Below are 115343 nucleotides of genomic sequence, written 5' to 3'. Positions count from 1 at the left end.
TCGCCCGGTCCACCCTGCTGATCGGCGCCCTGCAGCTGACCGTCCTCGCCATCGCGGCCCTGCTGCTGGTGGTCAATCTGATCGCGACCCGACAGACGGCCGAGAACGAGTTGCTCGCCGCCCGCGGCGCCTCCGGCGCCCGGCTCGGCTCCTTCACCGCCCTGGAGTCGCTGCTGCTGGCACTCCCGGCCGCGCTGCTCGCGCCCCTGCTGACGCCGTACCTGGTCCGCGCCCTGGCCGGCTTCGGGAGCGCCCACGAGGTGCGCCTGACGACCGCCGTCAGCTGGACGCTCTGGCCGATCGCGGCGCTGTGCGCGCTCGCCTGCATCCTGCTGGCCACCCTGCCCAGCCTGCTGCGCGGTGCCGGAGCCGCTCTGCGCAGCCGCTCCGGCCGCCGCCAGGCCCTGGTCTCCGGCCTCGCGCGCAACGGCGGCGACCTCGCCGTGCTGGCCCTGGCCGTGCTCGCCTACCAGCAGCTCGGTCAGTACGGCAGCGGGCTGTCCACCGACTCCTCCGGCCGGCTCGGCGTGGACCTGCTGCTGGTCGCCACCCCGACCCTGGCGCTGTGCGCGGGCACCCTGGTGGTGCTGCGCCTGTTGCCGCTGGTCGCCCGGCTCGGTGCCCGGATGGCCGCCCGCGGCCGCGGCCTCGGCCCGGCCATGGTCGGCTGGCAGCTGGCCCGCCGACCCGGCCGCGCCACCGGCCCGGTGCTGCTGCTCGTGATGGCCGTCGCCACCGGCGTGCTGGCGCTCGGCCAGCACGCCACCTGGACCGCCTCCCAGCGGGACCAGGCCTCCTTCAGCACGCTCGGCGGCCTGCGCATCTCCGCCTCGCACAGCTCACTGATGGGCCAGGGCGGCCGCTACGGGGCCCTGCCCGGCGGCGACCGGCTGATCCCGGTGGTGCGCTCGGACCAGTCCCTGCCCGAGGGCAACGGACAGCTGGTGGCCCTGGACACCGCCGCCTTCGCGGAGCGCGTCCCGGTCCGCTCCGACCTGCTCGGCGGGCACACCCGCGAGGAGGCGTTCGCGCCGCTCGCCCCGCCCGCAGCCGCCTCGAAGGGCGGACTGGAACTGCCCGGCCATCCGCTGCGCATCGACGCCGAGCTCTCCGTCCACCAGCCGGAGCAGCAGGTCCAGATGGCCAACGGGACGACCCGCCCGCCGGTCCGCCCGGAGGTCCGGTTGCTGCTGCGCGACCGCTTCGGCCTCGTCCACAAGGCCTCGCTCTCCACGCTGCCGTTCAACGGCGACACCACGGTCTCGGCTTCGCTGACCACGCTGGTCGACGCCCCGATCGGTTCGGCCGCCGCACCGCTGACCATGGTCGGCGCGATCGTCTCCTTCGGCGACCGGACCGACGGCGAGGTGACCATCCGCCGGCTGTCCGTCTCCGACAGCGCCGACGGGCCCGCGACCGCCGTCCCGGTGCCGGCCGGACTCGCCTGGACGGCGACGGCACCCGGCGTCCGGGACAGCCGCGAGATCGCGCCCGGGCCCGCAGCCGCCCTCGGATCCGAACCGATCGGCGCCGACCGGCTGTTCACCATCCGCTACCGCTTCGCGAACGGCCTCGGCGAGACGCTCCGCGCCATCGTCAGCCCGGCCGGGACGAGCGGGACGGCCACCGTGCCCGGCGTCGCCACCCACGACTACCTGAAGGCTGTCAGCGCCTCGGTCGGGGACACCGTCCAGGTGCCGTTCGGCGGATCCCCCCTCGCGGTCAAGATCACCGCCGTGGTCAACGCCCTGCCCGCGTCCGGCCCCAGCACCCTCGTCGTCGACCTCGCCGGCACGGCCCGCGTCCTGGCGGCGCAGGGCCAGGAACTGCCGAACCGCGCCGAGTGGTGGCTACCCGCCACCGGCCCCGGCGACCGGACTCCCGCCGAGGCCGCCGCCGCCCTGCGCGCCGCCCCGGGCACCCAGGACATCCAGCTCTACGAGGAGGTCTCCGAAGGCCTCCTCGGCGACCCGGTCGGCGCCGCCCCGCAGAGCGCGCTCCTGGTCATCGCGGTCGTCACCGCCGTGCTCGCCGCGATCGGCTTCGGCGCCGCCGTGGCCGCCTCGGCCCGCGAACGGTCCCGGGACTCCGCCCTGCTGCTCGCCCTGGGCACCCCCCGCAAGCAGATCACCCGAACCATCGCCGCCGAACAGGGCGTCCTGGTCGTCCTCGGCGGGGCCGTCGGCCTCGGCCTCGGCGCCCTGCTCGTCCACCTGATCGTTCCGTTCGTCGTGCTGACGTCCGCAGCCCGCCGCCCGACACCCGAGGCGCTGATCGAACTGCCGCTCGGCCAGGCCCTCCTGCTCGCGGCCGCGATCGCCGTCGTCCCCCTGCTGTCGGCCTTCCTGATCGGACGCCGCCGTCGAGACGTGGCCGCCCGGCTGCGCCACGTGGAGGAGATGTGACCACCAAGGCCGGCACCACCGTGCCCACCCCCTCGGCCGCCCGGCGGCCCGCGCCCTGGGTCCGCACCCGGCTGCGCGCGACGCCGCTGGCCGCCCTGCTCACGGCGGCGCTCGCCTTCGTCACCGTGTTCATGGCGGCGGCCATCCCGCGCATCACCGACCGCAGTGCGGACAGCGCACTGCGGGACTTCGTCCGCCACCTGGGCGTCACCTCGACCAGCCTGCTGGCCACGGCCCAGCCGAACCTGAGCGACACCGCCACGGATCTCGACACCGTGCAGCAGAAGCTGACCGCGGAGATCGGCCGGAACCTGACGCTCAGCCAGTCCGGCCAGCTCTACGGCACCTGGACCAAGACCTCGCGGCCCATGCTGAACAAGGGCTACGCCAAGCTGTCGGACAACCGTGCGCCGCAGCTCGACCTGATGTACGTGCACGGCTTCACCGACCTCGTGAGCCTGGTCGACGGCGCCTGGCCGAGCCCCGCGAACGAGGGCGCACCCCTGCCGATCGCCATCAGCCAGAAGGCCGCCGAGACCATCGGCGTCAAGCTCGGCGACGTCATCGACAACGGCAGCGAGGTGACCGGCCCGGTCCGGTCCCGCGTGGTCGGCCTCTACCGCGTCAACAACCCCGACGACCCGAGCTGGGAGGATGCCGGCTGCCCGGCCCGTGCCTGCCTGGACGGCGGGGGCGCCGAGCTCGGGTGGAAGACCACCGGCCTCATCGACGGCGGCAGCCTGCCCGGGCTGGTCCGCTGGGGCAAGAACGTCCAGAACTTCTGGCGGCTGCCCATCGATCCGGGTGTCCTGCGGGCCGACCAACTGGCCCGGACCCGCAGCACGGTCGGCTCCTACCTGAGCGGGAGCGGCGCCACCGGCCTCGCGCGCCAGACCAACCGCGTCGACCTGCGCGTCAGCTCCCTCCTGCCCGAGGCCTTCACCCGGGCCACCGCCCGCTACGAGGCCTCGGCGCCGCTGGCGGCGATCGGCCCGGCCGGGGTGGCGGGTGTCGCCGTGGTGGTGCTGTGCCTGGCCGCGGCCCTCACCGCCGACCGGCGCACCGCCGAGATCCGGCTGCTCCAGGCCCGCGGCGGCTCGCGCGGCGGCGTGCTGCTGCGCCTGCTCGGCGAGGGCATGGCGACCGTGCTGCCCGCCGCCGTGCTCGGGACCGCACTCGCCCTGGTGCTGCTGCCCACCCCCCGGTGGGGCAACGCGGTGCTCGCGGCCCTGCTGGCGACCCTGCTCGCCGTGCTGGCCTTCCCGGCCCGCGCCGCCGTGCTGCTGACGCTGCCGAAGGCCGTCGCCGGATGGCGCCGGCTCGTCGGCGAGCTCGCCTTCCTGGCCGTCACCGCCGCGGCGGTGGCCGAGGTCCGGCGGCGCGGCGCCGCCCCCGCCGGCGCCGGCCTGGACCCGCTGGTGGTGGCCGCGCCGCTGCTGCTCGCCGTCACCGGCGGCCTGCTGCTGGCCCGGGTCCAGCCGGTGGTGGTCGGCTGGCTGGCCGCCCTCGCCGGGCGCGGCCGCGGCCTGATCGGGTTCCTCGGGCTGGCCCGTGCCTCCCGCGACACCTCGGGCCGCCGGCGACCCTCCGCGCTGCCGCTGCTCGCCCTGGTGATCGCCGTCACCACGACCGGTTTCGGGGCCACCGTGCTCGACACCGTGGACACCGTCCGGCTGCGCGCCGCCCGGATCGCGACCGGCGGAGACGTCTCCGTCGCCGTCCCGATCTACGCGACCCTGCCGGAGACGTTCACCACGGCGGCCGCCCAGCTGCCGGGCGTGCGGGCCTCGACCGGGGTCTGGGTCGAGAACGGGGCCAGCCTCATCAGCGCCGACCAGGAGTCCGTCTCGGCCATCCTGGTGGTGGCCGAGCCGAAGGCGTACGCCGAGATCGCCCGGACCTTCGGGGTGGGCGAGTTCGACCCGGCGCTGCTCGCCGGCGCCCCCGGCGGTCCGGACACCCCGGTACCGGCGCTGTTCAGCACCGGCCTGTCCAAGCAACTGGCCGCCGGGCCGCCCCGACTGCGGACGCCCAACGGGGGCCAACTGCGCACCACCGTCGCCGGGATCGTCGCCGGCACCCCCGCCCTGCCGGACCCCGGCAAGCCGTTCATGGTCGTGCCGGCCGGGCCCGCCGCCGAGCGTCTCCCGGAGCTCAAGCGGACGAACAAGTGGCTGTCCGTCGGCGACGTCGACCCCGAGCAGGTCAGGGGACTGGTCCTGGAACGGGGCCTGACCGCCGCGGAGGGCCTCGCCAAGCTGATCAGGGACGAGGCCGTGGCCGCCGGCAAGGGCTCGCACGGCCTGCCCCCCGGATACACGGTGCGCAGCAGCCGCGAGGCGGCCGCCGTGCTCGCCGCCGATCCGCTCCAGCACTCGGCCGTCCAGCTGTTCTGGTACGCGGGCGCCGCCGGCGCAGGCTTCGCCCTGCTCGCCGTCCTGCTGACGCTGGTCCGGGCGGCCCCCGAGCGGGCGGCCCTGCTGGCCCGGCTGCGCACCATGGGCCTGCGGCCCCGGCAGGGGCTGGCGCTGATCATCACCGAGACGCTGCCGCAGGCCCTGGCGGCGGCCGTCGGCGGCGGGTTGGTCGCGGTGGCGGCGGTCTGGCTGCTCGGGCCCGCCTTCAACCTGTCGGCGCTGGTCGGTGCGGACATCGGCGACGCGCTGACCCCGGCCCTGCTGCCGGTGCTGCTGCCCACGACCGGCCTGGCCCTGGTGGTCTGCCTCGCGGTGATGCTGGAGACGGCCGTGACCGGCCGGCGCCAGATCTCCGCCGAACTACGGGCGGGGGACCAGCGGTGACGCCGGGAACAGCGGTACCGGTCGTGACACCGGTGTGGACCGCCGGAACTGTGAAGACCGTCAAGGTCGTTGAGATTTCCAGGACTGTGAAGACAGGAGACGAGCGGTGAAGAGCACTCCCCAGGAGCGGCCGGCCGTCGAGGCCCCCAGCCTGCAGGAGCTCCAACAGCGGGCACTCGCCGCCGCAGCGCCCAGGGCGTACGGCGAGGGCGCGGCCATCGTCTGCGACCGGCTGGTGCGGATCTTCAGTGCCGAGGGCGTCGAGGTCCAGGCACTGCAGGGTCTGGAGCTGACCATCCAGCAGGGCGACCTGGTCGCCCTGGTCGGCGCCTCCGGCAGCGGCAAGTCCACCCTGCTGACCATCCTGGCCGGGCTCGACGTGCCGACCGCCGGCAGCGCCACCGTCGCCGGCTGCGACCTGCTGGAGATGCCCGCGCGGGAGCGGCTGCGCTACCGGCGGGAGGTGGTCGGCTTCATCTGGCAGCAGACCGCCCGCAACCTGCTGCCCTTCCTCACCGCCGCCGAGAACATCGCCCTGCCCATGCAGCTGCGCGGCCGCCGGGGCGGGGCCGGTCGGGCCAAGCAGCAGGCCGGCCGGGTGGCCGAGTTGATGGAGGCGCTGGAGATCGGCGAGCTCGCCCACCGCCGCCCCAACGAACTCTCCGGCGGCCAGCAGCAGCGGGTCGCGATCGCGGTGGCGATGGCCAACAACCCGCCGGTGCTGCTCGCCGACGAGCCCACCGGTGAGCTGGACTCCGAGACCGCGGGGGTGATCTTCGAGTCCTTCCGCACCGTCAACCGGGAACTCGGAGCCACGGTCGTGATCGTCACCCACGACCCGATGGTCGCGGGCGAGGTCCGCCGCACGGTCGCCATCCGGGACGGCCGGACCAGCAGCGAGGTGCTGCGCCGTACCGTCACGGACGAGCACGGCGAGGAGTCGGTCAACGAGCGCGAGTACGTGATGCTGGACCGCACCGGGCGGGTGCAGCTGCCGGTCAAGTTCCTGGAGGCGCTGGGGATGGAGCACCGGGTGGCCGTCGACCTCGCGGCCGACCACATCGAGGTCCGCCCGGACGACATCGCCGGGCACTGAGGGGCGGGTACGACGTCCGGGCACTGAGGGGGCGGGTACGGGGGAGGGGCGGGCGCCGGCTGCCGCCAGGGCCGGTCGGTCTTAGGTGTCGCCGCCCATCCGCTGGAAGAGCCCGCTGCCCTCGGCGTCGGCGCGGAGGTCGGGCGCGTCCTCGCCGGCGCGCTCGCCTCGGGCGGTGGCGGTGCAGAGGGCGAAGACGAGCAGGGCACTGGCCGCGACGGTGAGGATTCCGAGGGCGGTCAGGACGCGTAGCCAGGTCAAGGAAGTGCCTCCTGGGGACGGTGCGGAGGAACGCCGCCGGGATGTATCGGCAGTTCGGCCCGCACGGTCGAGTGTCCAAAAGCGGTTCTTCCCGTCGTCCGCCGCGCGAGAGGTCGCCCGCGCGGGCGCTCGAAGCATCTACCCGGCGCGCCATGCTCCCTCGCGCGCCCCTGCGGTGGTGCCGGCCCTCCCCTCCGGGCGCTCCGCCAACGCCCGCAGCGCGCCGAGGTCCGGCTTCCCCGCCCCGGTCAGCGGGATCCCCGGCACGACCAGGACGGTGTCCGGGGCACACCGCCGCCCCCCGTGCTCCCGGGCCCAGCGGTGCAGCTCCGCCGCCGTCGCCCGCGAGCCCGGCACGGTGACCACCGCCGCGTGCACCCGCTCCAGCCGGTCCGCGTCGACCGTCGCGAACATCACCGCCTCCCGCACCTCCGGGTGCGCGCGCAGCGGCTCCTCGACGTCCCGGGGAAACACGTTGTGCCCGTTCACGATCGCCATCGGATCGCGCCGCCCGGCCACCGTCAGATAGCCGGCCGCGTCCAGGCTGCCCAGATCGCCGGTGTGCAGCCAGCCGTCCCGCAGCACCCGGGCGGTCAGCTCCGGGTCGCGCCAGTAGCCGGCCATCGCGGTCGGGGTGCGGACGCAGATCTCCCCGGTCCGGCCCGGCGCCAGCACGGCGCCGTCCTCGTCCACGATCCGCACCTCGGTGTCCGGGAACGGGCGCCCGGCGGTCAGCAGGAGCCGCGGGTCCAGATGCTCGTCCGGGCTCAGCCGGGTGACCGGCCCGCACTCCGTCAGGCTGTACGTCTGGTGCAACACCCGGCCCAGCCGCCGGGTCGCCTCCGCCAACCGGCGCGGCGACGGGGGGCAGCCCGTGTACGTGACGCGCCGCAGGCTGCCGGTGTCCGTCCTGGACAGCAGCGGGTGGTCCAGCACCCGGTAGAGCAGATGCGGCGGCAGGTACACCCGGGACACCCGGAACCGCTCGATCGCGGCCAGCACGGCCTCGGCGGCGAAGCCCTCCTGCAGCACCACCGTGCCGCCCGCCGCCAGCGCCAGATCCGCCGTCGTCCCGCCGCCGTGGCACAGCGCCGTACAGAGCAGGAACGTCGCGCCGGACAGCAGTGGCGGTCGTGGCGGCCGGGCGAACCGGCGCGCCACCCCCTTCGGCCGACCGGTCGTCCCGCCGGTGAACCGCACCGCCATCACGTCCTCCGGGCGGTACCGCGGCGCCAGCGGCCCGGGCGGGCAGGACGCGGCCGCCGCCGGCAGGTCCGTCCCGAGGGCGGACGGGCCCAGCGCGAACAGGCCGACCGAGGGCAGCGCCCGGGCGATCCCCGCGGCGGCGGCCGAGCCCCGGGCCGGATCGAAGACCAGCGCCGACGTCCCGGCGCACCCGGCCAGCGCCACCGACTCCCCGACCGGGCCGTCCGGATGCAGCATCGCCACCCGGCACCCCAGCAGGTTCGCCGCCAACCGCACCAGCACCGCCTCCGGCCGGTTCCCGGCCAGCACCGTCACCCCGTCCCCGCGCCCGAGCCCGGCACCCTCCAGCGCCCGCGCCAGCCGGTACACCCCGTCCAGGCACTCCCGCGCCGTCAGCGCCCGCTCCCCGCAGCGGACCGCCACCCGCCCCGGATCCCGCTCCAGCCCTGCCAACACCCGCCCGGTGTACGTCGGATCCGACTCCGCCATGCCCCAGCCTCCTTCTGATGGGTCGTCAGCATAGGTGGGGTGATGCGGCGGATCTCACCTCGGGCTCGGCGCCGGCGGGACGCGGGGGTGACGGGGAGTTGCTAGGGTTCCCGGTCGGACACGGACGGGGGACAGGTGGGCACCAGCAAGGGCACGGCCGAGGCGCCGGGCGGGCAGGGCTGCGAGGAACGGCCGCGCGGTGTCGTCGACCTGCGCGGCGTGGCCGGGGCGGCGTTCACCGTGCGCTATCCGTCCGATGCCGTCGTGGTCGTGTCGGGCCTGCCGGGCGCGGGCAAGAGCACGCTGCTGCGGCGCTGGGCCGGAGCGGGGGCGGCGCCGACCGTGGACCCGCGCGCCGTGCACGAGGCCTGCGAGGCCGTCATGCCCGCGCGCCTGCCCTACGCGGTCTACCGGCCGTGGGCCCGGCTGGAGCACTTCCGGCTGTTGCGCGCCTCCGTCCGGCGCGGTGGGCCGCTGCTGGTGCACGACTGCGGCAGCCGTGCCTGGATGCGCCGCTGGCTCGCCCGGGAGGCGGCCGGACAGGGCCGACGGCTGCACCTGGTGCTGCTCGACGTCGGCGCCGCCACCGCCCTCGACGGCCAGCGCGCCCGGGGCCGCCACGCCTCCGCCCGCGCCTTCGCCCGCCACCGCCGGGGCCTGGACCGCCTGCTCGCCGCGTTCACCCGGCACGTGCGCTCCGGCGGGCCGATGCCGACCCCGGAGGCGGCGTCCGTGCTGCTCCTCGATGCCGTCTCCCGCTCCCGGGCGGCGGCCGTCCGCTTCGGGACGGCGGGTTGAGACCCCTGCTGGCCGCGGCGTCCGTCCGTCGCCGCGTTCCACCAGGTGGAGGTCTGCTTCGCCATGCCCTTCGGCTTCCTCGTCGTTCACCGGGTCACCGGGCCGGTCCTCGCGGCCGGCTGGGTGACCGATCCGGACCCGTGGGTGGAGTCGGCCGGCTGGGATTCTGGGAGTGACGGCGGTACGAAGTGCCGGTGCGGACCTGTCCGACACGACCGGATCCGCCCTACAGAAGCCCGAGGTGCGGCTCGACGCCCGCCAGTTCGCAGCCGGCCGCCCACAGGCGGGCGGCGACGGCGCGGTCCGCCATGTGGGCCTGAACCGGCTCACGGCGGGGTGCCCCGCGCAGGCCGAGGATGCCCGGGCCCCAGAGCTCTCCTCCTCGTACCTGCGGGTCGAGGACGGCCCGGACGATGGGCCACGCCCCGCGGTCCTTGCCCTGGACCAGGAGCCCGGCCGGCAGGCCGCGCAACCGTTCGCCGGTGGTGCGTACGTGCACCGGCGGGCGGGACGGGGTGAGGGAGTCGAGGGCGCCGCCGGGGTGCGCCACCACGCTGAGCACGGTGCTGCCGGCGGCGCGGAGGCGTCGGTCGAGTTCGAAACCGAAGGTCATCTGCGCGAGCTTCGAGCGGCCGTAGGCGCGTTTGGGCCGGTAGTCCACGGCCGACTGGAGGTCGTCCGGGTCCAGCCGCTCCGAGCGTGCCGCGAAGCTGCCGACCGTCACGATCCGGCTCGCCGGAGCGGCCGCCAGCAGGGGCGCGACCCACCGGGTGAGCGCGAGGTGCCCGAGGTGGTTGGTCGCGAACATCAGCTCGTGCCCGGCAGCGGTCTCCCGACGCGGCGGATCGTCCAGCGCGACCCCGGCGTTGTGGACGACCGCGTCGAGGCGGTCGAGGGCGAGTCCGTCGACGGCGGTCCGCAGGGACGGCAGGTCGGCGAGGTCCAAGGGGAGGTGGCGCACCAGCGCCCCGGGGACGCGGGAGCGGATCGAGGCCATGGCGGCCTCGGCCCGGCCGGCGTCCCGACAGCCGAGCACGACCCCGGCACCGGTGCCGGCGAGCTGCTCGGCGACGAAGTAGCCGATACCGGCGTTGCCCCCGGTGACCAGGACGTTCCTCCCGGCGCCGGACGGCGGCCGACGGGCGTCCCACGGCCGGTTCTGGGTTACGGACGACATGACGACGATCTCCTGACGCTCGGGAGTACGGAACCCGCGGGAGTACGGAACCCGCGGGGGTACGGAACCCGCCGGCTCTCCGAACGCTCGGGACCGCGGGCACCGTCAGACCCCCACCGTCACAGGTGGAACCGGCATACCGCTGACAGATCGCCGTCACCCACCGACAGCACTCCAAGATCATCAAACCGCCCCGTTCGGGACCCGCACCGGTCGGACCCCTGCGAGACTGGAACCAGCAGAGTCCGTTACGGAGAGAGGTCAGCATCCGCATGCCCAGCAGCGCCGCCGTCGACAACCCGTGGTTCCGCCGCTTCAGCCCGTCCGACTCCGCCCCGGCCCGGATCGTGATCTTCCCGCACGCAGGCGGCTCCGCGAGCTACTACATGGAGTACGCCAACGCGCTCGCGCCCCACGCCGACGTGCTCACCGTCCAGTACCCGGGCCGCCAGAACCGCTTCGCCGAGCCGCCGATCGACTCGGTGGCGGAACTCGCCGAACAGCTCTACCGCGAGCTGCGCGAGTGGACGGACCGTCCGATGACCTTCTTCGGGCACAGCATGGGCGCGGCCGTCGCCTTCGAGACCGCCCGCTGCTTCGCCCGCGACGGCCTCCCGGGGCCCGAGCGCCTGTTCGTCTCGGCGGGCCGCGCGCCCTCGCTGCCCCGGGAGACCGCCGTCTACCGGCTGTCGGACGACGGGCTGCTCGACACGATCGTCCGCCTCGGCGGGACGGACGAGCGGATCCTCTCCGTCCCGGCGCTGCGCGAGCTGATCCTGCCGGCGCTGCGGGCCGACTACACCGCCATCGAGACCTACCGCTGCGCGCCGGACGCGACCGTGCCGCAGCCGATCACCGCCCTGGTGGGGGAGACCGACGCGAACGCCACGGTCGACCAGGCCGCCCAGTGGGACCGGCACACCACCGGCGGCTTCGACCTGCGGGTCTTCCCGGGCGGGCACTTCTACGTGGCGGACCAGACCGCGGCCGTGGTCGAGGTGCTCACGGCGCACCTGCGCGACTGAGGCGGCCGGGCCCGTCCCGGCCCCGGTGACGCGCCCCGGCGGCTCGGCTACTGTGCCTGCGTGACGGGCCGTCGGCCGCGCCGCCGACGGCCCGTCAGCCGCACCCCTCAGCCGCAACCGCCCACCGGGAGGCCGCCATGCGCCGGATCGCCGTCGTCGGAGCGGGCCAGGCCGGCCTGCAGCTCGCACTGGGGCTGGTGGCCGCCGGCTACGAGGTGACGCTGGTCGCCGAGCGCACGCCCGAACAGGTGCGCGGCGGGCGGGTGCTGTCCACGCAGGCGATGTTCGGCCCGGCGCTGCGCACCGAGGCGGCGGCCGGGCTGGACCTGTGGGCGGACGAGGCGCCCGCGGTCCACGCCGTCCGGGCGGCGCTCGCGGTGCCGCCCGGGGTACGGGCACTGGAGTTCACCATGACGCTCGACGAGCCCGCCCAGTCGGTGGACCAGCGGCTGAAGCTGGCGCGCTGGCTGGAACTGCTGGCGGAGCGCGGCGGCCGGGTCGAGAACCGCTCGCTGGACCGGGACGGCCTGCTCGAGCTGGCCCGGCGGCACGAGTTGACGGTGGTCGCGGCCGGGCGCGGCGAACTGGCCGAGGTCTTCGAGCGCGACGCCGCCCGCTCGCCGTTCGACCGGCCGCAGCGGGCGCTGTCCTGCCTGTACGTCCACGGGGTGGGCTCGCCTGATCCGGCCACCGAGCCGCGGGCACGGATGCACGCGTTGCCCGGCCTCGGTGAGCTGTACCTGCAGCCGGCCCTGACCCTCTCCGGCCCCTGCGCGATCCTGCTGTGGGAGGCGCTGCCCGGCGGGCCGCTCGACGTGTTCGGCGACGGCCCGGCGCCTGCCGTCCAACTCGCCCGGATCCGCTCGCTGTTGAAGGAGCACCTGCCGTGGGAGGCGGAGCTGTGGGCGGACGCCGAGCCGACCGACGCCGGGGCCGGCCTGTCCGGCGCGGTGACCCCGGTGGTCCGCCGGCCGGTGGCGGAGCTGGGCGCGGGCGTCGACGCCGTCCACGTGCTCGGCCTCGGCGACGCGGTGGTGGTGAACGACCCGATCGCCGGCCAGGGCGCCAACAGCGCCGCGCTGGCGGCGCAGGCGTACCTGCGGGCGATCGTCGAGCACGGCGACGCCCCCTTCACGGCGGACTGGATGTGCCGCACCGCCGAGCGGTTCTGGCGCCGGCACACCCGGCACGCGGTCGGGTTCACCGCCGCGATGCTCACCGTGCCGGACCACGTGCAGGGCGTGTTCGCGGCCGCCGCCGAGCATGAGGCGGTCGCCCGCCGACTGGCCAACACCTACGCGGAGCCGAGCGACCACGCCGCCTGGCTGGCCACGCCCGACCTGACCGCGGCCTACCTGACCTCGGTCCGCGGCTAGGGCCTGTCCGGCCCTAGGTGTATTGACCCGCGGGTTGTTCACGCGGGGGGTTCGCAGACAGGCTCTGGGGCCTGTCCGGCAGGGTTTTCGGCAGGCCGCCGGACGGTGGTCGGCGTGATCGGGGACTGACCCGGGCGCGCCGAATTCGGCCGCGTCTCTCGACTCACCCGGCCGTACGCGCTTTGATGTGCGTCGCACCCGTGACAGGAGGTGGGCGATGCCGACGAACGGGACCGCGACCGGCGGGCGGCCGGTGATCGAACTGCGGTCGCTCACCAAACGCTACGGCGCCACGGTCGGCATCGACCGGCTGGACGTCGCCGTCACCGCCGGAGAGGTGTTCGGCCTGCTGGGCCCGAACGGCGCCGGCAAGACCACCACGCTGCGCTGCCTGGTCGGGTTGCTCAGCCCCAGTGCCGGGCAGGTGCGGGTCCTCGGCCTGGACCCGGTGGCCGACCATCGCAGCCTCGCCCCGTCGATCGGCTACCTGCCCGGCGAACTGCGCCTCTACCCCGAGCTCACCGGGCAGCAGACCCTCGACCTGCTCGCCGCGCTCCAGGGCGCCCCGGTGCCGGGCCAGCGCGAACTCTGCGAGCGGCTGAAGCTCTCCCGGGCCGATCTGGCGCGGCCGGTGGGGGAGTACTCGCGCGGTATGAAGCAGAAGCTCGGGCTCGTCCAGTCGCTCCAGCACCGGCCCGCCGTCGTGGTGCTGGACGAGCCGACCGAGGGGCTGGACCCGCTGGTCCAGGAGACCTTCTTCGAGCTGCTCGCCGAGGAGACCGCGGCCGGGCGGACCGTCCTGCTCTCCAGCCACGTGCTGCCCGAGGTGCAGCGGACCTGCGGCCGGGTCGCGATCGTCCGCCGGGGCCGCCTGGTGATCGTCCGCTCGGTGGCCGAACTGCGCCAGGCCCGGGCCCGCAGGGTCCGGCTGGCCTTCGCCGACGGGCGGGGCGCCCGGCCGCTGGGGCGGGCCGAGCGGTGGTCGCCGCGCTGGGACGACGACCGGGTCGAACTGCTGGTGCCGCCGGACGACGTGGTCGCGGCCGTCCGCACGCTGCTGGCCGAGCTGCCGGTGGCGGACCTCACCGTCGAGGAGGCGGGGTTGGACGAGGCCTTCCTCGACCTCTACCGCGCGACCGACGGCACCGAGGCCGCCGACGGCGCTGACGCGAGCGAGGGCCCCGACGGCGCCGACGTGACCGAAGCCGCCGACGCCGGATCGGAGGAGCGCCGGTGAGCGCCGGGACCGTCAGCCGCCGCCTCCCGCTGGTCTGGCTCGCCCTGCACCGGCGGCGCCGGATACTGATCAGCCTGCTGCTCGGAATGATCGTCTTCGAGACCCTGATCGTGGTGATCGCCGGCACCATCCCGCCCACCGACCTGTTCGGCGCCCGCAGCAGCCCGCCGGGCGCGTTCAAGGCCTTCAGCGGCTCCAACGGCGACGTCTCCATCGCCAGCTACCCCGGGCTGCTCGGCGCCGGACTCACCCACCCGTTCTGGATCGCGCTGCAGCTGACCGTGATCGGCTCGCTCGGCGCCGCCGCCGTCGCGGCCGACGTCGAGTCCGGCACCATCGAACTGCTGATGACCCGCCCGGTCTCCCGGCGGCGCCTGCTCGCCGAACGAGCCGGCGCCCTGGTCGCCGCCACGGTGCTGCTCAACGCCGCCGCCACGCTCACCGTCGCGCTCGGGGTGGCGCTCTCACCCGAGCTGCACGCGGCCGTGCCGGAGGGCGGGGTGTTCGCCGCCGGGCTGATGGGCTGCGCCCTCGCGTTCTGCCTCACCGGGCCGGTGCTCGCGGTGTCCGCGCTCACCCGGCGGCGGGCGTACGTGATCGGTGCCGCCGTCGCCTTCGGTGCGGTCGGCTTCGCCCTCAACTTCGTCGCCCTGGCCTGGTCCCCGGCCCGGTCGCTGCGCTACCTCAGCCCGTTCCACTACTACACGCCGGGCGACACGCTGGCCCACGGCGGCGTCCCGTGGCTGTCGTTGGGCGTGCTCACCGGCGTCGGCCTGCTCGGCCTGCTGGCGGCCTTCCGGCTGCTGGAACGGCGGGACCTGGCGATCTGACGGTCGGCGATCCGACGGCTGTCGCGCCAGGCGTTCAGCCGCACCTGCGCGCGGCGTCGAGCAGGCGCTCGCGGACCAGGGCGACGTGCGGGTTGGTGGAGCCGGCCGGGCGCCGGACCAGGTAGGCGGTGTTGATCGGCGGGTCGGCCGGCCGGTGCAGCAACCGCAGGGCCCCGGAGGCGAGTTCGGCCCGGCACAGGTAGCCGGGCAGCACGCTCCAGCCGGCGCCCGCCGTCACCGCGGCGAGCACCGCCCGCAGGTCCGGCACGGTGACGGCCGCCCGGGCGTGCAGGCGCCGGTCGAAGACGTGCCGCCAGTAGCGGCGGGCGATCGGCAGGTCCTCGGCGTAACTGAGCAGCGGCACTTCGGCGAGGGCGGCCGGCAGTTCCCGGCCGGCCAGCCGCTCGGCCCACACCGGGGCGGCGACCAGGACGAACTCCTCGTCGGCCAGCGGTTCGGCGAGCAGGGTGCGGCCGCGCGGGCGCCGGGTGGCGACCACCAGGTCATGCCGCCCGGCCCGCAGTTCGTCCAGCAGCGGGTCGGTGAGCCCGGTGGTGACCCGCAGTTGGACGCCCTCGGCGACCAGTGGGGCCAGCGCGCCGAGCAGCACGGTGCCGAGGAACTCCGCCGGCCCGGCGAGGTGCACCGGCTCCGGCGCGGCGCCGTCGGGACCGGCGGCGACGCCCGCCAGCTGGTCCAGCGGGGCCGACAGCCGGGCCGCCAGGTCGTCGGCGTACGGCAGCGGGCTGACCCCGCGCGCCCGGCGCTCGAACAGCTCCCGGCCGAGCCGCTGCTCCAGTGCCCGGACCTGCGCGGTCACCGTCGACTGGGACAGGCCCAGCTGGTGTGCGGCCGCGGTGAGCGAACCCGCGCGGTGCACCGCGAGGAAGGTCCGCAGCTGGTTGAGGTCCAGCGGGCCGGATCCAGGCGTCACCCGATTGGTCATGGTCGCGATCGTACGGTATTCCGATGGCTCGGGGCCGTCGGAGGCATCGGAATTCCGATGCCCGGCATCGTCGTGTCCATTGGTCCCCGGTGGGGCGGCCGGTCTAGGTTCGGCGGCGTGATCGCTGCGGCGGGAGAGCCGTGGCGGGGACCGCAACCCTGGAGGCAGCACCATGGCCGACATCCTGTTCGTCGTGACCGGCGCGAAGGTCTGGACGCTCAACGACGGCACCGAACACCCGACCGGCTTCTGGGCGGAGGAGGCCCTCGTCCCGTACCAGGCGCTCACCGCCGCCGGCCACCGGATCACCGTCGCCACCCCGGGCGGCGTCGTCCCGGTGGCCGACCGGGCCAGCCTGACCGACCCGGCGACGGCCACGGCCCTGGAGGCCGTCGAGGAGTTCCGCCGACCGGTGAAGCTGGCGGAGGTCGACCCGGCGGACTACGCCGCCGTGTTCTACCCCGGCGGCCACGGCCCGATGGAGGACCTGGCGTTCGACGCCGACTCCGGTCGGCTGCTCACCCGGGTGCTGGCCTCCGGCCGGCCGCTCGGCGTGGTCTGCCACGGCCCGGCGGCGCTGCTGGCGGCCCGCGGCGAGGACGGCGGCTCGCCGTTCGCCGGGTACCGGATGACCGCCTTCACCAACGCCGAGGAAGTCCAGGGCGGTCTGGCGGACCGGGCGAAGTGGCTGCTCCAGGACCGCCTGGTGGACCTCGGTGCGGACTTCCAGGAGGGCGCGCCCTGGGCGCCGCACGTGGTCGTCGACCGCAACCTGGTGACCGGTCAGAACCCGGCCTCCTCGGCCCTGGTGGCCGCCGAGCTGCAGAAGCTGCTGGAGCGTTAGCACCGGACCGCCCGGACGTACGAGCGGTGGTTCGGACGGACGCGTCGTACCGGCCATGCCACTGATCACCCGTCCGGGTGGTGTCAGCGGGACAAGGGCCCGGGAGGGCGGCGGGGACCGGGGGCGGACGTGAGCATACGGTCATGATCACGCTACGCCGAACCACCATCGCCGCGGTCGCCGCCTGCGCGGCGCTGCTGGCACCCCTGGTCCCCGCCGCCGCCCAGGCCGCACCGGTGCCCGTCGCCCAGGCCTTCCGCGGCGGCGCCGAGCAGCGGGTCGCCGCCTACCTGGACGGCATCCGCGACAACCCCGACGAGCTGCGCCGCTTCCTCCACGACCTGCCCAAGGGCGGCGACCTGCACAACCACCTGTCCGGTGCGGTCTCCACCGAACTGCTGATCCGACTCGCCGCCGAGGACGGCCTCTGTATCGACACCGTGACCCTCACCGCGCAGGTCGCGCCCTGTTCGGCCACCGCCCGCCCGGCCGCCGACGCCGTGTCCGACCCCGACTTCCGCCAGCAGGTGATCCGCGCCTGGTCGATGCAGGACTTCGTGCCCGGCGCCGAGTCGGGCCACGACCACTTCTTCGCCACCTTCGGCAAGTTCGGCGAGGCCAGCTGGCGCCACCCGGGCCGGATGCTGGCCGAGGTCACCGACACCATGGCCGAGCAGCACCAGAGCTACCTGGAGACGATGCTCACCCCGGCCTCGGCCGGCGCCGCCGCGCTCGCCGCTAAGGTCGGCTTCGACCCCGACTTCGCCAAGCTGCGCGACAAGCTGCTCGCCGACGGCGGCATCGACCAACTCGTCACCCAGGCCGGCTCGGACGCCGACCAGATGCTCGCCGAGTACCGTGCCTCCGCCGACTGCGACGGGGACCGCCCGGCGCCCGGCTGCGCCGTCACCGTCCGGATCATCTCCCAGGCCTCCCGCGCCTCCACTCCCGCCCGGGTGTTCACCCAACTGCTGCTCGGCATGGAACTCGCCAGCCGGGACGACCGGTTCGTCGCCGTCAACCTCGTCCAGCCCGAGGACTACCCGGCCTCGCTGGAGAACTACGACCTCCAGATGCGGATGCTGGACTTCCTGCACCCGCTCTACCCCAAGGCCCACATCACCCTGCACGCGGGCGAGTTGGTGCCCGGACTGGTCAAGCCCGAGGACCTGCGCTTCCACATCCGCGAGGCCGTGGTGACCGGCCACGCCGAGCGGATCGGCCACGGCGTCGACGTCGTCCACGAGGACGACTCCGCCGGGTTGCTGGACACCCTGGCCGAGCGGCACGTCCTGATCGAGGTGCCGCTGACCAGCAACGAGCAGATCCTCCAGGTCGCCGGGCCGGACCACCCCTTCCCGCTCTACCGCCGCCACGGCGTCCCGACCGCCCTGGCCACCGACGACCCGGGCGTCTCGCGCGGCGACATCACCGAGGAGTACCAGAAGGCCGCCACCCGCTACCGGTTGGGCTACCGCGACCTGAAGGACCTGGCCCGGACGTCGCTGGAATACGCCTTCCTGCCCGGCCGCAGCCTCTGGCAGGACCGCGACCACTTCCGCCCCGCCCCCGAGTGCGCGGCCGACACCCTCGGCAGTGCCCACCCCAGCGCGGGCTGCGAGGCGCTCCTGGCGGCCAGCCCCAAAGCGGAGCAGGAGTGGCAGCAGGAGTGCGGCTTCGGTGAGTTCGAGGCGGCGGTGCTGCGCCGCAGCGCCTGAGGGTGACGGCGCCGCCGCCTTCCGGAGGGTTCGACAGGCCTCGGACGGCGGCGGCGCGGCTCCCGGTTCGGCTTCAGCGGAGGTCGAAGGCGGCGGGGTGGTGTCCGGCCCAGATCCGGCGGGCGTCCTGCTCGGGGTAGCGGATCGTCCGGGGGCGGGCGTCCAGGACGCGGGTGAGCTGCCCTTCGGCCTGGAAGGCGGGCCAGCCGGGGTCACCGGTGGTGGCGAAGGCGACCCAGGCCCGGTGGAGCTCGGCGGACACCGCGCGGGCCTCCGGGGAAGGGGTGTCGCCGAGCAGTTGACGGCCGATCGGGCTGTCCAGGGTGCCGAAGGCCAGCGGGACGTCGAGGCTGTGGCAGGCGCCCAGGACGCCGCCGAGTGCGGGGGAGGGCAGGGCCAGTTCGAACAGGTACGAGGTGCCGCCGGCGGCGGTGTTGGCCTCGGCGAGCTGGAGCGAGGGCATCCGGAACAGCGCGTCGGAGCGGACGGCCTCCAGCAGTTCGTCCGGGGAGGCCTGCGGGTTCGCGGCGAGGTAGGCGTCGGGGCCGTCCGGTTGCGGGGCGAAGAGGTCGAGCGCGGTGGCGGCGTCCTGTTCGGTGAAGGTGCCCAGCAGGCCGGCCATGACGGTGAACAGCCGGAACTCGTCCCGGGTGTGACCGACGAGCAGGTCGATGCCGGCGGCCCGGCCGGAGGCCAGGGCGGGCCAGGGCACCTCGGGCAGGACCTCGCCGTCGACGACCGGGCAGACCGCGGCGCCGGACTGGGCGAAGGCCCCCCAGCGCTCGCCGTGTGCGGGCAGGTCGGCGCTGAGTGCGGTGAGCGCCTCGGCGAGGTGCCAGGGGTCGACGGTCGACAGGGCGGCGGCCGTGGGCGCGGTGCCGAGCCGGCCTGCCAGCGCGGCGGTGACCTCGGCGGCCAGCGCGGGGGTGCAGTGGCTGCCCGGCACCGAGTGGGTGACGGCACGTCGGAACAGGCCGCGCACCGGCTCCATGGTGAGCAGGGCGGCGATCGACCCGGCTCCGGCGGACTGGCCGGCCACCGTGACCCGGTCGGGGTCGCCGCCGAACGCGGCGATGTTGCGCCGGATCCAGTGCAGCGCGGCGATCTGGTCGAGCAGCGCGCGGTTGGCCGGGACGCCGTCGAGGAGGGCGAAACCCTCGGCGCCGGCCCGGTAGTTGAGGCTGACCACGACGAGCCCGGCGGAGGCCAGGGCCGTCGCGTCGTACATCGGGTCGTCCGAGGCCGCCGCGATGTAGCCGCCGCCGGGGATCCAGACCAGGACGGGCAGTCCCGCCGAGCCCGGATGGGGGGTGTGGACGTTGAGCGTCAGCCAGCCGGTGCCCTCGGTGGGGGCGGCGGCCACCGGGCCGGACTGCGGCGGTGTGGGGCCGAACTCCGCCGCCTCGCGGACACCGTCCCAGGGCTCGACCGGGGCGGGGGCGGCGAAGCGAAGCGCGCCCACCGGGGGCCGGGCGTACGGGATGCCGCGGAAGACGGCGTGTCCGCCGTGGCGGCGGCCGCGCAACAGGCCCTCGGCGGCGCGTACGGTCGGGTATTCGGGCAGGTCGTGCTCAGGCATGGTTCTCCTCGGTCCGACTGCCCCCAGGGTTATCGGTCAGCTGTATTATGTCAACCGTATGGAAAAGACTCGGGGAGTGGCCGACGATGCCGAAGCAGGTGGACCACCAGGAGCGCCGCGAGACGATCGCCCGTGCGCTGTGGCGGGTGGTGGAGCAGCGCGGCGCCACGCACCTGACCATGCGTGAGGTCGCCCAGGAGGCGGGCATCTCGCTCGGTCAGCTCCAGCACTACTTCACCTCGCGGGCGGCCATGCTCGCCTTCGCGATGGACCTCGCCGGCGAGCAGACGGCCCTGCGGGTCGGCCGGGGCCTGGCGGAGCTCGGCGAGCGGCCGCACCCGCGCGACGTGCTGCGGGTGACGCTGGTCGAAATGCTGCCGCTGCACGCCGATGCGCGGGCGACCAGCCGGATGGGCGCCGCCTACGTCCTGGAGGCGCTGCACGACGAGGACGTCCTCGCGCGGGCGCGGGGCGGCCTGCTGCAGGGGCGGGCGATGGTCGAGCAGGTGGTCCGGCAGGCGATCGCCGACGGGCTGATCGCCCCCGATCGCGACGCGGTCGTGGAGACCGACCTGCTGCTCGCGCTCACCGGGTTCACCACCCTGCTCGAACTGCGCGTGATCGAGCCGGTGGCCGTGCTGGCGGCCGTCGACCGGTACCTGGACGGCCTGTTCGCCCGTTTCTGACCGACCGCCCGGTCGGTGATCCGGCCTCCCCGTCGTGTGGTTGACGAGGTGTCAGACGTGGGCGAAAGGGCAGGTTTCACTGTACGAACGGGACGTGCCGCCTGCCCGTTCGGGCGAAAGTCCGGCCCTGGCGGGCCCGATGGGGCCCGCCAGGCTTCCGGGCGAGTGTCACTCGCGTCACTCTCTGTCCCATCGAGGTCGGGTTGGTGTTAGAAACGAGTTCTAAACCCGCCGGTAGGCTTCTGAAAGCCGCCGGTGAGGCCACCTCTATTGGCAGGTGCATGGTGTGAACGAGAAGTGGGGGAGAAGTGCGGCTTCAGCGCTTGATATCGCTCAACTGCCCACTGACGTTCAGCAATTCATGGCACTGGGAGGCCTGCTTCCCGGAGGCGGGCGTGCCCGGCTGCTGGCAGATCACGCTCGCCGTCACGGTCTGGTCCTCGAGGACCTCGATGGGAGTCACCCAGTGGTAGTCCTGGTTCCGGAAGGTTTCCAAGGCGATCGTCGTGATCGTCTGCTCACCGAACTTGATGGTCAACAGCCCTTGGTCGCCCTGGAAGTTGGCGGCCACGATGTCGGTGATCCGGAAGACCTTGCCGTGCTGCACCTTGTAGGCGCCCACCGCGGAGCCGCCGCTGTTGGTGGTCACGTCGACCGTGGTGGAGAACTGCTGCTCCGTCCCGGGGACCGCCCGACCGGAGCCGCCGCCCGAACCGCCGCCGGAGCCGCCGCCCGTCGTACCGCCCTGCTGGCCCTGAGCGCTCGGAGTCGCCCCGGCGGCCGGAGCCGACGGGGTCGGGACGGGGACGGGCGCCGGGGTGAACGAGGCGGCCTTCTGCTCGACGGCCTGGTTCGCGGCCTGCTTCGCCGAGCTGCGCACCGCCGGCCGGACCAGCGTCAGCCAGGCCAGGATCAGCGCGATCAGCGCCGCGAGCAGCGCGAGCAGCCACTTGGGCAGCAGCGCGTGCTGGACGAACTCGCCGTCCAGCACGTTCCGGCGGTCGGCCGGCTGCGGGCCGCTCGGCTGCGGGCCGTCCGGCTTGGCGGCGTCGCCCTCCTGGTCGACGGTGACCTCGAAGGGCCAGGTGGCCGGCTTGCCGAACCAGATCAACTTGCGCGCGCGGACCTTCAGTCGGGTCTCGGCGGACTCGCCCGGCTGGAGGCGCAGCTTCTCCGGGGCGAACCCGAAGCGCAGTTCCTCGCCGGGCTGGGCCGGGGAGAAGGTCACGACGGCGGCCGTGTTCCCCAGGTTGTGCACCGAGGTCCGGTAGCGGGCGCGCAGCCAGCCCCGACGGCGCCGGGGAGCGAGCGCGGTGCGCAGCTCCCGGAACGGCGTCACCGTGACGGTGGTCTCGGGCACGGTCACCAGCTCGGGGCGCTCGGCGGGCAACACCCGGATGCCGAGCGGGAACTCACCGGCCCGCACCTCGTGGGAACGGGGCGGCGCCAGCCGTATCGTCACCGTCTCGGACGTCCCCGGATAGAGCGAGAGACGGGCCGGCTCGACCGTTGTCCACGGGGCGCACTCCCCGACCACTTCCAGCGAGTACGCCTCAACGATGTCGGTCTCATTGCGAACCGTCAGGGTCATCGAGGCTGCGTCGCCGGGCGACACCGTCAGCGCGGGAAGGCCGAGTTCGGGAGATGCGGTCATGCCGTGACGGTAGGACCGGAGGACACCCCGAGGAGAGAGCCCCGCGGGCAAGCCGCGGGCACACGCCTTGCCCGCAGGAACAACCGGTCCCTGCCCGGTGCCGCAGACCCGCTCCCCGCCAGCGCCCCCCGCCAACGCCCGCGGCCGGCTCCACGACACGGCGCCCGGCTGCCCTCACCACGCGTCCAGTGACGCCGACGAAGCAGAACGGAACAGTTGATGACGATGATCGAGACCACCACCCATGAGGCCGCCGGGGCGACCAGGTCCGTCCAGGCCCGACCGCGTGGATCGGCCGAGCCCGCCGCGGTGCGGGTCAAGCCGGGCCGGGTCGCGGTGGCGGTGTACGCGGAGGACATCATCCTCCACACGGGCGTCGTCCAGCAGCTGAGGCAGCGGCCGGAGGTGGAGCTGCTGGCCGACGGCGACGCCGCGCGGGCACAGGTGTCCCTGATGGTGGTCGACGGGCTGAACGACGCCGTGACCGACCGGCTGCGCCGGCTCCGCCTCAACACGCAGAGCCGGACCGGGCTGGTGGTGGGCCACTTCGAGGCCGGCGGGCTGCAGACCATCATCGAGTGCGGTGTCGGCGCCGTGCTGCGCCGCTCGGACGCCGACCAGGACCGGCTCGTCCACCTCATCACCGCCCTGGCCAACGGTGAGGGCGTCATGCCCGGGGACCTCCTCGGCAAGCTGCTCGACCGGGTCGGGAGCCTCCAGCGCACCATGCTCGACCCGCGCGGCCTGACCCTGTCGACCCTGACCGCCCGGGAGGCGGAGATGCTCCGGCTGGTCGCCGACGGCCTCGACACCAGCGAGATAGCGGCCCAGACCTCGTACTCCGAACGCACCGTCAAGAACGTGCTGCACGAGATCACCACGCGGCTGGGACTGCGCAACCGTGCCCACGCCGTCGGGTACGCGATGCGCCACGGCCTGATCTGAGGTCGGGCCGGATCGTCGCCGCCGGATTGCCCTCAGGGGCACCGGTCGCTACCCCCGGCTCGGGTGCCCGGGGCCTGTCCCCGCGTTCCCGGGCCGGGGAGACTGCCGGATGTACCGCCTTCTCGGTCTGTGAGGTTGAGCGTGATCGGCGCCACCGGCACCCCCCGCCCCGTCCGGCGCTCGGCGCGAGCCGCCGCCGCGCTGCTGCTGTCCCTGGCCGTGGCCGTGGTGACGCTGGGCACCGCGAACTCCGACGGGAAGGGAAGAGGGCCCGCCCCGGTGGCCGCCGGGGCCGCGGCGGAGAGCGGGCGGATCGTCTACGCGGGCACGGGCCACCGCAGCCTGGCGCGGGTCACCGGCACGGCGTCCAGCGCGCCGCTGTTCGGGCCGGGGCCCGTCCACTTCGACACCGAACCCTCGGCCCGCGGTGACCAGTTGGTGTTCACCAGCCTGCGGGACGAGACACTGCCCCAGGTCTACCTGCGCGAGCAGTCCGGCGCGGTGCGCCGGCTCACCACGGGCATGGACACCGCGGAGCCGACGCTGACCCCGGACGGCCGCGCCGTCGTGTTCGACGCGGTGGAGCCCGGCGGACGCGACGGGCAGACCCAGCGCGACCTCTGGGTGGTCGACACCGACGGCACCGGGCTGCGCAGGCTGACCGACACCGCGGACTCCGAGGCGCACCCGACGGTCTCCCCCGACGGCAAGTGGGTCGCGTACACCTGCAACGTCGACCGGGAGCACACCCAGGTCTACGTCATGCCCCTGGCCGGCGGTGCGGCGCAGCGGATCACCGCGGTCACCACCGGCAACGCCATCGAACCGGCGTGGAACCCGGTGGACGCGCCCGACCTCCGCGACCAGATCGTCTACACCTGGGACCAGGGCGGCCAGACCGGACCGCAGCTGCGGGTCATGACGCCCACCGGCGCCAACGACCGGGCGTTCTTCCCCGGCGTCGGCGCCGACTGGCGGACCAGGTCCGCCGGCTGGCTGCCCGACGGCAGCGGGGTGCTCTTCCTCAGCCCCAACCGGCTCAACGGCGACCCGACGGCGCACGAGAGCGTGTACCGCGCCAAGACCTGCTTCTGCGGCGGGGCCGAACTGGTGCTGAGCGAGGAGCGCGCGGTCCGCACCCCGGTCTGGCTCGGCCCGCTGAACGGTGGCGGGCCCGTCGTGGACCGCAACAGCGCCGAAACGCCCAACGTGGCCGACCTGTCGGACATCCGCCCCGACGGAGTGGACCCGCGCGACCTGGGCGTCAGCGTGCTCCGGGAGGACCCGGCCGCCGACACCAACACCGACCCCGCGACCGACCCGCTGTTCAACCCCCGCCCCGGCTACGACCCGTGGTTCGAACGGCAGACCTACACGCCGGACGGCCGGGGGATCGTGGTGACCCGCTTCGAGGACTCGTCCGCCGGCCGGATCGAACGGGTCTGGCAGACCGGCGTCGACGGCTCCAACCCACGCCCGATGAACCTCGCCGGGCGCGGGCCGAAGGACTGGGACACCGACCCGGCGCTCTCGCCCGACGGCCGGCTGGTGGCCTTCACCAGGACCTCGCCCGGCGGCATCGGCGCGGCCTCCGGCCCCGGGCGGGTGCTGATCGCGAACGTGTCGACCGGCGCGATCGTCGGCACCGTCGAGCCGACCGGCGACCAGCCGGCCGCGTCGGTGGCCCAACCCTCCTGGTCCCCGGACGGCAAACTGATCGCCTACACCAAGACCGAGGTCATCAACGGCAGCGGCGCCAACAAGCACGTGTGGACCGTGCCCGCCGACGCCCTCGACCGGCCGACCGACCTCAGCCGGACGGCCTGCCCCGGTGCCTGCGAGGTCATCGACGACAGCCCCGCCTTCTCGCCGGACGGCCGGCGCGTCGCCTTCAACCGCAAGACCGGCAACGGCGGGCCCAACGAGCGGAACGCCGTCCTCGTCGCCTCGGCGACCGGCGACGGCTGCACGGTGGCCCTGCCCGCCGGGCCCGGCCAGGACCGCAACGCCTGCCGCCGCCCGCTGTCGGACACCTCCGACGCCGGACCGTTCCAGCCCCGCGACGTCGCCTGGACGGCGGACGGCGCGCAGCTGGTGCTGACCTCGCGCCGGGCCCTGCCGGCGAACTCGCCCGAGGCGCTGTCGAGCCTCGACCTCGCGACCGGCCGGCTCACCTCCATCAACTCCCGGCTGCCGGGGCGGCAGAAGGAGCCGAGCGTCCAGCAGTCCGTCGACCTGGCGCTGAGCGCGCCGGCCAGCACGCCCCCGGTCCCGGCCGACGGCAGCACCACCGTGGACATCACCGTCACCAACCGTGGCCCGGCGCCCTCGCCCGGCACCGTGTTCACGGCCTCGGTGCCGACGGGCGCCCGGCTCGGCGGGCTGAAGGCCTCGGCCGGCACCTGCGACGCTGTGGCGCTGCGCTGCGAGCTCGGCACGCTGGCCCCGGGCGCTGTCGTCCGGGTGACCGCCACCGTGGTCGCCACCCAGAGCGGGGACCAGCGGTTCGGCTGGTGGGTCACCGGAGCGGTGGTCGACCCGAGGCCCGAGGACAACGCGGGGCAGACGGTCGTCCCCGTCCAGGCCGCGTCGCCGTCCCCGTCGGCCTCTCCGTCGCCCTCCCCGTCCGCGTCGCCCTCCCCGTCCGCGTCGCCGTCCCCGTCCGCCTCTCCGTCGCCGTCCGCCCCGCCCGCCTCGTCACCGCCCGCCCCGCCGCCACCGGCGCCCGCCCCGGTCCCCGCACCGCCGGCGCCTCCCGCGCCCAAGGCCGGACCGGCCGTGACGGTCGGCGCCCAGCCGAATCCCGGCTACGTCGGCGGCCGGGTCACCGTCACCTACACCGTGCGCAACGACGGCCAGGCCCTCGCCACCGGACTGCGGCTGTCGCTCGGCCTGCCCGCCGGGGTCCCGACCGGACCGCTGCCACCCGGCTGCACCGGCGGCGTCTGTGACGTGGCCGACCTGCTCCCGGGCGCCAGCGCCGTCGTCCAGGTGGTGCTGGCACCCGAGGCCACCCTGGACACCACCATCACCTCCGTCCTGACCACCACCGGCACCGATGCCAACCCGGGCGACCACGTCGCGCGGACCCCGCTGCGCATCCTGCAGCCCCGCATCGTCGCGGTGCCGCCGATCGGCAAGCCCGGCTTCGTGACCTCCGTCCGCGGCGTGGACTTCCCGCCCGGCGTGCCGGTGACCCTCACCTGGACGCCCGGCATCACCGCCGCCGCGGCGCCCACCCACCCGGCCGCCGGCGGCACCTTCGCCGCCCAGCTGCTCATCCTCCCCAAGGACGAGACGGGTCCGCGGACCATCACCGCGAGCGGCCCCGGATTCTCCCCGGTGACCACCCCCTTCCTGGTGGTGACCGGCAGCGTCGGCCCGCCGGGGGAGGTGCAGCGCCGGTGATCCACGAAGTCGACGAGGGGCTGCGGCTCCTGCTCGCCGAGAGCGGCCTGCAGGAGCGCGGGGTCGAGCTGGTCTTCGACTCGCCCACCCGGGACTGGGCCGCCCGGCGCAACGCGCCGACGGTCAGCGTCTTCCTGTACGGCATCCGCGAGGACGTGGCCCGCCGGCAGAGCGGCGCCGCCGAACAGCACGACGCGGACGGCGTGGTGGTGGCCTGGCGCAGCGCACCCCGCTGGTTCGAGCTGGCCTACCTGGTGACGGCGTGGACCAACCGGCCGCAGGACGAGCACCGGCTGCTGTCCGAGGTGCTCCGCTGCCTGACGGCGACGGACGCGCTCCCCGCCCGGCTGCTCACCGGCACGCTCGCCGAACTCGGGCTCACCGTCGGGCTGGAGACCGCCGGGCGCAGCGAGGGCATGCCGTCGGTGTCCGACGTGTGGTCGGCCCTCGGGGGCGAGCTGAAGCCCTCGATCGACCTCAGGGTGCTCGCCCCGCTGTCCGGCGAGCGCGCCCCGGCCGGGCCCCCGGTCACCGAGGGGCTCGTGCTGCGCACCGTCGACACGGCCGACCAGGCCGACGACCCGGGCCGCCGCCTGCGCTACGACGGCGCCACGGACCCCGGCGCGGACGGCTTCGCGGCGCCCCGGGAACGCCCGTTGCCGCCCGGCCGCCGACGGCGCGGCGGAGCGGTGCGATGACCCTCGACCTCGAGCCGGCGGCCACCAGCGCGCCGGCCGTCGACGTCGCCGACCTGTGGGAGCGGCTGCGCCGCGTCGAACAGCGGATCCGCGCCGCCGTCCGCGAGCGCAGGGCCGACGACCCGGACCCGGACGACCCGTACCGGGGCCAGTACCTCACCCCGGAGGCGGTCGAGCGGATCCTGGCGTCGCCCGCCGCGGTGGGTCGTGCCGACGCCGATCCCGGTGAGCTGGTGCCGCCGCCTCCCGGGTCGAGGCTCGAACGGCTCGTCGACGGCTTCGGGCTGCTGCCGGTCGACCTCGAACTCCTGCTGGTGGCGCTCGCCCCCGACCTCGACACCCGCTTCGAACGGCTCTACGGCTACCTCAACGACGACCTGACCCTGCGCCGGCCCACCATCGGGCTCGCGCTCGACCTGTGCGGCCTGCCGGGGGCGGGCGCCGGCCGGTTCCGCTTCTCCGCCCGGGCCCCGCTGATCGCCGGCGGACTGCTGGAGGTCACCGAGCCGGAGCGCCCGCTGCTCTCCCGGGGCCTGCGCCTGCCCGACCGGGTGACGGCCCATCTGCTCGGGGCGGACGAGCTCGACGGCGCGCTGCGCGGGCTGGTCCGGATCGGCCGGGCCGGCGCCGGCGCCCCGCCCGAGGCCGCCCGCCGCCTGCGCGCCGCCGTGGCGAACGGCGGCGCACTGGTGCACCTGCTGGACCGGGGCGGCAGCGCCGGACGGCTCGCGGTCGACGCCCTCGCGGGCATCGGCCGCCAGGCCCTGGTCGTCGACGTCGCCGCGCTCGCCGCCCGCCCCCCGGACGCCGGGGTGCGCGCGCTCGCCCGGGAGGCACGGCTGACCGGCAGCGGAGTGGTGCTCGGCCCCCTGGAGCGGCTCGAACCCGAACGCCCGGAGCAGGCCCGGCTGTTGCGCGAACTCTGCACGGAGCTCGCCGGGGTGCCGCTGCTCGTGCACGGTACCCGTGCCTGGGATCCGGTCTGGGCGCGGGAGAGCCCGGTGGTGGTCGTCGCCCCGCCGCTGGACCCGGGGCAGCGCGCCGAACGCTGGGCGCACGCGCTGCGGACGGCGACCGGCGGGCCGGACCAGGGCGCGCCGGACGAGGGTGCGCTGAGCCACGACCTGGCCGAGGCGGTCGCCCCGTACCAGCTCGACGAGGACCAGGTGACCAGGGCCGCCGGTGTGGCGACCAGGACGGCCGCGGCCGAGCACCGCCCGGTGACCGCCGACGACCTGCGGGCCGCCGTCCGGGCGCAGAACGGCGCGGGGCTCGCCCGCCTGGCCCGCCGGATCGAGCCCGCCGTCGGGTGGGACGACCTGGTGCTGCCCGAGCCCACCGCGCGCCACCTGCACGAACTGGTGCTGAGAGCCCGGCATCGCGACCAGGTGCTCGGCCAGTGGCGGATGCGGCCGGGCGGGGGGCGCGGACGCGGGGTGATCGCGCTGTTCGCCGGGGAGTCGGGCACCGGAAAGACCATGTCGGCCGAGGTGGTCGCCGCGGAACTCGGCATGGAGCTGTACGTCGTGGACCTGTCCACCGTCGTGGACAAGTACATCGGCGAGACGGAGAAGAACCTGGAACGGATCTTCACCGAGGCCTCGCAGGTGAACGGCGTCCTGCTGTTCGACGAGGCCGACGCGATCTTCGGCAAGCGGTCGCAGGTCAAGGACGCCCACGACCGGCACGCCAACGTGGAGTCGGCGTACCTGCTGCAGCGCATGGAGTCCTTCGACGGGATCGCGGTGCTGACGACCAATCTGCGCGCCAACCTCGACGAGGCCTTCACCCGGCGGCTGGACGTCATCGCGGAGTTCCCCGTGCCGGACGAGGAACAGCGGCATGCCCTGTGGGACCGCTGCCTGGGCCCGCGGATCCCCCGCGACGAGGACCTCGACCTGGCCTTCTGCGCGAAGCACTTCGAACTCGCCGGCGGCTCCATCCGGGCGTGCGCGGTGACCGCGGCGTACCTGGCGGCCGAGACGGGCCGGCCGCTGGGCATGGCGCAGCTGGTGTCCGCGATCAAGCAGGAGTACCGCAAGCTCGGCCGCCTGGTCCTGGAGAGCGAGTTCGGGCCGTGGTCGAGCGCCGCCGGGCGGGTCTGACCGTTCGCGTCGTACGCCCGGCGGGAATGGTCGGACCCGCCCGGTGGAACGCGGGCCGGGGCCGACGCCGAGGACCGGTCGTTCCCCGCGGGGTGCCCGTCGGGGCAGCGAGCCTGCCCCTGGTCAGGGACCCGGGGACATGTCGCGGGGGGTGGTCCCGGCAGCAGACTCGGTGGTGATTGATCGGCCACCCAGAAGGAGCGAGCATGCCGTCGTACCTCACACCGGGCGTGTACGTGGAGGAGGTCCAGTCCGGTGCCCGGCCGATCGAGGGCGTCGGCACAGCCGTCGCCGCTCTGGTCGGCTTCGCCGAGACCGGCCCCTTCCACGAGCCCACCCTGGTGACCAACTGGGACCAGTACGTCCAGCAGTTCGGCGGCTTCACCGAAGGCACCTACCTGCCGCACGCCGTCTACGGCTTCTTCGCCAACGGCGGCGGCGCCGTCTACGTCGTCCGGATCGGCCGCGACGGCGGCGCGACGGGCGGCGGCAGGCCGGCGGCCGTCCGGTCGGCGCCCGCGCCCACCGCCGTCGCGGGCTTCCTGTACTCGGCCCTGCCCGGCGCGGGCGGCGACGTGTCCGTCGAGATCGCCGACGCCGAGGGGGAGAACGCCCCCGACGACCGGTTCCGGCTGGTGGTCCGCAAGGGCGCCGAGGTCGCCGAGACGTACGAGGTCTCGACCCGCAAGAACACCAAGGGCTACGTCGTCACCCAGCTGCGGGAGTCCAAGCTCGTCGCGGTCGGCGAGCAGCCCGGCACCGCGCCGAGCCGCCCCGAGCGGCAGACCCTCACCCTCGCCGCCGCCCCCGCGGCCGGGCCGGTGGCCCCCGCGACCCGGCTGGACCCGGCCGAGTACGTGGGCGACGCCTCGGCCCGGACCGGCTTCGCCGGCCTGGAGGCGATCGACGAGATCACCATGGTCGCGGTGCCCGACCTGATGAGCGCCTTCGAGCGCGGGGACATCGACGCCGAGGGGGTCAGGACCGTCCAGCTCGCGGTGATGTCGCACTGCGAGCAGATGGGCGACCGGATCGCCGTCCTGGACTCCCCGCCCGGCATGAACGCCCAGCAGGTGCGCAACTGGCGCAACGAGGAGGCGGGTTACGACTCCCGCTACGCGACCCTGTACTACCCGTGGATCAAGGTGTTCGACCCGGCGACCGGCCGCAACTCGATGGTCCCCCCGAGCGGGCACGTCGCCGGGGTGTGGGCGCGCAGCGACGCCGAACGCGGCGTGCACAAGGCGCCGGCCAACGAGGTCATCCGCGGCGCGGTGGACCTGGAGATCCGTCTCAGCAAGGGCGAGCAGGACCTGCTGAACCCGATCGGCGTCAACTGCGTGCGGGCCTTCCCCGGGCGCGGCATCCGGATCTGGGGCGCCCGGACCCTCTCCTCCGACCCGGCGTGGCGCTACCTCAACGTCCGACGGCTGTTCAACTACCTGGAGGAGTCGATCCTCCTGGGGACCCAGTGGGTGGTGTTCGAGCCCAACGACGACCGCCTCTGGTCCAGCATCCGCCGCAACATCACCGCGTTCCTGACCGAGGAGTGGCGGCGCGGGGCGCTGTTCGGCAGCACGGCCGCGGAGGCCTTCTACGTCAAGTGTGACCGTGAGAACAACCCGCAGGAGTCCATCGACCTCGGACAGGTGGTGTGCGAGATCGGGGTCGCTCCGGTGAAGCCCGCCGAGTTCGTGGTGTTCCGGCTCTCCCAGTTCTCCGACAGCACCAGCCTCGTCAACGAGTGACACGCGCCTCGTCCACGAGTGACCAGCAGGCCAGCACAGACCGGAAGGGAAGGTGACAGGGAGTCATGGCTGAAGGCGATCCGCTCTCCACACATATATTCGGCGTCCAACTCGGCGGCTACAACGTCGAGTCGGTCAAGGAGGTCAGCAACCTGACCGTTGACCAGGACGTCGTCGAGTACAAGCAGGTGACCCAGCAGGGCAAGCTGATCGTCCGCAAGCAGCCCGGCGCGCGGCTGCCGGGCGAGGTGACGATCACCCGCGGCCTCGACAAGAGCGGGGCGTTCACCAAGTGGATCAACGAGACGCTCAACAACGGTGCGATCAACACCGCGCGGCAGAACCTCACCATCGAGGTCAAGGACACCACCGGTGCCACGCTCCGGCGGATCCAGCTGATGAACGCCTGGGCCAGCCGGTGGGAGGGCCCCACCCTCACCGCCGGTGAATCCAGCCCCGCGACGGAGACGGTGACCATCGTGTTCGAGGAGATCACCGTCGAATGAGGCGACGGATCAGCCTTGACGAACTCCTGGAGCAGGCCCCGGCACCCGCCCCGGCCCCGACCCCGCAGGCCTCCGCGCCGCAGCGGGGTCGGGGCCCCCAGGGGCACGGGCTGCACACGGAGTTCGAGTTCGAGCTCCCGCGCGGGTACCTCGACGACGAGGGCACCCTGCACCGGCACGGCGCCATGCGCCTGGCCACCGCGCGGGACGAACTCATGCCCCAGATCGATCTGCGGGTCAAGGAGAACCCGGCGTACCTGAGCGTGGTGCTGCTCAGCCATGTGATCACCCGGCTCGGCACCATCACCGACGTGCACGCCGGCGTCGTCGAGCGCATGTACGCCACCGACGTCGCGTTCCTCCAGGACTTCTACCAGCGGATCAACAGCGAGGGCCACACCCGCGCCGCGGTGACCTGCCCGCACTGCGAGGGCTCCTTCGAAGTCGACCTCGCTGGTGGGCGCCTGGGGGAATGGTGACGTACGCGACCGCCCGGCTGTATGAGGAGGTCGCGTACATCGCCTACCACTTCCACTGGCAGCGGGAGGACATCCTCGACCTGTCCCACCACGAACGCCGCGAGTGGGTACGGGAGATCGCGCGGATCAACACCCGCGTCAACGAAGGCGGGTGAGCGGCATGGGGATCCGGAGCAGGTTCGGGCGCCGGCGGACGGGCGACGAGGGCGAGGCCGCCCCAGCGCCCCGGTCCGACGTGCCCCGGGCCGACGTGCCCGCCCCGGACGGCGGCTGGCGCGCGGTCGCGCCGCTGGCCCCGACCCTCGCGGGCCCGGCGACCGGGGTCAGCGACGGCCTGCGGTTCCGGTCCCGGCTCGCCTCCTGGCAGAACCCCTCGCTGTCCGGCGCGCTCGGGCACGCAGTGTTGCCGTCGGCCCCGGCGGGAATCCTGCGGGCGGTCGCCCGGCCCCTCGGCCCGGCGGCCGTCGGCGGGGCGGACGGGCCTGCGCTGCGGTACGCCGTGGCGGCGGGGCCCGCGGCCGCGCCGGAGCCTGGCGCGGTACCGCTCGCGGACGGGCCGGAGGTGGCGGTCGGGCGCGGGGAGGTACAGCAGGTCCAGCGGTCCGGCGCCACACCCCGACAGCTGCCCGTACGGTCGGCGGCCACCGGGGACGGCGGCGCTCCGACGCTTCCCGCGGCCTCCGAGGGAGCTGCGGGGTCGTCCGCCGGGCGGGCCCGGCCGGTGCTGCCGCGCCGGGTCGGGACGCCGCTGACGGTGGCGCCGCGACCCCGGTCGCTGCCCACGCGCGCGGTGGCCGTGATCCCGCCCCGCTCGGAGCAACGCGCGGCGGAGCGTCCGGTGGGACGCTCGGCGGGTTCCTCCGACGCCCTCGGGGCGTCCGGGTCGGCAGTGGAACCGGGCGTCGGCGCCCGGCCGTCGGACAGCCCCGAGCCGTCCGAGCCGTCCGAGCCGTCCGAGCCGTCCAAGACCCCCAGGACCTCCGGGACCTCCAGGACTTCCACGACCTCCGAGCCTGCCTCGGTGCAGCGGACCGGTGCCCAGGCCCGGCCGTCCGGCACGGTGGCGCAGCCGGGCACGGCCGTGCAGCGCGCTGCGACGGGCGGCGCGGCACCGGGCCGACCGGTCCTCGGCGCCCCGCTGACCGCGCTGCCCGCCAGCGCCTCGCCGCGGCTCAACACCGACGACACGGCAGGCCCCGCGTACGGGCCGATGCCGATCGTCGCCTCGCCCGCGCAGCCGACCGGTCCGGCGGCGGGCGGGCCCGAGGCTGCGGGGCCGTCCGCACCGGGGAGGCCGACCCGCCCGGAGCCCGGCCCCCGCGACACCGCCGCCGTGCAGCGCGCCGCCCGGACGGGCGGTGGCCCGTCCGCCCCGCCGCCCACGACTGCCCCCCGGACACAGCGCGCCACCCGGTCAGGCGCCGGATCGTCCTCCGCGCGCACCCACGGTGGCCTGGGCGCACCGCTCGCCGCGCTGCCGCCGACGGCGAGCGGCTCGCCCGGCGCCCGTGCGGCCGACAGCCGGCGCGGACCCGTTCAGCGGACCACGGCCCCGACGGCGAGCACCCCGGGCGGTACCGCCCCGGACCCCGGCGCACCTGCGGCTCCCATGTCCGCCGCACCGCCGCGGCCGACCGTTCGGAGCGGGGCGGCGCCGGGCCCGGAAGGCGCCCCGCGCGGCGGCGCCGCCGGGTCGGGTGCGGCGGCGGTCCAGCGTGCGGTCGACGCGGGCCGGTCCGGTCCCCGGCGCGACGCAGCCCCGACTTCTGCACCGGCCCCGACTCCGGCCGCGACTTCGACATCTGCCGCGACGTCGGCCGCAGGCGCACGAGGCGCGGACGCGGGCGGGCAGGGCGGCTCCGGCGCGCCCGGGCCCGCCGTCGTGCCGCAGCCGTCCGCCGCCCCGGCATCGCAGGGCGAGGCCCGGCGCCCCGGGGGCACCGGCGCCGGCGCGAGCGCGCGGCCTGCCGGGTCGCCGGACGGCCACGGCCCGCTGGTCGTGCTGCGCGCGCCGATCGGCGGCACCGCCGCCCGCCCGGCGGCCGCGCCCGGCCACCGCACCCGGGGCCTGCTCGGCGAGCGCAGCATGACGTCCGCGCTCGCCACACCGGCGACGGCTCCCGTGTCGCGCGCCGGTGCTGCACCCGGCCCCGCGTCCGCCCCACCCGTTGTCAGGGCCGCCTGGCGGCAGGACCCGCCCGCGCGCGCCGACGGCCCGTCGGCCGCGGAGCCTGCGGCCCCCGTGGCCCCCGCGACCTGGCGGAGCCGGGCTGCCGCCGTCCTCCGGCTCCCTCGGCGCGAACAGCCGCGCCGACCCGATGCCGCGCGCTCGGCGGGCCCGGCGGCGCAGGCGGCCGTCCGTGGCGGCTCTGCTGACGGGCGCGCGAGCGTGCAGCGGTCGGCGGCCGGGGGCCCGCGTGGCGGTGTCTCCGCGGAGCGGCGCGGGAGTGCGCAGCGGTCGGCGACCGTGGGCCCGGGTGCTGTGGCGTCGCGGTCGTCCGCCCGTGACGGTGCTGCTGATGTGCGTCCGAGTGGGCAACGGTCGACGGCCGCCGGCCTGCGCGGTGCGGCGTCGCGGTCATCGCAGGGCAGCGGCGCTTCGGTGCGGCGCCCGGCGTTCGGTGGTCCTGCCCCGGTCGAGCCGGGGGCGCAGCCGTCGACGCCCGTCGGCCCGGACAGTGTGACGGGGCCTGGCGCGCGGTCGTCGTCGGAGCGCGGTGCCGCTCCGACCGGGCGCCCCAGCGTGCAGCGGTCGACGGCCGCCGGCCCGCGTCCGGAGGCGTCGGGCACGCAAGCTGCGCTGCCCGGGGCCGCTTCGGTGCCTGCCGTGGTCCTCGCGAGCGCGGCAGGGACCCCCGTGTCACCTGCCGCCGCCGTGACTCCGGCCGCTCCGGCGCCCGGATCGCGCGGCGGTCACGCCCCGGCGGTGCAGCGAGCCGTGTCCGGCGGTCCGAGTCCCGCGGGGCCGGACGACCGTGCGGCGGAGGCCCGAGGTGCCGCGGCGCCTGCGGTGGTCCCCGCCGGGCGGGTACCGAGGCGGGAGCCCCCGGTGCTGCCGGTCGCCGCCCCGGCCGTTGCGGTCGACGGCGGCACGCCGGTGGTGACCGCCGCCCGGGCCGGGCAGGCCGCGAGCGTGCAGCGTTCCGCTGCCGACGGCCCTGCCCAGGCCTCCGGTCCGGCGGTCCCGGTCGTCCGACCTGCGCTGTCCGAAGGCGCTCCGGCGTCTGCCACGGCTCCCGCCGGGCGCGCGCGACGCGGGGAGCGCCCTGCGCCTGCGGCCCCGGCGGTCGGCGGCGGTGCCGTGGCCGTGCCCGCCGGGCCCGGCGGGCACGCCTCGAACGTGCCGCTGGTGCGTCTCGCGCCGCCGGGACCGTCGGCGGCCCCAGCGGTCCAGCGGCTGCCGGTCGCCGGCCGGCCCGCCTCCGCGCCCGCCCCCCCGACGATGCCGCCGCCGAGCGGTGGAAGCTGGACGTCGGGCGGCGCACCGGGCGGCCTCGGCGCGCCCGGGGCGGGCGGGGAGTCGCCGGTGCGCACCGTGTCGTGGGTCGCGCAGCCCCAGGGCGGCGCGGGAACGCCGCCCCGGCCGGCCGCGGCGCCGGGGCCGTCGGCCGAGACGGCGCGGGTGCTGCAGCGGGTGGCGGAGCAGGCGGGCCTGTCCGGGGTGCCGTTGACCGCCGTACCGGCCCGCTCCCAGCCGGCCGTCCAGACCAGGGCCGCCCCGCCCCCGATCACCGTCCCGCCCCCGGCCCCACCCCGGCAGGCGGGCCACGGGTCGCCGGACGGGACCGACCTCGACGAACTGGCCCGACGCCTGATCGAACCCGTCGGACGGCTGCTGCGCGCCGAACTGCGCAGAGGAAGGGAACGCGCCGGGCGGCCGTACGACGGCCGCCGCTGAGCGCGGACGGCAGGGGCGGGCAGGCGACGGAGGCAGGAATGACCGACAACATCTTCGCGACGAGCGTGTTCTTCAAGCTCACGATCGGCGGCAACGACCTGGGGGAGTTCACGACGTGCTCGGGGCTGGGCGCCGAGGTCGAGATCCACCAGTACGCGGAGGGCGGCAACAACGGCTTCTCCTGGCAACTGCCGGGCCGCATCACCTGGTCGAACATCACGCTCACCCGCGCGGTCACGGCGGACACCGCCAAGATCGCGCGCTGGCTGGACGAGATCGTGCGGCGGGTCGAGCCCAAGGACGGCGAGATCGTCGCCCTGCGGCCCGACCTGAGCCGCATCGTCAGCTGGCAGGTGCTCGGCATCGTCCCCGTGCGGTGGCAGGGCCCGTCCTTCGACCCGATGAACTCGCAGGCGGCCATGGAGTCCCTGGAGATCGCCCACGCCGGCCTGCGTCCGTCATGACGGCGCGCGGTACCCGATCCAGACCACGCTTCGGACGACCAACGGAAGGAGGTGCGGGATGTCCTCAGCGGTTCCCGCGAGTGTCACCCGGGCCCAACTGGCCATCATGGAGCCCCCGGCGACGGTCGGCGCCCAACCCGGCGGGGTGATCGCGAGGCTTCCGCTCCAGTTCAACCCGTCGACCCTGGTGCTGCGGAAGTCCTCGGAGTGGCGCCGCACCCCGTCCCGGATGGCCAGCGAGTCCGCGCTGCCCGAGTTCGTCGGCAGCGGGCCCCGCTCGCTCTCCCTGGAGGTGTTCCTCGATGCGACGGCCAAGCACGACAACTCCGTGGAACGGGCGGTGGAGCAGCTGATGACGGCCTGTGTCCCCACCCCGGCCAGCCTGGCGCGCAAGAAGCCGGCGAGCCCGTGGATCCGGCTGGACTGGGGCACGTCGAAGACGACGTCCTTCAACGGGGTGATGAGCGATCTCCAGGTCACCTACTCGCTCTTCGACGTCGACGGCAAGCCGCTGCGGGCCACCTGCTCGTTCTCCATCGACGAGGCCAGTGTCGACCCGCCGGGCCAGAACCCGACCTCCGGTTCGATGGAGGCGCGCAGCACCCACCGGGTGATCGCGGGTGACAGCCTGGCGCTGCTCGCCTGGCGCGAGTACGGCGACGCGACGGCCTGGCGCACCATCGCCGAGGCCAACGACATCGACGACCCGATGGTGCTCGTCCCCGGGACGGAACTGATCGTGCCGGCGCTCGACGAACTCACCCGAGGCGGACGGCCATGAGCACTCCCGAGGCACGCGGCGGCCGCTCCTTCGCCGCGGATCCGATCATCGAGGCGCCCGGGCCGCTGCCGCCGGTCTGGGCGACCCAGCTGGTCTCCTGCGACATCGAGGAGAGCGTCGGCCTGCCCGACACCGCCGTGCTGTCGTTCCGCGACGCGGACCACACCTTCCTCTCCGCGACCGGGGTCACCATCGGCACCCGGCTGCGGGTCTCCGTGGTGACGGTGCAGGGCCAGGCGCAGGTGCGGCTGTTCACCGGCGAGGTGACCGCGCTGGAGCTGGACGTGGACACCACCGGTTCGTTCACCGTGGTCCGGGCGTCCGCGGTCACCCACCGGCTGATGCGCGGGCGCCGGGTGAAGGGGTTCCGCAACATGTCGACGGCGGACATCGTCCGTCAGGTCGCCGCGGGCGCGGGGCTCGGCTGCGGCCGGGTCGACGCGTTCCCGGTCGTCCACCAGCAGCTGTCGCAGGCCAACGTGTCGGACTGGGAGTTCCTCCAGTACCTGGCGCAGGAGAGCGGTGCGCAGGTGCGCGTGGACGACGACGGGCTGCTGGAGTTCGTCAAGCCCGAGCCGGCCTCCTCCGCCCCGGCCCCCTCGACGCCCGCCCCGCAGAACCCGATGGTGCTGGAGTACGGCCGCAACCTGCTGGAGCTGCGCGGCGTGCTGACGGGCGGCGGCGGGGCGGACACGGTCGAGGTGCGCGGCTGGAACGTCGTCACCAAGAACGCCCTGGTCGCCACGGAGCCGTCGGTGACCAGCCGGACGGTGCTGCCGGGGCTCAGCCCGTCGGTGGTGGGCGCGGCCTTCGCCGGACCGGCACGGATGACCGTCACCGACACCCCGTACCGCACACAGGCGGAGACGACGGCCGCGGCCGGGTCGGTCGCCTCCTCGGTGGCCGCCGGATTCGGCGAGTTGGAGGTGGTCGCCGAGGGCAACCCGAGTCTGCGGGCGGGCACTCCGGTCGCGCTGGGCAACGTCGGCGCCGCCTTCTCCGGCCGCTACACCGCCACCGCGGTGCGCCACCTGATCGAGCCGTACCGCGGCTACCGGACCACCGTGGTGGTCAGCGCGGCGCCGGACCGCTCCCTCGCGGGGCTGGTCAGCGGGGGCGGCGCGCCCCCGCGCGGGCCGCGGATGCCCGGTCTGGCCATCGCGGTGGTCACCGACGTCCGGGAGCCGGGCGGCGCCGAGCGCGGCGGGGTGCGGCTGAAGTTCCCGTGGCTGGACGACACCTACGTCTCCGACTGGGTGCGCACCGTCCAGTGGGGCGGGCAGGGAGGCGGCGGCGTGTTCAGCCCGGAGGTGAACGACGAGGTGCTGGTCGGCTTCGAGCAGGGCTGCCTGGACAGCCCGTACGTGCTGGGCGGCCTCTACAACGGCGTCGACAAACCCTCGCCGCACGAGGTGCCGCTGGTCGACGCGGCCGGCGGGAAGGTCAACCGCCGCTCGCTGGTCTCCCGTTCGGGCCACCGCCTGGAGCTGCTGGACGTGCCGGGCGGCCAGTCCGGCGTCCGGTTGGCCAGCGGGGACCGGAAGCTGGAGGTCAGGCTGGACGAGCAGCGCGGCGAGATCGTCCTGACCGTCTTCGGCGCGGCCGGTGCGGCGGCGGCGAGTTCGGTGCGCCTCTCCTCCTCCGGCATCACCCTCGACGCCGGTACCGGAGCGGTGAACCTGCGCGGGGCATCGGTGAACGTCACCGGCCGCACGGAGGTCACCGTGGACGGCGGCGCGCTCGCGGTGCTCAAGGCGGCCCTCGTACGCATCAACTGAACCACCGTCACCGCATCCGCACCCGGACCCCTCGAACCACCCGATCGGAGAACGAAGATGCCCCCCGCAGCCCGGATGGGCGACACCACCAGCGACGGCGGTGCCATCACCACCCCGCCGCCAGGCGCCCTCGCGGCGGAGACCGTGCTGATCGGCGGCCGCCCGGCCGCCGTCACCGGCAGCCTGCACGTGTGCGTTCCGCACGTGGAACTCGGGCCCGCCAACGTCGTCATGCCCAGCCCCAAGGCGGCGGCCGGGGGCCTGGTCCTGATCGGGGGGCTGCCCGCGGCGCGCGTGGGGGACCAGACGGCCTGCGGCGCGAAGATCGTCACCGGCGCGTTCAACGTGCTGATCGGAGGGGTCGCGTGAGCGAGCGGACCATCGACAGGGGCGTGTCCATCGAGAGGGTCGTGTCCGTCGTCAGGGGCGTGTCCCGCGAAGCGACCGCCGAGTGCGGCGAGCGCAGCGAGGTGGGCGCATGAGTGGCTTCATCGGCCGTGGCTGGGCCTTCCCGCTCCGGGTGAACGCCACCGGCGGCATCGGCATGGTCGACCGGGACCGGGAGATCGAGGAAGCCATCCGGCTCATCCTCGGAACGGCCCCCGGCGAGCGGCCGATGCGTCCGGAGTTCGGCTGCGGCATCCACGAGTACGTGTTCGCGCCGAGTGACGGCAGCACCGCCGGCCGGATCGCGCGCGAGGTGCGCACCGCGCTGGAGCGCTGGGAGCCCCGCATCGAGGTCGACGACGTCGTGGTCGCCTTCGACACCGTCGACGACGGCACGCTCTACATCGACATCCACTACACCGTGCGGTCCACCAACGACCGCCGGAACCTCGTTTTCCCCTTCTACACCATCCCGAGCTCGCCGGACGCCCCGGAGACCGTGGACGCCTCGTACGGGGGAGAGAACTGATGGCGCTGCCCTCCCCGAACCTGGACGACCGCCGCTTCCAGCAACTCGTCGACGAGGCCAAACGGTACGTCCAGCAGCGGGCCCCGGAGTGGACCGACCACAACGTGTCCGACCCCGGGGTCACCCTCATCGAGACCTTCGCGTACATGGTGGACCAGCTGCTCTACCGGCTGAACCGGGTACCGGAGAAGAACTACTCCGCCTTCCTCGACCTGCTCGGCGTCCGGCTCTTCCCGCCGGCCGCGGCGACCGCGGAGGTCGACTTCTGGCTGTCGGCCCCGCAGCCCGAGACCGTCCTCCTGCGGGCGGGCACCGAGGTGTCCACGCTGCGGACCGAGACCGAGGAAGCGGTGGTGTTCTCCACCGCCGAGGACCTGCCGGTGGTCCCCAGCTCCCTCGACCGGCTGGTCACCGTCTCCGCCGCGGGGGAACAGAGCGACGCCACGTCCCGACTGGCCGACGGCGTGGACGTGCCCTGCTTCCAGGCGCGCCCCCAGGTCGGGGACGCCATGATGTTCGCGCTGCCGGCCGTGGTGCCGCGATGCATCCTCGTCGTCCGGCTGGACAGCCGGGTCGAGGGCGTCGGCGTCGACCCGCGGCAGCCCCCACTGGCGTGGGAGGTGTGGGACGGCGCGCGGTGGATCGCCTGCGAGACCGGCCCCGACACCACCGGCGGCCTCAACCGGCCCGGCGAGGTCGTGGTGTTCGTGCCCGCCGGGCAGGTCGCCTCGGTGGTCGCCGGGCGCCGGGCGGGCTGGCTGCGCTGCCGGGTGACCGAGCCGGAGCCGGGCCAGCCGTTCTACGCGGAGTCCCCCACGATCCGCCGCGCGGAGGTGTTCACGATCGGCGGCACCGCGACCGTCGTCCACGCCCAGACCGTGACCGACGCACCGCTCGGCACCTCGGAGGGCGTCGCGGGCCAGCGCTTCCGGCTCGCCAGGCCGCCCGTCCTGCTCGACGGCGGGGCCCCGGTGGTCGAGGTCTCGGGCGGGGACGGCTGGGAACGGTGGACGGCCGTCGAGCACTTCGGCGACTCGGCACCGACCGACCGGCACGTGGTGATCGACGCGACCACCGGCGAGTTCGCCTTCCCGCCCGCCGTCCGGGAGCCCGACGGCGGCCTGCGTGCCTTCGGCGCCGTCCCGCCCAAGGGGGCGCAGCTGCGCGTGCCGAGTTACCGTACGGGCGGCGGCACCGCCGGAAACGTCGCCCGGAGCACGATCACGGTGCTGCGCAGCTCGGTCCCGTACGTGGCCCGGGTCGACAACCGCGAGGCGGCCAGGGGCGGGGTCGACGGCGAGACCGTGGACAACGCCAAGCTGCGCGCACCCCACCTGCTGCGGCTCCAGGAACGGGCCGTCACGGCCGAGGACTTCGAGCTGATCGCGCGGCAGGCCGCGCCCTCCGCAGCCCGGGTCCGCTGCGCGCCGGCCGTCGCCGGGGAGGCGGGCGCCGTGCGCGTGCTGGTGGTCCCCGACGCGGTCGCGGACGAGGGTGACCGGCTGCGGTTCGAGCAGCTGATCCCCGGCGAGCAGATGCTGTCCGCCATCGCGGCGGCCCTCGACGAGCGGCGGCTCGTCGGCACCCGGCTCGTCGTCCAACCCCCCGCCTACCAGGGGGTGACGGTGGTCGCCCGGCTCGCGACCAACTCCCCGGACGCCGACCGGGTCCGCGAGGCGGCGCTCGCGGCGCTGTTCCGGTACCTCAACCCGCTGCGCGGCGGCGGCGCCGACGGCTCGGGCTGGCCGTTCGGCCGGGCCGTGCAGTACGGGGAGATGTTCGCGGTGCTCCAGCAGGTGGCCGGGGTCACGGCGGTGGAGGAGCTGCGGCTCTTCCCGGCGGACCCGATCACCGGGCGCCGGGGTGCGCCCGCCGAGCGGGTCGACGTCGCCCCGGACGCGCTGGTGTTCTCCCACCAGCACCAGGTCGTGGTCGCCACGCTGCCCCCGGGCGAGGTGCGATGAGCGGGCGGGGTGCGATGAGCGGGCGGCGCGGGTTCGTCGTGGAGCGGAGTGGGTTCGGCATGGAGTGGCGCGGGCACGTGGTCGAGGGGCGCGGGCTCGTCGTGGAGTGGTGCGGGCGGGCGGACGCCGCTGCCGGGCTTGGCGGGGCGGACGCATGAGCAGAGGCGCCGTCCCCGGGCTGCCCAGCCCCCATCCGATCGGCGAGTGGCTGCCCGCGCTCTACGCCGAGGACGACTTCGCCCAGCGGTTCACCGCCGGGCTGGACACCGTCCTCGCCCCGGTCTTCGCCACCCTGGACAACCTGCCCGCCTACTTCCAAGCACGGCTGGCCCCGGTCGACTTCCTCGGCTGGCTGGCATCCTGGGTCGCCGTGGAGGCCGACCCGGCCTGGCCGGAGGAGGTGCGCCGCGGCGTGGTCGAGCGCGCGGTGGAGTTGCACCGGTGGCGGGGCACCCGGCGCGGGCTCCGGGAACGGCTGCGGCTGATCCTCGGCGTCGGTGTGGAGATCGTGGACGGCGGCGGGGTGGCCTGGTCCACCACCCCGGACGCCGCGTTGCCACCCGCCCCCTCCGGGGAGCTGCTGGTGCGGGTCTGGCCCGAGCGCACCCCGGCGGTGGACGAGGAGCAGGTACTGGCCGTCGTCCGGGCGTCCTGCCCGGTCCATCTCACCTGCCGGGTGCAGGTCTTGCCCGGTCCACCCGGGGTGGAGGGGAGCTGACCGATGCGTACGTGTCCCGAGTGCGGAGTCGCCAACGAGGACGGGGACGACTTCTGCGGCAACTGCGGTGCCTACCTCGGGTGGTCGGGGGCGGCCTCGGCCGCCGCCGGCGGCCCGGCGGCGGCCACCGGAGCTGCGGCGGCCACCGAAGGCGTGACGGCGGCCCGTGACGAACCGTCGGCGCGGCCGGGCGCGTCGGCCGCCGCGCGGTCCGCCTCGCCGGCTGTCTCACCGTCCGTTTCACCGCCCGCCTCACCGGCCGTCTCGTCGTCTGCTGAAGCGCCTGCCGCGTCGTCTGCCGAGCCGCCCGCCGCACCTGTGGCGGGCTCCGGGCGGGCCTCCGGCCGGCGCGGCGCGGCGCGGCTGATCCGCAGGCCCGAGCCCGCCGCCGAGCCGTCGGGTCCGACGGCCGCCGAGCCGCCGAGTCCGCCCGTCGCCGAGCCACAGAGCCCGCCCGCCGCCGGTCCGGCGGCTCCGCCGGCCCGTGAGGCGGCACCCGCCCGCGAGCCGGTACTCGCCCCCGAGCCGGCGCCGACCCGGCCGCCTGCGGCGGACCCGGTGGCGGTTCAACCGCAGCCCGCCGCGCCCCGACCGCCCGCGGCGGACCCGGTGGCCGTGCAGCCCGCCAAGCCCGTCGCGCCACGCCCGGTCGTCCGGCCGTCCGCGGCCGACGAGGCCCAGGTCGGCCCGCCCTGCCCCCGGTGCGGCACGCCCAACCGGCCCGGCCGGAAGTTCTGCCGGCGCTGCGCGGAGCCGCTGACCCCCGCGGAACCCGTGGCGGCCCTGCCGTGGTGGCGCACCCGCTGGCCGTTCCGGCGCCGCGTGCGGATCGGCGGCTCCGGAAACACCCTGCGCCGGATCATCGCGATCCTCGTGGTGGCGGCCCTGGTGATCGCGGGCGTCCTGCTGTACCCGGCGGGCCGGAACATCTATGAGGACGTGCTGGACAAGCTCCGCAACGCGTCGGCGATCACCCCCACCGGGTATTCGGCGAGTGCGGCGGTCGAGGGCCATCCGGCGGCGCTGGCCGTCGACGGGCTCACCAACACCTACTGGGGAGCGCCGCAGGTCGGGGACTCGATCGACTTCTCCTTCGCCCGCCCGTTCCGGCTGGTGGACATCATCGTCCACACCGGCGCCTCCACCGATCCGCAGGAGTTCCAGAAGGAGGCGCGGCCCATCAGCCTGGACCTGCGGATGACGACCTCGGAGGGCAAGGTCCACGAGCAGAAGGTGACCCTGAACGACAAGGCGGGTCCGCAGACGGTGCTGACCGGCGTCAGCGACGTGGTCAAGGTGACACTCGTCGTCCGTGCCGCAGCCGGAACCGGACCCCACATCGCGCTGGCCGAGGTGGAGTTCTTCAAACGCTGACCGGCAGGCTGCGGCGTAAGACCGACCGGCACATGGTGGGCGGCGTCGCGACGCCCGGGCTGTCGCCTAAACGGCTTCTCCTCCGTCGCCGCAGCTCCGCTGCTACTCCCTCGTCGGCACCGCCCGGACTCGGCCCGGACGCCGCTCCTTCATCCACCCACCATGTGCCGGTCGGTCTAAGCCGGGGGAGGGCCGTGGGAGGCTACCCGGGTACCGCCGCAGCCTGCGTCCAGGAGCACCGCCATGCACCGACCCCCCGCCGTCTTCCGTCTCGACGCCACCGCCTCCGGGCACCCGGCGGGGATCCTCGACGCCGCCGAGCAGGCCGAACGCCGGGGCATGGACCGCCTGGTGGTCTCCGAGACCGCGTACGACCCGTTCCTCCAGCTGGCCCGCGCCGCCGACCGGACCGAGCGGATCGAACTGGCCACCGGCATCGCGGTGGCCTTCGCCCGCACCCCGATGACGCTCGCCTACCAGGCCTGGGGGCTGCACGCGGCCTCCGGCGGACGGGCCGTCATCGGGCTGGGCTCGCAGGTCAAGCCGCACATCGAGAAGCGCTTCGGGATGCCCTGGGACCGCCCGGCCGCGCGGATGCGCGAGTACGTCCACGCGGTGCGGGCGATCTGGCACAGCTGGCAGACCGGCGAACGGCTGCGCTTCCGCGGCGAGTTCTACACCCACACGATGATGACGCCGGTCTTCTCGCCCGACCCCGTCCCCGGCGGGGTGCCCCGGATCCTGCTGGCCGGCGTCGGGCCGCTGATGACCCGCACGGCGGGGGCGGTGGCCGACGGCTTCCTCAGCCACCCCTTCTCGTCGACCGCCTACCTGGCCGAGCAGGTGCTGCCCGGCCTGACCGAGGCCCGGGCGCAGGCCGAGGCCGAGGGCGCCCCCTGGACGGCGCGGCCGTTCGAGATCACCGGCAACGTGCTCACCGCGACCGGTCGGACCGAGGAGGAACTGGCGGCCAACCGGGCCGGGGTGCGGGAGCGGCTGGCGTTCTACGCCTCCACGCCGGCCTACCGTCCGGTGCTGGCCCAGCACGGGTGGGAGGGGCTCCAGGAGGAGTTGCACACCCACTCGGTGCGCGGCCGCTGGGCGGAGATGGCCGCGCTGATCGACGACGAGGTGTTCGACACCTTCGCGGTGTCCGGCCCGGTCGAGGAGGTCGCCCGCGAGCTCACCCGCCGCTACACGGGCCTGGTCACCCGGCTGTCCGTCAGCCTGCCCGAGGACGCGGACCCGGGGCTGGGCCTCGACGTCCTGGACGCCGTCCGTGCCCTCGGTCGACCGGCTGTCGGTTGACCGGCCGTCGGTTTATCGGCTGTTGGTTGACCGGCCGTCGGTTTATCGGCTGTTGGTTGACCGGCCATCGGTTGACCGGCGGCGCCCGAGCGCCCGTCACCTGAGCGCGGCCGTCATCCGAGCGGCCCGCCCTGACCGGAAGCGGCCGCCGAGTGGGCGCAGAAGGCGGTCGATCGGACGACGGGTGATCAAGTCCGAGCACATTCGGGCATCGGATGCCCGGCGGCGACGCCGGGCGGCAGGATCGCGATGGCAGGCCGAGACGAGCCGTGCGCTCCGTCCGCGCCGATGCCTGTCATGTCTTGGCCACCCGTCGACGACCGTGGGGGTGCCCGCTTGTCCGTGCCAGACGACCATCCTGCCCTTGACCGCTTCGCCGAATTCGGGGCGTCCGACGACCTCGCCGACTTCGCCGAGTTCCTGCGCGTCTGCGCCGAACTGACCGGTTTCGACGAACCCGAACTGCGCGCCACCGGCATGGCGCAGGAACACCACCGCACCACCCTGGCCCACCGGATCCGCGACGACCACGCCCTGGTCCACCTCTGGTACGTCGGCGCCTGGCCGGGCGAGGAGCCGACCTCCGCCCGCGCCTACGACCAGGGCCTGGCCTGGCGGACCTTCCACTCCGCCCCGCCCGGTTCCGCCGCCCCGGGACACGGCAGCTGGGCCGAGGCGCCCCGAGGGGGCGAGGAGCGGTGACCGCCCGCTGGGACGCCGTCGTGGTCGGCGCGGGCTTCGCCGGAACGCTGGTCGCCCACCGCCTCGGTGCGCAGGGCTGGCGGGTCCTCGTCCTCGAAGCCGGACGGACCGCACCCACCGGCCCCGAGACCGCCGCCGCCTACCGCGCGGCCGGTGGCGGCCCGCCCACCTCGCCCTACCCGCACAGCCCCGACGCCCCGTCACCCGACGTCACCGACCTCACCGGGCTCCCCGACGGCGGCTTCACCGCCACCGGACACCTCCGGCAGTACGGACCGCTGCCCTACGCCAGCGGCTACCTGCGCGCCAACGGCGGCACCGGACTGCTCTGGACCGGCCTCACCCCGCGCATGCACCCCGAGGACTTCCGCACCGGCGACCTCGGCCACGGCCGCAACTGGCCGATCGGCTACCACGACCTGGAGCCGTACTACCGCGACGCCGAACACGAACTCGGCGTCGCCGCCGACGCGGGGGAGCAGCGCCGCGCCGTCGGACTGCCCATCCCGGACGGCTACGCCTACCCCATGCGGGCCATCCCGGCCAGCTATCTCGACCGGCAGCTCGCCCAGGCCCTGGACGGCCGGACCGTCCGCGACCCCGCCATGCCCGACCTCGCCCGGCTCGCCGTCACCGGCACCCCGCACGCCCGCAACGGCCTGCCCACCCGGCCCGGGGACACCTTCGGCCCGCCGTGCGCGGGCAGCGCCAGCTGCGTCCCGGTCTGCCCGACCGGCGCCAAGTACACGCCGCTGCGCACCCAGGCCCGCTGGGCGCCCAGCGTCGAGCTGCGCACCGAGGCCGTGGTAGCCCGGGTGCTCGCCGACCCGGTGACCGGACGCGCCACCGGCGTGGAGTACCTGGCCGACGCCGCTGTTCACCGCGTGGACGCGGACCTGGTCGTCCTCGCCGCGCACGCCGTCGAGAACGCCCGGCTGCTGCTCCTGTCCGGCCTGGCCAACCGCAGCGACCAGGTGGGCCGCAACCTGATGGACCACCCGGCCCTGCTCACCTGGGGGCTCATGACCGACCCGGTCGGCCCCTACCGGGGGCCCGGCTCGACCAGCGGCCTGGAGGCCTTCCGCTTCGGCCCGGCCCGGGCCCGCCGGGCCCCGTTCCGGATCGAGATCGGCAACTGGGGCTGGTCCTGGGCCGGCGGAGCACCGGAGGCCGAGGCCGCCGCGCTGATGGCCGCCGGGCTGCGCGGCAAGCAGCTGCGTGCGTGCCTGGGCGATCGGCTCGGCCGCCAGTTCTCGCTCCAGTTCGAACTGGAACAGCCCGCCGACCCGGCCAACCGGGTCACCCTCGATCCGGACCGGCGCGATCCGCTCGGCCTCCCCACCCCGGCCGTCCGCTACGACCTCGACGGGTACGTCCGCGCGGGCATGGCCTCGGCCCGGGCCGTCTCCGACCAGCTGTTCGCGCTGCTCGGCGCCGAGGACCACACCGCCTACCCGGCCGGTCCGCAGTGGCCTGGCCGCCTCGAACACCAGGGAGTCGCGTACGGCTACCGGGGCGCGGGCCATGCCGGCGGCACCCACCTGATGGGCGACTCACCCGCCACCTCCGTCGTCGACCACTGGCAGCGTTGCTGGGACCACCCCAACCTGTACGCCGTCGGCTGCGGTTCGATGCCCTCGCTCGGCACCTCCAACCCCTCGCTCACCATGGCCGCCCTCGCGCTGCGCAGCGCCGAGCGGATCCACCAGGACCTGCTGGACCTGCGCCGCCCGCTGTCCGTCGGCGCCCGCCTGCCGTCCCCCGCCGCTCCCCGTCCGGGCGACCTTCCCCCGCCCGCCCCCTGTTCGTCCGCCCCCCGTCCGTCCGCCCTCCCGGAGACGCCATGACCGGCCTGCCGCTCCCGCCCGTACCGGAGCCGTACCACCTGCCCTTCCACTACGGCGCGCTGCACAACATCGGCGTGGACTACCTCGTCCGGCCGGATCGGGCGCGTGAGCTGCTCGGCAAGCGTCACCCAGGCCTGACCGCCGCCGTGTTCGACGGCGGTGCCTGCCTGTCCCTCAACTACCAGCTGTACTTCGCCCAGTACCCGAACGGTGGCGGTATCACCGAGGAACTGGAGATCAACCTGGTCGCCCACCCGGTGTTCGCCGAGGACCGCCTGCCGGTGCTCAACTACGGCCAGTACGCCCGGGGTTACGACCAGACCAAGCTGCTCGGCATCGCCCGGCTGCACGTGCTCTGCGACAACCCCCTCGCCATCGACGCCGGGCGCCGCCTCTATGCCGAGCCCAAGCACCCCGGCTGGTTCGAGACCGCCCTGCCCTCGCTCAACGCGCCCGCCGTGCGTGAGCGCTGGTCCGTCTCCTGCCGCCGGGCCACCCTCGGACCGGACGGGCTGCTTCGCCACGACGAACAACTCCTCTCCCTCGACGTGGACTTGATCGGCCTCACGCCCGAATCCGTCAACAACACCCCGATCACCGGCTACGGCACCGACGACGAGGGCAAGCTGCTCGCCGGCCCGCTCAACGTCTACCAGCCCTACCGGTACTACTCGCTGGACGACCGCACCGCCGACCGGGTCCGCCTCGACCTCGGCAACCCCGCCGAGGAGTCGGCCCGCGACCTCGCCCACCTGATCGCCGACGCCCCCGCCGCCGGAGTCTGGACCTACCAGTCCCCGCCCGTCGCCGCCCACAACCGCGCCTACTACGTCCGCTGACGCCCCCCGCCGCCCGCCGCCCGTCTACTGCACTTGTGGTGAACGCCGGTGCCACGTCTGCCCAAGGGGCCGTCGTGGGAGCGGAAGCGTTCCGGGCGGCGCGGCGCGGGCCGGAGGCCGAGCGGGTGCGGGTGCCTCCGCTCGGTCTCCGGCCCGAGGTCACCCGGGAACGGGCGGCCCGTCCGGCCCCGCCGTGAGCGCGGCCGGCACCCGCCCGGCAGGTGGGGTCCGTCCGGCGGGCGTGGCGGCCGGTGCCCGGGCCCAGCGGCCGGCGAGTACGGTGCCGGCCACCAGCTGGAGCTGGTGATAGGCCATCAAGGGCAGCACCAGCAGACCGGCCTGGGGACCGAAGAGCACGGTGGCCATCGGCAGCCCGTTCGCCAGGCTCTTCTGGGAACCGCACAGGACCGCCGCGATGGTGGCCGGCCGGTCGAGACCGAGCAGCCGCGCGCCGAGCCAGGTGGCCGCGAGCGCTGCGGCCAGCAGGGCGAGCAGCACCGCGACCAGGCCGAGCAGGCAGCCCGGGGTGGCCAGGCCCCAGATGCCCTGGGCCATCGCCGCGCTGAACGCGGTGTAGACGACGAGCAGGATCGAGCCCCGGTCCATCGGCGTCAGCACCCGTTTGTGCCGGCTCAGGAAGCCCCCGATCCATGGCCGCAACAGCTGTCCGAGCAGGAACGGTGCGAGTAACTGGGCTGCGATCCGCAGCAGCCCCTCGGCCGACAGCGCGGTGTGTGCGCCCAGGAGCCAGGCCGCCAACAACGGGGTCAGCAGCAGCCCGGCCAGGCTGGAGTACGTCCCCGCGCAGATCGCCGCCGGGACGTCGCCCCCGGCTGCGCCGGTGAGGGCGACCGAGGACTGCACGGTGGACGGGAGCAGGCAGAGGAACAGCACCCCGGTCTGCAACTGCCCGGTGAGCGGGGCGGGGGTGAGCAGCGCGGTGGCCACCCCGAGCAGCGGGAAGAGGCCGAAGGTGGCGGCGAGCACCAGCCCGTGCAGCCGCAGGTGGCCCAGCCCGGCCAGCGTCTGGCGGGCGGAGAGCCGGGCGCCGTAGAGGAAGAACAGCAGCGCCACCGCGAGGTTGCAGGCCACCGCCGCCACCCGCGCCGAGCCGCCGGTGGCCGGGAACAGGGCGGCCAGCCCGACCGTCCCGGCGAGCGCCGCCATGTACGGGTCGAGCCAGCGCGGCCGCAGCCCGCGCCACCGGCTCCGGCGGTCGGTGCCGTCGGTCATTGGCCACCCCCGACCGCCACCCCGTCCGGGCCGGACCCGAGCAGGCCGCCCACCAGGGACCCGGCGCCGTCGTGGTCGCTGCCCGCCGAACCGCTGCCGTTCTGCACGTTGGCCGTACGGTCGATCTCCACCCAGGAATCGGCGTTGGAGTTGTCGACGAGCGTGATCAGCCCGCCGCTCGCCGCCGCCGGCGCAGCGCCCGCGAGCAGGCCGGACGCCCCGGCCAGCCCCAGCGCGACGGCCCGCAGGGCGGCGGCCGCCGAGGGCGGGGCGGGGCCGCGCAGCCCCGCCGTCATGCCGTCATCCCCGCGAGCGGGCGGGAGCGCGCGATGTTCCGCTCCAGGAGTTCGGTGGACTCCCGCACGCCGATCTGGCGGCTCTCCCCGGCGCCGGCCGGCAGCCGCCCGTCGGCGACCTTCAGCCCGGCCAGCGCCTCGTCCATCGCCCGGTGGGCCGCGAACAGGCAGGGCGTGCTGTAGATCGCGACGTCCACCCCCAGCTCGGTCAGCTCGGAGAGCGACAGCCGGGGGGACTTGCCGCCGGCGATCTGGTTGAACAGCAGCGGCTTGTCCCCGACGACCCGCCGGATCCGCCGGATCCAGTCCTCGCTGCGCACCCCGTCGACCAGCACCACGTCGGCGTCGGTGGCGGCGAGGGCCCGGGCGCGGCGCAGGATGTCCTCCTCCTCGGTGGCGTCGGTGCGGGCGACCACCAGGAGGTCCGTCCGGTTGGCGAGGACGAGGTTCAGCTTCTCCAGGTACTCCTCCAGCGGGAGGACCTGCTTGCCGTCGGCGTGGCCGCAGCGGCGCGGCCGCTTCTGGTCCTCCAGGATGACGCCGGACGCGCCGATGCGTTCGAGCCTGCGCACGACGTGGCAGGCGACCTCGGGATCGACGTAGCCGTCGTCGATGTCCACCAGGAGATGGTGCTGGGGGAAGGCACCACGCAGCCGTTCGACGAAGCCGACCATGTCCGGCCAGGCGATGAACCCGATGTCGGGCAGGCCGTAGTAGGAGGCGGCGAAGCCGAACCCGGAGACGAACATGCCGTTGTAGTGCTCGGCCGCGATGGAGGCCGAGTACATGTCGTAGACGCCGATCAGGGGCGTGGTTCCGGGGCTCGCGATCTCCTCGCGGAGCCGCTGCCCGTGACCCGACGCCGTGAATCCGTGGAACAAGGCCTTCTCCTCACCTGCAGTGACTTTGCCTGATCTTGGTTTTCCCTAGACCAAACTGAGGTGCCATCACTATGCGCCCTTTAATGTTCCGTGGGCAAATCTTTAAAGGAGATTCACCCGTTAGAGTTAGGGATTGAATTGCAAATACGACAGGCATATGAAATGTAGATGGTGTGGAGTCCAGGATGGGGGCGTGCTCCTCGGGATCCTGCGGGCTCGGGTCGGAACCGTGCCCCGCGCCCTCGCCCTGGCCGGCATCGATCGGTCCGAACTGTCCGACCGCGTACGGCAGATGATCGACGGTCGGGATCAGTGACCACCGGAAACGGCTGACACGGCCGGTTCGATGCGGTGGAGTGGGAGTGGGCCGGACGGTCATCGTCAGGTCACACACGACGAGGAGAATCGCATGCACCAGCACGCCGCTCGTGCGGACGGCGGCCGGCCGGACGCCGAACCAGCCGGGGCCGCGGGCACGGCACCTGAGTCCGCGTCGGCCGCGAGCGCCGAGGGCTACGAGGCGATCCAGCACGTGCTGGAGCTGGCCGTGGCCCGGGGCGGCCTCCCCGGCATCCTGGTCGAGGTCCGCGACGGCACCCGGCCGTGGTTCGGGACCGCGGGAGTCGCCGACACCCGGACCGGCGGCAGGCGCTCACCGCAGGACCGGTTCCGCATCGGCAGCATCAGCAAGACGTTCGTGGCCACCGTCGTGCTGCAACTGGCGGCCGAAGGCCGGCTGAGCCTGGACGACACCGTGGACCGGTGGCTGCCCGGCGTGCTGCGCGGCCACCACGACGGTGCCGGGGTGAACATCAGGATGCTGCTCAACCACACCAGCGGGATCTTCAACTACACCGATGACGTGGAGGCACTGAACCGCCACGAGACGCACACCCCCGAGTCGCTGGTGCGGATCGCCACATCCCATCCGCCCGCCTTCGCGCCGGGTTCGGACTGGGCGTACTCCAACACCAACTACGTCCTCGCAGGCGTGATCCTCGAACGGGCCACCGGCCGCGCGCTCGCCGAGGAGATCGCGGAGCGGATCTCCCGCCCGCTCGGACTGGCCGGCACGTACCTGCCGCACGGCAGCGACCCGACGATCCACGGGCCGCACTCCCGGCACTACACCAAGCTGTTCCAGACCGGCCCCGGGGCGCCGGTCCACGACGCGACCGAGCTCGATTCATCGGTGTTCTGGGCAGCCGGCGGCATGGTCTCCACCGCCGGGGACCTCAACCGGTTCTTCGGAGCCCTGCTGGGAGGCCGGATACTGCCGCCGGACCAGCAACGCGACATGTTCACCACCGTGCCCACCCGCGACTGGATTTCCGACGCCGCCTACGGTCTCGGTGTCTCCTCGGTGAGACTGTCCTGCGGAGAGACGGTCTGGGGCATGGGGGGTGCGCTCTTCGGATCGTGGTCCTACGCCTACGGCGCCCGCGATGGCGAGCGGATGGTCACCGTCAACGTCAACGGCGACTGGAGTGACGGCGGTTGGGACGACCCCATCGGTGTCTTCACCGATCTGCTCCAGGCGAGGTTCTGTCGCCGGAGCGGTGTCTGAACACCGGAGCCAGCGGTATCCCAACGCCGGGGTCAGCGGTGTCCGAACACCAGGGTCGCCGCGTCGGCCGCGTGGTCCGCGCCGTGTCGTCCGTGGCCCGACGGGGCGTCAGGAGGCCGGCGCCGGGCGGACGGCGCGGCGCTCGCGCAGCGTCCGGAGCACCCGGCGGGTCGCCCGGGTGGCGACCGGCGGGAGCAGGTCCAGGGCGAGCCGGCGCGGGGCGGACTGCTGCACGGGGGCCTTGACCTGGTAGTTGAGCCGCAGCACCTGTCCCCCGGCGATGGTGTCGTCGTCCACCGTGTAGCCCTCGGCCTGCCAGTCGCGCGCCAGCAGGACCTGCCGGACGGCCGCGGCGTCGCCCCAGGTGCCGTAGAACTTCATCGGGGTGAGCAGCACCGGTCGCAGGCCGCCGGTGAAGACCGCCTCCCAGACCGCCGCCGACACGCCGGGGGTGTGCTCGGAGCGGTAGTCGTCCAGCGCGACGACGCCGTTCTCGGCCAGCGCCGCCCTGGCCACCGCGATGTCCCCGGCGACGTGCTCGTACAGGTGGGAGGCGTCGATGTGGGCGAACCGGCAGCTGCCGGCCGGGATCCGGCCGTCGGCCAGCACCGAGGTGGGCGCCTGCACGATCTCCGGCAACGTGGTGTGGAAGGCGAGGTAGTTGGCCTCGAAGGCGCTCCGGGTGAGGGTCTTCCGGTAGGACATCGCCATCTCGGCGGCGTTGTCCGCGTCGCCCGCCTCGGAGTCGAACAGGTCACAGACGGTCAGCCGTTCGCCGGGCCGGAGGTGGTCGCCGAGCAGGACGGCGCTACGGCCGAGGTAGCTGCCTAGTTCGAGGATGTCGCCGGTGACGCCCGCCGTGGTCTGGGCGGCCAGTAGATGGCCGAAGGCCGCCCGGTCGAGCCGGAAGAACCAGCCGGGGATGTCGTCCCGGGTCAGCGGCGCGGGTCGGGTGGCGGCGGTCTCGGCGGTGGGCACGGCGGCCTCCAGGAGGGCGGGCGGGGCGCGGTGGCGGGTTCACGCCGCGGAGGGGAAGCCGTGGACGTGAGGCGGATCATCATAGCGATGCCGGGGCCGGGCCGGGACCCGTTGGGGAACGGTCCAATTCCGGGCGCTCGGTCGGCCGTTCGGATCCGTCCGCGGCCCCTGCCGGACCCGCCGGCCCGGCCGGCCCGACCCTAGCCGTCCAGTTCCGCGATGGTCTCCGTCAGCCAGGCCCGCTCGGCCGCCGTGGAGGCGCGGGCGACCAGCAGCATGCCGCGCCGGAAGGGGTTCGGCTCCCGCTCGGCGGTGACCGGGTGGCCGTCCGCGTCCTGGAAGAAGCTGCTCGGCTCGTCCAGGAAGGCCAGCCGGCGCCGGAGTACGGCCGCCTGCTGGGGCGGGTCGGCGAGGTGGTGCAGGAAGGCGGCGTGGGCGAAGAACCGGATCTGGTCCGTGATCTCGGCCTGCTCCGGGTCGGCCAGCCGGCGCCGCAGCTCGGCCCGGCCCTCCTCGGTGAGCTCCAGTGTCTGGCGCGGCGCGGCCCCGCTGCCGGGCTCGGCGCGGCGGCGCAGCAGTCCGGCCTTCTCCAGCCGGGCGATGGCGGGGTAGAGCGCGCCGTCGCTGACCGGCCGGACGTGGCCGGTGAGGCCGGTGATGCGGGACTTGAGCTGGTAGCCGTGCAGCGGCTGGTCGAACAGGAAGCCCAGGATCGCGAGGGTCAGCACGGTCGAAGCCCTTTCGTCGGAGTGCGCCCCATGGCGCGCCCATGTTACCTCTTGTCGAGGTGCCTCTATAAGATGTATCTCTATTCGAGGCACCGCGGACTCGATGCGGGCCGGGTCGGATCCGCCCACGAGGCGCGTCCAGCGGCCGCCGGGTGGCGGCGGAACGGGGGAGGAACATGCGCGGGCATCCGTCGCGGCTGATCGCCTTGGCCGGGCCGGTCTACGCCGAACTGCTGTCCGGGGTCGTCGCCTCGGTGATCGGCACCTTCTGGGTGGCCGGCCTCGGCGGGGCCGCCGTCGCCGCCGTCACCCTGGCCGGCACCGTGGAGAACCTGCTGCTCGGGCTCGTCCTGGTGGTCGGCTCGGGCACCAGCGTGCGGCTCTCCCGAGCCCTCGGCGCCGGCGACCGCGACGACGCCGCCCGCACCACCCGCGCGGCCTGGCGGCTCTGCGCGGCGGGTGGCATCGCCCTCGCCGTCCCCGGCTTCCTGCTGCGCGACCGCCTGGCCGGCGCCTTCCTGGGCGGCGACGCCGCCGCCCTCGCCGCCGACTACTTCACCGTCGCCTTCCCGGCGTTCACCCTGTTCGTCGCCCAGCGCGTCGCCGACGAACTGTTCAAGGGTGCGGGCGACACCCGCACCCCGATGCGGATCGCCCTGGTGTCGAACGCGCTGCTGCTCGCCCTCGACCCGCTGCTCGTCCTCGGCGCCGGCCTCGGCGTGACCGGCGCCGCGCTGGCGCTGGCCGCCTCGCGGGCGGTCGCCCTCGCCGTGACCCTCCGGCTGCGGCCACGGATGCCCGCGCCCGCCGGGGGAGTCGGTGCGGCGGCGGGCCGGATCGTCCGCGCGGGAGCGCCGTTCGGTCTGGACTTCACCGCCCGGATGGCGGTCGGTACGGCCCAACTCGCCCTGGTCGCGGGCTTCGGCGTCGCGGCGGTGGCCGGGTACGGCGTGGGCTACCGGATGCTGCTGGTCGTCACCATGGCCTTCTACGCGCTCCGCCAGGCTGCCGCGATCGAGGCGGCCCGCCTCACCGGCGCGGGCGAGGCCGCCGGGCTGCGCTCGCTGCACCGCGCCACCGGACGCCTCGCCGCACTCCTCGGCGCCGTCGCGGCGGTGCTCTCCGCGACGCTCGCCGCCCCGCTGACCGCGCTGTTCACCCACGACCCGGCCGTCGCCGGGCAGTCCGTCGGCTTCCTGCGGATGGCGGCGCTCTACCTGCTCCCGTACGCGCTGGTGGTCGCCCTCGGCGGCGTGCACCAGGCCGCGGGCGCCGGTCGGCCGCTGGTGCTCTCCGTACTGCTCGGCCTGGGCGCCCAACTCGCCGCCTCGGCAGGCCTGTCGGGTCCACTCGGAGTGACCGGGGTGTGGGCGGGGCCGGCCGTGGGCGCAGCCGTACAGCTGACTCTCCTGCTGTTCCTGACCCGGCATCCGCCCCGCCGGCCCGCGCCCGCGCCGGGCCAGGGCGAGCGGGCCCTGCAACCGGCCGAGTGATCGCCTCGGACGCCGGACTGTGCCACAGTGGCGGCCATGGGAACGACACCTGACGGGCGGCCGACCCCGCCCCCGCACGCGGACGAACGCGCCATGCTGGAGAGCTGGTTGGACTTCCATCGGGCGACTCTGGCGCAGAAGGTCGCCGGGCTCGACGACCAGCAGGTCCGGCTGGCGGCCGTCCCGCCGTCGACGATGACCCTGCTCGGCCTCGTCCAGCACCTCGCCGAGGTCGAACGCAACTGGCACCGAAGGGTGTTGGCAGGCGAGGACGCGCCGCCGCTCCACGGCGAGGACGGCCAGGGCGGCTACGCCCTCACTCCGGACCGGGGGATGGCCGAGGCGCTGGCCGACTGGCAGGCGGAGGTCGCCCATGGCCGCGAACTGACCGCCGGGGCGACGCTGGAGGACACCGGGCGGCTCTCCGGGCGCGCGGCGGACTGGGTCGGCTCGGAGACCGTCTCGCTGCGCTGGATCCTGGTCCACCTGATCGAGGAGTACGCCCGCCACAACGGTCACGCGGACCTGCTCCGGGAGAGCATCGACGGCCGCACGGGCCTGTGAGGGGGGAGCGGGCAGTGCCCACTCGTGTGGGTGCGCCCGCCCCGGGCAGAACCGGGGGCATGGACGAAGGCGGGGAGTCGGCCTGCTGGCCGGACCGGGTGTGCCCGGCGTGCGGACGGCTGCGGGAGCGGCCCGAGCCGCAACCGTGCGAGAACTGCGGCGCCGAGGCCGTCGGGGCAGCCCGCGCGGGCGGACCGGGCGCGGGCGGAACGGGCGGCACGGGCGCGGACGGAGCCGAGCCGGCCGAGGCCGTGGCTATCGACCGGGACGGCTGAGCCCCGGTCCGGCCGAGCGGGCCGGACCGGGGCCGCAGGCGTACGGCGTGAAGCGGGCTGCCACTACTGCGGTGGCTGGTCGCGGAACTGGTTCTTCAGCTGTTCCTGGGCGGCGTCCACCTGGCCGCTGTACTTGTCCTGGGTCCGCTCGTCGACGGCGTCGCCCGCCTTGTCGACGGCCTTGTCGGCCTGGTCCTCGTGGCCCTTCAGCAGGCCCTTGAGCTTATCCAACATGGACATGTGGTCACACTCCTGGATGAGACGGCCCCACCCCTCCAGGATCACCGTGTCCGCCGAGGTCCGCATCCCGCAGCGGTGTGGCGGGCTTGGCAACGCGGTTCCCGGTCCTGTCAAATCAGGGGTTCACGGACCGCCGGAAGGAGTCGCCTTGAAGCCTCGAACCCGCCGCCTGACCGCCCCGCCGCTGCGCCCGACCACCCCGCTCGACCGTTCCACGCCATTACCGGTCCCGCACCCGGGCCTGCGCCCGCGCACCGCCACCGTCCGGAGCGCGGGCGCCGCGCTGACCGTCGCCGCCCTGGTCGCCCCGCTGCTGCTGGTCGGCGCCGGTGGCGCGGCCGCCGACCCGGACCCGGCGCGCAGCGGCGAGCGGCTGGCCGCGCGGCTGGTCGAGGCCTCCGACGCCGAGAGCGCCCATGACACCCTGGCCGCGCTCCAGCGGATAGCGGATCGCAACGGTGGTACCCGGGTGGCCGGTTCGAAGGGGCATGACGAGTCCGCGCGCTACGTCTACGAGCAGGCCCGCCGGGCCGGGTTGAAGGTGTCCCGGCAGGAGTTCGAGTACACCTTCTTCGAGGCGCGCACGCAGCACCTGCAGGTGCTGTCCCCGCAGGCCGAGCCCGTCCCGCTGATCGCCATGACGTACTCGGTCGGCGGTCCGGACGCGGGCCTGACCACCGACCTGGCGGTCGTCCCGGTCAGCGCCACCACCGGGTGTGCGCCCGCCGACTACCCGGCGGGGGCGTTCACCGGCCGGATCGCGCTGATCCAGCGCGGCGGGTGCGGCTTCGCGGTCAAGCAGGCCGCGGCGGCGACGGCCGGTGCGGTCGGCGCGATCATCTACAACAACGCCGAGGGCGACCTCAACGGCACCCTCGGGGAGCCGACGGCCGGCCGGATCCCCACCGGCGGGATCACCCGGGCCGCGGGCGAGGCCCTGGCCGCGAAGGCCGCCGCCGGGCCGGTCCGGGTGAACCTCGACGTCCGCACGTTCATGGAACCGCGCAAGACCTGGAACGTCATCGCCGAGACCCGGGGCGGCGACGAGAAGAACACCGTGATGGTCGGGGCGCACCTCGACTCCGTCCCGGCCGGGCCCGGCATCAACGACAACGGCTCCGGTTCGGCGGGCATCCTGGAAGTCGCGCGCAACCTGAGCGTCCACCCGGTGAAGAACAAGGTCAGATTCGCCTGGTGGTCCGCCGAGGAGTTCGGCCTCAAGGGCTCGGAGGCGTACGTGAAGTCGCTCTCCGAGGCGGACCGGAAGAAGATCAAGCTCTACCTCAACTTCGACATGATCGCCTCTCCCAACTACGCGCAGTTCGTCTACGACGGCTCCGGCAGCACCGGCGGCGGCGCGGGCCCCGAGGGCTCGGCGCAGATCGAGCGGGACCTCACCGGCTACCTGGACGGCCGAGGTCTGCCGCACGAGCCGGCCGCCTTCGACGGCCGCTCCGACTACGGCCCGTTCATCGACGCGGGCATCCCGGCCGGCGGCACCGACACCGGCGCCGAGAAGATCAAGTCGCCGCAACAGGAGGACCGCTACGGCGGCACGGCGGGCGTGGCCTTCGACGCCTGCTACCACAAGGCCTGTGACAACCTGGGCAACATCGACATGGACGCCTTCGACGTCAACATCGACGTGATCGCGCACGCCGTCGGCACCTACGCCTGGGACCTCTCCTCGCTGAATCGACCCGTGCCGCCGCAACGCCCCGCCGGCCAGGCGGGTGGCGGCGGCGGTATGAGCGGGGGCCACGCCCACGAGGTGACGGCCTGACGCCCGGGTGGGCCCGCTGCCGTCCTCGGGCGGCGGGCCCACCCGCCCCGGTGGCCGCGGCCGTACTGATCCCCCATTCGGCTCTCCCCTCGGACCTCGCCCCTGGCGGGCGAGGATGTCGAGCACCATGGCACACGCCACTGACAATCCGGCTCCGGCCGGGTACGGTGCCGCGCGGAGCGCATCCGCCGAGACCCGGTGGGTGCGGCGAACCCGGTCCTGACACCATGGGACCGAGATCACGACACCGTGACACCCTCGGAGGAGTCAGCAACATGAGCACGCACTACGACGTCGTCGTCCTCGGCGCCGGCCCCGGCGGCTACACCGCCGCCGTCCGTTCCGCGCAGCTCGGCCTCAAGACCGCCGTCATCGAGGCCAAGTACTGGGGCGGCGTCTGCCTGAACGTCGGCTGCATTCCCTCCAAGGCCCTGCTGCGCAACGCCGAGCTCGCCCACATCTTCACCAAGGAGGCCAAGACCTTCGGCATCAAGGTCGAGGGCCAGGTGACCTTCGACTTCGGCGAGGCCTTCCGCCGCAGCCGCTCGGTGGCCGACGGCCGGGTCAAGGGCGTCCACTACCTGATGAAGAAGAACGGCATCACCGAGTACGACGGCCGGGGCACCTTCGTCGACGACCGCACCCTCCAGGTCGCGCTCAGCGGCGGCGGCTTCGCGGTGGTCACCTTCGACCACTGCATCATCGCCACCGGCGCCACCACCCGACTGCTGCCCGGCACCAGCCTGAGCGACCGCGTGGTCACCTACGAGGAGCAGATCCTCACCGAGCAGCTGCCGGAGAGCATCATCATCGCGGGCGCCGGCGCGATCGGCGTCGAGTTCGCGTACGTGCTGCACAACTACGGCGTCAAGGTCACCATCGTCGAGTTCCTGGACCGCATGGTGCCGCTGGAGGACGTCGAGGTCTCCACCGAACTGGCCAAGCAGTACCGCAAGCTCGGCATCGAGGTGCTGACCTCCACCCGGGTCGAGTCGATCGACGACAGCGACCCGAACGGCAAGGTCAAGGTCACCGTCACCAAGGACGGGCAGCAGCAGGTGCTGGAAACCGACAAGGTGCTCCAGGCGATCGGCTTCGCGCCGCGAGTCAACGGCTACGGCCTGGAGAACGCCGGCGTCAAGCTGACCGACCGCGGTGCCATCGCGGTGGACGGCCGCGGCCGCACCAGCGCCGGGCACATCTTCGCGATCGGCGACGTGACGGCGAAGCTGATGCTCGCCCACGCCGCCGAGACGATGGCCGTGATCGCCGCCGAGACCATCGGCGGGGCGGAGACCATGGAGGTCGACTTCGCCATGATCCCGCGCGCCACCTACTGCCAGCCGCAGATCGCCTCCTTCGGCTACACCGAGGCGCAGGCCCGGGAGCTCGGCTACGACGTCAAGGTCGCCAAGTTCCCGTTCACCGCCAACGGCAAGGCGCACGGCCTAGGCCACCCGATCGGCTTCGTCAAGGTCATCAGCGACGGCACGCACGGCGAGCTGCTCGGCGCCCACCTGATCGGCCCCGAGGTCACCGAGCTGCTGCCCGAGCTGACCCTGGCCCAGCAGTGGGACCTGACCGTCCACGAGGTCGCCCGCAACGTCCACGCCCACCCGACCCTCGGCGAGGCGGTCAAGGAAGCCATCCACGGCCTCGCCGGTCACATGATCAACATGTGACGCGGACCGCACGGCAGCAGGGCCCGCCCGGACTTCCGGGCGGGCCTTTCCGCTTTCGCGCCCCGGCCGATCGGTGCGATGCGCCGTTCGATGTGTCCGGCGCCGTCGGTGCCCGCGGGGCCGCCGCCCAAGTTTGGGAAAGTTTCCTAACTATGACTATTGACGGTCGGTGCTCCGGTCGGGATCCTGAACTCCGCGTTCCCGGTGGCCACCTGTGCGCGCGTTGTCTCCCCCCACCTTCCCGGAGCCACCCGTGTCCTCAGGTTTCACCCGGAGAATCGGCCTCTTCCAGGCCGCCGCGATCAACATGAGCCAGATGTGCGGCATCGGACCGTTCGTCACGATCCCGCTGATGGTCGCCGCCTTCGGCGGTCCGCAGGCCGTCGTCGGCTGGATCGCCGGCGCGGTCCTGGCCCTGGTCGACGGCCTGGTCTGGGCCGAGCTCGGCGCCTCGCTGCCCGGCGCCGGCGGCACCTACGTCTACCTGCGCGAGGCCTTCCAGTACCGCAGCGGGCGGCTGATGCCCTTCCTGTTCGTCTGGACGGCGATGCTCTTCATCCCGCTGATCATGTCCACCGGCGTCCAGGGCCTGGTGCAGTACCTGGCCTACCTGTGGCCGGACATGACGACCGGTCAGGGCGACGCCGTGGGTGTCGCGATCCTCGCCCTCGTCGTGCTGCTGCTGTGGCGCAGGGTCGAGAACATCGGCCGGATCACCGTCGTGATGTGGGCCGTGATGATCGTCTCCGTCACGGCCGTGATCGTCGCCTCGTTCACCGACTTCCACCCCTCGATGGCCTTCGACTGGCCCGCCCACGCCATCGAGCTCACCCACGGACAGTTCTGGATCGGCTTCGCCGCCGGCCTGACCATCGGCATCTACGACTACCTCGGCTACAACACCGCCTCCTACCTCGGCGCGGAGATCAGGAACCCGGGCCGGGTGATGCCGCGCGCCATCATCTTCTCGATCATCGCCATCATGGGCATCTACCTGCTGATGCAGATCGGCGTGCTCGGCGTGATCGAATGGAAGGACATGCTCGACCCCGGGAACGTGGCCTCCAAATCGGTCGCCTCCGCCGTACTGGAGAAGACCTGGGGCAAGGGCGCCGCCGACACCGTGACGGTGCTGATCCTGATCACCGCCTTCGCCTCCGTCTACACGGGCCTGCTCGGCGGGTCCCGGGTGCCGTACGACGCGGCCCGCGACGGGATGTTCTTCCGCGCCTTCGGCCGGCTGCACCCCAGGCACGGCTTCCCGGCGGTCGGCCTGGTGGTCATGGGCGCCGTCACCGCCGCCGGCTTCCTGTTCGCCCGGCACATCGGCAGCTCCGCCGAGCACCCGCCGCTGACCGTCCTGATCACCCTGCTGACCAGCGTCATGGTGATCGTCCAGGCGCTCGCCCAGATCGCCGCCGTCACGGTGCTGCGCAGGCGGCAGCCGCAACTCGCCCGCCCGTACCGGATGGTGCTCTACCCGCTGCCCGGCGTCGTCGCCGCCGTCGGCTGGCTGGTCATCTACGGCTACGCGGACAAGGCCAACCCGGGTGTCCACCCGATCGAGTGGTCGCTGGCCTGGGTCGGCCTCGGCGGCCTCGCCTACCTGGTGTGGTCGAGGGTCGAGGGCGCCTGGCCGTTCGGGCCGAAGGTGATCCGCGAGGAGTACCTGACCGCCCAGAACGCCGAGGTCGCCGCCGAGCCCGCCGGCTAGGCCGGGCGGGCGGGCCGGCCGTCCGGCCTCGGCGTGGTGACCGGACGAGCCGTCAAGGGGGGCGCCGGGGGCCTTGTCGTTCGAACGGCCCACCCGGGTCGCGGACTGCTTCAGCCGGGTGCTTGCTGAGGGTGAGCTACGCGTGGCGTGGGTGCCCATAGACGGAGGTGTCATGCGTTCCCGTTCCAAGCCTTCCTTCCTTGTCGCCGCCCTGGTCGTTGCCCTCGCCACCCTGATGAGCGGCTGCGTCGGTGGCCGAGCGGCTTCGGAGTCGCCCCCTTCTTCGCAGTCGCTGTCGTTTGCGGAGGGTTCCCCGTTGCAGGAACCGGCGCAGATGGTGAGCCACGACGGGGTACTGCGGGTGGAACTCGTCGTGGAGAGGCGGCAGGTGGACCTGGGCGGCCACAAGCTGTGGGCCCTCACCTACAACGGCGGCTACATGCCGCCGACGCTGCGGATCCATCCGGGGGACAAGCTGGACCTGACCATGAGGAACACACTGGACCAGGTCACCAACCTGCATGTCCACGGGCTCCATGTGTCGCCGAGCGGAAACGCCGACAACATCTTCATCAAAATCAATCCCGGTCAGACGTTCGACTACTCGTACCAGTTCCCGACCACGCTGCGAGCCGGCACCTACTGGTACCACTCACACGCGGACCCCATCTCCGCGCCGCAGGTCTCGGGGGGCATGTCGGGCATCCTGATCGTCGAGGGGCTCCAGCAGTACCTTCCGGCGAACCTGCGCAACATCACCGAGCACGTCATCGGCCTCAAGGACTTCCAAGTCCAGGGCGACTCCGTCAAGACCGAGGGCCTGCACATCGGCGGGACCACCAACCGCACCGTCAACGGCCAGCTGAACCCGACCATCCCCATCCGGCCGGGTGAGACCCAGCTCTGGCGGCTGGCCAACATCAGTGCCAACATCTATTACAACGTTCACCTGCAAGGACAGCAGTTCCATGTGATCGCCCACGACGGCACCCCCGTCGACCGGATCTGGACGGCCGACTCGCTCCTCCTCGCAGCCGGCGCCCGCTTCGATGTCCTTGTGCAAGGCGGTCCGCCCGGTCGCTCCCAGCTGCAGACGCTCGCGTACAGCACCGGACCGGCCGGCAACTCCTTCCCGCAGGCGACCTTGGCCACCCTGGTCTCCGAGGGACCTTCCGCGCAGGCGACGGCGCTGCCCACCTCGTCCTTCGCACCGACAGTGGACTTGAGCCAGGCGCCGGTCGCCGCGCGGCGCACCATCGTGTTCTCCGAGAACAAGGACGGCACCGAGTTCTACATCAATGGCAAGCAGTTCGACATGAACCGGGTGGACATCCAGGCCAAGCTGAACACGGTCGAGGAGTGGACCATTCGCAACGACAGCAACGAGGAACACTCCTTCCACGTGCACACCAACCACTTCCAGCTGATGAGCATCAACGGCCTTCCGCACCAGGGGCACGGCTTGCAGGACGTTGCGAGCGTCCCCGCCATGGGCCAGTTCGTCATCCGGATGCACTTCAAGGACTACACCGGCAAGACCGTCCTGCACTGCCACATCCTCAACCACGAGGACGCGGGCATGATGGCAGTACTGGAGATCGTCGAGTGACGCGGCTCCGGCCCTAGCCGCCCCGCGAGTCGGCGACCAGGCCGCTTCCCCCAACCGAAAGGGCATAACGGGCGTCAACTCACCTACCGCCCTCTGAGGGTTCAGGAGATCGTTCATCGTGGCGGCAGGGTGTCGTACACAATCATGGAACCGGGCGGCCTGGTGCATCCGCTGGCTCCGCCGGCGCACCGTCGGCGTCACCCGAAGATGCTGCCGGACGGCGCGCGGGACCGGCTCCTGGAAGCTGAACTGCCACAGCTGCGACGAGCTCGTGCTGTCCGGCACCGACCTGCTGTACTGGCGCCGCAAGCGCGACCAGTGGCGATCCCTTGCCGAACGCGCCCCAGACGACGCCACCGCCGACTACCTCCACCAGGTCTTCGCTCCCACCGCGCAGGCGATCGACGGCCTTGAGCGCGCCCTGGCCGACCTCGGCCTGCGCCAGGACGCCCTCGCCCTGGACCTCCGCCGTCCTCAGGACTGCTTCCACCGCACCTGGTCCACCGCCTTCCGCGTCACCGAACTGGTGACGCTGAACGACCCGGACACGCTCGGACCCGCCCTTCCCATCGAATCCGAGGAACTGACGGCATGACCACTACCGAGCCGCCACCCGCTCCACCTATCAAGCAGGCCCCGCTGGCCCGTCAGGAACGCACCCGCGCGATGCTGGACCGCATCCAGACCGCCACTGAGCGCATGCTCAAAGCCGGGACGGCGATCTCCACCGCCGCGGTCGCCCGCGAATCCGGCGCCTCCCGCACCTTCCGCTGCGAGCGCCCGAACCACGTGCCCTGGTCCAGGCAGCTATCGACAAGGCCGCCGGCCGCCGCGTCCAAGCCCGGCGGACCGCGGCCGCCGAACAACAAGCAGCCTGGCGCAAGCGGGCAATGAACGCGGAGGACGCCCTCAAAGCAACCCAGACGGAGATCCGCGACCAGCGCCACCAGATCGGCCGGCTCCTCGGACAGGTCCGCGACCTGACCACTCCCTGGCAGCCCGACGACATCGTCCACCTCACCACCCGCGCAGCGGACCTCGAGCAGCAGGTCAGGACACTGACAGCCGATAACCGATCCCTCAAGGACCGGCTGTCCGCCGCACGCGACAACTCCCGCTTCGCCGACCGGCGCATCGCCGAACTGGAAGCCGAACTCCTGGAAATCACACGCACACCACCCCCGGATGGAGGCCGCTGCCCTGGGTAGATGCCCTCGGAAGGGACCGCCTTACCCGTATTCGTCGAGCCTGGCGGTAGCGATCCCCAGCCAGCTCCAACGCTCAGCAGCTGATGGTGCCGCAGCTGGCCCCAGTGTCGACATAGCTGCAAGGCCAACTGTCTGCCCCGAGACAACCGGAGTTCGACGTTCAACTACCAATGGTTTCCGGGTAGTTCTGGGCTGGTGGGCAGCCGACAACAGAACGGGCCGACCGCATCAGCGCGCGTATGGTGTCGATCTGCCGTTCGGGGGCGGGTTGTCGCGCACACGAGGGGGACGGAGATGGATCCGATCGTGCTGGCAGCGGGGAGTGCGCTGGTAGGTGCGATGGCCACCGATGATTGGGAGCGGGCCAGGTCCGCGGCCGTCGGATGGTGGCTCCGGGCGAGCCCGGAGCAGGCCGAGACGATTGGAGCGGATCTCGCTGAGGCTCGGTACCAGCTCGTGGCTGCTCGCCAGGCGGGGGACACGAATGCGGAGCGAGTTTTGGTGGCGGACTGGCAGATCCGCTTGCAGCTCTTGTTGCAGGCGGCCCCGGCCCTGATGGATGGGCTGCTGGGGCTGCTTCATGAGGGGCTGACTCCGGTCCTGCCCGCGCACGAGCAGTTGGCGACAAGGTCGCTGGTCATGTCTGCGACGGTTGCCGGGCGCGGGCGGGTGTACCAGGCCGGCCGAGATCTCCATCTGCACTATCAGGACAGCGTGCGCAGGTCCCGGCGCGTGCTTCGGAACGAGGGCGCAGTACCCGGGGAGTGTCCCTATCCGGGCTTGGCAGCCTTCGGTACAGACCAGGCTCAGTGGTTCTTCGGACGCGACGAGCTGACAGCGGAACTGTTGATGCGTCTGGACGAACGCCTGGCGAATGGCGGGGCACTGATTGTGGTAGCCCCCTCTGGGGCGGGTAAGTCGTCCCTGTTGAGAGCCGGGCTACTGCCTGCGATCGCCGCTGGTGCGCTGCCCGCTGCCGGCTCGGCGCCCTAGCCAGTCCCGGCCCTGACGGAGAGAGCCCGGTCGCGTTGGTGATTTACGGGCTGCGCTCAGACTTCTACTCGCCTTGCGCTGAGTTCCCCCAGCTGCGAGCGGCGTTGCAGGACGGCCAGATCCTGGTGGGGCCGATGGGCGAGACCAGCCTGCGGGAAGCGATCCTGTCCCCAGCCAGGGCGGTGGGGCTGGAGATTGAACCGGGCCTGGTCGAATTGTTGTTGCGCGACCTCGGGACGCCCGCTCCGCATGGCGCTGGCAGTGGCGCCAGTACCGATATCGGCGCCGGCATGGTGGGTGTCCGAGGTGCTGGGCGATTGCCACTGCTTGCACACGCGTTACGGACCACCTGGCAGCAGAAACACGGTACGGCCCTGACAGTCGAGGGCTACCAGGCCACTGGCGGTATCGCCCACGCCGTCGCCGCCACCGCGGAACGCCTCTTTACCAGCCTGGACCTTGTCGGCCAACAGGTCGTGCGCACCCGCTTCCTGCGCCTGGTCAAGATCGGCGATGACGGTGAGCACAGCCGATTGGGGCTGCCCTACACAGACCTTCTGAACCGCAGCGACAATCCCGCCGTGGCCGCAACGGTGATTGACGCCTTCACGCGTGCCCGGTTGCTGACTCGTGAGCAGGGCAGCGTGGCCATCACTCACGAGGTGCTACTCCGCGCCTGGCGACGCTTGCACCAGTGGATCGACACCGATCGGGCCGGCCACGTTCTACGCCAGGAACTCGAGGAGGCCGCCAGCGCCTGGATCCGCAGCCACCGCGACGGTGGTCTGTTGTATCGGGGAAGCCGACTAGAGGCGGCGAAAACGTGGACCAATACCCCCCGTGCAGACCCCGTGAACCCTACCGTGTCCGCGTTCCTCGCCGCCTCAACACGGCAAGGGCACCGCGCGGTGAGGCTCCGCCACACGGTGACAGCCCTGTTGGCCGCGCTGGCTCTGGTCGCTTCCGGAGCCGCCGCAATCGCCTTCCAGCAACGCGGCACTGTACCAGCTTCTCTGGGGCTCGTTGGGTTGTTCTGTCGGCGGTGTGCTCTGTCCGCCCTGGTCATGGGGCTTCATAGGCTGCTGTCCTCCTGCAACAGGTGTGGTGGACAGGTCAGTGCGCGGCTACTGGGTCCTGACCAACCTCGAAGTCAGCCGCTGACACAGCCAGCCCGAGAACCCCGGAGAGCCCGCACGCCAGCCCCTCCGGCAAGAACGTTCGAAGATGGTGAAAGCTTCACAGTTGCATCGGATCCAACGTTCGGTGTCCCGACCTGCTGATTTCTGGGGGCCGGCCCCCTCGCCCAGGGTCAGGACTGGCGCGCGTAATCGATGCAACGATGTTGCGTTAGGTGCAACGTGAGTCGAGCGGTGGATCTCCCCGGTGCAGCGCACCTGATGCTGACGGCGGGCATCGTCTATCTCGCCCTGCCTGCCGTTTACCGTGCTCGGAATACGTCCGAGCAACCGGACTTACACAGAGTCAGTCCTGCAGGTCTTCCATCCGGTCCAGAAGGGTAGCCAGCATTACCGAGCGACCCTCTTCCACGCGAGTCACCAGCTCTCGTAGCCGCCGCATGTCCTCCTGGCCCAAGGCAGTGCCAAGACCCTGGGTACGAAGCGCTTCACCCACAGCAAAGCCGGCCGCATCCAGCGAGATGACGATGCCTGGGTGGCCTTGAAATGGGCTCTGCTGGCGTCGGCGAGGCCACCTCCATCGGCGCGAGCGCTGCAACCCGCGCATGGCCTCCTCGCTGCTGGGGGACTGCGGGAGGCCGAATCCGTCGATCGTGGAAGTGTCCGCCGCATCCGTGACGGCGTTTCGTGCTACTTGCCAGCCGGCCATGAACTCGTCTCTGGAGTCTGGTCGGCCAGACTCCAGTCCTTCCACCGCGTCCGACAGGTACTTCAGCGCCTCCCGGGTGCTCTTGCGCAAGACGATGAGCCGACGCATCTCCTCCTCGGCACGCGAGCGTCGTCGGATGCGTTCCGCCGTTCTGGTCTGAAGTGCTGACGAGAACGTGGTGGCCCCCGCTCCCAATACGGCTCCCCCGAGTACGCCGATCAGTCCGAAGAGCTCTGCACTGTCTGCCATACGGGCATCCTCACGGATGGGTGGCCACGTGTCAGGGCTTTCTCAAAGTTGAGGGCGGCCGGACACGCCGTACGTACTGTCTCGGGGGGCAGGCTCCCCTCCTCCTGCTCGCACGCCGCCGACGTCGTCGGCGACTTCGCTGTCGCCAGCTACCATCACAAGGCTGACCACCTCGCTGGGGTCGTTGCTGCGGTCGCCGCGGACATCAAGTGCGGACCGCGACACGGCCGCAGACGGTGCCATCCGGCTCGCGCCAACCAGGTTCGCGGCCCGGGTGAGCTCCAGCAGCGTGCCCGGGCGTCGGTGGGACGGCAGGCCATGTGCGAAACGGTGTCGCCGGACGAGTTGTATGTGCCACTGTGTCTGTCTGTGACGACGGCAACACGGTCGGGGGAGGCTTGGTGGCTGCCGACAGGAAGACCGACGGCATACGGACGCAGCAGCCTGTGTTCGTGGGCCCGCACCAGTTGCTGCGGCCGTTGGGCGAGGGTGGGATGGGGGAGGTGTACCTGGCCCGCTCACCCGGGCTGAGACTGCTCGCGGTGAAGGTGGTCAGGGCTGAGTACGCCGAGGACCCGCAGTTCCAGCGGCGCTTCCGGCAGGAGGTCGAGGCCGCGCGGCGGGTGACCGGCTTTCACACGCCACCCGTGGTGGACGCGGAACCGCGCGGTCGCCGGCCCTGGATGGCCACGTCCTACTTACCTGCGCCGGACCTCGGCGAGGTTGTCCTGCGGTTCGGCACCCTCGGCGAGACGGGAACACGGGCCCTGGGAGCGGCCCTCGCCGAGGCGTTGGCCGCGATCCACGCGGCTGGGTTGGTGCACCGTGATCTTAAACCGGGCAATGTGCTCATCGCGCGGGACGGTCCGCGCGTCATCGACTTCGGGATCAGCCGCGCCTTCGACGCCGCACACCTGACCCGGACCGGCATGGTGTGCGGCACACCCGGCTACGTGGCCCCTGAACGCATCGTCGCCGACTCCGCCACCACCGGCGCGGCCGATGTGTTCTCGCTCGGCTGCCTACTGGTGTACGCACTCACCGGCCGCACGCCGTTCGGCGACGGTGAACCCGCACACGTCAACCACCGGGTCGTGTACGAGGAGCCAGACCTCTCCGGAGTGCCCGCCTCGCTGCTCCCCCTGGTGGCCTCCTGTTTGGCCAAGGACCCCGCACAGCGGCCCACCGTGATGGCCGTGCTGGGCGCACTGGCCCCAGCCGATCCGGCGGCAGTACTGAGCCCGTGGCTGCTCGCCGACCTCGACGCCAGGGAGCGGCAGGCTGAGGCCGACCGGGGCGCGCCGCCCGCTGATCCGCCCGCGTTGCCCGTGCGCAAGTGGCAGTCGCTCACCCGCCGCGGCCTGCTCGGCCTCGGGGCCGGGATCGGCGCGGTGGCGGCCAGCGCGGTTGGCGTACCGCTGCTGCTCGAGCGGCGCAAGCAGGCGGCGAGCAATCGTGCGACGGTGGGGCAGGCCTCGAACCCCTGGGGTGCCGCCGCCAAGCAACCGAGCCCGCTGCCGGGCGGGCCCGCCCCGGTGTGGACCCAGTCGCTGTCGGGCCTGATGGAGGCGCAAATCTCACTGCTCGGCCCCACCGTGGCCTGGTGGGCGGAGGGACAGGGCGCCTTCGGCTACGACACGTCGACGGGACGCCAACTCTGGTCCTCGGCACCGGACTTCCAGGCTGTCGAGGAGGCAGGCGGCCTGCTGTACGCACCGTCGGCGGACCTGCAGACCCTGTCGTGGCTGGATTCGGCGGGCACCAACCACAGCAGCCCGCTCGGCTCGACCGTCCCCGCTGCGCAGCAGACGTACGCCCAGATGAGCTTGCGGGTGCTCGGCGCTCAGGGCCAGGTGGTGGTGTTGGCCTTCCAGACCGTGGAGGAGGGCGGCGGGGTGATCACCGGGGTCGAGCTCGGCACCGGCCGTGACGTGTGGCGGCACGCGATCGCCCAGACGGATGCGGTCTATACAGCACGCGGCGCGGAACAACTTTTGAGCGGCTCCGGCAGCAACTTGGGCCTGGTCGCCGACGGTCGCTGCTACTACCAGGACAACGGCGTCACCTATGCGGTCGACCTGGCCACCGGGAAGATCCTTTGGCAGGCCGCCAGCACCGCGTCGGGAAACGGCACCCTGCCCTATCGGCTCGTGCGGACCGCCGACCTGCTGCTCGTCGTGCACGGCCAGACGGTCCTCGCCCTGGATGAGGCAAGCGGGAAACAGCGCTGGACCTCCCCGACCGTCCCCGAGGTCGCCCTGGGCTGTGCGCTGGGCACGGGCAGGCTACTGCTGGCCGGGGCATTCGGCACCGCATACTGCCTGGACACCGCGACCGGCAAGGGACTGTGGCACACCACCGTCGCGGCGACCACCCCTACCGGCGCCGGCACCTCCTTCCGGGCCCCGTCTGCGGGCGACGGGTTCTTCGCCGTCCCCGTCGTTCAACAGGCCTCCGGTGTGGCCGTGTTGAGTGCTGCCGACGGTGCGATCCGCTGGATGGCGCGCGGCGGCGCCGCCGAGAACGTGTGGACCACCGCCGCCTCGGGGCAGATGGTCTACTGCGCTTCCTCCACCACGCTGCGCGCCTACCGGGTGAGTGCGTGAGCGCCGAGACCATCGGCCCCTACCGGATCCTGCGGCGCCTCGGCGCGGGAGGTATGGGCGACGTCCACCTGGGCATCACCGAGAGCGGTCGCCCGGTCGCGGTCAAAACCGTGCAGAAGCAGTACGCGGCCGACAGTGAGTTCCGGCGGCGGTTCGCCCAGGAGGTGAACGCGGCCCGGCTGGTCGGCGGGGCCTCCACTGCGGCCGTTGTGGACGCCGACACCGAGGCCGAACTTCCCTGGCTGGCCACCGAGTTCGTGGCCGGTCCCTCACTGCAGCAGGCCGTGGCGCGACACGGGAAGATGGACGGCGCCGCACTGCAGGTGCTGGGCGCGGGCCTGGTCGAAGCACTCGGTGCGATCCACCGGGCCGGGATCATCCATCGCGACCTCAACCCCTCCAACATCCTGCTCACCCGGGACGGACCCAGGGTCATCGACTTCGGGATCAGCAAGCCGGCCAACGACGCGACGCTGACCGCGACGGGCGGGATCATCGGCACTCCCGGCTTCATGTCGCCTGAGCACGCCGCGGGCAAGGAACTCACTCCGGCCAGCGACCTGTTCTCGCTCGGCGCTGTGCTGGCCTTCGCCGCGACGGGGGAGCCGCCCTTCGGCGACGGGCCCGCCGCGGTTCTGCTGTACCGCTCGGCCGAGGAACCGCCCCATCTGAACGGTGCACCGGAGGAGCTTGTCGGCCTTCTGGTGCGTTGTCTGGACAAGGACCCGGGCCGGCGACCCCAACCGGCCGAGCTCACCGAGGCGTTCCGGCACGGACCGGCTGTCGGCACCGCCTGGCTGGGCGGGGCCGAGCGCAGCGTTCGGCGGCGCGAGCGCGAGCTGCAGCAGGCCCTGGACGACCCCAACGGCACCCGGCGGCGGCTGCTGCTGCTCGGCGGCACGCTGCTCGCCGCAGCGGCCGCGGGCGGGACCGGCTGGGGCCTGTGGCAGGGCTCGGCCGAGCCGGGCGACCTGCCCCGTCGCACCTGGACGGCGACGCTACCCCGCTCCGGGATGACACCGCTGGCCTGCGGGGCCCAAGTGGTGGTGTGCGCCGACCGCACCGGCGTGGTCAGCTACGACCGCTCCGTGGGACGGCAGTTGTGGAGCACCTCCGACGCACAGGGCGCGCTCTCGACCAGTGACGGCAGCCGGGTCTGGACGGTGGGATCGGACGGCAGCGTCCAGGCGTACGACGCACGCAGCGGCACCCGGCTATGGCACGCGGTCAGTGCCGTACCCGACGCACAGGCCGTCTCCCAGCCGTTACCCGAACTGCTGCTGGTGACCGACGCCGCAGGTGCGCTCCACGCCTTCGACGCGGTCAAGGGCGCTGCACGCTGGACGACTTCGGCACTCGGCTACTCGTACCGCACCCAAGCCGTGGCCTCGGCGGGCCTGCTGGTCCTGGATTTCCCGACCCCCTCTGCAGGCGACGACGGGCACTTCACCGCGCTCGACAGCGCGACCGGCACGCAGCGGTGGACGGCCGACGCCCAGGACCTGTACGCGCCGCCGGGCGGCAGCCTGCTGTACGCGCTCACTTCCGATCTACGGGTGGCGGCACTCAACGCGCGCGACGGAACGATGTCCTGGAGCCGACCGAGCGGGCTGCCCTCACCCGAGGCCACGATGACCCTGGCCGCGTACGACGGCTCGCTCTCGCTCCAGCAGGGCCTGCTGGCTTGCCTGCCGCCCGTGTCGTCGTCGGGCTCCGCCGGACGGATCGCCCTCGCGGGCTTCGCCCCCGCGGACGGCACCCGGCTGTGGAACGGAACCCGCGCCGACACCATCACCGGTCAGGCCAGCGCCGCAGGCGTACTTGCACTCGGCGGGGTGAACGAGGTGACCGGCCTCGCCTTGCGGGCCGGCCGGACCGTCTGGACCTGGCGCTCCGCGCACGGCACCGCCACCGTGCAGTCCGCCACCGCGAATCTCTTTCTGGTCACGGCACCCACTGCCACCGGGGGTGCCACCCTGCTGGCGCTCGACGCGGGCAGCGGCTCTTCCCGGTGGCACCAGAATTTCGCCCGGCAGCAGGGAGATCCCCGCCTGCTGATGCAGGGCTCGACTCTTCTGCTCGGCTACGGCAGTGATCTGACGGCATACCGACTCCAGAACACGTGAGGCCCGCCCATGGACATGGAAGATACCCCGCCCGCGATTCCCGCCACGCGGGCGCTGCCCGTGTCACCGCCCCCGGCAACCCTTCCCGACCAGGCCGACCTGCGGCCCGCCGGGCCCGCCCGACGTTGGACGTGGTTGCTCGGTGGCGTGGCGGGCGGCGCCGGCGGCGCCGCGCTCGTACTCGGCCTGACTGCAGCACTCACCAGCCCGCCAGCCACGGTCGCCGCCAGCTCCGCTGCTCCGCGCCCGAGCGTCTCCTCCACCACGAGCCCCGCTGCTCCGCCCCCGAGCGTCTCCTCCACCACGAGCCCCGCTGTTAGCGCCACGGGCAGCCCCACGGCTCTCTACACCCACCTGGCCGACGGCTGCTCGCTGTTGCGCCCCGCCACCGTCACCACGTACGCGAGCGGCGCGAAGTGCCAGGCCCACGCGGCCGAACCGGGCGCAGTGACCTCGGGCGCGGTTTGGCAGTCCAGCATGCCCGACACCAGCTTCACCGATCTCTTCGTTGGCGCCCAGCTCGACTCATACAACGACTCCGTCTACCAGGAACTGCTCGCCACCGACCGGTCGATGTTGTCCGCCTCCGGCCAGGAGCTGGTCGATGACCGTCCAGTGAACGGCCTCGGAGACAAGGCCACCATCTTCTACAGCACCGACTCCGACATTGGTCAGGTGAACCTCGTCGTACTGCAGCGCAATGCCCTGGTCACCATCATGTACGAGGCGACCACTATGTCCGGCTACGCCATGCGCCCGGTCCCTCAGTCCACTGCCGAGTCCGCCGCGATCGCCTGCGCCCGCGACGCGCTGGCCACACTCAGCTACTGATCGGGTGATGTTGGGGCTGTGCGCCTGACAGGCGCCGGGCGGTTCCGGTAGCTGTTGGGCGTGAGATACGCGCAGGGCGGCGGCTTGACCGACGCCGAGTGGGTGTTTGGGGATGGTTTGCTGCACCAAGTCGCCTCGACGGCCAACTATCTTCGGGGTGATTCGCACCTTCGGTAGCGGCTGCGGATGTGGCCTTCCCTGATTCATTCCTGGTTGATGGTCTTGGTGAGTTCACGGTTTGCGGCCCGCGCAGCGGACAACTCCTCTTCTTTTTCGCCCAGTTGGAGATTGAGATCGAGGTTCTGCTGTTCGAGTTCAGTGATGCGGGCTTGCAGTCTGTCGATGTCGCTGGGCGGTCCGACGCCGCTGGTTCGCCAGACTTGCTCGCCGAGTACCTCGGACAGACGCTGTTCGAGTTGTCGGACTTGCTCGGCAAGGCGGGTGCTGCGTGCGTTGGCGGCGAGAAGGTCTGCTTGCAGGGACGCCCTGCTGACCGCAGGCCCTTTGCCTGGGGTCGGCGGTGGCTCGCTGGCCAGCGCGTGGACGTGGGCCAGGAGGTCCGGATGCCGGTAGAGGAAACTCCGGTCGACCCCGGCGCTGCGCGCGATGGCGGAGACGGACACGGTGCCGCCGTCGCGCGCCAGCTGGTTGATCACCTTGAGGACGCGTTCCCGGCGCCTGGCGGAGTCGTCGCGACGGCCCTGGGCGAGACGTTCACCGGCGCTCAGCTTGGTTGTCATCACGGGCGTTCCGGTCGGACGTCGGGCAGAGGCTGCCGGATCCGGGGCATCCCGAGGAAGCCTTGTCGCGTTTTTCGGACCGTTGCGACGGCCTCCTCGATCTCGCTGCGTTCCTGCTCGGTCAGCGCACCCAGGTCTTCGGTGACTCGCCGAATGAGGCGCCGGACCCGGCTGATCTCCTCGTCCGAGGGCATGGCCTCGCGCTTGGCCCAATCGTCGGCGCTGGACATCGCGCTCAGCCGCTCGCGGGTCCGCAGCAGGTCATCCAGGTAGCTGCGGAGTTCGGGCAGGTAGGAGACGTCCGTGCTGAAGTGGTCGCAGCCCAGGCAGCGGAAGCGAAGCGGGCACTGCCCACCGCCGGCGGTCACATTGGTCGGCTCGGAACAGCGACCGAAGGCGACAGCGACCTCGCCGATGGAGCGCCGGCTGCGCTGGGCCTCCAGCACGGCCTTGGCCTGCTGCCAGGTGCGACTGCCGTGCCGGTCGAACTGCAAGCGGGCGACTTTGTCGACCGCCTGACGCAGGCGCTTCTCCTTGACGCGGTAGTAGCCCCGGGTGGCTTCCAAGGTGTCGTGATCAAGGAGCTTCGACAGCACATCGACAGGAACCCCGGCATCGGCATGCCGCTGCGCGTAGGTGTGGCGGAACGCGTAGGGGAAGATCTTCGTCTTGTCGAAGACGGAGCCGTTGTCGAGCGTGATCTCCGAGAGCGCATCGACCCAGATGCGGGTGTTCGTGCTGAGCGTGCTCTCGGAGATGGCCTTCTCACCGCGGGGATTGCGGATGGGCGATGGCAGGAGTTTCAGGTCCCGCGCGGGGGTGCCGGGGAATCGGGCCCTGACGGATTGCTGCTGGTTCCGGATGACCGCGGCTGTGGACTCGTGCAGGGGCAGCTCGCGCCGCGGCCGGTCCTCCTTGCGGTTGTCGTAGATCAGCAGCGGCTTGCCGTCGCCGTCCAGCTCAAGACAGTCGAAGGACAGCTCGCAGATTTCATCGGGCCGACGACCGGTGTCGATCAGCAACTCGATCCCCACCCGCGACTCCGGACCGGATCGCTCTTCGATGCGGCCGAGCTCCGCGCAGAGCCGCCGCATGACTTCGGCGGGCAAGTCCTGCCCGGACTCGTTGCGCTCGGGCTTGGCGGGAAGATCACCCCTGATCATCGTGAAGTTGTCGGACAGTCCGTGCATCGGCTCGCCCGGTTGCGTCAGCCCCAGACTGCGCATGCGCTTGATGATGTTGCCCGTCACGTAGATGACGTGGCGACGGTGGTAAGCGCTGATCCGGCCGGTGGCGTGCAGGTGGGTCAGGCGGTTGAGGAAGAACTCGATGTCCTCACGCCCCAGGTCCTGGGGGAAGTCGCCGCGATCGGGGCGAGCGCGCAGGCTCTGCGAGAGCAGGCCGAGGTCCCTCACCTGTTTGCGCAGGTTCCCACCGGCTTTCTCCCCCCGCGCCTGGGGTGCGGTGTGCCGGGCCCAACGTTTGGCGGTCTCCTTCAGCCACGACTGTGTGAGGCCGCTGAAGTCGATGGTCCCGGAGTGCCCGAAGGCGGTCAGGTCCCAGCGATCCTTCGGATACTCGCCCTCGGGCGTGAGGCGGGCCCGTCTGACGGCGGTGGTGATCGTCGTCAGGGGGCCGCGGGTGAGCCGATCCATTCCGCCGGCCACGGCCTGACGGGGATCAATCCCCTCAAACGAGACGGTGTGCTGGCGGCGCAGCCAGGCCGTGAGGTTGCGCAACCGATGGTGAGTGGTGAGGGCGCCGTCGGCGCATCGCTGCTGGATGCCGTAGATCAGCTGGGCCACCACGAGATCGGGCAGGCCCCGGAAGCTGACCTCGGCGCCTTCGGGGATGGGGGTCTGGGTCGTCCTCCAAAGGCCGAGGTCCAGGTTGGGGTCGGTGCGGCGATCGTCGAGCAGGCGGCAGTTGTGCGCGTGGCACAGCATCGACTTGATGACGCCGGCCTGGCGGACGCAGGCGAGGGCGGAACAGGGGCCGAGGCTGGACAGGGGGACCAGGTCGGTGCGGGCCAGATACTCCTCGAGCGAGCACTCAATCACCATGGTCCGCTGGTAGTGGTGCGACGAGCACAAGGCCCTCGGGGCGTCGACCCACGGTCGTTCGCACTGCTGCACCAGGCAGTTGCGCACAGAGCGACGGCGGCGGCCGTCGGGGCGGGGCAGTGCTACGAACTCGGCTTCGGCGAGCCCGGAGTCGGCCAGGCGTCGGCCGCAGGATGTGCAGAGCATCCCGCGGGACAGGACCACGACATCGCAGTCCCGCACTCGGCATTCCGACCAGCCCAGCAGTGGGTGGTCGGGCGGCGGCTGAAGAATGTTGAGGGCGCGGTCGAAGCCGATCTCCGCGGGGAAGTCCGGCCTCACCAGGGCCCAGAACCATTGGGCGAGGTCCTCGTCCCGCTCGGAGGCCAGCGCGGGGGCGGTGAGGGCGCTGGAGCCCCGGGTCATCGCAGGGCTCCCCAAGTATCGACCGGCGAGGGGACACGCTCGACGGCCTCGCGGATCCGATGCTGGGCCGGGTGCAAGTACGGTTCACTGCTGGAGAGTTGTGAGTGGCCCAACAGTTGCGCGATCTCGTCGACGGTGCCGCCGCTGTCACCCACGTTGCTGGCGAAGCCGTGTCGGAGCATGTGGGCGGTCACGGCCCGGTCCACCCCGCCCCGCTGGCCCAGTCTCTCGATCAACTCCGTCACACCGTCCGGGGACATCGGCGCCCCCAGGTGGCCCCGCAAGAGGTTGATCAGAGCGAAGTCGCTGTGCTCCCCGTGCGGAAAGGACAGACGCTCGAGCACGTACTGGTCGTGCGCCTGGACGACCAGCCAGTCGGCGGGGATCCAACGCTCCCGTACCGATTTCGCCCAAGCCCCGTTCGCGTTTGCCCTGCGGACCACGTGGACGTGGGAGCCGCGCACCTGGCACCCCAGCGCCGACGAGTCCGGCATGAAGTGCATGTCCTCCCGACGCAGCCCAGCTGCTTCGCCCCGGCGAAGGCCCGCACGGGCCAACAGCAACACGATGAAGCGGTCCCGCGCCAGTCGGCAGGCTCTCAGGAGAGCCAGCACCTCTTCGTCGGCAGCACGGTCCCGACGTGCGCGGGGCACGCTGACGCGATGCTGGGCACGTAGGCGGTAGGCCATGCGGTCACCTTCGCCCTGTGCCTCCAGGGGAAGGTCACGGGTGTCGGCCAGCTCATAGAGCTGGGAGAGAACCGCGCTGGGCACGCTGCCGGTGTTCACCGCGTGGCGCATGAAGGTCCGGACGCCGACCAGGACGTTCTCGATCCGGGCACCACCACGCTGCGGCTTCATCCCGGGCCCCGTCAGCACCATCGCGGTGCCGCCGGTCGGCGGCTCGACGCCCGTGAGCTCCGCGGACGCGTACCGCAGCCAGGTGATGAACAGGGACAGGTCGACCGCTGCGGACCTCCAGTCCCGCCCTGTGCGCTGACACCAGCGCAGGTAGAGGGCGATCGAGCCCGCGTACGTCTTCGTGGTCAGCTCGGCTTGGGCCCGGCCGAATCGGACATGGCGCAAGAAGTCATCTGCCTCTGCGACGATGGCCAACTGGCCGTCCAGCACAGTCCAGTAGACATCGCCGGACGGCAACTTCACGGGGAATGCCTTCACTCGTGGTCCTCCGCTCAACTCGTAGGCCACATGTCGCAACGACCACGTCACCCACAGAGATGCGGTCTCCAACGGCCCATCACCCACACGAGATGCCGCAACTCGCCACACTCAGCGAGTCCCGGAGAACCAAGCGCAACGAAGTGTAGCCATCTTCAACCAGATCACGGCAGAAGCCGACGGACTGCGCAGCAGCGACGCCTCTCTCGCGGCTCAACTCGACCTCGTCGGCTACCGCATGCGACCGACCTCGGACCTCTCCACAGCCCTGGTAGCCGATGCCAACACCCCGCTGTCCACGGCTTTGATCGGCCACACCAGCGGTGTCGCATCGCTTGCACGCAGTCCCGACGGACACACTCTGGCCAGTTCCGGATTGGACGGCACGACACGGCTTTGGGGCCTTACCGACCCGGGCCACCCCGCCCCGCTGGGTCGACCGCTCACCGGCCACAGCGGCGCCGTCGAGACGGTGGCGATCAGCTCCAATGGACACACCCTGGCCAGCGCCGGAGTCGACGGCACGCTAAGGCTGTGGGAGATGAATACCGACCGAGCCATCCAGCAGATCTGCACCAACACCAGAAACATCCTCACCCGGCAGGTGTGGCAGCGATACATCCCGGGGCTGCCGTTCAATCCTCCCTGCGGATGACCCCGAGAGTTCCTGAATTGCTGGGTGCTCATGGTCGTGTCGGGGCATGCTTGGGCGGGGACTCGCGGGGCACGCCGACCGGCAAGGGCTCGGGTGCGATGGGAGGAGGAGAAGGATGACGGGGATCGAATTGCTGGCGGGGGCCGCAGTCGGGTACCGGGTACGCAAACTGCGGCGGGTGGGAGCCCAGGCAGACGCACAGGTGGAGCGGGCGCTGGACGCTGGGCTGGACTCCGTTCACGATCTGCTCACCGAATGGCTCGGTGACGATCCAGCGTTGGCAAGGCTGGCGGCCCAGGCCCAGAGCCACGATGGTGAGGTGGACGAGCGGACGCTGCGGCGGGTGAGCGATGCGGTAGCAGACGCAGCCGAGGCCAATCCCGGATTCGAGGAGCGACTGCGGCAACTCGTGGAGAGTCTGCAGCGCCGAGAAGATCTCTCCGGACAGCCAACGGTGACTGTCCATCAGAAAGCTACGGCATCGGGGCACGGCCGGAACTACCAAGCTGGTCGCGACATGAAGATCGGCGAAAGCGGTCAGAACTGAGCGTCCCCGCACCGCCAGGAGCGAGCGCCATGGCGGCCACCGGGTAGGTGCGATAGCACGCGGTCCAGCCCTCGTGAGCTCCCAGTCGGGTCTCCCGGCCAGGAAGTGCCGGTGCGCTGCTGGGCAACGGCTTCGACGTACCGGCGGGCGCACTGCTAGTCGGGTGGCCGGGGGAATCTCATCCACGAGCTACCCGACCATCAGGGCCTATCGGTGATCGACGATCCGGCGGACAGTCTGGCACTCCACGCGTCGCGTGATCCACGAAGTGCAGAACGTCCTGCAGGAACGCGCTCGCGCTGCTTGCATGGCCATGGCCCACGTGCCACGCCTCCCGCCCCGACCGCCCCGCCCGGAGCGGAGCTGGTGCGCCGGGCCGCCGACCGGTACGGCCCGCGCTGGGCCGCCGCGACCGCGCCGGTGCTCCCCGGGAGCTTCTGCACCGCGTCGTCGACCGCCTGTTCGATCCTGCCGACGGCGCGGGCGCCCCGCGGCCGTGGCGCCGTGGGGGTGTAGGCATCCCTGCCCCGGCTTCGTGCGTCCGTCCGTCGGCCCCGTCGGCCCCCTAGTCCTCGTCGGCCCGTCGCCCCGGAGCGGCGGCGGGAGAATGGCCGGTGTGACAGACGTGACGCTGAACCTCTGGCGCCGGCCGCTGGGCGCGGTGCCGACCGACGTGTGGGACCGGACCGACCTGACCGTGCTCATCCTCGCCGAGACCGGCCTGACCGAACTGCCCTCCGAGGTGGGGAGGTTGCGGCGGCTGCGAACCCTCGACCTCGGACACAACCGGCTCACCGGGGTGCCCGCCGAGCTGGGCGACCTGACCGCGCTCGGCGACTTCCTCTACCTGCACGACAACGCGCTGACCGTTCTGCCGGACACGCTCGGCCGGCTCACCGCGCTGCGCTACCTCAACGTCGGCGAGAACCGACTCTCCGAACTCCCCGCCACCATCGGCGAGATGGCCGCTCTGGTCGAGCTGCGCGCCCAGCACAACCGACTCGCGGAGCTGCCCGAAAGCCTCGGCGGCCTGGCCGGACTGCGTGAACTCTGGCTGCGCGGCAACCGGTTGACCGCCCTGCCGGACACCTTCGGCGGGCTCGCCGGCCTGCGCGAACTCGACCTGCGGGAGAACGCGTTCGCCGAGGTACCGCCGGTGCTCGCCGGGCTGCCGCTGCTGCGCCGACTTGACCTGCGCGGCAACCGGATCACCGAACTGCCGCGCTGGCTGGCCGAGCTGCCCGCACTGGAGAAGCTGGACCTGCGGTGGAACGAGGTGCGGCCCTCACCGCAACTGCTCGGTGAGCTCGACGCACGCGGCTGCGTGGTCCTGCACTGAGCGGGCACGCCGTAAAGATCGCCCGCGGCGGTCGGCGCCCTGCTACCGTGGACGGCATGAAGCGCGCTGCACTCGCCACGACGACGCCGGAGAGAGTCCCGGCGCGCTGACTGCTGACCTAGTCCGAAGCCCCGGGGCGAGTGCCCCGGGGCTTCGCCGTTTCCGGTCCACTCGCCCGCCCACCCGAGTGGAGACCCCTCATGCACGACCACCGCAAGCTCGGCCGCGAACTCGACCTGTTCGACACCGACCCGCTGATGGGCTCCGGCCTGCCCTACTGGCTGCCCGACGGCGCCGCGATCCGGCACACCCTGGAGGAGTTCATCCGCGAACGCGAGCGGCGGGCCGGCTACCGCCACGTGTACTCGCCGGTGCTCGGCAAGCGCGAGCTGTACGAGATCTCCGGCCACTGGGCGCACTACCGCGAGGACATGTTCCCACCCATGGAGCTGGGTTCGGAGGAGATGGTGCTGCGGCCGAGCCTCTGCCCGCACCATGCCCTGATCTTCCGCTCCCGCCCCCACAGCTACCGCGAACTGCCGCTGCGCATGGCCGAGTTGGGCGGCATGTACCGCTCCGAGCTGTCCGGCGTGCTGGGCGGGCTGACCAGGGTCCGGGCGATCCAGCTGAACGACGCGCACGTGTTCTGCACCCCGGAGCAGGCCGCGGACGAGGCCGTCGCCGCGCTGGAGCTGATCCGCGAGGCGCACCGCGCGCTCGGCGTGGAACCCGTCCGCTACCGGCTCTCGCTGCCCGGCGCGGGCGGCAAGTACGTGGCGGATCCTGCCCTGTGGGAGCGGGCGACCGCGCTGCTCACCGACGTCCTGGAGCGCTCCGGGGTGCCGTTCGAGGCGGCGGAGGGCGAGGCCGCGTTCTACGGACCGAAGATCGACGTGCAGATCGCCGACGGCGCCGGGCGCGAGTTCACCCTGTCGACCGTGCAGATCGACTTCCACCAGCCCGAGCGGTTCGGACTGCACTACATCGGCCCGGACGGCGCCAAGCACCGGCCGGTGATGGTCCACCGCAGCGTGATCGGCAGCGTGGAGCGGGTGGTCGCCCACCTGATCGAGCTCTACGGCGGCGCGTTCCCGGCCTGGCTGGCCCCCGCGCAGGTGGTGCTGCTGCCGGTCTCCGAGGCTGAACTGCCGCAGGCCGAGCGGCTGCGGCAGCGCTGCCTCGACCTGGGACTGCGCGCCGAGGTCGCCGGGCCCGAACACGGCAGCCTCGGCGCCCGGATCCGGGCGGCGCGGCTGGTGCCCTACCAGGCGGTGATCGGGGCCAAGGAGGCCGCGGACGACCTGGTCGCGCTGCGGCTGCGGGACGGCCGCCGGCTCGAACCGCTGCCCGCGGAGGAGGCCTGGGCCAGGATCGGCGCACTGGTGGCGGCGTGCAGCGCCGAGCTGTGGGCGGACGCCCCCGGGCAGGACGACCCCGGGCGCTGATCCGGGCGGGGCCTGAATGCTGTCCCGGACGGGCCCGGTCGGTGATCCGGCGGCATACGTACGACTAGTGCGGTTTACGGTGTGTCGGTCGGGCCGGGGGAGCGGGCCGCCCGTCGAATGGGCGCGGGCGGCCTCGTCCACGGCCGCCGCCGTCCCCCTGTTCCGGCCTGTCCCGGACCGTTTCGGAGGTACTCATGCGCATCCCGCGCCGGCTCGTCACCCCCGCGCTCGCAGGCTGTCTCACCCTCGCCGGAGCGGTCGCCGCCGCCCCGGCGACCGCGGCCGCGCTCCGCCCGCTGCCCGTACCGGACGTCCGGTACTGCGCCGCCGTCCTCGGGCACGTCCCCGGCGCCGACGGCCGCTCGCCGGTGCTCGGGCGCGCCTGCTCGCCGGCCTCCCCGGCCGACGCGCTCGCCCACGCCGACGGCGTGGCCGCCGGGGCCACCCGCACCGCCGAGCAACCGGCCGACCGCACGCTGCTGCTGGAGGAGTTCGAGGACGCCGTCCGCGAACTGCAGATCCTCCACACCTGACCGCCCCCGCCCGCCGGGGGCACAGGAGCCGCCCGGCGGTCAGGACTCGCTCGCCCGCCGCGCCGTCGGCTCAGTAGGACTGCAGCTCGATCAGGTGGCCGTCCGGGTCCCTCAGGTGGGCGGTGCGCAGGTTCGGCCCCCACTCGGGGCGGTCGGTCGGGCCGACGACGAGGGTGCCGCCGTGGTGCAGACAGAGGGTGAGGGCGTCGTCCACGGCGGACACCCGGAAGACCAGCATCGCGGCGTCCCGGACGGGAGCGCCCGGGCGGTCGGGCAGGTCGGTGGTGCCCAGGGTGGCGGCCATCGAGGCGCGGTCGTAGAGCACGAGGACGGCCTGCTCGTCGACGTCCCAGTTGGCGTAGGGGCCGTCGGGCGTGCCCTTGACCAGGGTGGCGCCGGTGAGTGGTGGCAGGACCGCCCGGTAGAAGTCGAAGCACGCGGCGAAGCGGGTGACGAGCAGGCGGGGGTACAGGGCGTCCACGGTCGAGGCTCCTGGGTTCGGAATATTAGTGGGTTTCAACCCACTATAGGGATCGACCCTAGACTGCCGCCATGGCCACCGAACCCCCGCTCCCCGCCCCTGCCCCCGCGCCCGCCCTGCCGCCGACGCTGCTCGACCTCAGCACCTTCCTGCTCTCCCGGATCGGCCGGACCGCGCGAGGCCGCCTCGCCGAGCAGCTCGCCGAACGCGGCCTGCGGCTCTGGGACATGGCCGTGCTGGCCGCGCTCGCCGACTTCGGGCCGCACGCCCAGCGGGACCTGGCCCAGCGGTTGAGCGTGGACCCGAGCGACATGGCCAAGGTCGCGGACCAGCTGGCCGCCGCCGGGTACGTCGAGCGCACCCGGGACCAGGCCGACCGGCGGCGGGTCTCGGTGGCGGTCACCGACACCGGGCGGGCGCTGCTCGCGGAGCTGGACGCCCGGGCGCGCGCCGTGCAGGACGAGGTGCTGGCTCTGCTGGACGAGCGGGAGCGGCAGGTGCTGCAGGAACTGCTGCTGCGCGTTCACCGGGGGCTGGGGGAGCGGCTCTGAGTGCCGGCCGGGCGGAACCTCCCCGGCGTCCGGAACCGGGGGATTCCGTTCCGGCGCCCACTGGCGGTAACCATGGCCAGCGCTTGGCCGCCCGCTCGGCTCGGTAGCATCAAGCCCGCACGCACGTTCCCCGATTCGCGGCTGCGGCCTACTCGGTGACTTTTGAAACGATCACTCGTGAGGGTGTGCCCTCACCGACCCGATCCCCGGCACCGGCGCTGAGCCGGAACAACGGCTCCGAGGGGAGCAGAGGCATGGACGCGGTACCGACATTCGTGCGTAGTTACCACCGAGGCCTGGGACGTGCGTCCATGGCCATGCTCGGGTGCGGGCTGCTGCTGTTCGTCCTGGTGGTGGCGTACCTCATTCCGCATGACACTCACGTGGAATCGGTCCTCAACGGTCGCGGAGTACACGTCCAGGGAGTCGTCACGGAGTGCGTGCTCGCCGGGATCGCGGCTCTCGTCCGGTACCTGCGGGTGCGAGCCTCGATGAGGCGGGCACGAGCGTGACGGCGGCCACGAGGGCCGATGTGGCGCGAGCCCGGTTCGAGATTCCGCTCAGCCTTCCGACTCCGCTGTTGGCACTGTGGAACGTGAGGGACGGTCTGCTCACTGGAACAGGCGTGGCCGTGTACCCGGCCGGGTGCATCGGCGAGCGCAACACCACCTACGAAGTCGCGCGGTACGCACCGGGTTTCATCCTCATCGGTGACGACAGCGGTGGCCGAGGGTTCCTCCTGCGCGCCGACGATCCGCTCTCCGCCGTGTTCTCCTCCGACCTGGGCGATCTGGACCCCGCGGACTTCGACGTCGAGTCCACGGACTTCGCGTCCTGGATCGCATCGCTCTGACGTCCGTGTCCCGGGCGTCCTTCCGTGTCCCGGCGTCGGCCAGGGCCCGCTCGGACCGTCAGCCCACTCCGGGCCATGGGCGAGGATGCCGAGCCGGACACAGGTGTCCGGCCGCAGGAGGGGGCGGTCGCGGCCGTGATCGCCGAGGCCCGTTCGGCACGGTCGGCTGGTCCGGCCCGCACGTGCGGTCAGGCGGCCGGCCCGGGGCGCCGGGCGCCGGCGAACTCGCCCGCCCAGCGCGGGACGTCCAGGACGTGGTCGACGCGGGCCACCAGCGTCCCGGTGCGCTCGGCGTGGATCATCGCGCCGTCGCCGACGTGGATTCCGACGTGGTGCAACGGCGCGTCCGGGCGGGAGAAGAAGAGCAGGTCGCCCGGGGCGAGGGCGTCGCGCTCCACCGGCGCGCTGCGGTGGAACTGGGCGACGGTGTAGTGCCCGAGCTCGACGCTGCCGTGGCTGGCCAGGTACCAGCAGTGGAGGGACAGTCCGCTGCAGTCGAAGCCGACCGTGCTCTCGCCCAGGCAGGTGCCGTGGAGGTAGCCGTTCTCCTCGTCACAGAAGCCGAGGCTCGCCCCCAGGCGGTCGCCGCCGCCCCAGGCGTACGGCACGCCGATCTGGGCGGCGGCCACCTCGGCGACCCGGCGGCCGAGGGCGGCGGACGGGAGGTCCGGGGGCGCCGCGTGGTTCGCGGCTCGGGCCGCGGGGGCGGGGGCGAGTGCCGGGATGAGTCCCGCCCCGAGGGCCAGGCCCAGCATCCGGCGCCGCCGGACTCCGAAGGCCTCGTCGCGATACGGCGGTTGGGATTCCATCGATGACCCCTGGCGTTCGGCGCGCCGTCGGCGCGCGGTCGGAGGCACCAGGATTCCGGTCCGGCGGGTCGGCCCACCATCACCCACACCGGTGAATCGTGGACGCACCGGGCCCGAGGTGACGGGGAAACCGCTGGTAAATGGTTTGACGGTAGGTCAGGAGAAACCAACGATGGGCGCGAATGTTCGGTCGAGACCTTCGGAGTGTCCCATGAGCAGTGCCGTCAAGCTGATCCGAAACTCCCGCCTCACCTCGGCCGTCGACTACGCCTATGCGGCCGTGGTCGACGCCCCGGCCCGCTCGCTCTGGCTCGCGGGCGCCTGCCCGCTCGACGCCGAGGGGCGGACGGTCGCCGTCGGCGACTACGAGGGCCAGGCCCACCAGGTGATGCGCAATCTGATGACCACCTTGGAAGACGCCGGAGCCGGGCTGACGGACATCGCCCGGACGACGGTGTACGTGGCCTCCGTCGACCAGGCCGACCTGGTGGCGGTGTGGAATGTGTATCGCGAGTACATGGGGGAGCACGACGCCCCCAGTACCCTGCTCGGCGTCTCGGTGCTCGGCTACGACGACCAGCTGGTGGAGGTGGAGGCGGTGGCCGTGCTGCCCTGACGCCCGCCGGCGGAGCGGGAGTTGTGAGGGCCCGGCGACCGGCGCGCCCCCGCCGAGTCTCGTGCGGTCGTCCGGCGTATTCAGCTGTTCGGTTGTGGAGCCTCTGAGATCGGCTTCCCGGCCCTGGATGTCCGAATTCAGATACCGATCGTTCGGTTTTATGCTGCTAAGTGGCGCGCGGTGCCGACCCCGCTTTCGGCCGCCCGCCGACGGGTCGGCGACCCGTGGGCAAAGTGCGGGCCGTGCGGTGGGGAGGGGGAGCGTTTGAGGCGATTCGCCGACATCGTCTTGTCGGCCGCTGGCCACCGGTAGCTAAGATACGGGGTGTTTGGTTTTGTTTTCCGGGAGCTCTGGGTGGGGTGGTTGCGGTGGTACGGCAGGAGCGGGCGCTCCGGACGCGTCGGCTGATCCTGGAGGCGGCGGCGTCGGTCTTCGACGAGTTCGGCTACGAGGGCGCCACCATCGGCGAGGTGGTCTCGCGGGCCGGCGTGACGCGCGGTGCGGTGTATTTCCATTTCGCCTCCAAGCGGGATCTGGCCCAGGGTGTCGTCGAGGAGCAGTTCGTCCAGGACGGTGTGCCCGAACGGGTCTGCAAACTCCAGGAGTTCGTGGACACCGGGATGGTGGTGGCCTATCTGATGCCACGTGATCCGCTGCTGAGCGCGGGGGCCCGGCTCTCCCTCGGCCAGGACGTCTTCGACGACCTCGGCGGCGGCGCGATCCCGGGTTGGATCAGCCGGTTGGAGGCGCTGCTCGTCGCGGCGGGCGAACGCGGCGAACTGCTGCCGCACGTCGTCCCGGCCGACACGGCGTGGTTGGTCACGGCCGCGTGGACGGGTGTGCAGATCCAGTCGCAGAAGCTCTCCGGGCGCGCCGACCTGGAGCGGCGGGCCGCCGGGCTGTTCCAGCACCTGATGCCGAGCGTCGCGGTGCCGGGTGTGCTCGGCTCGCTGCAGATGGGACCGGACCGCGGCGCACAGGTGGTCGCCGAGGTGGCGGCCGCCCGTGCGGCGGCGGAGGGTGCCGAGGCGCCGGGCGAGTCGCAGCCGGAGGCGCAGGCGGTCGCGGACGGGGTCGGCGTGGGCTGACGGTCCGACACCGGCCGGAAATACCGCTGGCCGGTGCGGAGTTGACCGAGGATCGGTGGCCTCCCTGCTCGCGGGGGCGTCCGAGCGGCGGCAGCCCGGGCGATGGTCGGCCGGCCGGCGGCCGGCTGTTCGGTGGTCGGTGCGGGTGCGGGTGCGGGTGCGGGCGAATTGGCGGCGGCGCGGGATCCATGGGGATCCGACGCCGCCTTCGGTTTGTCCGTGCGCGGATGCGCTGCGTGCCCGGGTCGTGGCACGGCGTGGATGCCGCGCCACGACCTTGGTGACGGCCACTCATCCCACGGAAACAAACAGCACGTTCGGTTTTGTATTGACAAACCGCGCGTCCTGTTTTTGACTGGTGACAGTCGCCCTAGGGGTGTCGACCCGGGTGCCGGCCGCGGCGGATCGGCCTGCGGCGTTCCGTGTGATTGGGGTGGTCATCGTGGAAATTCGGGTGCTCGGGGCGCTGGACGTCCGGGTGTGCGGTGTGTCGGTGGTGCCGTCGGCGCCGAAACCGCGTCAAGTCCTGGGGCTGCTGGCCCTGCGGGCCGACCAGGTCGTTCCGGCCGGGGTGCTGGCCGAGGAACTGTGGTCGGGCCGCCCGCCGCGCAGCGCGCGTACCACCGTGCAGACGTACGTGCTCCAGCTGCGCGACATGATCGACCGGGCGCTCGCCCAGGTGGGCACGGCCGCGGGGGTCTCCTGCGCCAAGGACGTGCTGGTGACCTCGCCCGGCGGCTACATGCTGAACAGCGGCGGCGGGTTGACGGATGTCCGCGAGTTCGAGCGGCTCGCCGGCATGGGCTACCGGGCCATGGACGGCGACGACCACCCGCTGGCCGCCAGGATGCTCGGCGAGGCGCTCGGTCTGTGGCGTGGGCCGGCCTTCGCGGATGTGCCCGCGGGCGGCCAACTCGCCGTCGAGTCCAAGCGGTTGGAGGAGACCCGGCTCTGCGCCCTGGACCAGCGGATCGAGGCGGACCTACGGCTCGGCCGCCACCGTGTGCTGCTCGCCGAGCTCACCGTCCTGGTCGACCGCTACCGCACCCACGAGAGCCTGCACGGCCAGTACATGATCGCCCTGCACCGCTCCGGCCGACGGGGCGAGGCCCTGGAGGCCTACCAGCGCCTGCGCAACACCCTGGTACGGGAGCTGGGCATGGAACCCTCGGCCGGGCTGCGGCGGCTGCAGCGCTCCATCCTGCTGGCCGGCCCGGAGCGCCCGGACCGCGAAGCGGCCGCGGCCCCGGCGCCGGAGGCGGCCACTGCCAGGTTCACCAGGGTCGGCTGAGGACGCGCGGGAGTCGCCGGCGCCGCCGGGGCGCCGCTCGGGTGTGGTCGGAACGTGCTCGTCGTGGTGAGGGGTTGTGGGTCGGGTGGTGCAGGAGAGGTCGGAACGGACGCGCGGACGGCTGGTCGAGGCGGGGGCGGTGCTGTTCGACCGCTGCGGCTACGCCGGCGCCACCCTCGGTGAGATCGCCGGTGCGGCGGGAGTGACGAAGGGTGCGCTCTACTTTCACTTCGTGTCCAAGGAGGAGCTGGCCCAGGCGGTGTTCCGGCAGGCCGAGCGCTCGCTGCGCAGAGCCTGCGGCGCCCTGCGCGCCACCTCCTCCCCCCTCCAGGCGCTGATCGACCTGGGCTACTGGCTGGTCGACGCGCTGGAGTCGGACGCGGTGGTCCGTGCGGCGTTCCGGCTCGGCCGGGAGGGCGGCGGCTGGCAACCGCTGGCCGCCGTGCCCCCTCCCGGCGGAGTCGCCTCCGGCGCCCCGGTCGCGGGCATGCGGGGCTTCCACGGCGTCTGGGCCGGTGTCGTCCGGGATCTGCTGACCGGCGCCCGGCGGGCCGGTGAGCTGCGTGAGCGCACGGGCGCGCTCGGCCCGGAGACCCTGGTCGTGGCGGCGGCCTGCGGGCTGGAGGTGGTGTTCGGCGACGGCTGCCCCGGCGAGGAGCGCGCGCGTCGCGTCGGTGCCCTGTGGGAGTGGCTGCTGCCCTGCCTCGTCCCCCCGGGCTCCGCCGACGGCTACCGGACCAGGCCGCTGGCACCGCTGCCCGGCTGAGCCCCGGCGGCCTGCGCCACCCGGCCGAACGGGCCTCAGGCGGGTCAAGGGCAGGCGGCTCAAGGGTGAGCGGGTGGGGCGTCCCGCGCGGCGCGCCCCACCCGGTGCGGTGGTCACGCCGAGTGGAGGCGCTCCGCCAGGCCGGCGGCGGCGAAGGCGGCCACCAGGTCGTCGCGGTCCTCGGTGAAGTGGGCCCAACTGTCGTGGTGGACGGGGACCACCCGGCGGGCGTCGAGGATCCTGGCGGCCTCGGCGGCCTGTGCGCTGTCCAGGACGATGGGCGCGCCGTCGAAGAGGGCGGGGAAGCGGGGCGCCCCGGCGAACAGGATCGCGGTGTCCACGGGTGCGAACCGTTGGGCGATCTCCTCGACCGCGGAGAGCGAGGCGTTGTCGCCGCTGACGTAGACGGTGGGCAGCCCCTCCCCGGTCAGTACGAAGCCGACGACCTGGCCGGTGACCGCCTCGACCTCCGCGCGGGGCCCGGGCCCGTGGAGGGCGGGAACGCCGGTCACGGTGACGGTGCCGCCGCCGGGGCGGTCCAGCGTGACGGACTCCCAGTCGGCCAGCCCCCGGGCCGTCCCGCCGAGGCGCCGGCCGCCGCCGGGAGTGGTGAGGGTGAGCGGGACGTCGGCCAGCAGTGCCCGGCCGGAGTGGTCCAGGTTGTCGGGGTGCTCGTCGTGGGAGAGCAGGACGACGTCGACGCGGCCGGTGTCCGCGGGGCTTCCGGCCGAGGGTGCGGTCTTGGTCAGCAGCGGGCCGGCGGGCCGCTGGTAGTCGCCCGGGTCGTCGAAGGTCGGGTCGGTGAGGAACCGCAGGCCGCCGTAGTCGAAGAGGGCGGTCGGGCCGCCGAAGAGTCGGACGGGGAACTGCTCGACGGTCGTGTCGGAAGAAGCCATGGCGAAGTACACCTCACGGATGGGAGCGGTTTATCCGTGAGAAAAGCTAGCCTGTTCTCACGGATGAGCGCAACCGCTACCATGAGATCCATGACGGAGACCGACGACGACCCCGCCCCGCCGCCCGCGACGGGCGAGCAGCAGTACCCCTCGCTCGCCCTGGTGAACAGCGCCGTCACGCTGCCCGGCGGACACGTCGTCGACCGCCTGGGCACACCGGCGTCGGCCGAACAGTGGCTCCTGGAACACGAGCTCGCGCCCGCCGACGCCGGCCTGCGGGAGATGTGCACGGCGCAGGTGCGCTCGATGCGGGAGCAGATCAGGACCCTGTTCGCGGCCCGGGTCGCGGAGCTGCCCGCGCCCGCCTCCGCGCTGGCCGCCGTCAACGACGCCCTGACGCGTCTGCCCACCGCCCGGCTGCTGCGGTGGGACGACGGCAACGGCCCCTACCGTGCCGCACCGCACCCCACCACCGAGATCGTCGACCACGCCCTGGCGACCCTCGCCGCCGATGCCGCGGACCTGCTCACCGGGCCCGACGCCGCCCGCCTCACCGCCTGCGGCTCCGCCCCGTGCACCCGGTACCTGCTCCGGCACGGCCGCCGCCACTGGTGCTCCACCCGCTGCGGCGACCGCGCCCGCGCGGCCCGCGCCTACGCCCGACGCACCCGGCCCCAGCCGGACTGACCGCCCCGGCGGGAACCCGGAGCCGTGCCCGCGATCCCGCCCGCCCGCCGGCTGGTGGGTCGGGCCGGCGGCCGCGTTCGGCCGGGCCGAATGTCAGTGCGGCTCGCCATGATGGCGGTATGAAGGACGCAGCCACCATGGCCTCTCCCGCCGCCCCGGCCTCCCCGCAGGCCTACGCCGACGCCGTCGCCACCGCCGTACGGGCCGCCGCCGCGTACTACGCCGACGGCGCCACCCCGCTCGGCGACGACGAGTACGACGCCCTGGTGCGGGCGATCGAGGCCTACGAGCGCGAGCACCCGGACGAGGTGCTGCCCGAGTCGCCCACCGGCAAGGTGGCCGGTGGCGCGGCGGTCGGCGACGTCCCGCACAGCGTGCCGATGCTCTCCCTCGACAACGTCTTCTCGGCCGAGGAGCTGGAGTCCTGGGCGGCCGGCCTGGAGCGCCGACTCGGCCGCCCGGTCGCCGCCTGGTGCGTCGAGCCGAAGCTGGACGGCCTCGCCGTCGCCGCCCGCTACCGGGCCGGCCGGCTCACCCAGGTGCTGACCCGAGGTGACGGCCTGGCGGGGGAGGACATCACGGCCGCGGCCGACGCCGTGCTCGGCCTGCCCGACCGGCTCGCCGAGCCGGTCGACGTCGAGTTGCGCGGTGAGGTGCTGCTCACCCACGAGCAGTTCGAGCAGGCCAACGCCGTCCGTACCGCCCACGGCGCCACCCCGTTCGCCCACCCGCGCAGCGGCGCGGCCGGCACCCTGCGAGCCAAGGACCGCGCCTACCGCGTCGAGCTGACCTTCTTCGCCTACGACGCCCTCGGCCTGCCCGGCCTCGACCACGCCGAACTGCTGGCCCGGCTGGCCGCCCTCGGCGCCCACACCGTCGCCGGCACCGCCGCCGCGCCGCGCCGCTGCGCCACCCTCGCGGAGGCGCAGCAGCGGATCGACGAGATCGCCGGCCTGCGCGCCGCGCTGCCCTTCGGGATCGACGGCGTCGTGGTGAAGGCGGACGCGGTGGCCGACCAGGAGACGGCCGGGTCCGGCTCCCGCGCGCCGCGCTGGGCGGTCGCCCGCAAGCTGCAGGCGCAGCACCAGGTCACCCGGCTGCTCGGCGTCGAGTGGAACGTCGGCCGCACCGGGATCATCGCGCCCCGGGCCGTCCTCGAACCGGTGGTGATCGACGGCGTCACCGTCACCTACGCGACCCTGCACAACCCGGCGGACATCGAGCGCCGCGGCCTGATGATCGGCGACCAGGTGTTCGTCTACCGGGCCGGCGACGTGATCCCGCGCGTCGAGGCGCCGTTGGCCGACCAGCGCACCGGCGCCGAGCAGCCCATCGCCTTCCCCGAGGTCTGCCCGCGCTGCGGTGACGCGATCGACACCTCCGAGCAGCGTTGGCGCTGCGTGCGCGGCCGGGCCTGCCAGGCGGTGGCCTCGGTGATCTACGCGGCCGGGCGCGACCAGCTCGACATCGAGGGCCTCGGCGGCACCCGGGCCGTCCAGCTGGTCGAGGCCGGGCTGGTCGCCGATCTCGCCGACCTGTTCACCCTCACCCGGGAGCAGCTGCTCACCCTGGAGCGGATGGGCGACACCAGCGCCGACAACCTGCTCGCCGCCGTCGAGACCGCCCGCAGCCGCCCGCTGAACCGGGTGTTCTGCGCCCTCGGCATCCGCGGCACCGGCCGGACGATGTCCCGCCGGATCGCCGCGCACTTCGGCAGCATGGCCGCGATCCGCGCCGCCGACGCCGAGGCGCTGGCCGGCGTGGACGGCATCGGAGCCGAGAAGGCCGCTGTGATCGTCACCGAACTCGTCGACGTGGCGGCGCTGTTGGACCGGCTCGCGGCCCAGGGCGTCGGTACCGCGGTGACCGAGCCGACCGCTCGCGCGGCCACGTCTGCGGACGGCGGCTCGGCGGCCACGGACGGCACCGCCGCGGGCCCGCTGGCCGGACAGAGCGTGGTCGTCACCGGCAGCATGACGGGCGCCCTCGCCGAACTCTCCCGCACCGCGATGAACGAACTGATCGAACGCGCCGGCGGCAAGGCCTCCTCCTCGGTGTCCAAGCGCACCACCCTGCTCGTCGCGGGCGAGAAGGCCGGATCCAAGCGCGCCAAGGCCGAGGAACTCGGCGTGGCGGTCATGACCCCGGAGGAGTTCGCCGCCCTGGTGGCCGACCAGCTCGGCTGAGCCCCGGACCGTCGGTGTTGAGCCCCGAGCCATCGGTGCCGAGCCCCGGGCCGTGGGTGCCGAGGCCCGGCCGACCGGAGCCGAGCCCCGGAACACCGGTTGATCACCGGCGTCGGCGGTGCGGTAAGGTGACCGACGCCGAGTATGACCGCGACTCAAGGAGGTGAGCCCCATTACCGGTATGTCCGAGCGGGTGCTCCCGGAGCGCGGCCGTGCGGGCGCCCCGCGCGCGTAGCGCGGACGCGTCGGCGCGGCGCCGGCCCTTGTGGGAGCCCTGACGGAGTCGTTCGTCTCCTCCCGATTCCCCCAAGGGGTTCTCTTGTCGGTCTTTGCCTCCGCCGCCCTCCGTTCCTCGGTGATCTCCCGGCTGCGTGCCGCCGGATGCGTGTTCGCCGAGGACGAGGCGCGGATCCTGCTCGCCGCCGCCACCACACCGGCCGACCTGGGTGTGATGGTCCGTGCCAGGGCCGAGGGGCGGCCACTGGAACACGTCGTCGGCTGGGCCGAGTTCGCCGGACTGCGGATCGCCGTCGATCCCGGCGTGTTCGTCCCGCGTCGTCGCAGCGAGTTCCTGGCCGCCACCGCCACCGCGCTCACCGGCCCGGGCGCCGTGGTCGTCGACCTCTGCTGCGGCAGCGGCGCCCTCGCCGCCGCGGTCGCGGCCGCCGCCACGCACCCGGTCGAGCTCTACGCGGCCGACGTCGACCCGGTCGCCGTCCGCTGCGCCCGCCGCAACCTGGCCGGGGCCGGGGCCCTGGTCGTCGAGGGCGACCTGTTCGCCGCGCTGCCCGTCGACCTGCGCGGCCGGATCGACGTCCTGCTGGCCAACGTCCCGTACGTCCCGAGCGCCGACATCGCGCTGCTGCCACCCGAGGCCCGCCTGCACGAGGCACGGCCGGCACTGGACGGCGGCGCGGACGGACTGGACGTGCTGCGCCGGGTGGCCGCCGAGGCGCCGGGCTGGCTGGCCCCGGGCGGCTCGCTGCTGTTCGAGACCAGCGAGCGGCAGATGCCGACGGCCCTCGCCGTCGCCCGCGCGGCCGGCCTCGACGCGGCCGACGGCTGGTGCGAGGACCTCGACGCGACGGTCGTCACCGCGACCCGGCGCTGACGGGCCGCCCAGCCGCCCGGCCCGGCGCCGACGGGCCGGGCGGCTGCGGCGGGTCAGATCCGGGCGCCGTAGACGTGGTCGACCGGGACGGTGACGAGCACGCGGCGGTCGGCGACCATCGCCTGGCGGTACTCCGCCCAGTCGGGGTGTTCGCCGGCGGCCCGGCGGTAGTAGTCCACCAGCGCCTCGACCTCGGCGCCATCGGGGTCGGTGCCCGGTCCGGTCAGGACGGCGACGCCCTCGGCGGTGGCCCAGGAGCGCCCGTCCGGCCCGGTCACCTCCAGGCTGACCCGGGCGTCCCGGCGCAGGTTGGCGGTCTTGGCCAGGCCTTCCCTGGTGGAGATGAGGATGGCGTTCGCCGCACGGTCGTAGAAGGGCATGACGGGCGAGAGCTGGGGTCGGCCGTCGGCCTTGATCGTGGCGAGGATGCCGAGCCGGCTCTCCGCGAGGAGCGCGTACGGGTCGAAGGAGGTGGTGGTCGTCATGGCAGCATCATCGGGCTTCACACCGGTGTGAAGGTCAAGACGCGGCAGGCGTGTTGCGGTCGGTCGGCCGGCCTGGCGGTTGCGCGGACCCACCGTACGGCACCTGCCCGGGGAGCGGATGCCGTACGGCGGGCGGCAGCCGGTCAGCTGTTGCGGCTGATGGTGTCCCGGATCCAGTCCGCGTAGGCGGGCGCATTGGTGTAGAGACCCGGACCCTGCGAACAGGGGACCCCGGGGGCGCCGGGGCCGGAGGTGACGCCGATGAGCTCCCAGCGCCCGCCCCGGCCCCGCTGGATCTGCGGCCCGCCGGAGTCCCCGAAGCACGCCATGGCGTCCGGCACGCGGCTGATCGTGCACAGCCTGGTGGGGGCCGCGTAGCCGGGGGCGCACTCGCTCTCGGCTCCCCGGCGGGTGTCGAGCTCCTGCAGCCGCTCCGCGAACTGCGCGTCGGCCAGCTCGGTGATGTCGACGACCGTGCCGAAGCCCAGCAGCCGCGTGTCGGTGCCGGGCCGCCCCGGCTGCTTCGCGATCCGGACGGGCTTCTGGGCGACCGGGCGATCCAGCCGGACCAGTGCGACGTCGTCGCGGTTCGCGGCCACGTTCTCGCCGTTCCGGTAGCCAGGGTGGACCACCGTCAGATCGATGGACCGGACGGTGCCGCCGGAGTGCCGCTGGGCACTGCCGATCCGGACGGTCCCGTCGAGGTCCACCGGCCCGGTCACGCAGTGGGCCGCCGTCAGCACCCACTGCGGATCGATGAGCGAAGCCCCGCAGGCGCCGTCGGTCAGACCCGCGGACGGGGCCGACATCGGGATCGACGCCATGAACGGGTAGCGCTCGGTGGAGTCCCGTCCGTTGACGATCGCCCCGGCGCTACCGGTCATCATGGTGGCGCCCACCGCGGCGACGAGACCGGCGACGGTCACGGCACGCGCGGTACGACGGCGTATCGACTTCGACAAGGTGACGTTCCTTTCCTGCTGTTCGGATGTGTCCAGCCTGCGCGTTCAAGATCCACCGAACCATCAGGGCAACCGGCCGACGCCTGGTGGGGACAGCTCCCCGATACCCCGGGGGCTGTCCTGAACCGGACGGCTTGGGAGCGTTCGGGAGCCCCGGGCCACCGCTGAGCACCCGACTCAGGGCCCGGCGGCGGTCAGCCGTCGATGCGGTGCTCGCGCCAGAAGGGGGCCAGGTCGATGAGGGTGGCGGCCTGCGCGGCGGACTTGAAGGCGGCGGTGGTGGAGACGCCGTACCAGTGGGCGCGGGCGTAGTCGTGCAGGAGGGCGGACATCGCGGCGGGGCCGATGAGGCGACGCAGTTCGTGCAGGGCGCAGGCGCCGTGGTCGTAGATGACGGCCTCGTAGCGGGTGGGGTGGGCGTCCCAGTAGGACATCGGGTTGGTCAGGCGTTCGGCGTCGGACTCCCAGGGGGTCGCGGCCGTGCAGCCCTCGCCGGTGCGGCCGAGGGCGAGGTCGGTGGCGTACTCGCTGAAGGACTCGTCCAGCCAGGGCGCGCGGTACTGGTCGTCGCCGACGATGCCGTACCACCACTGGTGCGCCAACTCGTGGACCAGTGCGCTGGGTTTGACCCGGTCGAGGACGAAGGCCGGGTACTCCATGCCGCTGAACCAGAAGACGTTGTCCAGCACGACGGCCAACTCGCCGTACGGGTAGGGGCCGTAGCGGGCCGAGTGGGCGTCGATGGTGGCGAGGGCGAGGTCGAGCATCCGCCGGGCGTCCTCGGCGGTGACGTTCGCGGCCGCGAAGACGCCGATCCGGACACCGCCGGGGGAGCGGCCGGTGATCCGGGTGAACGGGCCGGCCGCCCAGGCGAAGTCGCGGACCTGGCGCGCGGTCGCCCGGGTGATGGTCCGGCCCTCGGCGCCGGGGGTGTCGACGGCGCCGCCGGTGGCGGGGACCAGCAGCTCGGAGGGGTGGTCCAGGGTGACGGCGAAGTCGGCGGCGAGGGCGTAGAAGGACTCGCCGTTGCCGGTGTACGGGTCGAGGTGCCAGCCGGCCTCGTCGTGAACGGCGAGCACCGGCAGCGCGTTGCCGAGGAAGCTGAAGGCGCGGTCCCGTCCGAACCGGTCGGCGGCGCCGGGGGCGTCGACGGCGAGGTCGAACTCGACGGTGCCGGCCGCCCCCGGGGGCAGCGGCCGGGGCAGGGCGACCCGTAGCGCGGTGCAGTCCAGGGAGTAGTCGCCCGAGAGGCCGGACAGCCGGACGGGCGGTGCCGCGCAGCCGCCGTGGGAGTTGTCCCAGAGCCGCAGGTACACCTCGTGCAGCGGCTGCGGCGAGGCGTTGGTGAAGGCGATCCGCTCGTGGCCCCGCCAGCTGCCGCCGGTGGCGTCGCTGCGCAGCGCGACGGTGTAGTCGGGCCGGGCCGGGGTGCGGACGGTGTCAGCCTGCGGCGCAGGCGCAGGCGCAGGTGCAGGTGGTGACGGTGGCGGGGCCGTGGCCACCGACAGGAGCACGGCGAGGACGGCGAGCAGGACGGGGGTTCGTCTCATCGGTCGTGCTCCGATCGGTGGCCGCCGGTGCGGGTCAGCGCGCGGGGGTGGTCTCCCGGTGCCGGGCCAGCACCCGTTCGACCGCCCGGTCGACGCCGGGCAGCGCGGTGGAGAGGTCGGTGTAGACGACCTGCTCCACGGTCGCCACCGTGTGCAGGCCCTGGACCAGGAAGGTGTACTCCCGGCCGCGTTCCAGCAGCAGCACGATCGGCTTGCCGAAGGCGCTCGCCCAGCCGATCTCGATGTGGGTGCCGGGCGAGGCCGGGAAGCCGGGCAGCGCGACGAACAGGTCGGCCTTGCGGATCTCGTCCTGGTCGAGCTTGGTGCACTGCTCGGGCCGCATCAGTTCCTCGCCCCACGCCTCGCGGCGGTGGGCGTTGTGCACGGCGACGCCCTGGGCTTCGAAGTGCTTGATCAGGAGGTCGAACGGCGCCCGGGCGTCGTCCGGCATCAGGCCGGTGGCGGGGTCGAGGAGTTGGATGAACGGCCCGGCCAGGAACAGCGAGCGGACTGCGGGCGCAGCGGCGGTGGGCTGAGTGGTCATGGCGGTCAGTCCTTGATGAAGCACTGGATGTAGGCGTCGCCGCTGGTGCCGAAGGTGTACTCGGTGGTGTCGTAGGCCGTGTACGGGTGGCGCTCGACCCGGATGGAGCGGAAGTGCGGAGTGTACTGCCAGCGCAGCTCGGGCTTGGTGCTGAAGAAGGGGATGAACACGCCGCCCGGGCGCAGCGCCCGGACCACCTCGGGCATGGTCCTGGCCCACAGCTCGGCGTCGGTCCAGACCTCCATGTCCAGGGCCGGGTCGAAGAACATGCCGTCGATGCTCTCCGAGGGCAGTTCGAAGATCCGCTGGAAGAAGTCGCCGCGCTCGACGGTCAGGTTCCCGGGCAGGTCCGGGTTCTTGGCCCGGAACAACTCCTCGACCTCGTCGAAGAGTTCGAGCACGGTGTGGCGGCGGGTGGCGGGGTGTCGGGCGATCCGCAGGGCGGACAGGCCGAGGCCGAGCCCGACCTCGTAGAAGTCCTGGCCGTACTCGCAGAGCAGGTCGGCGCTGGCCCACATCAGGTCGCGCTCCCAGGCCTGCATGGCCTGTTCGCCCCCGATGCTGAGGGTCACTTCACCGTTCTGCTCGATGAGTCGGATGTCGGGCTTGGTGGCAGGCGTCGTCATGGCGGTCGTCTTTCTCGTGGTGCGGGGGGATCAGCGGGGCAGGACGCCGAAGTGGCGCCGGGCGGTGGAGACGGCGAGGTCCTGCACGGCGAAGACCGTGAAGTAGTACGCCTGGGGGGCGGTGGCCGGGTCGAAGCGGACGCGGAACACGACGTACTGCGGCTGTCCGCCGGTGGCGCGCACCTTCACCAGCTCCGGTTCGACGCGGGTGTCCTCGCGCAGGTAGGTCGGTACGAACAGGCCGAGCCGGACGGGGCCGGTGCGGGCGGCGTTGAGGACGGCGCGCACCTCCAGGAAGCCGCCCTGCTGGACCTCGTCGGCGCTGTACGCGAGCAGCGAGGGTGCCTCCGGCAGCCGGAAGGTGACGTCGCCGCAGCGCATGCAGACCGCGCAGGTGGTGTCCAGGACCTGCGGGAGCAGGCCGCGGCGGGTGAACTCCTGGGCCGGGCGGCCGCAGTGGCAGGTCACCTCGCGGACCTCGGGGTCGAGCGAGCTGCGGTCGCCGAAGTGCGCCGGGTAGGTCATCAGCTCGTCCTCGGGGTTCGCCGCGACCTGCCCGGCGATCACGTGGTCGAGCGACTGCAGGTCGGCGGTGAGCGAGGTGTGGATCTCGGCGGCGGACTGGTCGGCCAGATGGGTGGGCCGGGCCACCCAGAGGTCCACCTTGCGGGCCAGCTTGCTCAGCCGGGGGCGCAACGCGTGGTTGTGCGGCAGGAGTTCGGAGCCGAGCAGGGCGTTCAGCCGGCGGCCGACGGTGAGCACCAGCGGGTCGGGACGGTGGTCGGCGGGCTCGGGTGCGGGGTGCGGGGTGTCGGGCAGGCCGAAGCGCAGGAAGGCCGGGTAGGGGTGCGAACCGGCCAGGCTGGCGTTGAGGGTGTCGACGGTGTCGGCGCCGGTGAGGGCGGAGCGCATCCAGGCGACGTTCTCCGGCCGGTCGGAGTCGTGCACCGAGACGGCGGCGACCACCGTGCGGGCGGGCCCGTCCAGCGCGTTGAGCAGCAGCTGGTACTTCGGGTCGTACAGCGCGAGGTCGGCCAGTGGCCCGCTGTTGCAGGCGCTGAGCACCACCTCCACGGCGGTCACCCGGTGCAGCGGGACGAGCTTGTCCTCCGGCTTGTAGCAGGGCAGCCCGTACGCGCAGCGCGGGCCGAGCAGCCCCGGCCGGGACGGGACGGCCGGGTTGAGGCCGCAGATGGTGAACTCGCCCAGGTTGACGCTGTCGTCCTTGCCATGGCCCTGGAAGGCGACCTTGCGCCAGCGGGTGCCGAGGATCGCGGACTGGATGTCGACGCGCTCGAAGTCCCGGTCGTCGAAGACCTGGACGCCGGGCAGGTGCGGTGGCCGGTCGGTGTCGGTGAACAGGCCGAGGGCGTCGATGCCGCTGTCCGCGCGGGCGTACTGCTTGGCGATGCTCCAGGCCAGTGAGGCGGCGTCCCGGCCGCTCAGCAGCGTGAGGGCGTGGGTGCGGCTGCGGTAGGTGGCGAGCAGCAGCGAGCGCACCGGGTCGAGGGTGAGCCGGTCGTAGCAGCCGATCAGCAGCAGGCTGCCCGGGTGGTCGCGCAGGAAGGCCGGGGCGTCGGCGAGTTGGTCCTCGGTCAGCCAGGTCCGGGCCAGCGGTCGGGCCAGGTCGGCGACGCCGTCCGGGAGTCGGTCCTCGCCGAGGACGACGCCGAGGTCCAGCGGTCGCGGCCGGTCGAGGGCGGTGTAGAGGCGGGAGGCGAGCTCCGCGCTCTGCGCCAGGTCGTCCCGGCCCTCGACCGGGACGGGCACCGCGACCGCGTCCGGCGCGTCCAGGAACTCCTTGACGGCGGACGGCAGGTGGGCGAACTTGACCGGCCGGAAGAGCGGGCCTGCGGGGTTCATCGTCGGTGACCTCGTGGGAAGGAGGGGTGGGAACGGACGGCTGTCGGATGGCGCCGTGAGTCGGTCACGCCGCGCACGTCCCGGCGGCGGGGCGGGCGCGGTCCAGCAGCGGGCGGCAGACGAAGGCCAGGGCGGCCGCGGCCAGCGCGGTGGCGAAGGCCACGGCGAAGACCCCGCGTGGCCCGAGCGGCTCCACCAGCAGGCCGCCGACCTGCTGGCCGACGGCGTCCCCCAGCACGGTGGCCAGCGAAGCCCAGGTGAAGGCCTCCGCCAGCGAGCCGCCGTCCGCCACCGAGCCGACCAGGGTCATCTCGACGGCGGACACCAGGGCGATGGGCGCGCCGCCGATCGCCAGCGCGAGCCCGAGCACCGGCTGGGAGGTGGCCGCCAGCGTCAGCCCCGTCCCCAGCGCGTACGCGAGGACCAGACGCGGGAACCGTACGGTCGCCGGGACGGCGGACTGCGAGCGCCCGAGCCAGACGGCGCCCAGCGCGCTGCCCACGCCCCAGCAGGCGTAGACCGCGCCGGTGCCGCCGGGGGAGCCGTGTGCGGCGACGAAGGCCGGGATGGCGAGCGTGAGCAGCCCGATCGGCACCGCGCAGGCCGCCATGATGCCGGTCAGCGCCAGCATGGCCGGGTTGCGCAGCGGCCCCAGCAGGTCGCGGGGCGCGGCCGGGTCGGCGGGTCGGGGGCCGGTCCCGGCCGGGAGCCGGACCAGGGCCAGGCCCAGCGCGCCCGCGCCGCCGACCGCCGCCACCGCGGTCAGCGCCAGCGCGGCCGAACCGGCGAGCATCAGCCCGGCCAGCATCAGCGGCGCCCCGATCACCAGGACCTCGGTGAGGACCGCCTCCCAGAGGTAGGCGGTGTCGCGCTCGGTGTCGCCCAGTGGCAGGCGCGCCCAGAGCGAGCGCATGCAGGCGTTGGCGGGTGGCAGCGCCACCCCGGCCAGGGCGGCGGCGGCCAGCTGGCCCCAGGTGCCGGGCCGGGTGGCCCAGGCGAGGACGGCGAGCGCCGCCGGATAGAGCAGGCCGGTGGCCAGCAGCACCGGCCGGCGCCCGGCGCGGTCGAGCCGCCGGGCGACCAGCGGCCCGCCGGCCGCCATCCCGGCCGTGTACAGCGCGCTGGTCAGCCCGGCCTGCGCGAAGCTGCCGCCCTGCTCGCGCACCACCAGGACGGTGGCCAGCGACATCAGGTAGACCGGCAGCCGGGAGACCACGCTCCACCCGGCCACGGCGCGCACGTGCGGGCGGCGCAGCAGCGAGCGGACGCGGTGCGCCAGGGTGTCGGGGGGCGGTGGCGAGGTGTCGCGGGGCAGGGTGTCGCTCACCGGTGGCCCTCCAGCGCGGGGGCGGGCGCCAGCTCGATGACGAAGGCGCCGAGGACCGCACGCATCCGCCGCTCCACCTCCTCGATCGAGGCTCCCACCACGTGGACGTACCCCGAGGCGTTGTGCGAGGCGCGCCGGGCGGACACCGCGTCGCCGACCCCGACCTTGAGCACGGCGTCGACCACCCCGGGGGCCCGCAGCAGTTCCTCCACCGGGGTGATCCGGCGGACCGTCCCGGACCCGGGCAGCGGCAGCAACAGGTCTCCGGCGCACCGTCGTTGACGATAGCTCAGATCCGGCCGCCGACCCCGGTAGACGTCCAGGGTGGCGCCGAAGACGTCGAAGCCGTACGCGTGCCCGTGGTTGGCCGGGATCTCGCAGCCGGCCAGCCGCAGCCCGATCTCCCCGGCGTACGGCTCGCCGTCGATCAGGAAGAACTCCATGTGCGCGTACCCGTGGTCGATCCCCATGCCGGTGACGATCCGCTGCAGCAGCGCGCGCAGGTCGACCGGCGGGGCCTCGTCGGTGCCGACGCTGATGTTGGCGTTCATCGCGCCCTCGACGATGTCCAGCGGGCGGCACGGCATCGCACTCGGCCAGGCGTCCAGCACCTCGCCCTGGAGGATGATCGCGCACACCTCCCACTCGACGCCGCCGAGGAACTGCTCGACCATCCAGTCCCGGGCGGTCAGGTCGACGGCGGCGAGCGCCTCGGGGCCGTCCAGCCGGTGGGTGTCCACGCAGGCGAAGGAGTCCACCGGCTTGAGCACCAGCGGCCAGCCGTGCTCGGCGGCGAACCGCTCGATCTCGCCGGCCGTCCGGACCTGGGCGAACTCGGCCGTCCGCAGCCCGAGTTCGCGGAAGCGACGCTTCATCACGGCCTTGTCGCGCACCCAGGAGACCTGCTGCGCGGTCAGGTGCGGCAGCCCGGCCAGCGCCGCGAACCGCTGGGCGACGACCTGCCGCGGCTCGGACGGGTTGCAGAACCGGCTGGGGGTGGCGGGAAGCCCGGCGGCCCACTGCCGGTAGCGTGCGGCCTCCTGTTCCAGCGGCACCCCGGCCCGTACCCAGAAGGCGGGCAGGTGCGCGGTGCGGTGCAGGTGCTCCGCGGAGAGGTCGGCGCGCGCCTCGTCGAAGCGCAGCAGGACGAGGTGGTCCGGGAGTGTGCGGGCCGCGTGGCGGGAGAAGGAGGAGGCGCGGTCGTCCACCATCAGCAGGACCGGGCCGGGCGGGCTCACACCGCCTCCAGGACGCGCCGGATCGCCTTGACCGCGGCGGCCTGCTGCGGCTGCGGCAGTTCGGGGGAGAGCGGCACACAGAGCGTGCGCTCCAGCAGGTCGCGGGTGCGGGCGAAGCCGTCGCGGCTGAGCGCGAGCGGCCCCTCGGGGGCGTGGTTCCACGGGAAGCCGTCGGCGTACAGCGAGCGGCGGCCGGTCAGCACCGGGTGTTCGGGCAGCAGGTACTTGCCCAGCGTCCAGTTGGCGATCCCCTCGGCGGTGAGGGCCGCCACGGCGGCGTCGCGCAGCTCGCGCGACTCGCAGCGGAAGCGCAGGCTCACCTTGACGTCGCCCTCGGCGCGCGGAAGCGCCCGGAGGTCGGCGCGGTCCGGCAGTTCGGCCAGCGCGAGGGCGTACATCCGCTCCAGCCCGGCCAGCACCTCGTCGAGGTGGCGGAACTGCTGGCACTGGACGGCCGCGACCTCCTCGCTGGTGACGAAGTTCTCGCCGTAGTAGGCGTCCTGGTTCCAGGTCGGGTAGTGGCCGGGGACGCGGGCCGAGCCGTGGTCGTGGTAGCAGCGCATCGCCGCCCAGGCCTGCTTGTCGTCGGTCACCACCAGCCCGCCCTCGCCGGAGGTGAGCACCTTGTTGTGGTGGAAGCTGAACACCCCCGCGTAGCCCGCCGTCCCGACCTGCCGGCCGTCCGGGAAACGCCCGCCGAGGGTCTGCGCGCAGTCCTCGATCACGTACGGCACGCCCTGCGGCAGGGCGGCCACCGAGCCCTCCATGTGCGCGGTGATCACCCGTCGGGCGTCCGCCGGCAGCAGGGTCGGGTCCATGCCGAGGGACTCGTCGGCGTCCACCAGCACCGGGATCAGGCCGCAGGACAGCACCGCGCCCGCCACCGCCACGAAGGTGACCGCGGGGATGTACACGAGGTCGCCGACGGAGGGCCGGGTGGAGACCAGCGCCAGCCGCAGCGCCTCGGTGCAGTTGTGCACGGCCAGCGTGTGCCCGGTGCCCAGCCGCTCGCCGACCAGGCGTTCCAGCCGGGAGGCCATGCTCTCCTGTTCGGTCTGGTAGCGGAACAGGACCTGGTGGTCGATCACCTCCTTCAGCTCCGCCATGTCGGACCAGTCGAGGTAGTTGGCGCCGTACGGGAGGAAGCGCTGGCCTTGGCGTTGGTGGAGGGTCATCGGGCGTCGGACTCCGTGATCGGGTGCGTGGTGCCGTCGACGAGGAGCTGCTGGTCGCGGAAGTTGCGCAGCAGCAGGCCGCCGTCGGGGGTCTCGGTGAAGGAGGGGCGGGCGACCGGGATCTTGCCGATCTTCGTCGTGAGGACGTACTGCGGTACGGCGAAACCGGTGATGTGGCCCTGCAGGCCCTCCATGATCTCCCAGCCCTTCTCGACGGAGGTCATGAAGTGCGCGACACCGGTGACGTTGTCGCAGTGGTACAGGTAGTACGGGCGCACCCGGATGCGCAGCAGCTCGGTCATCAGCCGGCGCATGGTCGGGACGTCGTCGTTGATCCCGCGCAGCAGCACGGTCTGGTTGCCGACCGGGATGCCGTGCCGCAGCAGGCGGTCCACCGCCGCGGCGGACTCGGGGGTGATCTCCTTGGGGTGGTTGAAGTGGGTGTTCAGCCACACCGGGTGGTAGCGGGAGAGCATCGCGCACAGCTCGTCGGTGATCCGCTGCGGCAGCAGCACGGGGAAGCGCGAGCCGATCCGGATGATCTCGACGCTGGGGATCGCCCGCAGGCCGGCGACGATCTCCTCCAGCCGGCCGTCCTGGTAGGAGAGCGGGTCGCCGCCGGTGAGCAACACGTCCCGGATCTCCGGGTGTTCGGCGATGTAGCGGAAGTCCTCGTCGTAGGCGCCGCCCTCGTCGTCCCGGAAGTAGCTGCCCTGGAGGTCGGTGGTGTGGAACTTGCGGGTGCAGTGCCGGCAGTAGACCGGGCAGGTCTCGGTGACCAGCATGATCACCCGGTCCGGGTACTTGTGCACCACCCGGTTGGTCCGGCGGTAGAGGGTGTCCCCGACCGGGTCGACCTCGGCGCCCGGGAACTCCACCAGCTCCTCGGTCGCCGGGACGGCCTGCTGGCGGACGGGGCAGAGCGGGTCGTCCGGGGCCATGAGCGAGGCGTAGTACGGGGTGACGCTCCAGCGGTACCGGCCGGCGACCCCGGCGATGGCCCGCTCCTCGTCGGCGGTGAGGTTGATCCACTGCCGGGCCTTGTCGACGGTGTTGATGCGCTTGCGCATGTGCCAGCGCCAGTCGTCCCACTCGGCGGGGGAGACACCGGGGCGGTTCGGCGGGGGGCCGGTGGTCCGGTCGGCTCCGGCGCCCCGGTCGGCTTCGGAGGTCTGGTCGGGCTCGGTGGTTCGCCCTGGTTCGGTGGTCGGGCCTGGTTCGGTGGGGGCGGGGGACATGGCGGCTCCGTACGGGGTGGAGGACGGTGGCGGCGGCTACAGCGGCGCGAGCAGCAGTTGGCGGACGGCCCGGGCGACGCCCTGCGCGCCGCGCAGGTCATCGAGCTCCGGGCCGATCGCGCCCCACTGCGCGTCCGGCCCCGGCGGCTGCCAGACGGCCGGGTCGGCGGGGTCGGCCGCCGACGGCACCGGGACGTGCCGGGTGATCCGCTCGGCCAGGTCGTGCTGGGCGGCGCCGAGCGCGGGGAGGAAGACCAGCGGGGCCCGGCGGGCCTGGGCGAGCGCGACGGCGGCCAAGGTCGGTGAGGCGAGCAGCAGTTCGGCGCCGGCGTGCAGCGCGTCCACGTCGACCTCGGCCGCGCGGCCGACCGTCACACCCGGCAGGTGCGAGACGGCCGCCCGGACCTGGTCGAGCCCGGTGTCGCAGACCAGCTGGCAGGCCCCGGTGCGACGGACGGACTCCCGTGCGAGGAAGGGGAGTTGATCGCCGTTGAACGCCTCGGCCGCCGGTTGCGGCACCTGCCAGAGCGAGAGCAGCAGCAGCGTCCCCCGGCGGTTGCGGCGGCGGGCCAGTCGGGCCGGTGCGAGCAGTCCGGTGGGCCGTAGGCCGCCCGGGTGTTCCAGCCAACCGGGCCAGTGGGCGCGGTGCAGCAGCCGCTCGGTGGGCGCGGGGGCGGCCGCCGGCGCGGAGGCCAGGTGCAGCACCGGGACGCCGAGCGCGGTGAGGCGCGCGGTGGTGGCCTCCTCGTCGCAGACGAGCGCCGCGCGCGGCAGCGGCTCGTGGGAGGCGAGGACGGCCCGGGGCAGGTCGCCGAGGTGGGCGGTCACCCGGCGCAGCGCCAGCAGTGAGTCCAACTGCTCGTCCCGGCAGGTGAGCAGCACCGCCGGCTGCCGCCCGGCATCGGGGGTCAGTACCGCCACGGGGCCACCGACCCGAGCCGGGCGACGTCGTCGCTGTAGCCGGCCGCCGTGGTCGAGCAGCCGTTGCACAGCTGCGGGCCGCGCTCGCGGAAGTAGTCCGCGTGCTCCCGGAACGCGGGCGTGTCCAGCAGCAGCACCCCGCCCTCGCGCACCGGCGCCCCGCCAGGCCCGCCGCCGGTGCCCTCACGGTGCGGGATGCAGCTGCAGGCGTGCATCCGGCCGCCCTTGCCGTCGATGTAGATCACGTCGTCCGCGACGTGGCAGAGCGGCAGCGAGGCCCGGGGCGGGGTGGAGTCCTCGAAATAGCGAGCCTGCTCCTCGGGCGTGTCCCCGTAGAAGCGCTTGCCCATCGGGACCAGCAGGGCGTCCGGATCGGCCGTGTAGAGCGGATCGCACACCGCGCGCACGTGGTCCGGGTCCGGGTAGCGGATCGTCCGGTCCAGCTTGAGCGCCGACAGCTCCCACTGGCGGACCCCGGCCTCGGTCAACACCTGCTGGAGCTCCGGCATTTCGGTGTAGTTGTGCGGCCCGACGACGGTGTTGACGCGGGGCAGCACGCCGAGTTCCGCGGCGAGCCGCAGCCCGCTCAGACCGCCGTCGAACATGCCGGGCGAGCGCCGGTAGGTGTCGTGGGTGGCCGCCGAGGCGCCGTCCAGGCTGACGATCACCTGGGCCAGCCCGGCCGCAGCCAACTCCGGTGCGAGCCTGGGCAGCAGGGAGCCGTTGGTGATGATCGACATCTTCATGCCGGCCGCCGTGCCGGCCCGCACCAGCTCCACGACGTCCGGGTGCATCAGCGGCTCGCCGCCGGTGAACCGGACGTAGTCGACCCCGGCGGCGCGGGCCTTCGGCAGCAACTCGGCGAAGTCGGCGAGGGGGAAGCGGAACGTGTCGCGGGAGAGCGCGAAGTCACACATGAAGCAGTCGGCGTTGCAGGCTTCGAGGATGCGGATGAACAGGTAGCGAGAGCGCGTACGCGTTGTGGAGGACACCCGGGACCGTTTCGTGGCTCGTGGTTCGTGGGCTCGTGGCTGGTGGTTCGACGGGGGCGGATCAGTGGACGGGGCCGGCGGCCCCCAGGAGTTCGACCAGGGCGTCGGCGACCTGCGCCGCACCCCCGGTGCCGACCGCGGTGGTCAATGCGCCCCAGTCGACGCCGGGTTCCGTCTCCAGGCGGCCCAGCACCTCAAGGACGTCCTGACGCACGGCGGTTGTGGTCTCGCGCCGGCTCTGCTCGGCGGCGCCGGCGATCCCGCCGTAGATCACGTCGAGCGCACGACCCTCGCCCTCGGAGCGCAGCGCCAGCGCGTCGTCCTCGGCGAAGACGGTCTTGGGCCAGGCGACGCGGACATCGGTGCCCAGCGCCCTGCTGTGGAAGCGCCCGTTGAAGATCTGACTGAGGTTCTGCGGCGGCAGGCAGACCGTCGGGACCCCGAGCCGGCCCGCCTCCAGCAGCGTGGTCAGCCCGGGGGAGGTGAGCAGCACGTCGCACGCGCCGAGCCGGTCGAGGAACTCGTCGTGCGCGAGCGCGCCGACCGTCGTCGTGACGGGCGCCGGACACGAGTCCACCAGCTGCCCGGCCAGCCGGGCCGGCAGGTTGCCCGCGACGTGCACCTCGCCGACCCCGTACGCGGCAAGGGCCTCCAGCGCGGCGGGCAGCACGATCCGCGGATAGCCCGACCAGTCGTCGAGTTGGGGTGCCCGCAGCCCGCCCAGGTTCACCAGCGCCCGCCGGGGCGGACGCGCCGACGCGAGCCTCCCGGCGGCCGTCCCGGTCGCGATCACCGCGTCCACCCACCGCAGGCGGCGGACGTCCGCCAGCACCCCGGCACACTCCGGCGGCAGCTCGACGCACCGCTGGGCGCAGTACACGTCGGCGTCCAGCGGCAGATCGTCGCGGTCACCGTCCGTCCAGAGGAACGGCAGGCTGTCGACGAACACCACCGGCACCCCGCAGGAGCCGAGCGCCTTCGCGAGCCGTCCGTCCAGCACCACCAGCGCCGCCCGCACCCGCTCCGCCCGGACGACCTCGGCGACCGCCGCCTCCAACTCCCCGTCCGGCAGGTCGAACCAGCGCTCCACCGGCTGCCCGGCCAGCACCGGCCGACCCAGCCCCGACGCCAGCCCGACGAACCTCAACCCCGGGTCGCGGCGCCCGTGCAGCGCCGACAGCACCGCGCTGATCTTCCCGGAGCTGCCCCAACCGAAGTCCACCCCGGCGACGGCAACGGTCCGGACCTCGTCGTCTGCCTTCATCCGCTCCTGCCTCGCCCCGCATCAGCCCCGCGCACACCCGCCCCGATCGGAGCAGTCGGGCACCTTCGTAGCAGCGCGGGGGGAGCGGACGGTTGGCGTACCGACGGACACGCATGGCGGACCACCCTCCCAGGTGAACGCCGCGAACGCTGCGTTGACACTCGTCCCGTCGGATGACCGCCGCACGCCCGCCGCGCAGAGGCCCGCCGGCGCGGGCTGACGGTCGAGACGCAGTGCCGATCCCGCCCGGCATCCCTGGCGTCGACGCCACACCATCAACCCGAGCGCCCTCTTCCCACCCGACCCGCCTCGGCGTAGCTTCGTCTCGCCGGATCGTTTCCATCAAAGGGGGAGAAATGAAGCTGGCATGGGGGCGCCGAGTCGCCTCGCTCGCGACGGTGGCCGCACTGACCGCGGCGGGAATGGGTCTGGCGTCGGGCAGCGCATCCGCGACCGACGCCGTCTTTCTGAACACGAGCCACTCGGTAGGCGTCTACAACAGCCCCAACACCTGGAACGGCAAGGTCGGCGGAGCCCCGGACTTCTCACCGGGCAGTTACGTCATGGCCGTGTGCTGGACCGTCGGACAGGGCATCGACAACCTGGGCGACACCTGGTACCAGGTCTACGCCGAACTTCCCTCAGGCAGCCACGACTGGCAGTACTGGTCGGGCTACATCTTCGCGGGGTACGCGGACGGCAACGCCCACTCGGTGAATCGCGATCCGTACATCCCCCAGTGCTCATGAGCTGACGAAGCCACAGAGCGCCCGCGCTGTGCACCCGGGTTTACAGCGCGGGCGCGTCGTGGAACTCACTGTGCATCAGATGCGCTCGGCGGTGCTCGCGGGAGCGGTACAGCGGTTGACGCTGAGATTCATCTCGTTGCGTGTGCGAGGAAGTCCTGTTGCCGCAGAGGTACTCGAACAGCAGGGTTTGGCGTGGCATCGCGGTCAGCTGTGCGGGGGACGACTCGCATGCGCACAAGCAGAGTCAGCTGAGGTCCACGAGAGGCTCCGCGAAAACGATCGCGAGAGGCTCTGGACCCACGTACTGCTGGCAGTTGCACTGCTGAGATTCGAACTCGACAGGCTCCCGCGTGCTGTTCCATCGAACCGGGGCCTGCACTGTCTCATGACACCGCTTACTCTTCGGGTCGTGCTTGGCGAGGTGGTGAGTGCATCCGCACACCGGCTCCGGCGGGCGCCCTGCTGCCTCAACCGCAGCCCGCTGCGCTTCCTGCGCCTTGAAGAGCTCCATCTTGCGCTGGTGCCGGGTCTTCAGGGCTTTGCGATAGGTGTCGCCAGCCCACCCGACGACGGTTCCACCCCAGATAAGCCCGATCCACCACCAGTGCTCGAGAAACGAGAGCAACCGGCCTACCTCCACTCAGCAACTTGCCTAGCCACACGGCCTGTTGGCCAGCACAGCGGCGATGGAGGCAAGTCCATTCGCCGCGCGGCGTCAAAGCCCACCCTTCCACAGCTCCTTTGGCGAGCGCCGGCCTCCTGTCACACCCAGTCCGGCCGCAACCGGCCGGTTGCAGCCAAGCGTTCCGCGCGCCCGCGCCGCCGCTCCCCGGTACCGCCCCCGGCGTCAGCGTCATGATGACTCCCAGTGGTGGACCGTACGGGTTGGCCACCTGCTGGCCAACGGCCCGGTCACCCCGCTCTCAGGCAGCGGATCCGTGAGGCTGTGACGAGCTCCGCGCGGCGGTGGTGAGTGGTTGATGGTCCGGGGGTGGATGCCCGGGATCGGGCCACGACGGTGCCCGCTCCGGGCTGGTCCCTTCAGGTGTTCCGGGCGCGCGACCGGGGGACACGGGGTCGCGCCGGGCACGCGCTCGGCTAACTTTCGTGCCGTGGATCGTGCCCTGTGGTTGTCCCGGCTGTTGCGCCGCCCGCTGGTGGGGCGTGGCGGCGCGGTGGTAGGTCGGCTCTCCGATGTCATCGTCCGGCTGCGCGGGCGGGACTATCCGCTGGTCACGGGGCTGGTCGTGCTGATCGGGAAGCACCAGGTGTTCCTGCCCGTCGAACAGGTCGCCTCCTTCGACGCGGATCGGATCGGACTCGCCAGCGAGGTGGTGGATCTGCGTCCCTTCGAGCGTCGCGAGGGCGAGGTGCTGCTGCGCGCGGACGTCCTGGGGCATCGGGTGGTCGACGTGGCCGACGTCGAACTGGTCCGGGCCCAGGACATCGAACTTCGTGAGCGGCCCGACGGCTGGGTGGTCGATCGGCTGGGCACGCAGTCACACCGCCCCCGGCTGTTCGGACTGGGCGCGGCGGCGGAACCGCGGTGGCGGGACTGGAGCTCCTTCGAGCCGCTCATCGGTCATTCCCAGTCGGCCCGCGTGCGGCGCCCGTTCGGCCGGCTGGGCCGCCTCAAGCCGGCCGACCTCGCGGACCTCCTGGAGAACGCCGACCGGGGGGAGTCCCACGAGATCCTGGCGACGGTCCATGCGGACCCGGAGCTGGAGGCGGACGTCTTCGAGGAACTGGAGCCCGACTCGCAGACCCGTCTGCTGGCAGAGAAGGACGACGCCGGGATCGCCGCCGTGCTCGCCCGGATGCGTGCGGACGACGCCGCCGACGCGATCAACGACCTGCCGCAGCGCCGCCGCCAACCGGTCCTGGACGCGTTGCCCGCCGGACAGCGCACGAAGGTCCTGACCCTGCTGGGGTTCAACCCGGCCAGTGCCGGCGGGCTGATGGCGCTGGACGTCCTAGCCGCCCCGGTGGACTCCACCGTCGCACAGGCGCTGGATCTCGTGCGCGGCGCACGCGCTCTTCAGCCCGAAGCGCTGACCAGCGTCTATCTGGTCGAGGCCGTCGGGCAGGAGCGTCGGCTGATCGGCACCGCGACGCTGGTCACGCTGCTGCAGGCGGATCCGGGCGCGGCGGTGCGGCAGGTCATGGTCACCCAGCCGGTCCGGGTGCTGCCGGACACCGATGTCGAGGACGTCGCCCTGCTGATGACCGACTACAACCTGCTGACCGTGCCGGTCGTGGACGAGCAGGAGCGCGTCCTCGGCGTCATCACGGTCGACGACATCCTGGAGACCGTCATCCCTGAGGACTGGCGTCGACGCGAGCCCGCCCCGCACCCGACCCGCCGCGCCGAACACGACCAGGCGGACGGCCCGCCGTACGACAGAACGGACCAGGGCGCGTGACCGCCGCTCAGGACCCGCCTGAGCAACCGGGGCAGCCCGGGCAGTCGGGGCAACCCGGCAGGCCCGGAAGGCCTGATCGTCCGAAGGACGAGGGGCACCCGGCCAGACCGCCCGCAGGGCGACCCGCCGCCGGACCTCAGCCCGCGTCGGCTCCCGAACCCGCGGCCGCACCCCGCTCCAAGCCCGTCCCCGCCAAGCCCGCACCCGGACCGGCCCCCGCCGGCCCCCGGCCCGCAGCGAGGCCCACGCCGAGGCCCGCAGTGAGGCCCGCCCCGGCCCCGAGGACCGGCACCGTCCTCGACGAAGCCCACCTCGGCGACATCGAAGGCGCCTTCGGTCGCATCCCCCGCGAGCGCCCGGAGGAACGCCCCGGCCTCAGGACCCGCCTGCTCACCCTGCTGGCGATCATCGGGCCCGGCATCATCGTCATGGTCGGTGACAACGACGCCGGCGGCATCGCCACCTACGCCCAGGCCGGCCAGAACTACGGCTACTCCCTGCTGTGGGTCCTTCTCCTGCTCATCCCGGTCCTGATCGTCAACCAGGAGATGGTCGTCCGCCTCGGCGCGGTCACCGGCGTCGGCCACGCCCGGCTGATCACCGAGCGCTTCGGCCGGTTCTGGGGCTGGTTCAGCGTCGGCGACCTGTTCGTCCTCAACTTCCTGACCATCGTGACGGAGTTCATCGGCGTCTCCCTGGCCGCCGACTTCCTCGGCGCCTCCAGGTACCTGGTCGTGCCGCTCGCCGCCCTGCTGCTGATCGCCGTCACCACCAGCGGCTCCTTCCGTCGCTGGGAACGCGCCATGTTCGCGCTCATCGCGGTGAGCCTCCTGCTGGTCCCGCTCACCTTGCTGGCGGAGCCCCAATGGGGCCGTGCCGCACACGACTTCGTGGTTCCCGGCATCCAGGGCGGCATCAGCGGCGACGCCGTTCTGCTGATCATCGCGCTCGTCGGCACCACGGTGGCCCCCTGGCAGTTGTTCTTCCAGCAGTCCAACGTCATCGACAAGCGGATCACCCCGCGCTTCATCGGCTACGAGCGCGCCGACACCGTGATCGGCTCGCTCGTGGTCGTCGTCGGCGCGGCGGCCCTCGTGATGATCGCCGACTACGCCGCCCGCGGCACTCCCTTCGCGGGCGCCTTCACGGACGCCGCCGGCGTCGCCCACGCCCTCGCCCAGCACAGCCGCGCCCTGGCCGTGATGTTCGCCGTCATCCTGATGGACGCCAGCATCATCGGCGCCGCGGCCGTCACACTCGCGACCAGCTACGCCTTCGGGGACGTGTTCAACCTGCGCCACTCCCTCCACCGGGGCTTCGGCGAAGCCAAGCAGTTCTACGCCTCCTACAGCCTGATGGTGCTGCTCGCCGCCGCCATCGTCCTGATCCCCGGCGCACCGCTCGGCGTGATCACCGAGGCCGTCCAGGCCCTCGCCGGCCTGCTCCTCCCCTCCGCCAGCGTCTTCCTGCTCCTGCTCTGCAACGATCCCGAGGTCCTCGGCCCCTGGGTCAACCCCCGCTGGCTCAACCTCCTCGCCACCCTCATCATCTCCGTCCTGCTGATGCTGTCCGGCACCCTGATGGTCACCACCCTGTTCCCCGCCGTGGACGTCGAAGCGCTCGCCGGCGGGCTCGCCATCGCCCTCGTCGCGGGACTGTCCGCGTCCGCCGTCGGCCTGCGCATCGCCCGTCGGCGCTCGGGCGCCCCGGGAAAGCCGCCACTCGCGATTCCCGCCGTGGACAAGCTGGCCTGGCGCATGCCGCCGCTGGCCCTGCTCAAGCCCGTCCGATGGTCACCGGGGCTGCGCCTCGGCATGCTGGCGCTGCGCGGGTACCTGGTGCTCAGCGCCGTCCTGCTCCTGGTCAAGGCCATCCGCCTCGGCGGCGGCTGACCGAAGGCCGAAGGACCGGCGGACCGGCGGTAGTGCCACGGTCGCGCCCGCATGCGACAACGGCTCATCCCCGACCCGGCGGGTCCTGCGCGTGGACGGCGCCGGCTTCGCGCCGTCGGGCGGCGTCGACCAGGAGGTGGGCCGTCCCGACGGGCAGGTCCACGTGGTGGGCGATCCAGGCCGCCTCGTGCCCGTGGGTGGCGAGGATCCACGCGGTGGAGAGCGAATCGGGGCTCGGCGCGTCCGGACCGTGCAGCAACGGGCGAACAGCCTCCGTCGGGAACCCCTCCAGCGTGTCGGGGCTGAACCAGTCCTCCTCCGAAGGGCGCGGGGAGGACCGGTCCCTACCGGGGTGAGCGGCCCGGTGGCCACGCAACAGGACCGCCACCAGGACGAAGGCCGCGACCGCCGCACCGGCGAACACACCGCCGGTCACCAACCGGTCCCGCAGCGGGAGCGCGCTCAGCACGATCACTTCCAGCAGCAGGAAGGTGAGAACGCCGAGCAGCGCCGCCCCCTCACCCGTGCGCGGGTGGAACCAGGTCCGCATCATCGGAGAGCCTCCTCTCCCACCACCATCATGGCCCTGGTCCGGGCCGTCGCGACAGGCGGGTGGCGGTGGCGGTGTCGCACCGATCACGACGGCCGGCCGCCACCCGGACGTGCCGGTCGGCCCTGCTCGGGCCGACCGGTCAGGCGTCGGCGGCCCGGTCCAGGAGTCGGGCGACGGCGGGGTCGTCCAACCGGTAGCGGACGGTTCGCCCGTGCCGGGCCGCTGAGACGGTCCCGGTCGCCCGGAGCAGGCGCAGGGCCTGGGAGACCGTGGTGTCGCGGATGCCGGTCGCCAGGGCGAGGTCCGTGACGCAGATCGGCCCGGCTCGGCGGATGGCCAGCAGCAGGGCGAGCCGCCCGGGGCGCCGCCCGGCCGGCGGTGTGGGTAGACGGGGCCGAGCCCATCCCGAGCGAACTCGCCGCACGGGCGCGGCAGATGCTCACGGCGGGCAACTTTCCGCGGTGCTCGGGCGCAGCAGGCCCACCAGGCAGCGGATCGTGGTGGTCTTTCCGGCGCCGTTCGGGCCGAGGAACCCGAACGCCTCACCCCGCCGCACGCTCAGGTCGAGGTGGTCGATGCCGGTCTTGTGGCCGTAGTACTTGCTCAGCGCGGTCAGCTCGATCGCGAGCCCGCCGCGGTCCCCTGCCGTACCGCTCATGACGGCCTCCCTGATCGTGGGCCTAGGTACCACGACTGCACCGCACCACGGCGCCCGGGGACAGGGGCGGACGGTCCCCGCCGGGCGGGCCGACCGGGCCCGCCGTCGCGGTGAGCCCGCTCGGCCGAACCTGAGGTCCCGGCCCCGGGCCCGGGGCTTGCTCAGCCGGCCAGTCCTTCGGCGGTCCACCAGGCCCGGGGGTCGTCGCAGCCTCCGAGGGCGAGTCGCTCGCCGTATCCCTGCTCGACGAGGCAGCCGCCCCCGTGGGCGTGGATCCTGAGCCGGGTGGTGGACCGTCCGTCGGGGGCGGTCCACCGGAGCGGGACGGAGAGGTCCGCGAAGGTCCATGACTGGTCCGGAGCTGCGGCCTCCGGCCCGCTCCCGGGACGCTCGGCGGAGAGGTAGACGGAGCCGTCCGGGTCCGCGGTGAGCACCAGGGGGCCGGTCGTGTCCTCACCGGTGCTCAGCAGCAGTGACCGGAGGAGGAATTCGTCGCCGGCGGTGGGCTGTACGAGCCATTCCTGATTCTCCTCGGCGTTCTCCGGCATGGCGGTCACCGCGGCCCCGTCGGCGGCGTGCGAGGCGTCCACCCCGACCGCCGTCACCCTAAGCCCGGACCGGCCGGCCGTCAGGTCGCCGAGCCCGCCGAGCCCGCTGAGGGGCAGTGGGACGGGCTGTGGCTGGAAGCGGTCCGGTCCCGGTGGCACCGTTCCGGAGCGGTCGACGGACTCGTGCGCGAACGGACTGCCGCGGCCGTCGGACCGGTCCGCCCCGGTGGTGGGCGTGGACGGGCGCGCCGCCGCCCCGGTCCGGTCGTGCTGGCCGGTGCCGATCAGGAGGCAGGGGAGCAGGGCGAGCGCGGCGGTCGCCCTGGTGGCGGCGAGTGCGGGCCGGTGCGACAACTTGGTTGTTCCTCAGGGGAGTTCGAAGGCGGTGACAGGTGGTGTCTCCGCACGGCCCCGGGCCGCTCACCGGGAGGGGAACCGGTGAGCGGCCCGCATCGCGTACGGGACGGGCTCAGCCCCCGAGCGGGCCGTCGGTCAGCTGGGCCTGGATCTGGCTCATCACCGTGCTGTCGGCGAGGGTGGTGGTGTCACCGACCTCGCGGCCCTCGGCGATGTCGCGCAGCAGGCGGC

The 115343-nt window shown here is 73.3% G+C and carries 100 protein-coding genes and 2 pseudogenes (1 of these 102 running past the window's edge); 66 read left to right on the top strand and 36 right to left on the bottom strand.

Going from position 1 to position 115343, the window contains the following annotated elements; all coding sequences use genetic code 11:
• The 3 genes from ACIO5E_RS32385 to ACIO5E_RS32375 form a co-directional block, all read left to right on the top strand.
• Positions 1-2405 carry the 3' portion of an FtsX-like permease family protein gene (locus tag ACIO5E_RS32385; RefSeq protein WP_400674757.1) on the top strand. The gene continues 934 nt to the left of window position 1, outside the view, so 2405 of the gene's 3339 nt are visible here — the last part of the coding sequence; its start codon lies beyond the left edge, outside the window; its stop codon occupies positions 2403-2405.
• On the top strand, positions 2402-5206 hold the full coding sequence (locus ACIO5E_RS32380; protein WP_400674756.1) for a hypothetical protein: 2805 nt from the start codon (positions 2402-2404) through the stop codon (positions 5204-5206). The genes ACIO5E_RS32385 and ACIO5E_RS32380 overlap by 4 nt, the downstream gene beginning before the upstream one ends.
• Positions 5207-5312: 106 nt before the next feature.
• The gene (locus ACIO5E_RS32375; protein ID WP_400674755.1) at positions 5313-6302 is read left to right on the top strand and encodes an ABC transporter ATP-binding protein; all 990 of its coding nucleotides are present in this window, start codon (positions 5313-5315) and stop codon (positions 6300-6302) included.
• Positions 6303-6383: 81 nt separating this feature from the next.
• Here the strand turns inward: ACIO5E_RS32375 and ACIO5E_RS32370 are convergent, their stop codons facing one another.
• Both ACIO5E_RS32370 and ACIO5E_RS32365 read right to left on the bottom strand, forming a co-directional pair.
• Positions 6384-6563 carry a hypothetical protein gene (locus ACIO5E_RS32370; protein ID WP_400674753.1) on the bottom strand — a complete coding sequence of 60 codons (180 nt, stop codon included), beginning with the start codon at positions 6561-6563 and terminating at the stop codon, positions 6384-6386.
• Between the two features lie 138 nt (positions 6564-6701).
• A complete protein-coding gene (locus ACIO5E_RS32365; RefSeq protein ID WP_400674752.1) occupies positions 6702-8258 on the bottom strand; it encodes an AMP-binding protein in 1557 nt (518 codons plus the stop codon).
• A gap of 135 nt (positions 8259-8393) precedes the next feature.
• Here ACIO5E_RS32365 and ACIO5E_RS32360 point away from each other — a divergent pair, with 135 nt between their 5' ends.
• Positions 8394-9056, top strand: a complete 663-nt coding sequence (locus ACIO5E_RS32360; RefSeq protein WP_400674751.1) for an AAA family ATPase — start codon at positions 8394-8396, stop codon at positions 9054-9056.
• Positions 9057-9282: 226 nt separating this feature from the next.
• On the opposite strand, the gene ACIO5E_RS32355 is transcribed toward ACIO5E_RS32360, so the two are convergent.
• The gene (locus ACIO5E_RS32355; protein ID WP_400674749.1) at positions 9283-10233 is read right to left on the bottom strand and encodes an SDR family NAD(P)-dependent oxidoreductase; all 951 of its coding nucleotides are present in this window, start codon (positions 10231-10233) and stop codon (positions 9283-9285) included.
• Between the two features lie 272 nt (positions 10234-10505).
• Between ACIO5E_RS32355 and ACIO5E_RS32350 the strand changes: the two genes are divergently transcribed.
• From ACIO5E_RS32350 to ACIO5E_RS32335, 4 genes are all read left to right on the top strand, one after another.
• A complete protein-coding gene (locus tag ACIO5E_RS32350; RefSeq protein ID WP_400674747.1) occupies positions 10506-11258 on the top strand; it encodes a thioesterase II family protein in 753 nt (250 codons plus the stop codon).
• Between the two features lie 137 nt (positions 11259-11395).
• Positions 11396-12634 (top strand): styrene monooxygenase/indole monooxygenase family protein, encoded by a 1239-nt coding sequence (locus tag ACIO5E_RS32345; protein WP_400674745.1) that lies wholly within the window; start codon positions 11396-11398, stop codon positions 12632-12634.
• Between the two features lie 217 nt (positions 12635-12851).
• A complete protein-coding gene (locus tag ACIO5E_RS32340) occupies positions 12852-13871 on the top strand; it encodes an ABC transporter ATP-binding protein (RefSeq protein WP_400674744.1) in 1020 nt (339 codons plus the stop codon).
• Positions 13868-14701: an ABC transporter permease subunit gene (locus tag ACIO5E_RS32335; protein WP_400674743.1), complete on the top strand. Its 834-nt coding sequence runs from the start codon at positions 13868-13870 to the stop codon at positions 14699-14701. The genes ACIO5E_RS32340 and ACIO5E_RS32335 overlap by 4 nt, the downstream gene beginning before the upstream one ends.
• Positions 14702-14735: 34 nt before the next feature.
• Here ACIO5E_RS32335 and ACIO5E_RS32330 read toward each other — a convergent pair whose 3' ends face one another.
• Positions 14736-15647 (bottom strand): LysR family transcriptional regulator, encoded by a 912-nt coding sequence (locus tag ACIO5E_RS32330; RefSeq protein ID WP_400674741.1) that lies wholly within the window; start codon positions 15645-15647, stop codon positions 14736-14738.
• A 172-nt stretch (positions 15648-15819) separates the two neighbouring features.
• Between ACIO5E_RS32330 and ACIO5E_RS32325 the strand changes: the two genes are divergently transcribed.
• Together ACIO5E_RS32325 and ACIO5E_RS32320 are read left to right on the top strand one after the other, a co-directional pair.
• Entirely contained in the window at positions 15820-16491 is a 672-nt protein-coding gene (locus ACIO5E_RS32325) for a type 1 glutamine amidotransferase domain-containing protein (RefSeq protein ID WP_400674739.1), read from the top strand.
• A gap of 143 nt (positions 16492-16634) precedes the next feature.
• Entirely contained in the window at positions 16635-18209 is a 1575-nt protein-coding gene (locus ACIO5E_RS32320) for an adenosine deaminase (protein ID WP_400674736.1), read from the top strand.
• Positions 18210-18282: 73 nt separating this feature from the next.
• On the opposite strand, the gene ACIO5E_RS32315 is transcribed toward ACIO5E_RS32320, so the two are convergent.
• Positions 18283-19788: a carboxylesterase/lipase family protein gene (locus ACIO5E_RS32315; RefSeq protein ID WP_400674734.1), complete on the bottom strand. Its 1506-nt coding sequence runs from the start codon at positions 19786-19788 to the stop codon at positions 18283-18285.
• 86 nt (positions 19789-19874) lie between these two features.
• Between ACIO5E_RS32315 and ACIO5E_RS32310 the strand changes: the two genes are divergently transcribed.
• Positions 19875-20474 (top strand): TetR/AcrR family transcriptional regulator, encoded by a 600-nt coding sequence (locus ACIO5E_RS32310; protein ID WP_400674733.1) that lies wholly within the window; start codon positions 19875-19877, stop codon positions 20472-20474.
• A 316-nt stretch (positions 20475-20790) separates the two neighbouring features.
• Here ACIO5E_RS32310 and ACIO5E_RS32305 read toward each other — a convergent pair whose 3' ends face one another.
• Positions 20791-22128: a hydrolytic protein gene (locus ACIO5E_RS32305; RefSeq protein ID WP_400674731.1), complete on the bottom strand. Its 1338-nt coding sequence runs from the start codon at positions 22126-22128 to the stop codon at positions 20791-20793.
• A 219-nt stretch (positions 22129-22347) separates the two neighbouring features.
• Here ACIO5E_RS32305 and ACIO5E_RS32300 point away from each other — a divergent pair, with 219 nt between their 5' ends.
• From ACIO5E_RS32300 to ACIO5E_RS32195, 22 genes and pseudogenes are all read left to right on the top strand, one after another.
• Positions 22348-23073, top strand: a complete 726-nt coding sequence (locus ACIO5E_RS32300) for a LuxR C-terminal-related transcriptional regulator (protein ID WP_400674730.1) — start codon at positions 22348-22350, stop codon at positions 23071-23073.
• A 135-nt stretch (positions 23074-23208) separates the two neighbouring features.
• A complete protein-coding gene (locus tag ACIO5E_RS32295) occupies positions 23209-26481 on the top strand; it encodes a hypothetical protein (RefSeq protein ID WP_400674729.1) in 3273 nt (1090 codons plus the stop codon).
• Positions 26478-27179: a DUF4255 domain-containing protein gene (locus tag ACIO5E_RS32290; RefSeq protein ID WP_400674727.1), complete on the top strand. Its 702-nt coding sequence runs from the start codon at positions 26478-26480 to the stop codon at positions 27177-27179. Before ACIO5E_RS32295 ends, ACIO5E_RS32290 begins: the two co-directional genes overlap by 4 nt.
• Complete coding sequence (locus tag ACIO5E_RS32285; RefSeq protein WP_400674725.1) at positions 27176-29284, top strand: AAA family ATPase; 2109 nt, start codon at positions 27176-27178, stop codon at positions 29282-29284. Before ACIO5E_RS32290 ends, ACIO5E_RS32285 begins: the two co-directional genes overlap by 4 nt.
• A gap of 206 nt (positions 29285-29490) precedes the next feature.
• Positions 29491-31032 (top strand): phage tail sheath family protein, encoded by a 1542-nt coding sequence (locus ACIO5E_RS32280; RefSeq protein ID WP_400674724.1) that lies wholly within the window; start codon positions 29491-29493, stop codon positions 31030-31032.
• 65 nt (positions 31033-31097) lie between these two features.
• Positions 31098-31538: a phage tail protein gene (locus ACIO5E_RS32275; protein WP_280683629.1), complete on the top strand. Its 441-nt coding sequence runs from the start codon at positions 31098-31100 to the stop codon at positions 31536-31538.
• Positions 31535-32017 (top strand): hypothetical protein, encoded by a 483-nt coding sequence (locus ACIO5E_RS32270; protein ID WP_280683631.1) that lies wholly within the window; start codon positions 31535-31537, stop codon positions 32015-32017. Before ACIO5E_RS32275 ends, ACIO5E_RS32270 begins: the two co-directional genes overlap by 4 nt.
• The gene (locus tag ACIO5E_RS32265) at positions 32014-32172 is read left to right on the top strand and encodes a DUF6760 family protein (RefSeq protein ID WP_348534143.1); all 159 of its coding nucleotides are present in this window, start codon (positions 32014-32016) and stop codon (positions 32170-32172) included. The genes ACIO5E_RS32270 and ACIO5E_RS32265 overlap by 4 nt, the downstream gene beginning before the upstream one ends.
• A gap of 3371 nt (positions 32173-35543) precedes the next feature.
• Complete coding sequence (locus ACIO5E_RS32260; RefSeq protein ID WP_400674722.1) at positions 35544-35915, top strand: hypothetical protein; 372 nt, start codon at positions 35544-35546, stop codon at positions 35913-35915.
• 38 nt (positions 35916-35953) lie between these two features.
• On the top strand, positions 35954-36379 hold the full coding sequence (locus ACIO5E_RS32255) for a phage tail protein (protein ID WP_280683634.1): 426 nt from the start codon (positions 35954-35956) through the stop codon (positions 36377-36379).
• Between the two features lie 58 nt (positions 36380-36437).
• A complete protein-coding gene (locus tag ACIO5E_RS32250; RefSeq protein ID WP_280683636.1) occupies positions 36438-37160 on the top strand; it encodes a LysM peptidoglycan-binding domain-containing protein in 723 nt (240 codons plus the stop codon).
• Complete coding sequence (locus ACIO5E_RS32245; protein ID WP_400674720.1) at positions 37157-38938, top strand: VgrG-related protein; 1782 nt, start codon at positions 37157-37159, stop codon at positions 38936-38938. Before ACIO5E_RS32250 ends, ACIO5E_RS32245 begins: the two co-directional genes overlap by 4 nt.
• Before the next feature lie 57 nt (positions 38939-38995).
• Entirely contained in the window at positions 38996-39307 is a 312-nt protein-coding gene (locus tag ACIO5E_RS32240; RefSeq protein WP_280683639.1) for a PAAR domain-containing protein, read from the top strand.
• 109 nt (positions 39308-39416) lie between these two features.
• On the top strand, positions 39417-39854 hold the full coding sequence (locus ACIO5E_RS32235) for a GPW/gp25 family protein (RefSeq protein WP_280683641.1): 438 nt from the start codon (positions 39417-39419) through the stop codon (positions 39852-39854).
• The gene (locus tag ACIO5E_RS32230) at positions 39854-41818 is read left to right on the top strand and encodes a putative baseplate assembly protein (RefSeq protein WP_400674718.1); all 1965 of its coding nucleotides are present in this window, start codon (positions 39854-39856) and stop codon (positions 41816-41818) included. The genes ACIO5E_RS32235 and ACIO5E_RS32230 overlap by 1 nt, the downstream gene beginning before the upstream one ends.
• A 154-nt stretch (positions 41819-41972) precedes the next feature.
• Entirely contained in the window at positions 41973-42536 is a 564-nt protein-coding gene (locus ACIO5E_RS32225; RefSeq protein ID WP_400674717.1) for a phage tail protein I, read from the top strand.
• Positions 42537-42539: 3 nt separating this feature from the next.
• Positions 42540-42605: pseudogene (locus tag ACIO5E_RS32220) on the top strand (zinc-ribbon domain-containing protein); the annotation flags it as partial.
• Between the two features lie 540 nt (positions 42606-43145).
• Positions 43146-43910, top strand: a complete 765-nt coding sequence (locus tag ACIO5E_RS32215) for an NADase-type glycan-binding domain-containing protein (protein WP_400674976.1) — start codon at positions 43146-43148, stop codon at positions 43908-43910.
• Between the two features lie 243 nt (positions 43911-44153).
• Entirely contained in the window at positions 44154-45218 is a 1065-nt protein-coding gene (locus ACIO5E_RS32210) for a TIGR03617 family F420-dependent LLM class oxidoreductase (RefSeq protein ID WP_400674715.1), read from the top strand.
• 336 nt (positions 45219-45554) lie between these two features.
• Entirely contained in the window at positions 45555-45920 is a 366-nt protein-coding gene (locus ACIO5E_RS32205; RefSeq protein ID WP_400674713.1) for a hypothetical protein, read from the top strand.
• Positions 45917-47767, top strand: a complete 1851-nt coding sequence (locus tag ACIO5E_RS32200; RefSeq protein WP_400674712.1) for a GMC family oxidoreductase — start codon at positions 45917-45919, stop codon at positions 47765-47767. The genes ACIO5E_RS32205 and ACIO5E_RS32200 overlap by 4 nt, the downstream gene beginning before the upstream one ends.
• The gene (locus ACIO5E_RS32195; protein WP_400674710.1) at positions 47764-48606 is read left to right on the top strand and encodes a hypothetical protein; all 843 of its coding nucleotides are present in this window, start codon (positions 47764-47766) and stop codon (positions 48604-48606) included. Before ACIO5E_RS32200 ends, ACIO5E_RS32195 begins: the two co-directional genes overlap by 4 nt.
• Positions 48607-48765: 159 nt before the next feature.
• Here ACIO5E_RS32195 and ACIO5E_RS32190 read toward each other — a convergent pair whose 3' ends face one another.
• The 3 genes from ACIO5E_RS32190 to ACIO5E_RS32180 are packed head-to-tail and all read right to left on the bottom strand — an operon-like array spanning position 48766 to position 51016.
• Positions 48766-49839 (bottom strand): bile acid:sodium symporter family protein, encoded by a 1074-nt coding sequence (locus ACIO5E_RS32190; RefSeq protein ID WP_400674708.1) that lies wholly within the window; start codon positions 49837-49839, stop codon positions 48766-48768.
• Entirely contained in the window at positions 49836-50135 is a 300-nt protein-coding gene (locus ACIO5E_RS32185; protein WP_400674706.1) for a hypothetical protein, read from the bottom strand. Before ACIO5E_RS32185 ends, ACIO5E_RS32190 begins: the two co-directional genes overlap by 4 nt.
• Positions 50132-51016 carry an oxaloacetate decarboxylase gene (locus ACIO5E_RS32180; RefSeq protein WP_400674704.1) on the bottom strand — a complete coding sequence of 295 codons (885 nt, stop codon included), beginning with the start codon at positions 51014-51016 and terminating at the stop codon, positions 50132-50134. The genes ACIO5E_RS32185 and ACIO5E_RS32180 overlap by 4 nt, the downstream gene beginning before the upstream one ends.
• A 409-nt stretch (positions 51017-51425) precedes the next feature.
• Between ACIO5E_RS32180 and ACIO5E_RS32175 the strand changes: the two genes are divergently transcribed.
• On the top strand, positions 51426-52583 hold the full coding sequence (locus tag ACIO5E_RS32175; RefSeq protein WP_400674701.1) for a serine hydrolase domain-containing protein: 1158 nt from the start codon (positions 51426-51428) through the stop codon (positions 52581-52583).
• A 108-nt stretch (positions 52584-52691) separates the two neighbouring features.
• Here the strand turns inward: ACIO5E_RS32175 and ACIO5E_RS32170 are convergent, their stop codons facing one another.
• Positions 52692-53561: a class I SAM-dependent methyltransferase gene (locus ACIO5E_RS32170; protein WP_400674699.1), complete on the bottom strand. Its 870-nt coding sequence runs from the start codon at positions 53559-53561 to the stop codon at positions 52692-52694.
• 200 nt (positions 53562-53761) lie between these two features.
• Entirely contained in the window at positions 53762-54289 is a 528-nt protein-coding gene (locus ACIO5E_RS32165) for a PadR family transcriptional regulator (RefSeq protein ID WP_400674696.1), read from the bottom strand.
• A gap of 176 nt (positions 54290-54465) precedes the next feature.
• On the opposite strand from ACIO5E_RS32165, the gene ACIO5E_RS32160 reads away from it, so the two are divergent.
• Positions 54466-55782: an MATE family efflux transporter gene (locus tag ACIO5E_RS32160; RefSeq protein WP_400674694.1), complete on the top strand. Its 1317-nt coding sequence runs from the start codon at positions 54466-54468 to the stop codon at positions 55780-55782.
• 36 nt (positions 55783-55818) lie between these two features.
• Positions 55819-56346, top strand: a complete 528-nt coding sequence (locus ACIO5E_RS32155) for a DinB family protein (RefSeq protein WP_400674692.1) — start codon at positions 55819-55821, stop codon at positions 56344-56346.
• 338 nt (positions 56347-56684) lie between these two features.
• On the opposite strand, the gene ACIO5E_RS32150 is transcribed toward ACIO5E_RS32155, so the two are convergent.
• Positions 56685-56861, bottom strand: a complete 177-nt coding sequence (locus ACIO5E_RS32150) for an antitoxin (protein WP_400674689.1) — start codon at positions 56859-56861, stop codon at positions 56685-56687.
• A gap of 241 nt (positions 56862-57102) precedes the next feature.
• Here ACIO5E_RS32150 and ACIO5E_RS32145 point away from each other — a divergent pair, with 241 nt between their 5' ends.
• From ACIO5E_RS32145 to ACIO5E_RS32105, 9 genes are all read left to right on the top strand, one after another.
• The gene (locus ACIO5E_RS32145) at positions 57103-58644 is read left to right on the top strand and encodes a M28 family peptidase (RefSeq protein WP_400674973.1); all 1542 of its coding nucleotides are present in this window, start codon (positions 57103-57105) and stop codon (positions 58642-58644) included.
• 275 nt (positions 58645-58919) lie between these two features.
• Positions 58920-60326: a dihydrolipoyl dehydrogenase gene (gene lpdA, locus ACIO5E_RS32140; protein ID WP_400674687.1), complete on the top strand. Its 1407-nt coding sequence runs from the start codon at positions 58920-58922 to the stop codon at positions 60324-60326.
• Between the two features lie 253 nt (positions 60327-60579).
• On the top strand, positions 60580-62040 hold the full coding sequence (locus ACIO5E_RS32135) for an APC family permease (protein ID WP_400674685.1): 1461 nt from the start codon (positions 60580-60582) through the stop codon (positions 62038-62040).
• A 334-nt stretch (positions 62041-62374) separates the two neighbouring features.
• The gene (locus ACIO5E_RS32130; protein WP_400674682.1) at positions 62375-63649 is read left to right on the top strand and encodes a multicopper oxidase family protein; all 1275 of its coding nucleotides are present in this window, start codon (positions 62375-62377) and stop codon (positions 63647-63649) included.
• Between the two features lie 271 nt (positions 63650-63920).
• Positions 63921-64244: a hypothetical protein gene (locus tag ACIO5E_RS32125; RefSeq protein ID WP_400674680.1), complete on the top strand. Its 324-nt coding sequence runs from the start codon at positions 63921-63923 to the stop codon at positions 64242-64244.
• Complete coding sequence (locus tag ACIO5E_RS32120; protein WP_400674678.1) at positions 64241-64543, top strand: hypothetical protein; 303 nt, start codon at positions 64241-64243, stop codon at positions 64541-64543. The genes ACIO5E_RS32125 and ACIO5E_RS32120 overlap by 4 nt, the downstream gene beginning before the upstream one ends.
• On the top strand, positions 64540-64857 hold the full coding sequence (locus tag ACIO5E_RS32115) for a hypothetical protein (RefSeq protein ID WP_400674676.1): 318 nt from the start codon (positions 64540-64542) through the stop codon (positions 64855-64857). Before ACIO5E_RS32120 ends, ACIO5E_RS32115 begins: the two co-directional genes overlap by 4 nt.
• Before the next feature lie 294 nt (positions 64858-65151).
• Complete coding sequence (locus ACIO5E_RS32110) at positions 65152-65850, top strand: hypothetical protein (protein WP_400674675.1); 699 nt, start codon at positions 65152-65154, stop codon at positions 65848-65850.
• Between the two features lie 38 nt (positions 65851-65888).
• Positions 65889-67130: a hypothetical protein gene (locus ACIO5E_RS32105; protein WP_400674970.1), complete on the top strand. Its 1242-nt coding sequence runs from the start codon at positions 65889-65891 to the stop codon at positions 67128-67130.
• A 202-nt stretch (positions 67131-67332) separates the two neighbouring features.
• Here the strand turns inward: ACIO5E_RS32105 and ACIO5E_RS32100 are convergent, their stop codons facing one another.
• Positions 67333-67944 carry a hypothetical protein gene (locus tag ACIO5E_RS32100; RefSeq protein ID WP_400674672.1) on the bottom strand — a complete coding sequence of 204 codons (612 nt, stop codon included), beginning with the start codon at positions 67942-67944 and terminating at the stop codon, positions 67333-67335.
• 320 nt (positions 67945-68264) lie between these two features.
• Here ACIO5E_RS32100 and ACIO5E_RS32095 point away from each other — a divergent pair.
• The 4 genes and pseudogenes from ACIO5E_RS32095 to ACIO5E_RS32080 all read left to right on the top strand — a co-directional run.
• Positions 68265-69134 (top strand): annotated as a pseudogene (locus ACIO5E_RS32095) (serine/threonine-protein kinase); the annotation flags it as partial.
• Between the two features lie 372 nt (positions 69135-69506).
• Positions 69507-70550 (top strand): PQQ-binding-like beta-propeller repeat protein, encoded by a 1044-nt coding sequence (locus ACIO5E_RS32090; RefSeq protein WP_400674967.1) that lies wholly within the window; start codon positions 69507-69509, stop codon positions 70548-70550.
• Positions 70547-72676, top strand: coding sequence for a serine/threonine-protein kinase (locus ACIO5E_RS32085; RefSeq protein ID WP_400674671.1), 2130 nt, complete (start codon positions 70547-70549; stop codon positions 72674-72676). Before ACIO5E_RS32090 ends, ACIO5E_RS32085 begins: the two co-directional genes overlap by 4 nt.
• A 9-nt stretch (positions 72677-72685) precedes the next feature.
• A complete protein-coding gene (locus tag ACIO5E_RS32080; protein ID WP_400674668.1) occupies positions 72686-73507 on the top strand; it encodes a hypothetical protein in 822 nt (273 codons plus the stop codon).
• Positions 73508-73710: 203 nt separating this feature from the next.
• On the opposite strand, the gene ACIO5E_RS32075 is transcribed toward ACIO5E_RS32080, so the two are convergent.
• The 3 genes from ACIO5E_RS32075 to ACIO5E_RS32065 are packed head-to-tail and all read right to left on the bottom strand — an operon-like array spanning position 73711 to position 77893.
• Positions 73711-74247: a DUF6262 family protein gene (locus tag ACIO5E_RS32075; protein ID WP_400674665.1), complete on the bottom strand. Its 537-nt coding sequence runs from the start codon at positions 74245-74247 to the stop codon at positions 73711-73713.
• A complete protein-coding gene (locus ACIO5E_RS32070) occupies positions 74247-76715 on the bottom strand; it encodes a tyrosine-type recombinase/integrase (protein WP_400674663.1) in 2469 nt (822 codons plus the stop codon). Before ACIO5E_RS32070 ends, ACIO5E_RS32075 begins: the two co-directional genes overlap by 1 nt.
• Complete coding sequence (locus tag ACIO5E_RS32065) at positions 76712-77893, bottom strand: tyrosine-type recombinase/integrase (RefSeq protein ID WP_400674662.1); 1182 nt, start codon at positions 77891-77893, stop codon at positions 76712-76714. Before ACIO5E_RS32065 ends, ACIO5E_RS32070 begins: the two co-directional genes overlap by 4 nt.
• 238 nt (positions 77894-78131) lie before the next feature.
• On the opposite strand from ACIO5E_RS32065, the gene ACIO5E_RS32060 reads away from it, so the two are divergent.
• From ACIO5E_RS32060 to ACIO5E_RS32040, 5 genes are all read left to right on the top strand, one after another.
• On the top strand, positions 78132-78548 hold the full coding sequence (locus tag ACIO5E_RS32060; protein WP_400674659.1) for a WD40 repeat domain-containing protein: 417 nt from the start codon (positions 78132-78134) through the stop codon (positions 78546-78548).
• Positions 78549-78663: 115 nt separating this feature from the next.
• Positions 78664-79095 (top strand): hypothetical protein, encoded by a 432-nt coding sequence (locus ACIO5E_RS32055; RefSeq protein ID WP_400674656.1) that lies wholly within the window; start codon positions 78664-78666, stop codon positions 79093-79095.
• A 616-nt stretch (positions 79096-79711) separates the two neighbouring features.
• Entirely contained in the window at positions 79712-80434 is a 723-nt protein-coding gene (locus ACIO5E_RS32050) for a leucine-rich repeat domain-containing protein (RefSeq protein WP_400674654.1), read from the top strand.
• A gap of 200 nt (positions 80435-80634) precedes the next feature.
• Positions 80635-81879 (top strand): threonine--tRNA ligase, encoded by a 1245-nt coding sequence (gene thrS, locus ACIO5E_RS32045; protein ID WP_400674651.1) that lies wholly within the window; start codon positions 80635-80637, stop codon positions 81877-81879.
• Between the two features lie 194 nt (positions 81880-82073).
• Positions 82074-82412 carry a hypothetical protein gene (locus tag ACIO5E_RS32040; protein WP_400674648.1) on the top strand — a complete coding sequence of 113 codons (339 nt, stop codon included), beginning with the start codon at positions 82074-82076 and terminating at the stop codon, positions 82410-82412.
• 70 nt (positions 82413-82482) lie between these two features.
• Here ACIO5E_RS32040 and ACIO5E_RS32035 read toward each other — a convergent pair whose 3' ends face one another.
• Entirely contained in the window at positions 82483-82893 is a 411-nt protein-coding gene (locus ACIO5E_RS32035; protein WP_400674646.1) for a VOC family protein, read from the bottom strand.
• A gap of 71 nt (positions 82894-82964) precedes the next feature.
• Between ACIO5E_RS32035 and ACIO5E_RS32030 the strand changes: the two genes are divergently transcribed.
• Positions 82965-83444 carry a MarR family winged helix-turn-helix transcriptional regulator gene (locus tag ACIO5E_RS32030; protein ID WP_400674643.1) on the top strand — a complete coding sequence of 160 codons (480 nt, stop codon included), beginning with the start codon at positions 82965-82967 and terminating at the stop codon, positions 83442-83444.
• Between the two features lie 508 nt (positions 83445-83952).
• Complete coding sequence (locus ACIO5E_RS32025; RefSeq protein ID WP_400674641.1) at positions 83953-84297, top strand: hypothetical protein; 345 nt, start codon at positions 83953-83955, stop codon at positions 84295-84297.
• Between the two features lie 188 nt (positions 84298-84485).
• Here the strand turns inward: ACIO5E_RS32025 and ACIO5E_RS32020 are convergent, their stop codons facing one another.
• Positions 84486-85106 (bottom strand): C40 family peptidase, encoded by a 621-nt coding sequence (locus tag ACIO5E_RS32020; protein ID WP_400674639.1) that lies wholly within the window; start codon positions 85104-85106, stop codon positions 84486-84488.
• 211 nt (positions 85107-85317) lie between these two features.
• Between ACIO5E_RS32020 and ACIO5E_RS32015 the strand changes: the two genes are divergently transcribed.
• The 4 genes from ACIO5E_RS32015 to ACIO5E_RS32000 all read left to right on the top strand — a co-directional run bounded on the left by ACIO5E_RS32015 (position 85318) and on the right by ACIO5E_RS32000 (position 88867).
• Positions 85318-85722, top strand: coding sequence for a RidA family protein (locus ACIO5E_RS32015; protein WP_400674637.1), 405 nt, complete (start codon positions 85318-85320; stop codon positions 85720-85722).
• Between the two features lie 359 nt (positions 85723-86081).
• Complete coding sequence (locus ACIO5E_RS32010; protein ID WP_400674635.1) at positions 86082-86810, top strand: ScbR family autoregulator-binding transcription factor; 729 nt, start codon at positions 86082-86084, stop codon at positions 86808-86810.
• A gap of 442 nt (positions 86811-87252) precedes the next feature.
• Positions 87253-88101, top strand: a complete 849-nt coding sequence (locus ACIO5E_RS32005; protein WP_400674633.1) for a BTAD domain-containing putative transcriptional regulator — start codon at positions 87253-87255, stop codon at positions 88099-88101.
• An 85-nt stretch (positions 88102-88186) separates the two neighbouring features.
• Positions 88187-88867 (top strand): ScbR family autoregulator-binding transcription factor, encoded by a 681-nt coding sequence (locus ACIO5E_RS32000; RefSeq protein WP_400674630.1) that lies wholly within the window; start codon positions 88187-88189, stop codon positions 88865-88867.
• A 113-nt stretch (positions 88868-88980) separates the two neighbouring features.
• Here ACIO5E_RS32000 and ACIO5E_RS31995 read toward each other — a convergent pair whose 3' ends face one another.
• Complete coding sequence (locus tag ACIO5E_RS31995) at positions 88981-89763, bottom strand: MBL fold metallo-hydrolase (RefSeq protein ID WP_400674627.1); 783 nt, start codon at positions 89761-89763, stop codon at positions 88981-88983.
• An 81-nt stretch (positions 89764-89844) separates the two neighbouring features.
• Here ACIO5E_RS31995 and ACIO5E_RS31990 point away from each other — a divergent pair, with 81 nt between their 5' ends.
• The 3 genes from ACIO5E_RS31990 to ACIO5E_RS31980 all read left to right on the top strand — a co-directional run bounded on the left by ACIO5E_RS31990 (position 89845) and on the right by ACIO5E_RS31980 (position 93747).
• Positions 89845-90450 (top strand): ABATE domain-containing protein, encoded by a 606-nt coding sequence (locus ACIO5E_RS31990; protein ID WP_400674625.1) that lies wholly within the window; start codon positions 89845-89847, stop codon positions 90448-90450.
• A gap of 119 nt (positions 90451-90569) precedes the next feature.
• Positions 90570-92636 carry an NAD-dependent DNA ligase LigA gene (ligA, locus tag ACIO5E_RS31985; protein ID WP_400674622.1) on the top strand — a complete coding sequence of 689 codons (2067 nt, stop codon included), beginning with the start codon at positions 90570-90572 and terminating at the stop codon, positions 92634-92636.
• A 319-nt stretch (positions 92637-92955) separates the two neighbouring features.
• Positions 92956-93747 carry a putative protein N(5)-glutamine methyltransferase gene (locus ACIO5E_RS31980; protein ID WP_400674620.1) on the top strand — a complete coding sequence of 264 codons (792 nt, stop codon included), beginning with the start codon at positions 92956-92958 and terminating at the stop codon, positions 93745-93747.
• Between the two features lie 53 nt (positions 93748-93800).
• Here the strand turns inward: ACIO5E_RS31980 and ACIO5E_RS31975 are convergent, their stop codons facing one another.
• The 13 genes from ACIO5E_RS31975 to ACIO5E_RS31915 form a co-directional block, all read right to left on the bottom strand.
• Positions 93801-94232 carry a PPOX class F420-dependent oxidoreductase gene (locus ACIO5E_RS31975; RefSeq protein WP_400674617.1) on the bottom strand — a complete coding sequence of 144 codons (432 nt, stop codon included), beginning with the start codon at positions 94230-94232 and terminating at the stop codon, positions 93801-93803.
• A gap of 143 nt (positions 94233-94375) precedes the next feature.
• Positions 94376-95119: a S1 family peptidase gene (locus ACIO5E_RS31970; protein WP_400674964.1), complete on the bottom strand. Its 744-nt coding sequence runs from the start codon at positions 95117-95119 to the stop codon at positions 94376-94378.
• Between the two features lie 269 nt (positions 95120-95388).
• A complete protein-coding gene (locus ACIO5E_RS31965) occupies positions 95389-96744 on the bottom strand; it encodes a M1 family metallopeptidase (RefSeq protein WP_400674614.1) in 1356 nt (451 codons plus the stop codon).
• Between the two features lie 34 nt (positions 96745-96778).
• A complete protein-coding gene (locus ACIO5E_RS31960; RefSeq protein ID WP_400674611.1) occupies positions 96779-97288 on the bottom strand; it encodes a nucleoside 2-deoxyribosyltransferase in 510 nt (169 codons plus the stop codon).
• Between the two features lie 5 nt (positions 97289-97293).
• Positions 97294-97914, bottom strand: coding sequence for a class I SAM-dependent methyltransferase (locus ACIO5E_RS31955; RefSeq protein ID WP_400674608.1), 621 nt, complete (start codon positions 97912-97914; stop codon positions 97294-97296).
• A gap of 30 nt (positions 97915-97944) precedes the next feature.
• The gene (locus tag ACIO5E_RS31950) at positions 97945-99777 is read right to left on the bottom strand and encodes a hypothetical protein (RefSeq protein ID WP_400674606.1); all 1833 of its coding nucleotides are present in this window, start codon (positions 99775-99777) and stop codon (positions 97945-97947) included.
• A gap of 64 nt (positions 99778-99841) precedes the next feature.
• On the bottom strand, positions 99842-101104 hold the full coding sequence (locus tag ACIO5E_RS31945; RefSeq protein ID WP_400674603.1) for an MFS transporter: 1263 nt from the start codon (positions 101102-101104) through the stop codon (positions 99842-99844).
• Complete coding sequence (locus ACIO5E_RS31940) at positions 101101-102342, bottom strand: ATP-dependent carboxylate-amine ligase (RefSeq protein ID WP_400674600.1); 1242 nt, start codon at positions 102340-102342, stop codon at positions 101101-101103. Before ACIO5E_RS31940 ends, ACIO5E_RS31945 begins: the two co-directional genes overlap by 4 nt.
• Positions 102339-103517 (bottom strand): DegT/DnrJ/EryC1/StrS family aminotransferase, encoded by a 1179-nt coding sequence (locus ACIO5E_RS31935; RefSeq protein WP_400674598.1) that lies wholly within the window; start codon positions 103515-103517, stop codon positions 102339-102341. Before ACIO5E_RS31935 ends, ACIO5E_RS31940 begins: the two co-directional genes overlap by 4 nt.
• Entirely contained in the window at positions 103514-104755 is a 1242-nt protein-coding gene (gene blsG, locus ACIO5E_RS31930; RefSeq protein ID WP_400674595.1) for an arginine 2,3-aminomutase, read from the bottom strand. The genes ACIO5E_RS31935 and blsG overlap by 4 nt, the downstream gene beginning before the upstream one ends.
• A gap of 36 nt (positions 104756-104791) precedes the next feature.
• Positions 104792-105676, bottom strand: a complete 885-nt coding sequence (gene blsF / locus ACIO5E_RS31925) for a CGA synthase-related protein (RefSeq protein WP_400674594.1) — start codon at positions 105674-105676, stop codon at positions 104792-104794.
• A complete protein-coding gene (gene blsE, locus ACIO5E_RS31920; RefSeq protein ID WP_400674591.1) occupies positions 105664-106668 on the bottom strand; it encodes a cytosylglucuronate decarboxylase in 1005 nt (334 codons plus the stop codon). The genes blsF and blsE overlap by 13 nt, the downstream gene beginning before the upstream one ends.
• A 61-nt stretch (positions 106669-106729) precedes the next feature.
• Positions 106730-107932 carry a hydroxymethylcytosylglucuronate/cytosylglucuronate synthase gene (locus ACIO5E_RS31915; RefSeq protein ID WP_400674589.1) on the bottom strand — a complete coding sequence of 401 codons (1203 nt, stop codon included), beginning with the start codon at positions 107930-107932 and terminating at the stop codon, positions 106730-106732.
• 356 nt (positions 107933-108288) lie between these two features.
• Between ACIO5E_RS31915 and ACIO5E_RS31910 the strand changes: the two genes are divergently transcribed.
• The 3 genes from ACIO5E_RS31910 (at position 108289) to ACIO5E_RS31900 (ending at position 112996) form a co-directional block, all read left to right on the top strand.
• Entirely contained in the window at positions 108289-108681 is a 393-nt protein-coding gene (locus ACIO5E_RS31910; protein ID WP_400674586.1) for a hypothetical protein, read from the top strand.
• 1112 nt (positions 108682-109793) lie between these two features.
• Positions 109794-111104: a magnesium transporter MgtE N-terminal domain-containing protein gene (locus ACIO5E_RS31905; protein ID WP_400674583.1), complete on the top strand. Its 1311-nt coding sequence runs from the start codon at positions 109794-109796 to the stop codon at positions 111102-111104.
• A 260-nt stretch (positions 111105-111364) separates the two neighbouring features.
• Entirely contained in the window at positions 111365-112996 is a 1632-nt protein-coding gene (locus ACIO5E_RS31900; protein WP_400674582.1) for an NRAMP family divalent metal transporter, read from the top strand.
• Between the two features lie 64 nt (positions 112997-113060).
• On the opposite strand, the gene ACIO5E_RS31895 is transcribed toward ACIO5E_RS31900, so the two are convergent.
• From ACIO5E_RS31895 to ACIO5E_RS31880, 4 genes are all read right to left on the bottom strand, one after another.
• Positions 113061-113549, bottom strand: coding sequence for a hypothetical protein (locus tag ACIO5E_RS31895; RefSeq protein WP_400674579.1), 489 nt, complete (start codon positions 113547-113549; stop codon positions 113061-113063).
• A 139-nt stretch (positions 113550-113688) separates the two neighbouring features.
• A complete protein-coding gene (locus ACIO5E_RS31890; protein WP_400674577.1) occupies positions 113689-113973 on the bottom strand; it encodes an ArsR/SmtB family transcription factor in 285 nt (94 codons plus the stop codon).
• Positions 113974-113988: 15 nt separating this feature from the next.
• On the bottom strand, positions 113989-114207 hold the full coding sequence (locus ACIO5E_RS31885; protein ID WP_400674575.1) for an ATP-binding cassette domain-containing protein: 219 nt from the start codon (positions 114205-114207) through the stop codon (positions 113989-113991).
• A 161-nt stretch (positions 114208-114368) separates the two neighbouring features.
• Positions 114369-115109, bottom strand: coding sequence for a hypothetical protein (locus ACIO5E_RS31880; protein WP_400674574.1), 741 nt, complete (start codon positions 115107-115109; stop codon positions 114369-114371).
• Between the last annotated feature and the right edge of the window lie 234 nt (positions 115110-115343).

Origin of the sequence: Kitasatospora sp. NPDC087314 (assembly GCF_044744365.1) — a bacterium.
Classification (GTDB): Bacteria; Actinomycetota; Actinomycetes; order Streptomycetales; family Streptomycetaceae; genus Kitasatospora.
Note: the sequence above shows the minus strand (reverse complement) of the source record. Positions and strands in the feature narration are given on the sequence as shown.

Bases quoted from the DNA above. Each gene is read 5' to 3' on its own strand.
- ACIO5E_RS32365 (WP_400674752.1), bottom strand. From the start codon at position 8,258: ATGGCGGAGTCGGATCCGACGTACACCGGGCGGGTGTTGGCAGGGCTG.
- ACIO5E_RS32355 (WP_400674749.1), bottom strand. From the start codon at position 10,233: ATGTCGTCCGTAACCCAGAACCGGCCGTGGGACGCCCGTCGGCCGCCG.
- ACIO5E_RS32350 (WP_400674747.1), top strand. From the start codon at position 10,506: ATGCCCAGCAGCGCCGCCGTCGACAACCCGTGGTTCCGCCGCTTCAGC.
- ACIO5E_RS32345 (WP_400674745.1), top strand. From the start codon at position 11,396: ATGCGCCGGATCGCCGTCGTCGGAGCGGGCCAGGCCGGCCTGCAGCTC.
- ACIO5E_RS32340 (WP_400674744.1), top strand. From the start codon at position 12,852: ATGCCGACGAACGGGACCGCGACCGGCGGGCGGCCGGTGATCGAACTG.
- ACIO5E_RS32330 (WP_400674741.1), bottom strand. From the start codon at position 15,647: ATGACCAATCGGGTGACGCCTGGATCCGGCCCGCTGGACCTCAACCAG.
- ACIO5E_RS32325 (WP_400674739.1), top strand. From the start codon at position 15,820: ATGGCCGACATCCTGTTCGTCGTGACCGGCGCGAAGGTCTGGACGCTC.
- ACIO5E_RS32320 (WP_400674736.1), top strand. From the start codon at position 16,635: ATGATCACGCTACGCCGAACCACCATCGCCGCGGTCGCCGCCTGCGCG.
- ACIO5E_RS32315 (WP_400674734.1), bottom strand. From the start codon at position 19,788: ATGCCTGAGCACGACCTGCCCGAATACCCGACCGTACGCGCCGCCGAG.
- ACIO5E_RS32310 (WP_400674733.1), top strand. From the start codon at position 19,875: ATGCCGAAGCAGGTGGACCACCAGGAGCGCCGCGAGACGATCGCCCGT.
- ACIO5E_RS32305 (WP_400674731.1), bottom strand. From the start codon at position 22,128: ATGACCGCATCTCCCGAACTCGGCCTTCCCGCGCTGACGGTGTCGCCC.
- ACIO5E_RS32300 (WP_400674730.1), top strand. From the start codon at position 22,348: ATGACGATGATCGAGACCACCACCCATGAGGCCGCCGGGGCGACCAGG.
- ACIO5E_RS32285 (WP_400674725.1), top strand. From the start codon at position 27,176: ATGACCCTCGACCTCGAGCCGGCGGCCACCAGCGCGCCGGCCGTCGAC.
- ACIO5E_RS32280 (WP_400674724.1), top strand. From the start codon at position 29,491: ATGCCGTCGTACCTCACACCGGGCGTGTACGTGGAGGAGGTCCAGTCC.
- ACIO5E_RS32275 (WP_280683629.1), top strand. From the start codon at position 31,098: ATGGCTGAAGGCGATCCGCTCTCCACACATATATTCGGCGTCCAACTC.
- ACIO5E_RS32270 (WP_280683631.1), top strand. From the start codon at position 31,535: ATGAGGCGACGGATCAGCCTTGACGAACTCCTGGAGCAGGCCCCGGCA.
- ACIO5E_RS32255 (WP_280683634.1), top strand. From the start codon at position 35,954: ATGACCGACAACATCTTCGCGACGAGCGTGTTCTTCAAGCTCACGATC.
- ACIO5E_RS32250 (WP_280683636.1), top strand. From the start codon at position 36,438: ATGTCCTCAGCGGTTCCCGCGAGTGTCACCCGGGCCCAACTGGCCATC.
- ACIO5E_RS32245 (WP_400674720.1), top strand. From the start codon at position 37,157: ATGAGCACTCCCGAGGCACGCGGCGGCCGCTCCTTCGCCGCGGATCCG.
- ACIO5E_RS32240 (WP_280683639.1), top strand. From the start codon at position 38,996: ATGCCCCCCGCAGCCCGGATGGGCGACACCACCAGCGACGGCGGTGCC.
- ACIO5E_RS32235 (WP_280683641.1), top strand. From the start codon at position 39,417: ATGAGTGGCTTCATCGGCCGTGGCTGGGCCTTCCCGCTCCGGGTGAAC.
- ACIO5E_RS32230 (WP_400674718.1), top strand. From the start codon at position 39,854: ATGGCGCTGCCCTCCCCGAACCTGGACGACCGCCGCTTCCAGCAACTC.
- ACIO5E_RS32225 (WP_400674717.1), top strand. From the start codon at position 41,973: ATGAGCAGAGGCGCCGTCCCCGGGCTGCCCAGCCCCCATCCGATCGGC.
- ACIO5E_RS32210 (WP_400674715.1), top strand. From the start codon at position 44,154: ATGCACCGACCCCCCGCCGTCTTCCGTCTCGACGCCACCGCCTCCGGG.
- ACIO5E_RS32195 (WP_400674710.1), top strand. From the start codon at position 47,764: ATGACCGGCCTGCCGCTCCCGCCCGTACCGGAGCCGTACCACCTGCCC.
- ACIO5E_RS32190 (WP_400674708.1), bottom strand. From the start codon at position 49,839: ATGACCGACGGCACCGACCGCCGGAGCCGGTGGCGCGGGCTGCGGCCG.
- ACIO5E_RS32185 (WP_400674706.1), bottom strand. From the start codon at position 50,135: ATGACGGCGGGGCTGCGCGGCCCCGCCCCGCCCTCGGCGGCCGCCGCC.
- ACIO5E_RS32175 (WP_400674701.1), top strand. From the start codon at position 51,426: ATGCACCAGCACGCCGCTCGTGCGGACGGCGGCCGGCCGGACGCCGAA.
- ACIO5E_RS32160 (WP_400674694.1), top strand. From the start codon at position 54,466: ATGCGCGGGCATCCGTCGCGGCTGATCGCCTTGGCCGGGCCGGTCTAC.
- ACIO5E_RS32155 (WP_400674692.1), top strand. From the start codon at position 55,819: ATGGGAACGACACCTGACGGGCGGCCGACCCCGCCCCCGCACGCGGAC.
- ACIO5E_RS32150 (WP_400674689.1), bottom strand. From the start codon at position 56,861: ATGTCCATGTTGGATAAGCTCAAGGGCCTGCTGAAGGGCCACGAGGAC.
- lpdA (WP_400674687.1), top strand. From the start codon at position 58,920: ATGAGCACGCACTACGACGTCGTCGTCCTCGGCGCCGGCCCCGGCGGC.
- ACIO5E_RS32130 (WP_400674682.1), top strand. From the start codon at position 62,375: ATGGTGAGCCACGACGGGGTACTGCGGGTGGAACTCGTCGTGGAGAGG.
- ACIO5E_RS32120 (WP_400674678.1), top strand. From the start codon at position 64,241: ATGACCACTACCGAGCCGCCACCCGCTCCACCTATCAAGCAGGCCCCG.
- ACIO5E_RS32115 (WP_400674676.1), top strand. From the start codon at position 64,540: ATGAACGCGGAGGACGCCCTCAAAGCAACCCAGACGGAGATCCGCGAC.
- ACIO5E_RS32110 (WP_400674675.1), top strand. From the start codon at position 65,152: ATGGATCCGATCGTGCTGGCAGCGGGGAGTGCGCTGGTAGGTGCGATG.
- ACIO5E_RS32100 (WP_400674672.1), bottom strand. From the start codon at position 67,944: ATGGCAGACAGTGCAGAGCTCTTCGGACTGATCGGCGTACTCGGGGGA.
- ACIO5E_RS32090 (WP_400674967.1), top strand. From the start codon at position 69,507: ATGGAGGCGCAAATCTCACTGCTCGGCCCCACCGTGGCCTGGTGGGCG.
- ACIO5E_RS32080 (WP_400674668.1), top strand. From the start codon at position 72,686: ATGGACATGGAAGATACCCCGCCCGCGATTCCCGCCACGCGGGCGCTG.
- ACIO5E_RS32075 (WP_400674665.1), bottom strand. From the start codon at position 74,247: ATGACAACCAAGCTGAGCGCCGGTGAACGTCTCGCCCAGGGCCGTCGC.
- ACIO5E_RS32070 (WP_400674663.1), bottom strand. From the start codon at position 76,715: ATGACCCGGGGCTCCAGCGCCCTCACCGCCCCCGCGCTGGCCTCCGAG.
- ACIO5E_RS32060 (WP_400674659.1), top strand. From the start codon at position 78,132: ATGCGACCGACCTCGGACCTCTCCACAGCCCTGGTAGCCGATGCCAAC.
- ACIO5E_RS32055 (WP_400674656.1), top strand. From the start codon at position 78,664: ATGACGGGGATCGAATTGCTGGCGGGGGCCGCAGTCGGGTACCGGGTA.
- thrS (WP_400674651.1), top strand. From the start codon at position 80,635: ATGCACGACCACCGCAAGCTCGGCCGCGAACTCGACCTGTTCGACACC.
- ACIO5E_RS32040 (WP_400674648.1), top strand. From the start codon at position 82,074: ATGCGCATCCCGCGCCGGCTCGTCACCCCCGCGCTCGCAGGCTGTCTC.
- ACIO5E_RS32030 (WP_400674643.1), top strand. From the start codon at position 82,965: ATGGCCACCGAACCCCCGCTCCCCGCCCCTGCCCCCGCGCCCGCCCTG.
- ACIO5E_RS32020 (WP_400674639.1), bottom strand. From the start codon at position 85,106: ATGGAATCCCAACCGCCGTATCGCGACGAGGCCTTCGGAGTCCGGCGG.
- ACIO5E_RS32015 (WP_400674637.1), top strand. From the start codon at position 85,318: ATGAGCAGTGCCGTCAAGCTGATCCGAAACTCCCGCCTCACCTCGGCC.
- ACIO5E_RS31995 (WP_400674627.1), bottom strand. From the start codon at position 89,763: ATGGCTTCTTCCGACACGACCGTCGAGCAGTTCCCCGTCCGACTCTTC.
- ACIO5E_RS31990 (WP_400674625.1), top strand. From the start codon at position 89,845: ATGAGATCCATGACGGAGACCGACGACGACCCCGCCCCGCCGCCCGCG.
- ligA (WP_400674622.1), top strand. From the start codon at position 90,570: ATGAAGGACGCAGCCACCATGGCCTCTCCCGCCGCCCCGGCCTCCCCG.
- ACIO5E_RS31975 (WP_400674617.1), bottom strand. From the start codon at position 94,232: ATGACGACCACCACCTCCTTCGACCCGTACGCGCTCCTCGCGGAGAGC.
- ACIO5E_RS31970 (WP_400674964.1), bottom strand. From the start codon at position 95,119: ATGATGACCGGTAGCGCCGGGGCGATCGTCAACGGACGGGACTCCACC.
- ACIO5E_RS31965 (WP_400674614.1), bottom strand. From the start codon at position 96,744: ATGAGACGAACCCCCGTCCTGCTCGCCGTCCTCGCCGTGCTCCTGTCG.
- ACIO5E_RS31960 (WP_400674611.1), bottom strand. From the start codon at position 97,288: ATGACCACTCAGCCCACCGCCGCTGCGCCCGCAGTCCGCTCGCTGTTC.
- ACIO5E_RS31955 (WP_400674608.1), bottom strand. From the start codon at position 97,914: ATGACGACGCCTGCCACCAAGCCCGACATCCGACTCATCGAGCAGAAC.
- ACIO5E_RS31950 (WP_400674606.1), bottom strand. From the start codon at position 99,777: ATGAACCCCGCAGGCCCGCTCTTCCGGCCGGTCAAGTTCGCCCACCTG.
- ACIO5E_RS31935 (WP_400674598.1), bottom strand. From the start codon at position 103,517: ATGACCCTCCACCAACGCCAAGGCCAGCGCTTCCTCCCGTACGGCGCC.
- blsG (WP_400674595.1), bottom strand. From the start codon at position 104,755: ATGTCCCCCGCCCCCACCGAACCAGGCCCGACCACCGAACCAGGGCGA.
- ACIO5E_RS31915 (WP_400674589.1), bottom strand. From the start codon at position 107,932: ATGAAGGCAGACGACGAGGTCCGGACCGTTGCCGTCGCCGGGGTGGAC.
- ACIO5E_RS31910 (WP_400674586.1), top strand. From the start codon at position 108,289: ATGAAGCTGGCATGGGGGCGCCGAGTCGCCTCGCTCGCGACGGTGGCC.
- ACIO5E_RS31895 (WP_400674579.1), bottom strand. From the start codon at position 113,549: ATGATGCGGACCTGGTTCCACCCGCGCACGGGTGAGGGGGCGGCGCTG.
- ACIO5E_RS31885 (WP_400674575.1), bottom strand. From the start codon at position 114,207: ATGAGCGGTACGGCAGGGGACCGCGGCGGGCTCGCGATCGAGCTGACC.